91 protein-coding genes and 1 tRNA gene (1 of these 92 running past the window's edge) are annotated in these 115,343 nt (G+C 38.6%); 60 read left to right on the top strand and 32 right to left on the bottom strand.

The window, feature by feature from the left end:
* Nucleotides 1-190 precede the first annotated feature (190 nt).
* The 11 genes from uvrC (at nucleotide 191) to ACN0TV_RS12905 (ending at nucleotide 17,292) form a co-directional block, all read left to right on the top strand.
* On the top strand, nucleotides 191-1,993 hold the full coding sequence (gene uvrC / locus ACN0TV_RS12855; RefSeq protein WP_417363326.1) for an excinuclease ABC subunit UvrC: 1,803 nt from the start codon (nucleotides 191-193) through the stop codon (nucleotides 1,991-1,993).
* Nucleotides 1,990-4,227 carry a patatin-like phospholipase family protein gene (locus tag ACN0TV_RS12860; protein WP_417363327.1) on the top strand — a complete coding sequence of 746 codons (2,238 nt, stop codon included), beginning with the start codon at nucleotides 1,990-1,992 and terminating at the stop codon, nucleotides 4,225-4,227. The genes uvrC and ACN0TV_RS12860 overlap by 4 nt, the downstream gene beginning before the upstream one ends.
* A 64-nt stretch (nucleotides 4,228-4,291) precedes the next feature.
* A complete protein-coding gene (locus tag ACN0TV_RS12865) occupies nucleotides 4,292-5,449 on the top strand; it encodes a homogentisate 1,2-dioxygenase (RefSeq protein ID WP_417363328.1) in 1,158 nt (385 codons plus the stop codon).
* A 112-nt stretch (nucleotides 5,450-5,561) separates the two neighbouring features.
* The gene (gene hppD / locus ACN0TV_RS12870; RefSeq protein WP_417363329.1) at nucleotides 5,562-6,701 is read left to right on the top strand and encodes a 4-hydroxyphenylpyruvate dioxygenase; all 1,140 of its coding nucleotides are present in this window, start codon (nucleotides 5,562-5,564) and stop codon (nucleotides 6,699-6,701) included.
* A gap of 323 nt (nucleotides 6,702-7,024) precedes the next feature.
* Complete coding sequence (locus tag ACN0TV_RS12875) at nucleotides 7,025-7,816, top strand: DUF3108 domain-containing protein (RefSeq protein ID WP_417363330.1); 792 nt, start codon at nucleotides 7,025-7,027, stop codon at nucleotides 7,814-7,816.
* Between the two features lie 3 nt (nucleotides 7,817-7,819).
* Nucleotides 7,820-8,785 carry a tryptophan 2,3-dioxygenase family protein gene (locus tag ACN0TV_RS12880; protein ID WP_417363331.1) on the top strand — a complete coding sequence of 322 codons (966 nt, stop codon included), beginning with the start codon at nucleotides 7,820-7,822 and terminating at the stop codon, nucleotides 8,783-8,785.
* Entirely contained in the window at nucleotides 8,786-10,114 is a 1,329-nt protein-coding gene (locus tag ACN0TV_RS12885; protein ID WP_417363332.1) for a peptidoglycan DD-metalloendopeptidase family protein, read from the top strand.
* Nucleotides 10,086-11,726, top strand: coding sequence for a glucose-6-phosphate isomerase (gene pgi / locus ACN0TV_RS12890; RefSeq protein ID WP_417363333.1), 1,641 nt, complete (start codon nucleotides 10,086-10,088; stop codon nucleotides 11,724-11,726). The genes ACN0TV_RS12885 and pgi overlap by 29 nt, the downstream gene beginning before the upstream one ends.
* Before the next feature lie 165 nt (nucleotides 11,727-11,891).
* The gene (locus ACN0TV_RS12895; RefSeq protein ID WP_417363334.1) at nucleotides 11,892-14,537 is read left to right on the top strand and encodes a TonB-dependent receptor; all 2,646 of its coding nucleotides are present in this window, start codon (nucleotides 11,892-11,894) and stop codon (nucleotides 14,535-14,537) included.
* 121 nt (nucleotides 14,538-14,658) lie between these two features.
* A complete protein-coding gene (locus ACN0TV_RS12900) occupies nucleotides 14,659-15,093 on the top strand; it encodes a hypothetical protein (RefSeq protein ID WP_417363335.1) in 435 nt (144 codons plus the stop codon).
* Nucleotides 15,094-15,168: 75 nt separating this feature from the next.
* Nucleotides 15,169-17,292, top strand: coding sequence for a TonB-dependent receptor family protein (locus ACN0TV_RS12905; protein WP_417363336.1), 2,124 nt, complete (start codon nucleotides 15,169-15,171; stop codon nucleotides 17,290-17,292).
* 109 nt (nucleotides 17,293-17,401) lie between these two features.
* Here the strand turns inward: ACN0TV_RS12905 and ACN0TV_RS12910 are convergent, their stop codons facing one another.
* A complete protein-coding gene (locus ACN0TV_RS12910) occupies nucleotides 17,402-18,946 on the bottom strand; it encodes a glycine--tRNA ligase (protein WP_417363337.1) in 1,545 nt (514 codons plus the stop codon).
* 37 nt (nucleotides 18,947-18,983) lie between these two features.
* Nucleotides 18,984-19,904 carry a hypothetical protein gene (locus ACN0TV_RS12915; RefSeq protein WP_417363338.1) on the bottom strand — a complete coding sequence of 307 codons (921 nt, stop codon included), beginning with the start codon at nucleotides 19,902-19,904 and terminating at the stop codon, nucleotides 18,984-18,986.
* Nucleotides 19,905-20,295: 391 nt separating this feature from the next.
* On the opposite strand from ACN0TV_RS12915, the gene ACN0TV_RS12920 reads away from it, so the two are divergent.
* Nucleotides 20,296-21,915, top strand: coding sequence for an Ig-like domain-containing protein (locus ACN0TV_RS12920; protein WP_417363339.1), 1,620 nt, complete (start codon nucleotides 20,296-20,298; stop codon nucleotides 21,913-21,915).
* On the opposite strand, the gene ACN0TV_RS12925 is transcribed toward ACN0TV_RS12920, so the two are convergent.
* Nucleotides 21,902-22,675 carry an amidohydrolase gene (locus ACN0TV_RS12925; RefSeq protein ID WP_417363340.1) on the bottom strand — a complete coding sequence of 258 codons (774 nt, stop codon included), beginning with the start codon at nucleotides 22,673-22,675 and terminating at the stop codon, nucleotides 21,902-21,904. The genes ACN0TV_RS12920 and ACN0TV_RS12925 overlap by 14 nt on opposite strands.
* A gap of 109 nt (nucleotides 22,676-22,784) precedes the next feature.
* On the opposite strand from ACN0TV_RS12925, the gene ACN0TV_RS12930 reads away from it, so the two are divergent.
* The 13 genes from ACN0TV_RS12930 (at nucleotide 22,785) to ACN0TV_RS12990 (ending at nucleotide 35,247) form a co-directional block, all read left to right on the top strand.
* Nucleotides 22,785-23,549: an exodeoxyribonuclease III gene (locus tag ACN0TV_RS12930; protein ID WP_417363341.1), complete on the top strand. Its 765-nt coding sequence runs from the start codon at nucleotides 22,785-22,787 to the stop codon at nucleotides 23,547-23,549.
* Nucleotides 23,550-23,565: 16 nt separating this feature from the next.
* Nucleotides 23,566-24,522, top strand: coding sequence for an OmpA family protein (locus ACN0TV_RS12935; RefSeq protein ID WP_417363425.1), 957 nt, complete (start codon nucleotides 23,566-23,568; stop codon nucleotides 24,520-24,522).
* Nucleotides 24,523-24,591: 69 nt separating this feature from the next.
* The gene (locus tag ACN0TV_RS12940; protein ID WP_417363342.1) at nucleotides 24,592-25,632 is read left to right on the top strand and encodes an aldo/keto reductase; all 1,041 of its coding nucleotides are present in this window, start codon (nucleotides 24,592-24,594) and stop codon (nucleotides 25,630-25,632) included.
* A gap of 101 nt (nucleotides 25,633-25,733) precedes the next feature.
* Nucleotides 25,734-26,204, top strand: coding sequence for an Lrp/AsnC ligand binding domain-containing protein (locus ACN0TV_RS12945; RefSeq protein ID WP_417363343.1), 471 nt, complete (start codon nucleotides 25,734-25,736; stop codon nucleotides 26,202-26,204).
* 42 nt (nucleotides 26,205-26,246) lie between these two features.
* A complete protein-coding gene (locus ACN0TV_RS12950) occupies nucleotides 26,247-26,993 on the top strand; it encodes a cyclase family protein (RefSeq protein WP_417363344.1) in 747 nt (248 codons plus the stop codon).
* Between the two features lie 12 nt (nucleotides 26,994-27,005).
* On the top strand, nucleotides 27,006-27,353 hold the full coding sequence (locus ACN0TV_RS12955; RefSeq protein WP_417363345.1) for a DUF4260 domain-containing protein: 348 nt from the start codon (nucleotides 27,006-27,008) through the stop codon (nucleotides 27,351-27,353).
* A gap of 2 nt (nucleotides 27,354-27,355) precedes the next feature.
* Complete coding sequence (locus ACN0TV_RS12960; RefSeq protein WP_417363346.1) at nucleotides 27,356-27,976, top strand: DUF4230 domain-containing protein; 621 nt, start codon at nucleotides 27,356-27,358, stop codon at nucleotides 27,974-27,976.
* Nucleotides 27,977-28,002: 26 nt separating this feature from the next.
* Nucleotides 28,003-28,374: an MmcQ/YjbR family DNA-binding protein gene (locus ACN0TV_RS12965; RefSeq protein WP_417363347.1), complete on the top strand. Its 372-nt coding sequence runs from the start codon at nucleotides 28,003-28,005 to the stop codon at nucleotides 28,372-28,374.
* Between the two features lie 178 nt (nucleotides 28,375-28,552).
* Entirely contained in the window at nucleotides 28,553-29,482 is a 930-nt protein-coding gene (locus ACN0TV_RS12970; protein ID WP_417363348.1) for a dihydrodipicolinate synthase family protein, read from the top strand.
* Nucleotides 29,483-29,593: 111 nt separating this feature from the next.
* A complete protein-coding gene (locus tag ACN0TV_RS12975) occupies nucleotides 29,594-31,177 on the top strand; it encodes an aldehyde dehydrogenase (NADP(+)) (RefSeq protein WP_417363349.1) in 1,584 nt (527 codons plus the stop codon).
* Nucleotides 31,177-32,907 carry a DUF885 domain-containing protein gene (locus tag ACN0TV_RS12980; protein WP_417363426.1) on the top strand — a complete coding sequence of 577 codons (1,731 nt, stop codon included), beginning with the start codon at nucleotides 31,177-31,179 and terminating at the stop codon, nucleotides 32,905-32,907. The genes ACN0TV_RS12975 and ACN0TV_RS12980 overlap by 1 nt, the downstream gene beginning before the upstream one ends.
* A gap of 24 nt (nucleotides 32,908-32,931) precedes the next feature.
* On the top strand, nucleotides 32,932-33,939 hold the full coding sequence (locus ACN0TV_RS12985; RefSeq protein ID WP_417363350.1) for a 4-hydroxyproline epimerase: 1,008 nt from the start codon (nucleotides 32,932-32,934) through the stop codon (nucleotides 33,937-33,939).
* 57 nt (nucleotides 33,940-33,996) lie between these two features.
* Nucleotides 33,997-35,247 carry an NAD(P)/FAD-dependent oxidoreductase gene (locus ACN0TV_RS12990; protein WP_417363351.1) on the top strand — a complete coding sequence of 417 codons (1,251 nt, stop codon included), beginning with the start codon at nucleotides 33,997-33,999 and terminating at the stop codon, nucleotides 35,245-35,247.
* A gap of 28 nt (nucleotides 35,248-35,275) precedes the next feature.
* Here the strand turns inward: ACN0TV_RS12990 and ACN0TV_RS12995 are convergent, their stop codons facing one another.
* Nucleotides 35,276-35,785, bottom strand: a complete 510-nt coding sequence (locus ACN0TV_RS12995) for a DUF456 domain-containing protein (protein ID WP_417363352.1) — start codon at nucleotides 35,783-35,785, stop codon at nucleotides 35,276-35,278.
* Between the two features lie 306 nt (nucleotides 35,786-36,091).
* Here ACN0TV_RS12995 and ACN0TV_RS13000 point away from each other — a divergent pair, with 306 nt between their 5' ends.
* A complete protein-coding gene (locus tag ACN0TV_RS13000) occupies nucleotides 36,092-36,487 on the top strand; it encodes a BlaI/MecI/CopY family transcriptional regulator (RefSeq protein ID WP_417363427.1) in 396 nt (131 codons plus the stop codon).
* Nucleotides 36,488-36,504: 17 nt separating this feature from the next.
* Complete coding sequence (locus ACN0TV_RS13005) at nucleotides 36,505-37,890, top strand: energy transducer TonB (RefSeq protein WP_417363353.1); 1,386 nt, start codon at nucleotides 36,505-36,507, stop codon at nucleotides 37,888-37,890.
* Between the two features lie 75 nt (nucleotides 37,891-37,965).
* Here the strand turns inward: ACN0TV_RS13005 and ACN0TV_RS13010 are convergent, their stop codons facing one another.
* Both ACN0TV_RS13010 and ahcY read right to left on the bottom strand, forming a co-directional pair.
* Nucleotides 37,966-39,933, bottom strand: a complete 1,968-nt coding sequence (locus ACN0TV_RS13010; RefSeq protein WP_417363354.1) for a glycoside hydrolase family 97 catalytic domain-containing protein — start codon at nucleotides 39,931-39,933, stop codon at nucleotides 37,966-37,968.
* Between the two features lie 160 nt (nucleotides 39,934-40,093).
* Nucleotides 40,094-41,410, bottom strand: coding sequence for an adenosylhomocysteinase (gene ahcY / locus ACN0TV_RS13015; protein WP_417363355.1), 1,317 nt, complete (start codon nucleotides 41,408-41,410; stop codon nucleotides 40,094-40,096).
* A 107-nt stretch (nucleotides 41,411-41,517) separates the two neighbouring features.
* Here ahcY and ACN0TV_RS13020 point away from each other — a divergent pair, with 107 nt between their 5' ends.
* From ACN0TV_RS13020 to ACN0TV_RS13045, 6 genes are all read left to right on the top strand, one after another.
* Nucleotides 41,518-42,141 (top strand): 4'-phosphopantetheinyl transferase family protein, encoded by a 624-nt coding sequence (locus tag ACN0TV_RS13020; protein WP_417363356.1) that lies wholly within the window; start codon nucleotides 41,518-41,520, stop codon nucleotides 42,139-42,141.
* Nucleotides 42,142-42,159: 18 nt separating this feature from the next.
* Nucleotides 42,160-42,420, top strand: a complete 261-nt coding sequence (locus tag ACN0TV_RS13025) for a thiamine-binding protein (protein WP_417363357.1) — start codon at nucleotides 42,160-42,162, stop codon at nucleotides 42,418-42,420.
* Nucleotides 42,404-43,042, top strand: a complete 639-nt coding sequence (gene pnuC / locus ACN0TV_RS13030; protein WP_417363358.1) for a nicotinamide riboside transporter PnuC — start codon at nucleotides 42,404-42,406, stop codon at nucleotides 43,040-43,042. The genes ACN0TV_RS13025 and pnuC overlap by 17 nt, the downstream gene beginning before the upstream one ends.
* Nucleotides 42,997-43,557, top strand: coding sequence for an AAA family ATPase (locus ACN0TV_RS13035; RefSeq protein WP_417363359.1), 561 nt, complete (start codon nucleotides 42,997-42,999; stop codon nucleotides 43,555-43,557). The genes pnuC and ACN0TV_RS13035 overlap by 46 nt, the downstream gene beginning before the upstream one ends.
* Before the next feature lie 2 nt (nucleotides 43,558-43,559).
* Entirely contained in the window at nucleotides 43,560-45,122 is a 1,563-nt protein-coding gene (locus ACN0TV_RS13040) for a DUF4301 family protein (protein WP_417363360.1), read from the top strand.
* Nucleotides 45,123-45,344: 222 nt separating this feature from the next.
* Nucleotides 45,345-45,647: a hypothetical protein gene (locus tag ACN0TV_RS13045; protein ID WP_417363361.1), complete on the top strand. Its 303-nt coding sequence runs from the start codon at nucleotides 45,345-45,347 to the stop codon at nucleotides 45,645-45,647.
* A gap of 488 nt (nucleotides 45,648-46,135) precedes the next feature.
* Here ACN0TV_RS13045 and ACN0TV_RS13050 read toward each other — a convergent pair whose 3' ends face one another.
* Together ACN0TV_RS13050 and ACN0TV_RS13055 are read right to left on the bottom strand one after the other, a co-directional pair.
* Nucleotides 46,136-46,327: a hypothetical protein gene (locus ACN0TV_RS13050; RefSeq protein ID WP_417363428.1), complete on the bottom strand. Its 192-nt coding sequence runs from the start codon at nucleotides 46,325-46,327 to the stop codon at nucleotides 46,136-46,138.
* A gap of 396 nt (nucleotides 46,328-46,723) precedes the next feature.
* The gene (locus ACN0TV_RS13055) at nucleotides 46,724-47,128 is read right to left on the bottom strand and encodes an SPOR domain-containing protein (protein ID WP_417363362.1); all 405 of its coding nucleotides are present in this window, start codon (nucleotides 47,126-47,128) and stop codon (nucleotides 46,724-46,726) included.
* A 213-nt stretch (nucleotides 47,129-47,341) separates the two neighbouring features.
* On the opposite strand from ACN0TV_RS13055, the gene ACN0TV_RS13060 reads away from it, so the two are divergent.
* From ACN0TV_RS13060 to ACN0TV_RS13100, 9 genes are all read left to right on the top strand, one after another.
* Entirely contained in the window at nucleotides 47,342-48,625 is a 1,284-nt protein-coding gene (locus tag ACN0TV_RS13060) for a c-type cytochrome (RefSeq protein WP_417363429.1), read from the top strand.
* An 81-nt stretch (nucleotides 48,626-48,706) separates the two neighbouring features.
* Complete coding sequence (locus ACN0TV_RS13065; protein WP_417363363.1) at nucleotides 48,707-51,811, top strand: TAT-variant-translocated molybdopterin oxidoreductase; 3,105 nt, start codon at nucleotides 48,707-48,709, stop codon at nucleotides 51,809-51,811.
* Nucleotides 51,812-51,846: 35 nt separating this feature from the next.
* Nucleotides 51,847-53,325 (top strand): NrfD/PsrC family molybdoenzyme membrane anchor subunit, encoded by a 1,479-nt coding sequence (gene nrfD, locus ACN0TV_RS13070; RefSeq protein ID WP_417363364.1) that lies wholly within the window; start codon nucleotides 51,847-51,849, stop codon nucleotides 53,323-53,325.
* Between the two features lie 14 nt (nucleotides 53,326-53,339).
* Nucleotides 53,340-53,864 (top strand): DUF3341 domain-containing protein, encoded by a 525-nt coding sequence (locus tag ACN0TV_RS13075; protein WP_417363365.1) that lies wholly within the window; start codon nucleotides 53,340-53,342, stop codon nucleotides 53,862-53,864.
* Nucleotides 53,865-53,873: 9 nt separating this feature from the next.
* Nucleotides 53,874-54,464, top strand: a complete 591-nt coding sequence (locus ACN0TV_RS13080) for a c-type cytochrome (protein WP_417363366.1) — start codon at nucleotides 53,874-53,876, stop codon at nucleotides 54,462-54,464.
* Between the two features lie 34 nt (nucleotides 54,465-54,498).
* Entirely contained in the window at nucleotides 54,499-55,824 is a 1,326-nt protein-coding gene (locus tag ACN0TV_RS13085; protein WP_417363367.1) for a quinol:cytochrome C oxidoreductase, read from the top strand.
* Nucleotides 55,825-55,856: 32 nt separating this feature from the next.
* A complete protein-coding gene (locus ACN0TV_RS13090; protein ID WP_417363368.1) occupies nucleotides 55,857-56,924 on the top strand; it encodes a cytochrome c oxidase subunit II in 1,068 nt (355 codons plus the stop codon).
* A 45-nt stretch (nucleotides 56,925-56,969) separates the two neighbouring features.
* Nucleotides 56,970-58,787: a cytochrome c oxidase subunit I gene (locus ACN0TV_RS13095; protein WP_417363369.1), complete on the top strand. Its 1,818-nt coding sequence runs from the start codon at nucleotides 56,970-56,972 to the stop codon at nucleotides 58,785-58,787.
* A gap of 456 nt (nucleotides 58,788-59,243) precedes the next feature.
* Nucleotides 59,244-59,534, top strand: a complete 291-nt coding sequence (locus ACN0TV_RS13100) for a hypothetical protein (protein WP_417363370.1) — start codon at nucleotides 59,244-59,246, stop codon at nucleotides 59,532-59,534.
* Between the two features lie 40 nt (nucleotides 59,535-59,574).
* On the opposite strand, the gene ACN0TV_RS13105 is transcribed toward ACN0TV_RS13100, so the two are convergent.
* Entirely contained in the window at nucleotides 59,575-60,123 is a 549-nt protein-coding gene (locus ACN0TV_RS13105) for a hypothetical protein (RefSeq protein ID WP_417363371.1), read from the bottom strand.
* A gap of 75 nt (nucleotides 60,124-60,198) precedes the next feature.
* Complete coding sequence (locus ACN0TV_RS13110) at nucleotides 60,199-62,031, bottom strand: family 43 glycosylhydrolase (protein ID WP_417363372.1); 1,833 nt, start codon at nucleotides 62,029-62,031, stop codon at nucleotides 60,199-60,201.
* Between the two features lie 239 nt (nucleotides 62,032-62,270).
* On the opposite strand from ACN0TV_RS13110, the gene ACN0TV_RS13115 reads away from it, so the two are divergent.
* Nucleotides 62,271-64,346 (top strand): M13 family metallopeptidase, encoded by a 2,076-nt coding sequence (locus ACN0TV_RS13115; protein WP_417363373.1) that lies wholly within the window; start codon nucleotides 62,271-62,273, stop codon nucleotides 64,344-64,346.
* A 100-nt stretch (nucleotides 64,347-64,446) separates the two neighbouring features.
* On the opposite strand, the gene ACN0TV_RS13120 is transcribed toward ACN0TV_RS13115, so the two are convergent.
* From ACN0TV_RS13120 to ACN0TV_RS13130, 3 genes are all read right to left on the bottom strand, one after another.
* The gene (locus tag ACN0TV_RS13120) at nucleotides 64,447-65,154 is read right to left on the bottom strand and encodes a hypothetical protein (RefSeq protein ID WP_417363374.1); all 708 of its coding nucleotides are present in this window, start codon (nucleotides 65,152-65,154) and stop codon (nucleotides 64,447-64,449) included.
* A gap of 422 nt (nucleotides 65,155-65,576) precedes the next feature.
* Complete coding sequence (locus tag ACN0TV_RS13125) at nucleotides 65,577-66,389, bottom strand: SDR family oxidoreductase (protein WP_417363375.1); 813 nt, start codon at nucleotides 66,387-66,389, stop codon at nucleotides 65,577-65,579.
* Nucleotides 66,389-68,656, bottom strand: a complete 2,268-nt coding sequence (locus ACN0TV_RS13130; protein ID WP_417363376.1) for a M28 family peptidase — start codon at nucleotides 68,654-68,656, stop codon at nucleotides 66,389-66,391. The genes ACN0TV_RS13125 and ACN0TV_RS13130 overlap by 1 nt, the downstream gene beginning before the upstream one ends.
* Nucleotides 68,657-68,840: 184 nt before the next feature.
* Between ACN0TV_RS13130 and ACN0TV_RS13135 the strand changes: the two genes are divergently transcribed.
* Nucleotides 68,841-69,302, top strand: coding sequence for a CBS domain-containing protein (locus tag ACN0TV_RS13135; protein WP_417363377.1), 462 nt, complete (start codon nucleotides 68,841-68,843; stop codon nucleotides 69,300-69,302).
* A gap of 29 nt (nucleotides 69,303-69,331) precedes the next feature.
* Here ACN0TV_RS13135 and ACN0TV_RS13140 read toward each other — a convergent pair whose 3' ends face one another.
* From ACN0TV_RS13140 to metG, 4 genes are all read right to left on the bottom strand, one after another.
* Nucleotides 69,332-70,867 carry a bifunctional GNAT family N-acetyltransferase/carbon-nitrogen hydrolase family protein gene (locus ACN0TV_RS13140; protein WP_417363378.1) on the bottom strand — a complete coding sequence of 512 codons (1,536 nt, stop codon included), beginning with the start codon at nucleotides 70,865-70,867 and terminating at the stop codon, nucleotides 69,332-69,334.
* A gap of 425 nt (nucleotides 70,868-71,292) precedes the next feature.
* Nucleotides 71,293-71,811, bottom strand: a complete 519-nt coding sequence (locus ACN0TV_RS13145; protein WP_417363379.1) for a ferritin — start codon at nucleotides 71,809-71,811, stop codon at nucleotides 71,293-71,295.
* A gap of 104 nt (nucleotides 71,812-71,915) precedes the next feature.
* Nucleotides 71,916-74,042, bottom strand: a complete 2,127-nt coding sequence (locus tag ACN0TV_RS13150; protein ID WP_417363380.1) for a Tex family protein — start codon at nucleotides 74,040-74,042, stop codon at nucleotides 71,916-71,918.
* Between the two features lie 54 nt (nucleotides 74,043-74,096).
* Complete coding sequence (metG, locus tag ACN0TV_RS13155) at nucleotides 74,097-76,184, bottom strand: methionine--tRNA ligase (RefSeq protein WP_417363381.1); 2,088 nt, start codon at nucleotides 76,182-76,184, stop codon at nucleotides 74,097-74,099.
* A gap of 234 nt (nucleotides 76,185-76,418) precedes the next feature.
* Between metG and ACN0TV_RS13160 the strand changes: the two genes are divergently transcribed.
* A complete protein-coding gene (locus ACN0TV_RS13160) occupies nucleotides 76,419-77,078 on the top strand; it encodes an aspartate kinase (RefSeq protein WP_417363382.1) in 660 nt (219 codons plus the stop codon).
* A gap of 5 nt (nucleotides 77,079-77,083) precedes the next feature.
* On the opposite strand, the gene ACN0TV_RS13165 is transcribed toward ACN0TV_RS13160, so the two are convergent.
* The 4 genes from ACN0TV_RS13165 to ACN0TV_RS13180 form a co-directional block, all read right to left on the bottom strand.
* Nucleotides 77,084-78,385: a peroxiredoxin family protein gene (locus ACN0TV_RS13165; protein WP_417363383.1), complete on the bottom strand. Its 1,302-nt coding sequence runs from the start codon at nucleotides 78,383-78,385 to the stop codon at nucleotides 77,084-77,086.
* A gap of 11 nt (nucleotides 78,386-78,396) precedes the next feature.
* Nucleotides 78,397-81,750 (bottom strand): transcription-repair coupling factor, encoded by a 3,354-nt coding sequence (mfd, locus tag ACN0TV_RS13170; RefSeq protein ID WP_417363384.1) that lies wholly within the window; start codon nucleotides 81,748-81,750, stop codon nucleotides 78,397-78,399.
* Nucleotides 81,751-81,911: 161 nt separating this feature from the next.
* A complete protein-coding gene (gene galE, locus ACN0TV_RS13175) occupies nucleotides 81,912-82,928 on the bottom strand; it encodes a UDP-glucose 4-epimerase GalE (RefSeq protein WP_417363385.1) in 1,017 nt (338 codons plus the stop codon).
* 18 nt (nucleotides 82,929-82,946) lie between these two features.
* Nucleotides 82,947-84,095 (bottom strand): DegT/DnrJ/EryC1/StrS family aminotransferase, encoded by a 1,149-nt coding sequence (locus tag ACN0TV_RS13180; RefSeq protein ID WP_417363386.1) that lies wholly within the window; start codon nucleotides 84,093-84,095, stop codon nucleotides 82,947-82,949.
* A 100-nt stretch (nucleotides 84,096-84,195) separates the two neighbouring features.
* Here ACN0TV_RS13180 and ACN0TV_RS13185 point away from each other — a divergent pair, with 100 nt between their 5' ends.
* Complete coding sequence (locus ACN0TV_RS13185) at nucleotides 84,196-85,458, top strand: 3-deoxy-D-manno-octulosonic acid transferase (RefSeq protein WP_417363387.1); 1,263 nt, start codon at nucleotides 84,196-84,198, stop codon at nucleotides 85,456-85,458.
* Nucleotides 85,459-85,550: 92 nt separating this feature from the next.
* Complete coding sequence (locus tag ACN0TV_RS13190; protein ID WP_417363388.1) at nucleotides 85,551-85,808, top strand: hypothetical protein; 258 nt, start codon at nucleotides 85,551-85,553, stop codon at nucleotides 85,806-85,808.
* A 106-nt stretch (nucleotides 85,809-85,914) separates the two neighbouring features.
* Here the strand turns inward: ACN0TV_RS13190 and ACN0TV_RS13195 are convergent, their stop codons facing one another.
* Nucleotides 85,915-86,073: a hypothetical protein gene (locus tag ACN0TV_RS13195; protein ID WP_417363389.1), complete on the bottom strand. Its 159-nt coding sequence runs from the start codon at nucleotides 86,071-86,073 to the stop codon at nucleotides 85,915-85,917.
* Nucleotides 86,074-86,315: 242 nt separating this feature from the next.
* Between ACN0TV_RS13195 and ACN0TV_RS13200 the strand changes: the two genes are divergently transcribed.
* Nucleotides 86,316-87,920, top strand: coding sequence for a helix-turn-helix domain-containing protein (locus tag ACN0TV_RS13200; protein WP_417363390.1), 1,605 nt, complete (start codon nucleotides 86,316-86,318; stop codon nucleotides 87,918-87,920).
* Nucleotides 87,921-87,922: 2 nt separating this feature from the next.
* Here ACN0TV_RS13200 and ACN0TV_RS13205 read toward each other — a convergent pair whose 3' ends face one another.
* The gene (locus ACN0TV_RS13205; RefSeq protein ID WP_417363391.1) at nucleotides 87,923-88,426 is read right to left on the bottom strand and encodes a VOC family protein; all 504 of its coding nucleotides are present in this window, start codon (nucleotides 88,424-88,426) and stop codon (nucleotides 87,923-87,925) included.
* An 813-nt stretch (nucleotides 88,427-89,239) separates the two neighbouring features.
* Between ACN0TV_RS13205 and ACN0TV_RS13210 the strand changes: the two genes are divergently transcribed.
* The 5 genes from ACN0TV_RS13210 to ACN0TV_RS13230 all read left to right on the top strand — a co-directional run bounded on the left by ACN0TV_RS13210 (nucleotide 89,240) and on the right by ACN0TV_RS13230 (nucleotide 97,455).
* Nucleotides 89,240-90,394, top strand: coding sequence for a HEAT repeat domain-containing protein (locus ACN0TV_RS13210; RefSeq protein ID WP_417363392.1), 1,155 nt, complete (start codon nucleotides 89,240-89,242; stop codon nucleotides 90,392-90,394).
* 88 nt (nucleotides 90,395-90,482) lie between these two features.
* A complete protein-coding gene (locus ACN0TV_RS13215) occupies nucleotides 90,483-91,928 on the top strand; it encodes a glycosyltransferase family 2 protein (RefSeq protein ID WP_417363393.1) in 1,446 nt (481 codons plus the stop codon).
* Nucleotides 91,929-91,943: 15 nt separating this feature from the next.
* Nucleotides 91,944-94,805 (top strand): tetratricopeptide repeat protein, encoded by a 2,862-nt coding sequence (locus ACN0TV_RS13220; protein WP_417363430.1) that lies wholly within the window; start codon nucleotides 91,944-91,946, stop codon nucleotides 94,803-94,805.
* A 1-nt stretch (nucleotide 94,806) separates the two neighbouring features.
* The gene (locus tag ACN0TV_RS13225) at nucleotides 94,807-96,912 is read left to right on the top strand and encodes a DUF4838 domain-containing protein (protein WP_417363394.1); all 2,106 of its coding nucleotides are present in this window, start codon (nucleotides 94,807-94,809) and stop codon (nucleotides 96,910-96,912) included.
* Nucleotides 96,913-96,936: 24 nt separating this feature from the next.
* Nucleotides 96,937-97,455 carry a DUF1573 domain-containing protein gene (locus ACN0TV_RS13230; RefSeq protein WP_417363395.1) on the top strand — a complete coding sequence of 173 codons (519 nt, stop codon included), beginning with the start codon at nucleotides 96,937-96,939 and terminating at the stop codon, nucleotides 97,453-97,455.
* Between the two features lie 26 nt (nucleotides 97,456-97,481).
* On the opposite strand, the gene ACN0TV_RS13235 is transcribed toward ACN0TV_RS13230, so the two are convergent.
* From ACN0TV_RS13235 to ACN0TV_RS13275, 9 genes are all read right to left on the bottom strand, one after another.
* Nucleotides 97,482-97,697 carry a hypothetical protein gene (locus ACN0TV_RS13235; RefSeq protein WP_417363396.1) on the bottom strand — a complete coding sequence of 72 codons (216 nt, stop codon included), beginning with the start codon at nucleotides 97,695-97,697 and terminating at the stop codon, nucleotides 97,482-97,484.
* 14 nt (nucleotides 97,698-97,711) lie between these two features.
* Nucleotides 97,712-98,722 carry a hypothetical protein gene (locus ACN0TV_RS13240; RefSeq protein WP_417363397.1) on the bottom strand — a complete coding sequence of 337 codons (1,011 nt, stop codon included), beginning with the start codon at nucleotides 98,720-98,722 and terminating at the stop codon, nucleotides 97,712-97,714.
* A 444-nt stretch (nucleotides 98,723-99,166) separates the two neighbouring features.
* Entirely contained in the window at nucleotides 99,167-100,249 is a 1,083-nt protein-coding gene (locus ACN0TV_RS13245; RefSeq protein WP_417363398.1) for an endonuclease/exonuclease/phosphatase family protein, read from the bottom strand.
* A gap of 72 nt (nucleotides 100,250-100,321) precedes the next feature.
* Entirely contained in the window at nucleotides 100,322-101,719 is a 1,398-nt protein-coding gene (locus tag ACN0TV_RS13250; RefSeq protein ID WP_417363399.1) for a Y4yA family PLP-dependent enzyme, read from the bottom strand.
* On the bottom strand, nucleotides 101,716-103,524 hold the full coding sequence (locus ACN0TV_RS13255) for an FAD/NAD(P)-binding protein (RefSeq protein WP_417363400.1): 1,809 nt from the start codon (nucleotides 103,522-103,524) through the stop codon (nucleotides 101,716-101,718). The genes ACN0TV_RS13250 and ACN0TV_RS13255 overlap by 4 nt, the downstream gene beginning before the upstream one ends.
* A gap of 30 nt (nucleotides 103,525-103,554) precedes the next feature.
* The gene (sbnA, locus tag ACN0TV_RS13260) at nucleotides 103,555-104,520 is read right to left on the bottom strand and encodes a 2,3-diaminopropionate biosynthesis protein SbnA (RefSeq protein ID WP_417363401.1); all 966 of its coding nucleotides are present in this window, start codon (nucleotides 104,518-104,520) and stop codon (nucleotides 103,555-103,557) included.
* A gap of 180 nt (nucleotides 104,521-104,700) precedes the next feature.
* Nucleotides 104,701-106,824 (bottom strand): catalase, encoded by a 2,124-nt coding sequence (locus tag ACN0TV_RS13265; RefSeq protein ID WP_417363402.1) that lies wholly within the window; start codon nucleotides 106,822-106,824, stop codon nucleotides 104,701-104,703.
* A 180-nt stretch (nucleotides 106,825-107,004) separates the two neighbouring features.
* Nucleotides 107,005-107,448, bottom strand: a complete 444-nt coding sequence (locus ACN0TV_RS13270) for a transposase (protein WP_417363431.1) — start codon at nucleotides 107,446-107,448, stop codon at nucleotides 107,005-107,007.
* A 61-nt stretch (nucleotides 107,449-107,509) separates the two neighbouring features.
* Nucleotides 107,510-107,585 (bottom strand) — tRNA-Phe (locus ACN0TV_RS13275).
* A gap of 101 nt (nucleotides 107,586-107,686) precedes the next feature.
* Between ACN0TV_RS13275 and ACN0TV_RS13280 the strand changes: the two genes are divergently transcribed.
* From ACN0TV_RS13280 to ACN0TV_RS13310, 7 genes are all read left to right on the top strand, one after another.
* Complete coding sequence (locus ACN0TV_RS13280; protein WP_417363403.1) at nucleotides 107,687-108,415, top strand: type III pantothenate kinase; 729 nt, start codon at nucleotides 107,687-107,689, stop codon at nucleotides 108,413-108,415.
* The gene (locus tag ACN0TV_RS13285) at nucleotides 108,415-109,683 is read left to right on the top strand and encodes a hypothetical protein (protein ID WP_417363404.1); all 1,269 of its coding nucleotides are present in this window, start codon (nucleotides 108,415-108,417) and stop codon (nucleotides 109,681-109,683) included. Before ACN0TV_RS13280 ends, ACN0TV_RS13285 begins: the two co-directional genes overlap by 1 nt.
* Nucleotides 109,684-109,717: 34 nt before the next feature.
* On the top strand, nucleotides 109,718-111,085 hold the full coding sequence (locus ACN0TV_RS13290) for a tetratricopeptide repeat protein (protein ID WP_417363406.1): 1,368 nt from the start codon (nucleotides 109,718-109,720) through the stop codon (nucleotides 111,083-111,085).
* The gene (lptC, locus tag ACN0TV_RS13295) at nucleotides 111,085-111,651 is read left to right on the top strand and encodes an LPS export ABC transporter periplasmic protein LptC (protein WP_417363407.1); all 567 of its coding nucleotides are present in this window, start codon (nucleotides 111,085-111,087) and stop codon (nucleotides 111,649-111,651) included. Before ACN0TV_RS13290 ends, lptC begins: the two co-directional genes overlap by 1 nt.
* 136 nt (nucleotides 111,652-111,787) lie before the next feature.
* Nucleotides 111,788-111,982, top strand: a complete 195-nt coding sequence (locus ACN0TV_RS13300) for a hypothetical protein (RefSeq protein WP_417363408.1) — start codon at nucleotides 111,788-111,790, stop codon at nucleotides 111,980-111,982.
* The gene (locus ACN0TV_RS13305; protein WP_417363409.1) at nucleotides 111,982-113,253 is read left to right on the top strand and encodes a hemolysin family protein; all 1,272 of its coding nucleotides are present in this window, start codon (nucleotides 111,982-111,984) and stop codon (nucleotides 113,251-113,253) included. The genes ACN0TV_RS13300 and ACN0TV_RS13305 overlap by 1 nt, the downstream gene beginning before the upstream one ends.
* Before the next feature lie 96 nt (nucleotides 113,254-113,349).
* Nucleotides 113,350-115,343, top strand: partial view of a peptidylprolyl isomerase gene (locus tag ACN0TV_RS13310; protein WP_417363410.1) — the 5' portion only. 112 nt of this gene lie beyond the right edge of the window; the window shows 1,994 of its 2,106 coding nt (coding positions 1-1,994); it begins with the start codon at nucleotides 113,350-113,352; the stop codon falls past the right edge of the window.

A 115,343-nucleotide genomic window follows, 5' to 3' on the forward strand; every position in this document is an offset into this window, starting at 1 on the left:
ATGTGTTGCGCTATTGCTCATCTAGCTTCAGGTTTAAAACCCAATCCATCGCTATGCGTGGTTGGGTAGTTTATTAAATGCAGTCTTTAACTGCCTTGTTTCGCCATTTTAGATTTGGTTTAAGAATTTTTTGAATCAATTAACTTTTTGTGAATATTGAAGTATCTTTGGTCAAGCAAACTCAGCGTTGATGACTAAAGTGCCTATTGACATACAACTTCAGACACTCCCTGACAATCCCGGTATCTACCAGTTTTTAGATAAGGATGGTAAGATTATATATGTTGGGAAGGCTAAAAATCTAAAGAAAAGAGTAGCTTCTTATTTTCGGCAAAATCACGAATATGGCAAGACTAGAGTCCTTGTCAAGAAAATTTACAATATTGATCACATCGTTGTTCCGACAGAAACTGATGCACTGTTGCTTGAGAATAACCTGATTAAAAAATATCAGCCACGCTACAACGTTCTTCTTAAAGATGATAAGACTTATCCGTGGATATGTATCAAAAACGAACGATTCCCAAGAATATTCACCACAAGAACCCTAGTTAAAGACGGTTCAGAATACTTTGGTCCATACACTAGTATGAAGACGGTTCGCACCTTACTTGATCTGATTAAGGAGCTCTATAAGATACGAACCTGTTCTTACGATCTTTCCAGAGAAAAAATAACCCAAGGCAGATACAAGGTTTGTTTGGAATATCACCTAGGGAATTGTCTAGGGCCTTGCGAAGGTTTTCAGACCCATACAGATTATCAAGAACAAATTACTGCCGTGAGAGAGATCCTAAAAGGGAACTTTAAGGACTCTATTTATCGGTTTAGAAATAAAATGAATGCCTTGGCTGAGGAAATGAAATTTGAGGAAGCCCATGAGATTAAAGAAAAAATAGAAATTCTAGAAAATTATCAATCCAAATCTACTGTTGTCAATCCTAAAATCAACAATGTGGATGTGTTTTCTGTGGTCAGTGACGAGGAATATGGTTATGTGAACTTTTTGCAAATCTCACATGGAGCTATTATTCGGGCGCATACCATTGAGATGAAAAAGAAACTCGACGAAAGTGATCGAGAATTATTGGAGCTAGCGATTACAGAGCTACGCACGCGATTTAATTCCCTGTCCAAAGAGATCTTAGTTCCTTTTCAAGTCGATGTCGTAAAAGATGTGAAAGTCATCATTCCTAAATTAGGCGATAAAAAGCGCATACTGGAGCTCTCGGTTCGCAATGCGAAATTATACCGACAAGAGAGGTTCAAACAAATAAAAATTACCGATCCTGATCGGCATGTCAATAGGATTATGGCCCAAATGAAGAAAGATCTAAGGTTAGGTGTGGAGCCTAGACATATTGAATGTTTTGACAATTCAAATATTCAAGGTACTAATCCAGTCGCTGCTTGTGTGGTCTTTAAAGATGGAAAACCTAGCAAGAAGGATTATCGTCATTTCAATATTAAAACTGTGGTAGGTCCTGATGATTTTGCCTCTATGGAAGAGGTGGTACATCGCCGATATAAACGATTGACTGAACAAGATGAACCCTTACCGCAGTTGATTATAATTGACGGGGGTAAAGGGCAATTGTCCTCTGCTTTAAAAAGCCTTGATCGCTTGGGAATTCGAGATAAAATCGCTATTATTGGTATAGCAAAACGCTTGGAAGAACTATATTATCCCGGTGACTCCATTCCCCTGTACCTCGACAAGAAATCTGAAACGCTTAAAATTATTCAGCAACTTAGAAATGAAGCGCATAGATTTGGGATTACATTTCACCGTCAAAAACGCAGTAAGTCAGCTATTAATTCTGAACTTATGCAGATCAAAGGGGTTGGAGAAAAGACCACTACCCAGTTGTTGAAAAAATTCAAATCTGTCAAACGAATAAAGGAAGCCACAAAGAAAGAGATTAGTGATCAAGTAGGAGAGGCAAAGGCAGAAATCATTTATAATACATTACAAAATACATCGAACCTATGAGTATCCAAAAAATGATAACCTCTATTGTGTTTATAGCCTTAATAGGGATCTTCCAAAGTTATGGGCAAGAGCACAACCCAGATGATCCAAAGGTCGGTTTGGTTTTAAGTGGGGGCGGAGCCAAAGGTCTTGCTCATATTGGAGCCTTAAAAGCCATTGAGGAGGCTGGGATTCGTGTTGATTATATTGGAGGAACAAGTATGGGGGCAATTGTCGGTTCCCTATACGCTGCCGGTTATTCCGCTAAGCAGTTGGATTCTATCTTCAGGGTCACAAACTTTGATATCCTTTTACAGGATCAGATTCCGAGAAGTTCCATGTCATTTTATGAAAAGCGTAATTATGAAACCTATATCGGAGCATTACCTTTTGATGATTTTAAAGTATCGCTTCCAACCTCACTCTCCAAAGGACAAAACCTTTATAACCTCCTAACAAGATTGTTCTTCAACGTAGAAGGGATAAACGATTTTAATGAACTTCCTATACCCTTCTTTTGTATGGCTACAGATGTGGAGACAGGTGAACCCATTAAAATTGATCAAGGGTATCTTCCAAAAGCAGTAGCGGCCAGCGCGGCTATTCCTTCCTTTTTTGAACCTGTACTATATCAAGACAGGGTTTTAGTTGATGGAGGTGTGGTCAACAACTATCCCGTTGATGAGGTGATCGACATGGGAGCAGATATCATTATCGGTGTTGATGTGCAGGATTCTCTACTTAAGAGAGATAAGTTAAAATCGGCAACTGATGTGTTGGTGCAAATCAATTATTACAACACCATCAACGCCATGGGAGAGAAATTGAAAAAGACCGATTTACATATCAAACCGGATATTGAAGGTTTTGACATATTGTCTTTCGGAAAGGGAAAGGAGATTATTCAAAGTGGTTATCAGGCTGCTATAAACCAGCTGAATACCTTAGACAGTATTGCGGATTTGCAAATCTTAAAGCCAACTCCAAGGAAACCCGAAAAAGTCAAGGACAGCTTTTTGATCAGCAAATTAGCTCTTGAAGGAAACGACAAATACACCAGAGCATATTTAAAAGGAAAGCTTCGCTATACCACTGAGCAATACACCACTTTTCAAGAAATTGAAACGGGCATGAGCAATTTGGCTGCGACGGATAACTTCCGCAGTGTACGTTATGAGTTTCATCCCATGGATGAAGGTTATGAGATGGTTGTTCCGGTTGTGGAAAAGAAAAATGATATGCTTTTGAAGTTTGGCTTGCATTACGATGGTCTATACAAAACAGCGGGTTTGATCAACCTCACCCGTAAACATTTGCTTTTTGATGATGATGTCGCCTATTTTGACTTTATACTGGGTGATAACATCCGCTATAATTTTCATTATTATCTAGACAAAGGATTCTATTGGAGTTTCGGGGTTAAATCAAGACTCAATACCTTTGATAAGGATGTGAGTTACAAAATGATGAATGAAGAGCTTGAGGTTATTTATCCTGACCTGAATCGCTTGGATATTGAAATGTTCGATTTGACCAACCAAATATACATGCAGACGGTTTGGAAGGAGGAATTCACATTCGGTATTGGATTAGAACACAAGCTTATCGAGATTGATTCCAAAACGGTAGCAGTGGAGGGTGGAGATGAGTTAGAATTAGAAAAAGGCAATTTCTTTAGCAGTTACGGCTATGTGCGTTTTGATAGCCTTGATGATAAATACTTCCCGTCAAAAGGCTTTCTTTTCGATGGTGATTTCCATTGGATTGTTATGCAAAGTGGATATGAAGGAGATTTTTCCCCTTACTCCATAGCGAAAGCTAAAATGGGATTTGCGGTACCGATAGCTACCAATGTATCCTTTAATATGTTTACCGAAGGAGGATTCCACCTGGGGAATTCAGAAGTGGAATCTTTAAAGTTTATCCTCGGTGGTTGGGGGAATGACTTTATCAACAATATCACACCGTTCTTAGGTTATGACTTCGTAAGTTTTGGTGGAAAAGGTTATGTAAAAGCAACATTTAATGCGGATTGGGAATTCTTTAAAAATAACCACCTCAATCTAACGGCTAATTTTGCGAATGCCGGCGATGAGATATTCGAGTCAGGAGAATGGTTTACCCTACCTGATTATACCGGGTATTCCGTGGGTTATGGTTATGAATCAATTATCGGACCTATACAGGCAAAATTCAATTGGTCGCCAGAGGTGAATGAGAAATTCTTAACTTTCAGTGTAGGATATTGGTTTTAAGATAATTTTTGATAATTTCTTGGTAAATTATTGCGATATTTGTAATAATTCAAACGTTTGCGTTATGCCTTTTTATCATAAATTAGGGGAAATACCACATAAACGACATACTGCCTTTAGGAAGCAGGATGGGAGTCTATATTATGAACAACTTTTTGGAACGGTTGGGTTTGAAGGGATGTCTTCTATTCTGTATCATATCCATCGCCCGACACAGGTAAAACATATTGGTACTCCAGTTGATGTAGCGCCAAAGGTTGCTGTTAAAAACAATATTAAATCCTATTGTTTTCAAGGCTTTAAGGTTGTCCCAAAGGATGATTACCTGGAGAGTCGAACGCCTGTACTAACCAATGCAAATTGTACTATTGAATTGGCAGCACCTAGAAAATCAACTGAAGACTACTTCTATAAAAACGCTGATGCAGATGAACTTGTTTTTGTGCATCAAGGTAAAGGGAAGTTAAGATCCCAATTGGGTAATCTCGATTTTGGTCCTGGTGATTATTTGGTTATTCCACGCGGTACGATTTATAAGATGGATTTTGAAACCCAAGATAATCGGTTGTTTATTATAGAGTCTAATCGCCCTATTTATACTCCAAAACGATATCGAAACTGGTTTGGTCAACTTTTAGAACACTCTCCTTATTGTGAAAGAGATATCCGAAGACCTTATGAAATAGAGCATTATGACCAGAAGGGTGAATTTGTCATAAAAATTAAAAAAGAGCAATCCCTGTTCAATGTAGTATATGCTACCCATCCTTTTGATGTGGTAGGTTATGATGGGTATAATTTCCCTTACGCTTTAAGTATACATGATTTTGAACCTATAACAGGAAGGGTTCATCAGCCGCCACCTGTTCATCAGACTTTTGAGACTGATGCCTTTGTGGTTTGTAGTTTTGTTCCTAGGTTATATGATTATCATCCCGAAGCTATTCCAGCACCCTACAATCATAGTAATATAGATTCGGATGAGGTGTTGTACTATGTCGATGGTGATTTTATGAGTAGGAATCATATTGAAAAGGGTTACATTACTTTACACCCGGCCGGAATTCCACACGGACCGCATCCTGGTGCAGTGGAGCGCAGCATTGGTGCAAAAGAAACACAGGAGTTAGCCGTTATGGTGGATACTTTTAAGCCTTTGCGGATTACGCAGCAAGCTTTGGATATCTCCGATGGCACCTATCATAAATCATGGTTGGAATAATGGTATTGAATTGTAGTGTGCATATCGGTGAACAGCTTAGAGCGATGTGGTAAGTGAGATTTCTTGTTTTGTGGAGATTAGAATGTTTATTTAACCGTTTAAACTTTTAGAAATGTCAATTGATACAACATCTTTAAAATTAAAAAAAGAAGTGGAACAGGCTGCTGATTTTTTACCACTTCTTGGAACAGACTATGTAGAATTATATGTTGGTAATGCCAAACAGTCTGCCTTGTATTATCAGTCTGCCTGGGGTTTTCAACCCCTAGCCTACTCGGGCCTAGAAACCGGCAGTAAGGATAGTGCCTCATATGTGCTACAGCAAGATAAAATTCGATTGGTTCTTACCTCGCCTTTAAAAGAAGGAGGGCCGATCAATAGACACATTGATAAGCATGGTGATGGGGTCAAGGTCGTAGCACTTTGGGTAGATGATGCAACAAAGAGTTACCAAGAAACCGTCAAAAGGGGCGCCCGTAGTTATATGGAACCTAAGAAAATAGCGGATGAAAATGGCGAAGTGGTACTCTCGGGAATTCATACTTACGGAGAGACTGTACATATCTTTGTAGAGCGCAAGAATTACCACGGTGCTTTTATGCCAGGGTTTAAAACTTGGAACCCATCTTATAGAGCCGAAGAAACTGGTTTGAAATACATAGATCACATGGTCGGGAATGTCGGATGGAATGAAATGCGAAAGTGGTGTGACTTTTATGCCGAAGTGATGGGCTTTGCACAATTGGTCTCCTTTGACGATAAGGATATCTCTACAGACTACACTGCCTTGATGAGTAAGGTGATGAGTAATGGGAATGGTCGAATAAAATTTCCTATTAATGAACCGGCGGAAGGGAAGAAGAAATCTCAGATTGAAGAATATATAGAGTTTTACAATGGTGCAGGAGTGCAACATATTGCCTTGGCAACAGATAATATTATAGCAACCGTTAAGAAGCTAAAACGTAGAGGAGTAGAGTTTTTAAAGGTACCCTCAACGTATTACGATACTGTTTTGGATAGAGTAGGACAAATCGATGAAGATTTGGAACCTTTAAAGGAATTAGGAATTCTTATTGATCGCGATGATGAAGGTTACTTATTACAGCTGTTTACCAAACCGGTTTTAGACCGTCCTACCATGTTTTTTGAAATAATTCAGAGAAAAGGAGCTAAATCTTTTGGAAAAGGAAATTTTAAAGCCCTTTTTGAGGCAATCGAAAGGGAACAAAAGTTACGAGGTACATTATAAACAAGCTTTTTTATTGATAATTCGATAATTAGTAACGAAACATATTGAATTCTTAGTGTTAAAAAAGTTAAACTTGTTTTATGTGCTTGCATAACATAACTTATATATTAACTTTGCGCTCGCAAATGGGGTGGTGCCCATTGCAGACTTTAAGTAAAGTTTTCATAATTTAAAGTTTTGGTTGGTTAATGAAAAAAACTCGGCTTCGGTCGAGTTTTTTGCTTTGGTAGTAATTTAACTTTTTTGGAACAGTAATTGATATTTCCAAGAAAGTAACTCGTAATGTAATTGATTTTGTTATTTTTACGGTAATAATTAAAACTATGAGGAAGTTTTTATTAGCCCTAAGTGTGTTTTGGCTTTCTGCTTTTACAAGCCAAGGGACAGACTATGAAGACGCTAGCACATTTCAATCAGGTGAATGGTTCAAGTTTAGAATCCATTACGGCTGGTTTAATGCCAGTTTTGCAACCCTAGAATTAAGGGATGAGACTTTGAATGGCAAAGATGTTTTCCACGTTATCGGATATGGGAAAACCACTGGGCTCGCAAGTGTGTTTTTTAAAGTAGAAGATAATTACGAAAGTTATTTCGATAAGAGGACTGGACAGCCCTATAAGTTTATTCGTAAAATAGATGAAGGGGGTCATACTAAGGACGTTGAAATCAACTTTGATTATACTAATAATAAGGCAACTTTAATCGATCACAAAAACAATCGTAAGCAAACCTTTAAAATACAAGATGACATCCAGGATTTACTTTCTGCGTTTTATTACTTGAGAGAAAATTGGGATATCAAAAGTTTAAAGGAGGGAGACGAGCATATCTCTAATATGCTTTTTGATGATGATGGGGTTTATAAGTTTAAGCTTAAATTTCTTGGTAGAGAAACGATTAAAACTAAGTTTGGACAAGTAAAATGTCTTAAATTTAGACCTTATGTACAATCGGGTAGGATTTTCGAGGAAGATGAAAGTCTTACGCTATGGGTTTCGGATGATGCCAATAAAATTCCAATTCGGGTTAAGGCAGATATTTTAGTAGGATCCATAAAAGCGGATTTGGATGCATTTAAAGGGTTAAAACATCAGTTTAAAATTCATATGAACTAGTTCATGGCTATAAGTACGGACATCGAGAGACAGGTTGATCAATTAGAAGAAAAATATAAAAATTCTGGACAAGACTTGAGTTCCTATCTCGATGGCTTGTTATATGCTAAATATCTGACCTATTGGGATTATATCCATTTGGATACCCTATTGAGTTTACAGATCACAAGAACGCATTTTCCGGATGAGACTATTTTTATCAGCTACCACCAGATTACTGAATTGTACTTTAAGCTCATCATCCATGAACAAAAGCAAATCATTGATGATAAACAGCATAACGCTGAGTTTTTAATTCAAAAAATGGAACGCATCAACAGCTACTATAAAATCATGATAAATTCCTTTAGGGTCATGATTAACGGGCTGGATCGTGAACAATTTTTAAAGTATAGAATGACCTTACTTCCTGCCAGCGGATTCCAATCTGCTCAGTTTAGGATGATCGAATTGTATGCTACTCCTCTATATAATTTGCTCGCTCCTTTGGAGAAGGGCAATTTTTCTGTAAATTCTTCGTTGGATGAATTATACGAGAATATTTATTGGAAAAAAGGTGCCATAGATCATAGTACTGGTGAGAAGACCTTGACACTGAAACAATTTGAATATCGGTATACACCGCGGTTTATGAGAATTGCTAAGGAAGTTCAAGGCGGGACGATTTATGATAAGTTTTTAAAACTACCCGCGGAAGTGAAAGAAAATGAACTATTGATAGATGTCATGCGCCAACTGGATGTGAATGCCAATGTGAATTGGAATTTAATGCATATGGGCGTTGCCTATAAACACTTAAGCAAAAATGAACTCACTATAGATTCCACCGGCGGAACCAATTGGAAGGAATTTCTACCGCCCAGTTTTCAGAAAATCATCTTTTTTCCTGAAATTTGGAGCGAAGAAGAGAAAGCCGACTGGGGAAAGCAGTGGGTGGAGCATATGTTTAACCCTCAAACGAAAAATTAAATGTCAAAAAGAGTATTAGGCCTTTTTATGTTGACGGTCTTTACACTAGCCTCGTGTAAAAAAGAAAACAAAGCACCAATTGAAGACACACAAATTAGTGCTGTCCTTGCTGAGAAGGTCGAACCTGTTGAGCTTCGAGAATTTGGATATAATCTCAATGACTATACTGTGGTGAGGGATACCATTAAGGCTGGTGATAGTTTTGGTGAGATCTTACAACGCAATAATTTACAATATCCACAAATTTACAATATCGTAGAAGGGGCAAAGAGTGATTTTGATATTACAAATCTTCAGGTGGGTAAGCCTTATACCTTACTAATGGTTGATGGGGACTCTGTTCAACTTCCTAAATGTTTTATATACCAACCGAACAAGATCGATTATGTGGTGGTGGATTTTGCCGACACTACTGTGGTTAAAAAAGGAAAGAAAGAAGTGAAGCTTGTTGAGCGCGAAGCCACCGGAATCATTGATGGTTCTTTATACCTTACCCTACAAGAACAAGGTTTAAGTCCAATAGTCGCTTATAAAATGAGTGATATTTATGCATGGACCGTGGATTTCTTTAGAATTCAGAAGGGAGACCGTTTTAAAGTAATTTATACGGAAAAATATATAGATGATAGTATTTATGCGGGAGTTGATAAGGTTAAAGCAGCTTATTTTGAACATAAAGGTGAGCCATTTTACGCCTTTCGTTTTGAAACAGATTCAACTAAGCATATCGTAGATTATTTTGATGAAACTGCTGATAACTTAAGACGTGCATTTTTAAAAGCACCGGTACAGTTTAGTCGAATTTCATCACGCTATAATTTAAAGCGTAGAATAGCATTATACGGAAACCGCGTACGTCCACACAAAGGTACGGACTTTGCTGCTCCCGTTGGAACACCTATTTTATCTACAGCTAATGGAACTGTTATCGCCTCTGAGCGAAGAGGAGGGAATGGGAATTACGTCAAGGTTAAACACAACAGTACGTATTCTACCCAATATTTACACATGAAAAAGCGTAAGGTTAAGGTAGGTGATTACGTCAAACAAGGAGATGTTATTGGTTGGGTTGGAATGACAGGAAATACCTCTGGACCTCACGTTTGTTATAGATTCTGGAAAAATGGCAAACAGGTTGATCCTTTCAGACAGGATTTACCACAGGCAGAACCAATTTCGGATAGCTTAAAAGTAGACTATCTTGCTTTTATCAGTCCAATTAAGCAACAATTGGATTCGCTCATATTTGCGGATCCCAATGCCAATGAAGAAGAATTTATAACCGAATTAAATCAAGACAATGCCATTAGCAGCAAAGAATCCAACTGATACCACAGCTTGGAAAGAATTACAGGAATACTTTAAGAATGTCAAGGACACTCAAATAAAGGAGCTTTTTGAAAAAGATCCAGATAGAGCCAATAAATTCACCCTTAAATGGAATGATTTCTTAGTAGATTTCTCTAAGAATCGAATCGATGAAAAAACATTTCAATTATTACAAAATCTAGCCAAAGAAGCGGATCTTAAGGATGCGATTGAAAAATACTTTGGAGGTGATATTATCAATCAGACCGAAGGTAGAGCCGTTTTACATACAGCCTTAAGAACTGCAAAGTCAGCTAATGTAAAGGTGGATGGTGAAAATGTAATTCCAGAGGTTTACCAGGTTCGTGAAAAAATGAAATCCTTTACGGAGTCTATCATATCCGGACAACACAAAGGATACACAGGAAAAGCCATTACCGATATTGTAAATATTGGAATTGGGGGATCTGATCTGGGTCCTGTTATGGTAACCGAAGCATTAGAATACTATAAGAACCATCTTCAAGTGCATTTTGTAAGTAATGTGGATGGGGACCATGTTAGTGAGACGTTAAAAGGACTTAATCCTGAGACTACTCTTTTTATCATTGTATCCAAGTCATTTACCACCCAGGAAACACTCACTAATGCACTAACCATTAAAAAATGGTTTTTAAATAAAGCGACTCAAAAAGATGTAGCTACTCATTTTGTGGCCGTATCTACGAATCTTGAAAAGATCGATGAATTTGGGATTGCTACTGAGAATGTCTTTCCTATGGAAGACTGGGTTGGTGGTCGCTTCTCTTTGTGGAGTGCCGTTGGACTTTCTATAGCACTTTCTGTTGGTTATGACAATTTTGAAAAATTGTTAGACGGGGCTCAAGCTATGGATATCCACTTTAGAGAAACTCCTTTCGAAAAGAACATTCCTGTAACCCTAGCGCTTTTAAGTGTTTGGTATAATAACTTTTATGGAGCTGAGAGCGAAGCGCTTATTCCTTACAGCCAATACTTACATCGTTTAGCTGCATATTTACAGCAGGGAACCATGGAGAGTAATGGTAAGAGTGTGGATCGCAATGGAAACCCTGTTGGGTATCAAACCGGAACCATCATCTGGGGTGAGCCTGGAACAAACTCTCAACATGCTTTCTTTCAATTGATTCATCAAGGAACCAAGTTGATCCCTACGGATTTTATCGGATACGTAGAATCATTACACGGAGATCAAGATCATCACAATAAGCTGATGGCAAATTATTTTGCACAAACTGAAGCGCTAATGACAGGTAAAACAGCCGAAGAAGTTCGAAACGAACTTGTGGGTGGTAAAATGTCTGCGGAAGAAATTGATGCCTTAGTCCCATTTAAAGTCTTTGAAGGAAATAAACCGACAAATTCTATTTTAATACATAAACTGACACCACAATCTTTAGGTGCTTTAGTGGCTATGTATGAGCATAAAATATTTGTTCAAGGTGTGATTTGGAACATTTTCAGCTATGATCAGTGGGGTGTTGAGCTAGGCAAACAGCTAGCGTCCACAATTCTTAAAGACATAACCTCTGAAACTCTTAGTAAACACGATAGTTCTACGTTAAATCTTTTACAATATTTTAAGAATAATTAACAATTATTATATAAATCCTAAATCGTAGCCTTATAATATCCATTATATTATAATGTTACGATTTTTGTTTACATTTGTCATTGTGTTAAATTATTTAACATTCACTTAATGCGAGAGTCCTTTTTAAATGGGATTTTTGCAGGGTCAAATTAAATTAAACAACAAATGAAGACAATTTACAATTGGATTTTTACCGCAGTATTTGCGTTAATTACAACTGCAGCATTCTCGCAAGGAACTATTTCGGGTTCTGTAGTTGATGGTAGCATGGGGCAGCCTTTGCCAGGTGCAAATGTCATGATCAAAGGTTCTAATATTGGAACTTCTACTGATTTTGACGGTAACTTTACCTTAGATGTGAACCAGGATTCTGGTACGGTGACTGTTTCTTACATTGGTTTTATCGCAAAACAAGTAAGTTATACGTTAACTAATGGTACTGCTAATATCGGTACAGTAAGTTTGAAACCGGATGCGCAAGAGCTAGAAGGGGTAGTTGTTGTTGGGTCAGGGATAATTGACTTAGCGAGAGACAGACAAACGCCTATTGCGGTTTCAACTGTAGGCGTAGAAGAGATTCAAGCTAAAGCGGTTGGGAATGTTGAATTTCCAGAGATTTTGAAGAATACACCTTCTGTGTATGTATCAAACCAATCCGGAGGTTTTGGTGAATCACAAATGTTTGTTAGAGGATTTGACCAAACGAATACTGCATTCTTACTTAACGGACAGCCTATTAATGGCATGGAAGACGGTAAAGTTTACTGGTCTAACTGGTCAGGAATGTCTGACATCGCTCAAGGTATTCAAATTCAAAGAGGACTTGGTTCTTCCAAGCTTGCTATCTCTTCAGTTGGTGGTACGGTTAATATTGTTACCAAAACTACTGAGATGACAAAAGGAGGTTTCGCAAGATTCATGGTAGGTAATGGCAGTTATTTCAAAACTACAGCAGCTTATAACACTGGGATGAGTGAAAACGGATGGGGATTTTCTTTCCTTTTAGACCACTGGCAAGCGCATAGCAAATACGCTGATGGTACTAAAGGACAAGGTCAGAACTACTTCTTTTCTGTTGGTAAAAAAGCAGGAGATCACAATTTCAACTTCCTGTTTACGGGTGCGCCACAGTGGCACGACCAAAACTTTTCTAAAAGTCAGGAGTTATTTGACCGTTACGGACTTAAATACAATAACAATTACGGATTCTATAGAAACCAATCCGGTGACTATAAGTATCTTTCACTTAGAAGAAACTACTACCATAAACCAGTAATTAACCTGAACTGGGACTGGGCAATTTCTGAAAAATCAAATCTTTCTACTGTTGTATACGCTTCTTTCGGACGTGGTGGTGGAACTGGAGATTACGGAAATGGAGTTTCCTATGTTGATAATGGAGACGATTCAATGAGAGGAGCTTATTTGCCTTCTAATGGACAAATCGACTGGGATTATATCCGAAACTCTTACAACGCCGGCATTGCAAACGGAATTAGCGAAGGTTATAATGGTACTATGTTGAGAAGTTCTGTAAACAACCACGCTTGGTATGGTGCTGTTGTTAACTATGAATTTGATACTCAAAATGAATTTAAATATAATGTTGGTGCTGATGTTCGTTTTTACAAAGGTGATCACTTTAGACAGATTACAGATTTACTTGGGTTGAAAGGTAGAATCGAACCTATAGGAGGACGTCCTGATGGTTATATTGTTGATGAAACTTTTGATCCAAACCCTTGGGCTGCATTGTTTAACTATGCGGACAAAGATCAGAGGATTGATTATGATTACTCTGAGAACATCAATTATCAAGGTGTTTTTGGTCAAGCAGAATATGCTAAGGATAATTTCAGTGCATTTGTTCAGGGTGCCTTATCTAACCAATCTTACAAAAGAGAAGACCGAGGAAATTTTGACTTTGACAATCCTAAAAAATCTGAAAAAGTTAGTAGAACCGGTTACAACTTAAAAGGAGGTGCTGCATGGGAATTTAGTGAAGGTCATACAATCTATGCTAACGCTGGAAACTATTCAAGACAACCTTTCTTAGATAATATCTTCCCATCTTATGATGATAATACGCAATTAGCAGAGCCAAAAGTTGATAACGAGAAGATCCTTGGACTTGAAGCTGGATACCGTCTACAATTAGGAAACTTCATAGGTAGCTTTAATGCCTATTATACAAGCTGGGATAACAGATTCCAATCCTTCAGTGGAGAATACGAAGATGTTGCGGATGCGATCATTAGATTGACTAATATCGGACAATTGCACAAAGGTGTTGAGATCGATGGTAAGTGGAGACCTACCAATACATTCATGTTAAGAGGTTACTTTACAGTAGGAAACTGGGAGTATGACGGATCATCTCCTGTATATATCATCGATAATAATGATAACTCAGCAGTAGATAATTTTGAAGTTGACTTGACAGGTACAAAAGTAGGTCAAGCGCCTCAGACTTCTTTCGGTCTTGGAACTTCATTTGATGTAATTCAAGACAAGTTTTCAGTAGATGCTGACTGGAACTACTATGCGAACCTATACGGTTTCGTTGACGCAGAGGATGTTGCTCAAAACCAATTAGATAACGCAGGGGTTTACCAACCTGAGAAATTGGATGCTTATTCACTATTTGATCTTGGAGCTACTTACAGACTACAATTCGGTAGTGATGATATCAGCATTAGGGGTAACGTATACAACTTATTTGATACCGAGTATATCAACCAAAAAGACAGCTACGGTTATTACTATGGAAATGGGTTAACTTGGAACTTATCAGTTCGCTATAATTTCTAGAAAGTATACCTAAATAATACATAAAAACCCCGGGCTTAAAAGTCCGGGTTTTTTTGTATCTTTTCGGTTGATAAGTCTGCACTTAATTGTGTATTTTTGATAACTAAAACAAAATATACTCATGTACTCTACTCTTAATTTATTACACTCATATTGGGCGTATTTCACTTTGATCATGCTGCTGGTAGCAGTATTGAATGCTCTAAATGGATATTTCAGCAAAAATGAATTTAGTATGTCTAAAGATTTTAGAATAAGTCTTTTTGCTTTGATTTTTACACATATCCAGATCCTACTAGGATTGATTCTTTACTTTACGAGTCCTTATTTTGCTTCATGGCAGGCTGGAGGAGTGATGGGCGATAGCTTCTTACGTCTAGTTCTAGTAGAACATCCATTCATTAATCTTATTGCAGTGGCATTGATTACTATTGGGTGGAGTAAACATAAAAAAGTTACAGCTTCCAAATCTAAATTCAAAAACATAGCACTTTTTTATGGTATCGGTTTAGTTCTGATACTTCTTAGAATCCCATATATGCTTTGGTTTGATTAAATGAGCTGAATAATTTAAAATAATACAACAATAGGCATGGTGTAATTCAAAACATCATGCTTATTTTTTTGATATATGCTGACGAACAATATACCTCGGATCGGTGGTCTCCACACCACTTCTACAAAACGATTATTGATCATTTCCACTTGGATTCTTTTACTTGTGTGTCATAGTAGCCTCTTCGCCCAAAATCATAATAGTGATACACTATCTGAAGTTGTTTTGGAAACTCGACGTAATAAACGCACTACCCCAACAGTCCTTCACGCGACTTTGGATACTGCTATTTTAGCCCGTTACTCGCCCGTAGGACTGATACAGGCACTCAATGAAATTCCGGGAGTTCAAATTTTTTCCGGTGGAATGGGCACCAATAGACTTACAGTTAGAGGCGTAGGTGCAAGGACGCCTTACGGCACCTCAAAAATTAAAGCTTATTTTAACGGAATACCGATTACCAGTGGAATTGGAGAAACGAGTTTTAATATATACGATCCGGAATCCATTCAAAATATTGATCTCATCAGCGGCCCGAAAGGAAGCCTCTATGGCGCGAATTTAGGTGGGGCTATGCTCTTGTATACTAAAATGGCTAAACCGAACACTACGGTTTTAAAAGAAGGATTTAATGTTGGATCTTTTGGCCTTTTTAAAAACAGCCTGAGCTTTAACCATCGAAGGGAGGACTATTACATCAATGTATTTCAGGATCACATGCAAACAGATGGATTTAGGGATAACAGCAGCTATGAGAGAAATATGGTCATGCTAGATGCAGGTATCATCTTAAATCCCAATAATGAACTTTTGCTGTTGTTTCAACAACTCAACTACAATGCGCAAATAGCAAGTTCAATTAGCAAGACAGACTTTGAAGAGAACCCAAGTGCTGCCGCCGCAAATTGGGGTGCGGCCAAGGGTTATGAGGATAATAAAATCACTACCCTTGGCTTGAGCTATATTCACGGGTTTTCAAGCCAATTAAAAAATAAGACATCAGTATTCTACTCCTATTTGGATCATTACGAGCCAAGGCCTTTTAATATTCTAGATGAGTTTTCAAATAGCTATGGATTTCGCTCCTCCTTTCTAGGTTCTTTGAACCTAATACCGCTTAAAAATAATTTTGAAGTGGGATTGGAGTGGTATAGGGATACCTACCACTGGTCCACCCTTGAAAATCTATACGAGCAAAATAATGGAAAGGGAAGTTTGGCAGGGGATCGTCTTAGTGACAATAAGGAATATCGAAACCGCTGGAGCGGGTTTATGAGTTGGGATTTCTTTATCGACCGCTGGGCTTTTACCGCGGGACTACACTTAAATAGCAGTTCCTATAGTTTTAGGGATTATTTCAATACTGGGGAGTCTAATAAAAATGCCAAAAGAGACTTTGATGCCGTATGGGCGCCAAGTATCAGTGTTGAGTATAGCGTAAACCCACATTGGAGACTTAATGGAAATGTTAGCTATGGTTATAATATTCCAAATTTGGAAGAAACCTTGACCCCTGAAGGTGTTATAAATCCTGAAATCGGCCCAGAAACGGGTTGGAACTATGAATTAGGTACCTACCATAGCCTTGTAGATCATAAATTAAACCTATCTCTAGTGCTCTATTATATGGATGTGGAGAATCTTTTGGTTTCTGATCGTGTTGGAGAAGATCAATATATCGGTAGAAATGCCGGACAGGTTTCTCATAAGGGAATAGAGTTTCATGCCGACTACAACCAATTGCTTTTTCAACGATTGTCATTTAGGCCTTACCTTAACCTAACGCTCAATCACCATAGGTTTGAGGAGTTTATAAGTGAGGACACTGATTATTCCGGAAATAAACTTACCGGGGTGCCAGAGCATACTATTGCCGGGGGAGTGGTTCTAAATGATCCTTCTGGATTGTTCCTGACAACCACCATGAAGTATGTAGGGCAAACACCAATGGATGATGCGAATACGCAGTACAATCAATCCTATACAGTTGTTAATATCAAGGCGGGATATGAGCGGCAGTTATGGGATCATATGCATATGAGGCTGAGCTTTGGAATTGACAATGTATTGGATGAAAAGTATGCTTCTTCTATTCTTGTTAATGCCGTTGGATTTGGGAGTTCTCAGCCACGTTATTATTATCCGGGGTTACCTGTTAATTATTATGGGGGCTTGAGCCTGAGATACAGTTTTAATTAACCGAGGTATAAGCCGTTTTCTTATGAAGCAAAAAAGAAAACCCTAAAAGTGTTGAAGCTTTTAGGGTTTGAAATATGTTACCGTATATTGACTTCAGAATACACTGAAATTACTGTATCTTTTTCAACCAATTTTTCATAGAAACCTCCTCGGTAATAATACCTTTTAAGTCTGCAATAGCAACACGTTTTTGTTCCATGCTGTCTCTATGTCTAATGGTTACGGTTTGGTCTTCTAAAGTTTGATGATCTACAGTAACACAGAAAGGTGTGCCGGCTGCATCTTGTCTGCGGTAACGTCTACCAACAGCATCTTTTTCATCATAAGCCACTTGGAAATCCCATTTCAAATCATCGAAGATCTCTTTAGCAACCTCTGGAAGTCCATCTTTTTTAACAAGTGGTAAAATAGCCACTTTTGTAGGAGCTAGGACTGCCGGTAATTTCAATACTGTCCTGGTGGTTCCGTTTTCGAGATCCTCTTCCTGAAGTGAATTGGAGAATACCGCTAAAAACATACGATCTATACCAATGGATGTTTCCAATACATATGGAATATAACTTTTGTTTTCTTCAGGATCGAAGTACTGTAATTTCTTGTTGCTAAATTTCTCGTGGTTCGATAAATCGAAATCTGTTCTGGAGTGAATTCCTTCCAATTCTTTAAACCCAAAAGGAAATCTAAATTCGATATCGGTTGCGGCATCGGCATAATGCGCTAGTTTCTCATGATCGTGGAAGCGATAATTGTCTGCTCCAAGACCTAGTGATAAATGCCATTTTAAACGTGCTTCTTTCCAGTGCTCATACCAGTGCATTTGAGTACCTGGTTTGATAAAGAATTGCATTTCCATTTGTTCAAACTCACGCATACGGAAAATAAACTGGCGCGCTACAATTTCATTTCTAAAGGCTTTACCAGTTTGTGCAATTCCAAAAGGAATTTTCATTCTTCCGGTCTTTTGAACGTTCAAGAAGTTTACAAAGATTCCCTGAGCAGTCTCCGGACGTAAGTATAAATCCATTGCAGACTCTGCAGAAGCACCTAGTTTGGTTCCAAACATTAGGTTAAACTGCTTGACATCGGTCCAGTTTTTACTTCCTGTTTCTGGATCTGCGATTTCCAATTCCTCAATTAAAGCCTTAACATCAGCCAAGTCTTCTTTTTCCAGGGATTGTCCTAATCGCTTAGAAATAGCAGTAGCCTGTTCCTGGTACCCAAGAACCCTAGGGTTGGTAGCCAAGAACTGTTCTTTATCGAAACTATCTCCAAATCGTTTGGCTGCTTTAGCAACCTCCTTCTCGATTTTACCTTCAATTTTGGCGACGTAATCTTCAACCAGTACATCAGCTCTATATCTTTTTTTTGAGTCTTTATTGTCTATAAGAGGATCATTAAAGGCATCAACGTGGCCTGAAGCTTTCCAGGTTGTCGGGTGCATTAAGATAGAGGCGTCAATCCCGACAATATTGTCGTTCATTTGTACCATGGCCTTCCACCAGTATTCCCTGATATTCTTTTTGAGTTCAACCCCATTTTGTGCGTAATCGTATACAGCACTTAAACCGTCATATATTTCACTAGAAGGAAAAATATACCCATACTCCTTGGCATGGGCAATAACTTTTTTAAATTGATCGTCTTGATTTGCCATACGGCAAAAATATGCTTTTTTAGAGGAATAAGAAATTCTATTTCAGCTTAAAAGTTGAAGAGGCTAGCAAATTTTCGTTATAAAAAATATTGATTCTGTAATCTCCGGCTTCAGCTAGATCTTTTACAATAATATAGTCACAAATACCCAGGGGTTTATTGTTGTAATCGATGACGATCTTTTTGCTATATATGAGTTTTTTATCCCCAAAGTCTAGGCTTTGTAATTGGCCTAAAATTTGATTATTTGGATCTATAAATTGGATGTAAAATTCTCGTTCTCCCGGCTTGATTAGTGTACCCGGGGCTATGTTAAAACACACCCTAAGACGTTCGGCGCGACTTACCCTGTCGGTCTCTATGACTTTTCCATTCGATCGTACTTTGTAGGCCATGCCCGTTAGGGTGGGGACAAGTAATGAAGGATCTTTATCAACTCGTTTGGAAAGTTCAATATTTTCGTTGATTAACGAATCGTTGAATTGTGCGAGATTTTCATTGGCACTTTTCAGTGCGTTAGAATAACGCTCAAGTTCAATATAGCGAAGTTTTGTGCTGTCCACTTCTTTGGCTAAAAGAATGTTTTGTTGTTGTACAGAATCCGATAGTTTATGTAAGTATTTATTTTCCATCCGAATCTCGGCCAATTCTCTGCGGTAACGCCCTAGGATCTGGTAATCCACCTCCAGCATTGAAATGGAATCAATCAATAAAGCGATGCGCTTACGACTGTATTCAATTTCTTGTATGTGTGCTTCGTTCTCCTGGGCTAACTTATTAAGATCGGTTTGGATATGTTGTAGGTCCTCAACGATCATTCCTTTGGCGTTTTCTAAAAACGACACCTTCTCTTCACTCTCAACAAAGTTGAAATAGGAAAAGAGTGTTAGTGCTGCAATACACAACAAGAGTATTCCTAAAATAATTTTTTGTCCTAATTGCTTTTTGTTAGCACTCATTACACGCTATAGATTTGAAAATAATATGATTAAAGATTTGTTTAGGGTGGCAAAGATAATAAATGTTCCCTTATTCGATTTAGAATCCATAAGTTATACATTTTGCTCTACTAATCCATACGAAGCTCCATCATAGTTGTATCCCTTTAAAGGGTTAGTTTAGTTATTAATCTCTTGTTATAACGCAATTTATATTCCGAAATTATATCATGTAACTCAATGCTTATACATATATTGCCCTTGCAAAAGAAATCGAGCGGGAATATTTACACACAAAAGTCGAAAATTTTTACAATTCTATATCGGAATTTTTGTTGTCAGTAAAGGGAAACCTTTATACCTTTCTCCCTTGAAAATAAAAATCGTTAATTTGCAGCTTTAATTGGGTTTTATGAAAATTAAAGATCTTATTGTACTAACGCTCGCTGTAGTTGTGTCTGTTTGCCTGTATAGTTGTGCGCGTAGGGGAACACCTGAAGGTGGTCCTAAGGATGTGACACCACCATCGATCACCTCGGCTACCCCAATGAATAACAGTACGAACTTTGATGCTGAGAAAGTCAGAATTTATTTTGATGAGTACATTAAGTTGAAGGATCTTCAGAAACAATTAATTGTTTCACCTCCGCTAGAATACCAACCATATATCTACCCACAATCCGGGCCAAGTAAGTATTTGGAAATCGAGATTCTAGACACTTTAAAGGAGAATTCGACCTATGTGTTTAACTTCGGTCAAAGTGTGGTGGATAATCATGAAGAAAACCCGTATTCTTTTTTTACCTACGTGTTTTCAACAGGAGACTATATAGATTCTCTTGAAGTCGAGGGGTTTGTGATAGATGCAGTCCAAAAAAAACCAGATCCTTTTATTTCTGTGATGCTCTATGAAGTGGATACGGCGTATACGGATTCCATTATTTTTCAAAAGCCACCGACGTATTTGACAAACACCTTAGACAGCGCCACAACTTTCCGTTTGACCAACCTAAAGGAGGGTACCTATAGATTGGTAGCCATGAAGGATGAAAATGGCAATTATAAATTTGATCCGAAAACTGATAAAATAGGATTTATCGATCACTTCATAAAAATTCCAACAGACTCCATATACGGGTTGAATTTATTTAAAGAAATACCGGAATACAAGGCAACTCGGCCAGCGCTTATCGCAAAAAATAAAATATATTTTGGATATGAAGGCCTGCACCAGGGAATGCAGATCAAATTACTTTCAGAAAAACCTGAAGATTATGATTTTAGAGTCTTCCCGGATTCGGCAACAGATACTTTGAATTACTTTTTTACGCCTTTTGAAGCAGATTCACTGATATTTGAAGTTCGTAAAGAAGTTCGACAACAGCAGGTGGTCGATACCTTCACTGTCCGTGTAAAGGATCTTTATGCGGATACTCTTGTCGTAGCACAATTGAACAAGGGATTTGCATTAAACGATTCCCTTAAGATCTATGCATCCACTCCAATGGAGAATATCGATACCACTCAAATCAGTGTAATGAGTAAGGATTCCGTATTGTTGGATTATAAAGCAAACCTAGATACTTCACGGAATATTGTAAGCGTAAAATGGAATACAGAGCCAGAACAGAAATATCAAGTCAAATTTTTACCTGGCGCTATACGTGATTTTTACGGGGATACTAATGATACCTTAACCTATGGATTGGCAACCAAAAGTGTTTCTGATTTGGGAAGCTTTAGGGTGAATCTCAGAAATGTTAGCCAATATCCTGTTATTCTCCAATTGACAGATCAAAAAGGAGTGGTACAGTACGAGAAATTTATCACCGAGCAAAAGAGTACGTATGAGTTTTTAAATATCAATCCAGCGACCTATTTGATTCGGGTAATTCACGATTCTAACGGTAATGGCAAGTGGGATACGGGGAATTATTTGCAAAAATTACAACCCGAACGCATTAGCTACTTCCCTGATCCGGTAGAGCTTCGTTCAAATTGGGAAATCGAACAGACCTTTACCTTACAGTAAACTGATCCCGATCTTCCAAAAATTTAAATTTATTACGTTGTTGTAGAACTTCAAAACGATCCAAGGTGGTGGTAAGAACCTCTTCTTTTTCGCTAAAGATAATGGTTTGTCCAAGGGCGTCGTATACAGCAGAATGTCCTGAGTACTCTATATTTTTACCATCAACGCCAAATCTATTTACACCTATGGTATAGGTCATGTTTTCAATCGCTCTTGCGCGGAGTAAGGTGTCCCAGGCCAGTATTCTTTTATTGGGCCAATTCGCGACATAGATCAGTAGATCACAATCTTCCGTATTTCGAGACCAAACGGGAAAACGTAAATCATAGCATACAAGTGGACATATGGTCCACCCTTTATACTGTAGCACTACTTTATGTGTCCCGGAGCTAAAAGCTTTATCCTCTCCAGCCAAGGTGAAGGTGTGGCGCTTGTCGTAATGTGTCACTGTGGTGTCCGGCTGAACAAAAACAAATCTGTTGTAATACACTCCCGCCTCTTTGATGATTAAACTTCCACAAATCGCTGAATTTAGTTGCCGTGCCATTTGTTTTAACCAATTTAAAGTCTCGCCCTGCATGGTTTCAAAATTCGATATTGCATCCATTGTAAAACCAGTGCTGAACATCTCTGGAAGTACGATCAGATCAACCGCATTGGCAAGACCTTTAATTTTGCTTTGCAGCATCGTTCTATTAGCTTGGGGATCTTCCCAAAGCAGTTCAGTTTGAATTAATGCAATTCGAAGTTTGTTTTCCATAAATTAAAGTTAGGGAATTATAATAAAAGTAAAAAGAGCGATCCAATCCAAGTTGATTTTTGCTAAACTATCCTTATTTTAGCGCTAGGACTAAAAAAATATTAAGGGAGTGAAAATTATTTCTTACAACGTAAATGGAATACGTGCCGCGGTTACTAAAGGATTTATAGATTGGTTGCAAACAGCACAACCTGATGTGATTTGTCTTCAAGAAATTAAGGCCATGAAGGAGCAGTTGGACTTGCGGATATTTGAAGAGGCAGGTTATCCATACCACTATTGGTATAGCGCTGAGAAAAAGGGCTATAGTGGGGTGGCAATTCTTTCAAAAAAGCAACCGAATCAGGTGGTGTATGGAACAGGGATTGATTATATGGATAAAGAAGGAAGAAATCTGCGTGTAGATTTTGACAATGTTTCGGTGATGAGTTTGTATTTGCCTTCGGGAACAAATATCGCTAGACTTGATCATAAGTTAACCTATATGGCGGATTTTCAAACCTATGTGGATGATTTGAAAAAAGAAGTTCCAAATCTTATTATTTGTGGGGATTACAACATATGTCACCGGGCTATTGATATTCACGATCCTGTTAGAAATGCCAAAGTTTCCGGGTTTTTACCTGTAGAACGAGAGTGGATTGGGAACTTTATAGACAGTGGCTTTGTCGACAGCTTTAGGCATTTTAATAAGGAACCTCACCAATACAGTTGGTGGAGTTACCGAGCAAATGCCAGAGCTAATAATAAGGGTTGGCGTATCGATTACAATATGGTTGCAGAACCTTTAAAAGAAAAATTAAAAAGAGCCGTTATATTACCAGAAGCAAAACACAGTGATCACTGCCCGATCATGGTGGAAGTTGAAGATTAAAAAAGTTTGAAAAATGATGAAAAGATTTCTTGTTAGCGCTATATTATTAGGAGCCATGTCTTCATGTGTGTCCTCAAAAGTTTACAACGATTTACAGAGCCGGTACGATGCGCTAAAGGGTGAGAAGGAAGCCTTGCTTGGTGAGAACCAAACTTTAGACAGCACGAATAACAATTTAGAAAACCAGTTAAATACGCTTCAAGATTCTTATGATGCGCTACTTGCAGAGCGCAATCAATTACGCCAGGACTACGATGCAACAAAAAACAATCTGGATAATCTTAAAGCATCTTATGATGCTCTAGAGAAAAACAGCAGTGCAGCAATTCGTGCAAATGTGGATAAAAACAAAGAGTTGCTTGAACAACTTGAGTCTAAAGAACGAACCCTGGCTGAAGAACGCAGTCGTTTAGAAGCCCTAAAGAAACAGTTGGATAGCCGCTCACAGCGTGTAGATGAATTAGAAGCCTTGATCGCTTCCAAAGATCAAGCGATGAAAAATCTAAAAGATGCCATTTCAAGTGCCTTACTTGATTTTGAAGGCAAAGGTTTGACGGTTGAACAGCGAGATGGTAAGGTCTACGTTTCCATGGAAAATAAATTATTATTCCAAAGTGGAAGCTGGGCAGTCAATGACAACGGGCGTCGAGCTGTGCAGCAACTGGGAGGTGTATTGGCAAATAACCCGGATATCAATGTGCTTATTGAAGGACATACCGATAATGTCCCATACCGAGGGAACGGGCCTTTACAAGATAACTGGGATCTTTCCACCAAAAGAGCCACAAGTATCGTACGCATATTATTAGGAAATTCTCAGATTGATCCTGCAAGTCTTACCGCTGCGGGTAAAGGACAGTATGTCCCTGTGGCACCAAATTCTACTACCGGAGGAAAAGCTAAAAACCGTAGGATAGAAGTGGTGCTTACTCCTAAATTAGACGAAATCACAAAATTGTTGAACGAAGATTAAAAGAAGACCTTCCCTTAGGGTGATCCACGCTAAGGGAGGAGGATTTTTTTCAGTCAATACAACACGCGGATGGAATACACAACACTACCCAATACCCAAATTAAAATTAGTAAAATCTGTCTGGGCACCATGAACTGGGGAGAACAAAACACCGAAGCCGAAGGGTTTGAACAAATGGATTATGCTTTAGATGCGGGAGTGAATTTTTTTGACACTGCAGAGCTCTACCCAATCCCGAAGAACCCCAAAACCCAGGGTGCAACAGAAACTTATATGGGGAATTGGTTCAAGAAAACTGGAAATAGAGACAAGATTGTACTGGCCTCAAAAGTCGCGGGGCCACCTGAATTTAATCCACATCAAATTAGAGAAGGTGGTTTTAGCAGAAATGCTATGGAGGACGCCTTGCATCAAAGTTTAACACGATTGCAAACCGATTATATCGATCTCTACCAATTGCATTGGCCAGATAGACCTTCCAACTATTTTGGTAAAAGAGGCTATCGCCATGAACCTGATCACCAATGGGAAGACAACATTAGAGAAACTCTAGAAAGTTTACAGCATTTTATAGATCAAGGTAAAATAAGGCATATCGGTCTTTCAAATGAGGTGCCGTGGAGTGTGATGCGCTTTTTAGAGGAGAGTAAATACCAAGGACTTCCTCGTGTGGTTACCGTTCAAAACCCATATAATTTGCTAAATAGAACCTATGAAATAGGTTTGGCAGAAATATCCATCCGAGAAAATGTTGCTTTATTTCCGTACTCACCCTTGGCCTTTGGAAGGTTGACCGACAAGTTTATAAATGGCCAAGACACCAGCCGAGCACGTATTACCCTGTACCCTGAAATGAAGCGTTACAATAAGGTGAATGCACTAAAGGCAACACAATGTTATTACGATTTGGCCAAAGAAAATAATATGTCGTTGGCTACTTTATCACTTGCATTTATTCACCAGCAAAATTTTGTTTGTAGTACCATCATCGGTGCAACACAGATGGATCAGTTGAAAGAAAACATCGAAAGTATCGCAGTACAACTCGATGCATCAGTACTGGATCAGATTCATAAAATTCACGAAGCCATCCCCAACCCTGCACCATAAGTTGAGACCTTTAATATTGTCTTATCTATAAGCTGATATGCTATTTGTGGTTTCATATTAAAATCATTTTCAGTATATTTGTTTTAGTTTAACACATTAAGATGAAATTAAGTCAGGATATAGTAGCTGTTGATGGGATTGACAAGGAGATTCTAAGAGATTTGATGGAGGATGCTAGAAAACCCATTTTGGAGATTGCACGTAAAATTGGGATATCTGGTGCCGCCATACATCAAAGACTAAGAAAGTTGGAGAACTCAGGGTTAATTGCAGGTTCAAAATTTGTGATCAATCCTAAGAAACTCGGTTATGCAACCATGGCATTTATTGGGATCTATTTGGATAAGGCCATGAGAAACCCAGAAGCTGTAAAGCAGTTAAGAGAAATACCAGAGGTCTTAGAGTGTCATTATACCACCGGAAATTGGTCCATACTCATTAAAATACTGTGTAAGGATAACGAACACTTGATGAATGTTTTAAATCATAAGATTCAATCCATCGATGGTGTTTCGAGAACTGAAACGTTTATATCGCTTAATCAACAAATTGATCGTCAGATCAGCCTGTGATAACCTCTGGGATAGGAATTGTTTTAAGCTAGATAATTTCAAATGATAACAAGAGTACAATTTCAAGGAGTGGAATATACCATGGACCTCTCAAAGCCTATCGATATTTCGATACCGCTACGTGGGAGTTCAGAGAATCCTAATGCCTGGTATTTATCACCTCCACAAATTAGTCCGGTGGTGATGGATGATTTTGTAGGGAGTGTGGCTAGTGGAGCCTCAACGAATTTCAATACCATTGTATTTAATCCTCATGCTCACGGAACCCATACCGAATGCATTGGACATATCACTGAGGAATTTCATGCCGTAGGAGATAGTTTGAAACAGTATTTCTTTCTGTGTGAATTAATTACTGTTCAACCCATAAGCTACCAAGACGATCTTGTAATTACAAAAGATCAATTGTCAGAGGTGCTTTACGGCAAAACACCTACAGCTGTAGTACTGCGAACTAAGCCCAATGATGATGGTAAATTAACCCGGCAATATTCCCATACTAATCCAGCTTATCTTTTAGAAGAAGCTGCTTTGTTTCTTCGACAAATTGGAGTAAAGCACTTGCTAGTCGATTTACCCTCGGTGGATAAAGAAAAGGATCAGGGTCAGCTCGCCTCGCATAAAGCCTTTTGGGATTATAATGGAAACAGACGATTAGATGCTACCATTACTGAATTTATATACGTTCCTGATAATCTACAGGACGAAACCTATTTTTTAAACCTACAAATTGCATCCTTTGTCAACGATGCCAGCCCTAGTAAACCAGTGTTATACCAACTTTTATAAAAATAACAACGGATGAAATTAAGCCTTAAAATTGAAGAATTATTCATGCTAGCCTTAGGATGCTATCTTTTTAGTACGCTAGATTATAGCTGGTGGTGGTTTATTGGATTGTTTTTACTACCCGATATCGGAATGTTGGGTTATGTCATCAATACAAAAGTTGGCGCTTTTACCTATAATATTTTCCATCATAAAGGAATTGCTATAGTTTTGTATATGCTTGGTCTTTGGTTAGGGTTGCCCTATCTCAGTTTGGCGGGAATCCTGATCTTTAGTCATACCTCTTTCGACAGAATGCTGGGGTATGGATTAAAGTATCATACAGATTTTAAAGATACTCATCTTGGTAAAATTGGATAAGAATGAATGATATTGTACAAATTCTAGTAGGTTTATTATTGGGAATCTTTGGTTCCTACTGGTTGTTTTCGGTTTTTAAAAAAAGGAAATCTTCGGAGACTACGGAAAAACAATCTGTGATATTATTAGAAAAGATACGCAATGTCTATAAACTCATTACCGTAGAAGGAGAGTTTGCAGAGATCTATCAATACGAAAATGTACGAGAGCATTTTATGAAACTTGTCAGCAGTAAAAAGAAGGCGCTGCTTGTGATTAATGCAAAGGTAAATATTGGTTTTGATCTCAAAAAAATTGAGATGAAAGCAGATCCAGATTCAAAAAGGATAATACTGACTTCATTCCCAATGCCGGAAGTTCTAAGTATAGAGCCCGATGTGAAGTATTACGACATCAAGGAAGGGTTGTTCAACCGCTTTAAAACCGAAGATCTCTCAGCCTTAAACCTAGAGGCCAAAGAGCATATTTTAACCAAAATCCCTGAGAGTGGATTATTGGATACCGCCAGAAAAGAAGCTCTGGATGCTGTACATATGATTGAAAGCATGGTACAAGCTATTGGTTGGAAGCTTGACTACAAGGCACTAGAAATTCAGCATCAAGACTTACTTGAGAAGAAGTGATTTAGTACGATTTAATCAACACAACCATGAACATAGAAGAAATTTACCAATTTTGTATCTCAAAACCTGGGGTGACTGAAGATTTTCCATTTGATAAAAACACCCTTGTCTTTAAGGTGTGTGGGAAGATGTTTGCGCTATGTGGATTGGACCGATGGGAGAAAGGTGAAAAGAGCATTAATCTCAAATGCGATCCAGATTGGGCTTTAGAGTTAAGAGCAACTTATTCGGATATTATTCCAGGCTGGCATATGAGTAAAAGGCATTGGAATACCGTTCATCTCAACAGTCAAGAGGTGAGTCCTACTTTATTAAAAGAGCTCATTGATCATTCTTATATTATGGTCGTCAAAGGACTTCCCAAAAAGATGCAACAGCAACTTTCTCAAGAATTGTAAACGCTTATTCACTCATCTTCTCCTTGAAAACCCTCATATAGGGTAATATTTGCTTAGTATTGGGTAAAATCTTAGAATTCCACTACAATATGTTGGCCTAATTTTGTTTCTGAATTATAGCGCTAATTCGATAATCGATTAATCCAGTTAAAGTTTTAGGAATTTAAAATTTAAGAATATGCAAGTAAAATGGGAAGGCATTATGCCGGCGGTGACAACAAAATTTAATGAGGACGATTCCTTAGATTTAGAAATGTTCGAGGTGAATATCAAAGCCCAACAAGAAGCAGGAGTATCCGCAATTATTTTGGGAGGAACCTTAGGTGAGGCCAGTACTTTGACCGATCAGGAAAAAGTAACTTTGATCCAAGAGACTGTTCGAATTGTAAAAGGACAAATTCCAGTGATTATCAATGTGGCTGAACAAACCACTAAAGCTGCAGTTCACGCAGTTGCAGTTGCAGAGCAGCATGGAGCAAGTGGTATTATGTTATTGCCACCTATGCGCTATCGCGCAAATGATCGTGAGACTGTAACTTTCTTTAAAATAGTTGCCAACAGTACCACACTTCCAATTATGATTTACAACAACCCTGTTGATTATAATATCGAAGTAACCCCAGAAATGTTTGAGGAGTTGCTAGAGTGTGAAAACATTAAAGCTGTAAAGGAATCGACTAGAAATATTTCCAACGTTAGCATATTGAAAAATAAATTCGGAGATCGTCTTAAAGTTCTCACCGGTGTAGATACCCTGGGGTTAGAAAGTATTTTAATGGGTGCTGATGGATGGGTCGCCGGATTGGTTTGTGCCTTTCCAAGAGAGACTGTTGCCATATATGAACTTGCCAAAGCAGGTAGGCATCAGGAAGCCCTTGCGATATACCGTTGGTTTTTACCATTATTAGAATTGGACATCACACCACAGTTGGTTCAAAATATTAAATTGGCTGAGGTTGCTACAGGTATTGGCACAGAAACCGTCCGTGCACCAAGATTGGCACTGGTTGGCGAAGAACGCAAACGTGTTTTAGGCGTTATAGAAGAAGGACTAAAAAGTCGCCCTGAGCTACCAGACTATATGACCTTAAGAGTAACTGCACTATAACTAGGACAGTACTTGGTCCAGGAACATTTCCAAGGTCATTACTTTTAAATCCTTATTTTAGGATTTGAAAGTAATGCCTTTGGCATTTAATTCAAAAATATACTGCAAACAATGATCACAGGAAAAAATACTATTGGAAACCAAAGCAGCGCGAGTGGAACAGCTACCTTTAAAACCTTTAACCCCATAGAGAATAGGGAAACTCCATGGGTTTTTCATCAAGCCACTACGGATGAAATTAACCAAGCAGTTCAATTAGCTACTGAAGCATTTCAGCAATACAAGAACTATTCGGGAAGTAGAAAAGCTGCATTTTTAAGAGCTATCGCTGATGAAATTGCAGCCTTGGGTGATGATTTGATTCATACCTATATCGCGGAATCCGGATTGCCCGAAGGAAGGGCAAGGGGAGAGCGTGGAAGAACTATGGGGCAACTTCGAGCTTTTGCGGATCTTTTGGAGGAAGGCTCATGGGTAGAGGCCATCATCGATGTGGGTCAGCCAGACAAACAACCCATGGCCAAACCAGATATTCGTAAAATGCTTTTTCCTATTGGACCTGTAGCTGTTTTTGGTGCTAGTAATTTTCCTTTAGCTTTTTCTACTGCTGGTGGTGATACCGCAAGTGCATTGGCCGCCGGTTGTCCTGTGGTTGTCAAAGGCCATCCTCTACATGCGGCAACCGGTGAGCTCGTTTCTATAGCCATCTTAAAGGCAGCAGAGAAGACAAAGATGCCAAACGGGGTGTTTTCAAATTTAAATAGTAGTGGTATTACTGTAGGCCAAGAATTGGTTTTGCATCCTGACATTAAAGCCGTTGGTTTTACTGGAAGTATCGCAGGAGGAACTTCAATTTATAAGCTTGCGAACACACGAGAGGTTCCTATACCGGTTTATGCTGAAATGGGAAGTGTCAATCCCGTTGTTGTTCTGCCATCAGCCCTTAAAGAGAAAACAGTATTTTGGGCGAAGCAATACGCCTCTTCTATTACCAACGGGACGGGTCAATTTTGTACCAACCCTGGATTGATACTCGGGGTTAAAAGTGGGGCCTTTGACCAATTTATAGAAGTATTAGGGCAAGAAATCGCTCAAATCACTCCAACATCCATGTTGCATCCTAACATTTTCAAAGCTTTTGAAAAAGGCGTTGATGAAGTGGTTGCAAGCCAAAAGACGACTTTAGTAGGTGCTTATCAGGGTGAAGCTGCACCAAATCAGGGTAAGGCGAAGGTAGTAACAGTAGATGCTGGTGTGTTTATAGAGCAACCGATGCTACATCGTGAAGTTTTTGGTCCCTATTCCATGATCGTACAATGTGAGAATGACCAAGAATTACAATCCGCTATTGCCTCGTTGGAGGGACAATTGACTGGAACCTTGTTGGGTAATGCTGATGAACTAAGAAACAAAGCAGGTATTGTCGACGCCTTAAAAGAAAAGGTGGGAAGACTAATACTCAATGGTGTACCTACAGGTGTAGAAGTATGTGCAGCCATGCATCATGGAGGGCCATTTCCTTCCACCACTAACGCAAAACACACCTCTGTTGGTGTGTCTGCAGTCACACGCTGGGTGCGCCCGGTGGCCTACCAAGACTGGCCACTAGAGTTATTGCCAGAAGCCCTTCAGAACGATAATCCATTAAATATTCACAGAATCGTTGATGGAGCTCATACTGCTAAAGTGATATGATGAGATACCCAATAGGAATATTAGTATTTGCATTGATTGTTCTAGGTTGTGAATCGCCACAATCCACTGATAGGGCTTCAGAACAGTTGGAGGCGGTAATTGATACTGTCCAAAATTTTAAATTGTACGATCGCCAAGAACATCCCTTAGGGCGTTATGAAAAAGTATTGTTTAAAAAGGATGCTGATTTTGCGAGTCAACAGTTGGAGACCTTGGCTAGAATAGATACTCAGGCTTTAACGGAGACTGAATTGATTTCCTGGGAATTACTGAAATTTAAGCTACAGGACAGACTTGACTTTTACACCTATGAAATGTACTTAAACCCTATTCAAGCGGATCAAGGATTTCATTTGGACCTCAATTATAAAGTGAATCCCATTTTGAATTATGAGGGTGCTAAAACTTATTTGAATGTTTTAAATGACATTCCCCATTTCGTGGATCAAAATCTGGTTTTAATCAAAGAGGGACTTTCCAAGGGAATTTCGCAGCCAAAGGTCATTTTTAATGGCTATGAGTCTACCTACGATGAACATATTGTAACAACTTATACCGATAGTTACTTTTACAAACCGTTTATAGATCTTCCAGATTTCATGGATGAGGATCAAAAGGATTCGATACGTGCTGCTGCTAAAACAGCCATTGAAAAAAGCGTGATTCCGGCATTTAAAAAAATCAAAATCTTTTTTGAAACACAATACATCCCAAATACCAGAGAGGCTATTGGCGTATCGCAAACCCCTGGGGGTAGTGAGTACTACCAGAACAGAATTAATTATTACACGACTACTAAGTCCTATAGCCCTGAGGATATCCATCAAATCGGATTAGAGGAAGTCGCTAGGATTAAAGCTGAAATGGAGGAGGTCATTAAGAAGGTCGGCTTCAAAGGCAGCTTCGCTGAATTCTTAGAATTTTTGCGCAGCGATCCACAGTTCTATGTCGATTCAGGTAGGGAATTATTAATGCAGGCCAGAGATATTGCCAAGCGCATTGATGCTCAGCTCCCTAAATTTTTCAACTTACTACCCAGAAAACCTTACGGGGTCATAAAAGTGCCCGACGCCATAGCGCCAAAATACACTAGTGGTCGTTATTCAGGAAGCTATAGTAGTACCGAACCTGGCCACTATTTGGTGAATACCTATAAACTGGAAAGTAGACCCTTGTATAACTTACCTGCCTTAACTGCTCATGAGGCTGTGCCGGGGCATCATCTACAGGGATCACTCAATCAAGAGCTAGGGGATAGCATCCCGAAATTCCGTAAAAACACCTATCTTTCAGCATATGGAGAAGGCTGGGCATTGTACTGCGAATTTCTAGCTGAACAAATGGGAATTTACACTACACCCTATGAGGAATTTGGAAAGTTGACCTATGAGATGTGGAGAGCATGTCGTTTGGTTGTCGATACCGGAATCCATGCTAAAGGTTGGACAAGACAGCAGGTGGTGGAATACCTTAAGTCAAACACCGCCTTATCGGAGCATGAAATTCACACTGAAACAGATCGTTATATTGCTTGGCCGGCTCAGGCCATCTCTTATAAAATTGGAGAATTAAAAATCAGGAAGCTCCGGGAATTAGCCAGAGCGAAGCTAGGATCAAGTTTTGATATACGTGAGTTCCATAACGTTATCCTAGGCCAAGGAACAGTAACGCTACCCATTTTGGAAAGACGCGTTAAGACTTATATTGATGACAAACTTAATCAGGGATAATTAATTTTATCTATTAGTGAATTTATGGCTAGAAAAACATTTTTTTGCGTGGATGCCCATACCTGCGGAAATCCGGTTAGGGTCATCGCCGGCGGAGGTCCACAATTGACCGGCAATAGCATGAGTGAAAAAAGACAACACTTTATGCGAGAATTCGATTGGATTCGAAAAGGATTGATGTTCGAGCCAAGGGGACATGATATGATGAGTGGAAGTCTTCTTTATCCACCAATAAACACCGAAAATGATTTTGGCATTGTGTTTATTGAAACCAGTGGGTGCCTCCCCATGTGTGGTCATGGAACCATTGGTAGTATTACCATTGCTGTTGAACAGGGGTTAATCACCCCTAAAACCCCTGGAAAAATTAGGATGGAAGCTCCGGCTGGTTTGATTGAAATTACTTATCAGCAAACAGATAATAAGGTAGATTGGGTGCGACTTACCAATGTAAAATCCTATGTTGCGGCTATGGAACTTACTATAGATTGTGCGACACTTGGAGAGCTCGTATTTGATGTTGCCTATGGCGGTAATTTTTATGCCATCATAGATCCTCAAAAGAACTTTAGTGGGATTGAAGACTTTTCTGCAAGCACTTTAATTCGTTTAAGTCAAAGACTCCGACAACAAATCAATGAAAAGTATCCGGATATGTTTGTCCATCCTGAGGACGCCACCATCAACAGCGTGAGTCACATACAATGGACCGGTAAACCCATCAATCCAAAATCTACCGCTAGGAACGCTGTTTTCTACGGGGATAAGGCTATCGATCGTTCCCCTTGTGGAACTGGGACTTCGGCTAGGATGGCACAGTGGTATGCCAAAGGCTTATTAAAACCTGGAGATGAGTTTATACATGAGAGTTTTATTGGATCTCAGTTTATTGGTCGTGTTGAACAAGTTGCTGAACTCGCTGGAACAACGGCAATTGTCCCTAGTATTCAAGGTTGGGCTAGGATCTATGGATATAACACTATAATTATTGATGATGACGATCCTTATGCACAAGGTTTTCAAGTTATTTAACAGTATTCAACACAAGGATTAGATTAAGCTTAGCTAAACAATTAACATTATAAGGATATGCAAAAAAACATCCTGATCATAGGCGGAGGCATCATAGGTTTATGTTGCGCCTATTACCTTAGAAAAGAAGGCCATCAAGTAACAATTATAGAGCAATCGGACTTTAGCCAAGGAGCCTCTTATGTTAATGCAGGGTATATTACGCCTAGTCACATCATCCCACTAGCTTCACCGGGAATGATTTCCAAAGGGATCAAGTGGATGTTTAATTCATCGAGTCCATTTTACATAAAACCGCGCTGGGACACTGACTTTTTCCGTTGGGCTTGGTATTTTCACAAATCATCGACCAAAGAAAAAGTAGCCAAAGCAATTCCAATCATTAAGGACATCAATATCCTAAGCAGGACCTTATATAAGGATATGCTGGATTCAGGTGACTTAGGTGATTTTCACTGGCAGCAAAAAGGATTGCTGATGCTCTACAAAACAGATCAGGCAGCTGAAGAAGAATTAAAGGTAGCTGATCTTGCAAAGAAGCAAGGTTTGGATGTATGTCATTTGGATATAGGTGAGATCCGGGCTTTGGAACCACAGGTAAACATAGCGGCAAAAGGTGCCGTGTACTACAAATGCGATGCACATAGTACCCCTACGGAGATCATGCCTAAACTCATCAGTTGGCTTAAGGCCAATGGAGTGATGATTAAGACCAATGAATTTGTTCAGCAGTTGTCAAGTGAAGGAGGTAAATTAAAGCATCTACGAACCAATACATCGACCTATACGGCCGATGAGGTTGTGGTAGCCGCAGGGTCCTGGAGTCAAGAGTTAGCTAAGAAACTACATCTGAATCTTCCAATTCAGGCTGGTAAAGGCTATAGAATCGATATTCACCGACCAACCGATATTAAGATCCCTGCTATTTTGTTAGAAGCCAAGGTTGCGATGACCCCCATGAATGGATTTACACGATTTGCCGGAACCATGGAGTTTTCTGGAATTAATACTACGATTAGAAGGCAGCGGGTAGAAGCAATTAGCCGTGCGGCACAAGCCTATTATCCGGAAATATCGGTTCAGGAAGAAGAAAAACAAAATGCGAAAAGCGGACTTCGACCAGTTTCACCCGACGGACTCCCTTATATTGGAAAAAGTGAAAAATATAGTAATGTCACCTTTGCCACAGGTCATGCGATGATGGGCTGGAGCTTAGGTCCTGCTACAGGGAAATTGGTGAGTGAACTCATTTCGGAGCAAAAAGTATCCATGGATATTGGCGGCTTTCATCCCGATCGGAAATTCTAAGCTATGACATCAAATAGAAAGGATGTTATTAAAAACTAAAGATCAAAGCCTTGTATTGCCAGAAGGTTCGAATAAAGATTCCGGCAAAGACAATGGCAACGACAAACTTTAGGAAGGTGCCTGTGATGAATCCAAGAAAAGATCCAAAGGCAGCTTTTAATGCCGTTTTATTGTCAGCTTTATTGAGGATCTCTCCTACAAAAGCACCAATAAATGGCCAGATAATGATACCAAACAAACCGAAGATTGGAAATATAAAAGACACAATGAGCCCGACTGTGGTACCAATCATTCCTGATTTACTACCTCCAAAACGTTTGGTGCCTGCAATAGGGATGATATAATCTATGACAACCACGGCGATTGCTACAGCCAAGGTTATGCCCAGCACCCACCAATCATTTGGGATCGCACTAGTTAAATAAAGTAGTAGTAACCCAACCCAGCTTAGAGGAGCTCCTGGAATAACAGGAAGGAAACTGCCTAATATTCCGATGAGAATAAAAATAAATCCAATGATAGTCAGTACGATGTCCATGGTTTTCTTTAATAGTTGTTACGTAATCGGTGCGGTAAAATGGTCTATATTTTTGAATCATAATAACGGCTAGTTATAGCCTTTAAAAAACATGGCTACATCTACTACCTATAATGCTCTTACCAAATATACACAATTAGCGTTTAATAATTTTAGTGCTTCCCATTTAGATACCTTAAGTACCCTTAAAATTATGCTGAATTGAAATTGTTTTAAAAATATTAACTAATAAATTAGTTTAAACTATAAAATTAGTTATATTTGCTCCATATCAACTAAAGAATTAGTTTTAAAATCATGACTCAGATAAAACAACTTACAAAAGCTGAAGAGGAGGTAATGCAAATTCTATGGGAATTAAATAATGCAAATGTGGCCGCAGTCATTGAGCAACTTCCTGAGCCAAAACCAGCCTATAACACGGTTTCTACTATTATTAGAATATTGGAGAGCAAAGGGTTTGTTGATCACAAGCAAAAGGGCAAAGGTTATATATATTTCCCAATTGTCAATAAATCTGAATACAGCAATCAGTCTTTAAACAAAATTCTGAATGGTTATTTTCAAGGCTCCTTTCAAAGTATGGTATCCTTTTTTGTAAAGAAGAATGATATTAGTTTAAAAGAAATGGAGGCTATCTTAAATGAGATCGAAAAGCAAAAGGACGATAGTGAAGAAGTAGCGTCTGAAAAGAATTCCTAACCTTAAAATACCGCAATATGTTTTCTTATATAATTCAGAGCATGGTGTTTCAACTACTTTTTTTGGTGGTCTACGACCTCTACTTAAAGAAGGAAACCTTTTTTAACTGGAATCGGTTCTATCTGTTAATTACACCTTTGATCTCATTGGCCTTACCTTTTGTAAAACTTCAAAGTTTCAGGACCACTGTACCGGCAGATTTTGTGTTTATGCTTTCGGAAGTGACGGTTGTGGCGGGACAAGATTCACAAATCCATGCCCAAAGTAGTGTAGGGGAGTTCAGTAATGTATGGTTTTGGATACTTGCTGCTGGGAGTTGTATAAGCCTGTTCTGGTTTGTTTATAAGTGCTATCAAATAATACGGTTTAGACAGCAGGGAAAACTATCTTACTTAAAAGACTATACCTTTGTGGAAGTCCCGAACCAAGAGCTTGTTTTTACTTTTTTTAATTCCATCTATATTGGAAGCAACATACTTCAGAGAAAACATGATCACATAATAAATCACGAACTGGTTCATGTCAAAGAGAGGCATAGTTGGGATCTACTCTTTTTCGAACTCTTACGCATCGTGTTTTGGTATAATCCTCTGGTGTATATCTACCAAAATCGAATCACTGAACTGCATGAGTTTATAGCAGATTCAAAATCCGTAAAGAATCATAAAAAAGAATACTGTCAGTTACTTTTACAAGATACATTTCAAACTGCACAGTTATCATTAGTCAATCAATTTTTCAATCATTCATTAATCAAAAAACGAATCGTTATGTTACAAAAATCAACATCAAAAAAGGTATTGCAACTCAAATATCTGCTATTAATTCCATTGATCACCATCATGTTGTTTTACACCTCCTGTGAGGCTGAACAACAGGCTGAATTTGATCAAACTCAAACAGCTGTTTCTATTGAGGATCAGGTCAGAGAATTGGAAGCTTCCATAGAAGGCAAAGATCTAAGCCCTGAATTACAAAGACAGCTTCTCAATGTTGCCGCCAAAGCTAATAATATTGATTTAGGAATTGATGCAAAAGAAAATACCCAGGCGGATGTCCCTTTTTCATTAGTGACTAAAAAACCTAGCTTCAAAACACCATGTACAGAAGGCTCAACTGACTTCGATTGTTTTAAGGTTAAACTTGACAAACATGTCAGGGAGACTTTTGAGTATCCGAAGGAGGCTATAGATCAAAAGGTGCAAGGCAGGGTATATGTCAGTTTTAGAATTAATACAGACGGTACAGTTAGTGTTTTAAACTCCAGAGCACCGTCTCCTATTTTGGATGCTGAAGGTAGGAGAATAATTAGTTCCCTTCCTCAACTAAACCCTGGATTGGATACTGATGGAAAGCCAGTGCCTGTAACCTTTGCTTACCCTATTGTATTTAGATTAAAATAAAACTGATTTAAACCAACCAAAACTTAAAAACCGCCTCAATTGAGGTGGTTTTTAAGTATCAATTCAATTCTAAATCTAGTTGGTTCCCATTATCACAGCACCACCTTGACCGTTAATCTCAATAGTTAAGTCACCTTTTCGATTGATTTTGGCCTCGTAATATTTTGAAGCCAAACTGTTGTCCTCTTTATCCTGAATAATCTTTACGGTTTGGCCGGCAAGCATAGGAAGGTTTAGTTTTATTTTCCGTTTGGCATCGGTACCATTGACTAGTGCCACATACCAATCGTTTCCATTTCTTCTCGCTAAGGCGGCGTAATCCTCAGGAGCCCCTCCAATGTATAGGGTTTGATCCCATACAGTTGGCACCTTTTTCAAAAAGTCGATAACATAATCCGGTTGCTCCTTTAGATTGTTTGGTGTAAGTCCAAAATGTTGGATAGGGGAGAAATACAATATCGCTGTAGCCAATTCAAAAGCATCCGTGGTCTTGCGGACTGTACCTGATTTTTGATCTCTAGAGAGCCTATTATTCAAAAACACCGGAGCAAAATCCATAGCTGCTACAGGGTTTCTTGTAAAGGGTAAAATAGAAGCATTTAAAGCATGATGGTCTAGTGACCATTGATTGAATACCAAATTTTCAGAGGCCAGGACTGCTTCTGAGGTGACAAAATTCGGATACATACGTCCCCAACCTCTTGGGAGGGTACATCCGTGAAAGGTTATGGCTAGACCGTAATTATTGGCATCAGTTAGTATCTCTTCATAGAGTTGCATGGTGGTCTGTTTGTCCCCACCAAAGAAATCCACCTTTAAACCTTTAACTCCTATACTTTGAAGCCATTGCATTTCTTTCTGACGAGCAGTTATGGAGTTCATTTTATTTTTAGGTGTTTGAGGAGCCTCATTCCAATAACCGTTAGAGTTATACCACAAAAGCACATCAACTCCTTTGCTGTTGGCGTACTTGACAAGTTCTTCCATTCTATCTCGTCCAATACGATCATCCCACAAACTATCAATAAGAATATATTCAAAATTCAAGGCTGCTGCCATGTCAATATACTTCACTTGATCTTCATAGTTTATACTGTTGTCTTGCCAAACAATCCAGCTCCAGGTGGCGCGACCCATTTTGTAATCCATGGAAGGCTCATATTTTGGAGCGACCAGATCAAAGGCAACTGTAGACTCAACAATAGGCTTTAAACTACTACCCAGTGTGATGGTTCTCCATGGTGTTTTAGCTGGTAGAGATTGTCCGGAAAATGTATCGCCCATACCCGTGTTTTCGCCCTCTTGTGGGAATTCTATGTTGTACAATCCACCTTTTGTGCCTTCTCCAAGCCGTGTGCCGGGATAAGTTCCGTCAACACCAGTTTCAGAGATCATTAACCAGCCTTTGCCTTGATCGAGTTTAAAGAGTGCTGGAAACGTAAATCCAACGCCATGGGCTGAGGGAGTTCCGATGGGCTCATTTAAGGTAGGACGTTCTTCATAAGAAGGTTTGGTCTCCATCCAGCCTGTCATCGGCAATGCCTGAGGATACAGATAGGTGGTGGCCTTATCAGGAATATTAAATCCTGTCAGTTCTTCATATATTTTAACATTACTTCTCCCTTCTTTGGAGCGAATTTCATAAGAAAACCCAATGTCGCGGTTACTCAATCTAAAGTAAACGAGCAGGGTATCTTGTTTGGCATTGGTGAATATACTTGATAATGCCTGTGCATGATAGTTTACTTTACTAACCTTAGCTCTGTCGAGCCTATAGGTTTCTTTTATGGTAGAGGTAGCGTAGGAAACAAAGTCTAGATTTTGACTAAAATCACTTAGAGAAGTTTTTAGTCCCAAAGGCGACTTTTCTATAAATGCGGTGTCATCATATAAGGCATCGTAAAACAAGTTTCCATTTTCAAGATTTAAATGGACCGTTATTTTCTGGTCTGGGCTCTTGACCGTAGCTACATGTTGAGCAATACCTAAAGCAGGTAGTGCACATAAGAATGCCAAGGTTATGAACTTATAAGAATTTTTCATGTTTTGGTTGTTTAATGGTGTAATATACACACTTATACAATAACCTCAAAGTAAATCAATTTAATTAGAATATAAAAAATACCATTTGGACAGGTTCAACCAAGCATAAAAAAAACCACGAATAAGGGATTCGTGGTTTTAAGAAACAATAGTGTCTTCTTTAGTATCTGTAGTATTCCGGTTTGAATGGACCTTTTACTTCAACACCTATATATTCAGCCTGCTCTTGTTTGAGTTCCGTAAGCTCAACGCCTATTTTTTCCAAGTGGAGTTTTGCAACTTTCTCATCCAAGTGTTTGGGTAGCATATACACCTGATTCTCATATTTTTCCGGGTAATTCCACAGTTCAATCTGTGCCAAGGTTTGATTGGTAAAAGAATTACTCATTACAAAGCTAGGGTGGCCAGTAGCACAACCTAGGTTTACCAGACGGCCTTGAGCCAACAAAATTATATCTTTACCATCGATGGTGTACTTGTCAACTTGAGGTTTGATATTTACTTTGCTTTCTCCGTGTGTTTTATTAAGCCAAGCCACATCAATTTCATTGTCAAAATGGCCAATATTACACACAACTGTTTTGTCTTTCATCAGTTTGAAGTGCTCCTTGGTTACAATATCTTTGTTCCCAGTAGTAGTGATAACGATATCTGCTTTTTCAATAACGTTTTCAAGTTTTTTCACCTCATAACCTTCCATGGCAGCTTGTAATGCACATATTGGATCAATTTCAGTAACGGTTACAATAGAACCAGCTCCTCTAAAGGAAGCGGCTGTCCCCTTACCAACGTCACCGAAACCACAAACGACAACGCGTTTTCCGGCCAACATCAAATCGGTAGCACGACGAATTGCATCTACAGCACTCTCGCGACATCCGTATTTATTATCAAACTTTGATTTGGTTACAGAATCGTTCACATTGATTGCAGGTACTGGAAGAGTTCCGTTTTTCATGCGTTCATATAAACGGTGGACTCCTGTGGTTGTTTCTTCAGACAGTCCTTTGATTCCTTTAGCTAGTTCCGGATATCTATCCAAAACCATATTGGTTAAATCTCCACCATCATCTAAAATCAGGTTTAGAGGCTTTCGGTCTTCTCCGAAAAATAGTGTTTGTTCTATACACCAATCAAACTCTTCTTCGTTCATTCCTTTCCATGCGTAGACAGGAACTCCTGTTGCTGCTATGGCTGCAGCTGCCTCATCTTGAGTGGAATATATATTACAAGAACTCCAGGTTACCTCTGCTCCAAGAGCTACAAGGGTTTCAATCAAAACTGCAGTTTGAACTGTCATATGTAAACAGCCAGCAATTCTTGCTCCTTTAAGAGGTTGTTCTTTTTTGTATTCTTCTCTAAGTGACATTAAACCAGGCATTTCTGCCTCCGCCAACTCAATCTCTTTTCTACCCCAATCTGCCAATGAAATGTCCTTTACTTTAAAAGGGACGAAAGGAATTGTTTTAGTACTCATATTACTTTAGTATTTTTACGTTCGTTTTGAGGTCGAATTCTGTATGAATATTGTAAAAGCGACCAGAAAATTGGGTACAAAGGTACATAAATTACTTGTAAAATAATATGTCTCTATTTAAATCAATATCGGTGAATCCAACAACTAAAGTGTTGATTTGGAAGATTGAAGAGCCTGAACAGAATCTAAAGGAGGGAATAATTTTGACACAGAATTGTCTGAATCGACTCGAGGGTATGAAGTCAGAAATTCACAGGAGGGGGTTTTTAAGCGTTCGACAGTTATTACGTGAAGCTGGATATAAAACCTCTGATTTGTACTATGATGCCTGTGGAAAACCACACCTTAAAGATGGTAAACAAATCTCAATCACCCATTCTTTTCAATATTCTGGATTGATTATAAGTGATACCATAAAAGTTGGTATTGATATTGAGAAACAACGAAATAAAATAGCAGTCATAGCCCATAAATTTGTCAACTATGAATTTAGTTTTCTAACTACCGAAATGATCCGGGAGCTGACCGTAGTTTGGTGTATTAAGGAGAGTCTATATAAGGTTTTTGCGACTGAAGGCATGAGCTTTAAACAACACACTAAAGTTATTCCATTTAATATTGCGGAAGGGGAGACCCTAGCTTGGATTATTTATAAAGGGCAACTTCAAAAATACATGACGTGGTTTTTTGAATTTGACGGCTTTACCTGTGCCTATGCATTAGAAAATTAACCGATAATAGAAATAATAATGAATATTTCAATAGAATTAACACTTACCCCTATACAGGATGATTTTGAACCTGCAATCATCCATTTAATCAAAGCATTACGTGAGAGTGGATTAACCGTAATGGAAAATCCGTTAAGCACTCAAGTGTACGGTGAGTACGATCAGGTTATGGAAGTGGTGACAAAACATGTAAAATCTTCTTTTGAATTGATCGACAAGGGATTGCTATACATGAAAATTGTAAAATCTGATCGCAGCGATTATGAGCCACATTTTTGATTGGATTTTCAGCCAATACCAGGGGGTTCCCACGCATTTGATCGTTTGGGAAGTCGTTGCTATTATCTTTGGATTACTTAGCGTTTGGTTCTCTAAACGGGAAAATATTCTAGTTTATCCTACCGGCATCATTTCTACCGCAATCTATGTTTACCTTTTGCTCGTATATGAATTACTGGGAGACATGTTGATCAATGCCTATTACTTTAGTATGAGCATATATGGTTGGTATTTATGGACAAGAAAGGTGGATCAATCGCATTTTATTCCCATTACCAGAATGACGAAAAGAGATCGCAACATTACAGCGATTTTGTTTGTTTCAGCGATTCTCATCGTGGTAGTAGTATACGAACTGTTTGATAAGTGGCAATCTTGGATTTCTTATGTAGATATTTTGACCACGGCCATATTTTTTGTTGGGATGTGGTTGATGGCAAAGAAGAAACTAGAGAACTGGACTTATTGGATCATTGGTGATATTATATCCATTCCTTTGTATTTGCTAAAAGGGATGGCCCTGTCAAGTTTTTTATATGCCACTTTAACGATAATAGCCATTTATGGATATATAGCATGGAAGAAGAATTTAAACAAGAGCCCGCAAAGCTTGTTAAAATAGTATTGTTCGGTCCGGAGTCCACGGGTAAAACTACCCTGGCAAAGGAATTGGCCGCACATTTCAATACGCATTGGGTTCCAGAGTATATGAGAACCTATTTGGAGAAAAAATGGAATGCGTATAATAGAAGTTGTGAAATTGAAGATTTGAGAGCTATCGCTATTGGTCAAATGGCTAGTGAAAACCAGTTGAGCAAAACCGCAAATCAGGTGCTATTTTGCGATACAAATCTACTTGAAATAAAAGTATATTCTGAGGTCTATTATCAAGGTTATTGTGATCCTTTGATTGCCAAGTACGCAGAAATAAATAGCTATGATTTGTATTTTTTAACTTATATTGATGTGCCTTGGGAAGCAGATGTGCTAAGGGATAAACCATTTGAGCGCGAACAGATGTACGCGAACTTTAAAAAGGCACTTGAGAAGTATAACAAACCTTATGTGGTATTATGTGGATCACTGGAGGAACGATTAAATATTGCTGTTAAGCAAGTAGAAAAACTTTTGAATTAATCATGATTACACTGACAACAAAAGACAAAAAGCAACTGAAGGAGAAGGGGATTTCTCAAGAAAAACTCAAAAGTCAATTGGAGACCTTTGAAAAAGGCATTCCCTTTGTAAATCTTCTTGCCGCGGCTACTATCGATGATGGTATTTTAAAATTTGACGATGAGCAAAAGGCGGCTTATGTTGAAATGTTCGACAAGCACAAGGATGAATTGGAATTGTTGAAGTTTGTTCCAGCCTCTGGTGCTGCCACCCGAATGTTTAAGGCATTATTTCAGTTTTTGAATAATTACAATCCAGCCAATGAGACTATTAATGCTTATATTAACAGGGAGAAGGCGGATATCATCCGTACCTTTTTTATTGGTGTTGAGAAATTTCCATTTTACGAACAAACCATAAAGCGCTTCGTGGAAAAGCATCCCGATTTTTTAAATCTACCAGATCACTTTCAAAAGTACTTCTTTGTCAAAATCCTATTGGATAAAGATGAATTTGATTATGGATCAAGTCCAAAGGGATTATTACCTTTTCATAAATACAAATCACACCCAGCTACTGCCTTTGAAGAACATATGTTTGAGGCTGCCCTATACGATGAGTCTAATGGGGTTGCTAAACTTCATTTTACCATCTCCAAGGAACATAACAATGATTTTGATGATGAGATGGAGAAAATTAAGAAAAGAGTAGAGGACAAAACAGGTGTTCAGTTCCAAACCTCATTTTCATTTCAAAAGGAATCAACAGACACCCTTGCTGTAAATATGCAAAATGAGCCCTTTAGACTTGATGACGGAAGTATATTATTTCGCCCTGGAGGACACGGTGCACTGATCGAAAACTTAAACGAGCAGGATGCGGATATTATCTTTATGAAAAATATAGATAATGTCGTGGTATACAAGTACAAGCATGAACTTGCAGAATACAAAAAGGTCTTGGCAGCTAAACTTTTGGAATTACAAAAGAGGGCCTTTGCGTATGCCAAACTGTTGGATGAGACTACCCCAGATGAGCAAACCATTGAAGAAATTAAGGAGTTCTTAAAACAGCAGCTTAATGTTCATATTAAGGGGGATGTGGATAAATACAAGGAAGTCTACCAAATTGAATTCTTAAAAGAAAAATTAAACGCACCAATCCGTGTGTGTGGAATGGTGAAAAATGAAGGTGAACCGGGAGGAGGGCCTTTCTGGTCAAAGGATGAGGATGGAAATATCTCTCTGCAGATTATAGAAACGCCTCAGATAGACCCGAACAATAAGTTTCAACAAGATATATTAAGTTCTTCAACACACTTTAACCCAGTGGATATTGTTTGTGGAACAAAGAACTATAAAGGCGAAAAGTATAACCTGTTGGACTATGTCAATGCTAAAAACGCTTTTATTACCAAAAAGACACTTCAGGGTAAGGATCTAAAAGCATTAGAACTTCCAGGTTTATGGAATGGCGGAATGGCGTTCTGGAATACTGTATTTGTAGAGGTACCATTGACTACCTTTAATCCAGTGAAGACCGTAGTTGATTTATTAAAACAAGCGCATCAAGTTCAAGATAAGTAATAAAAGTATTAATCCAACAATAAAGAGTGTGTAATAGTTACACACTCTTTTGTTTTTTACACACTCTTTTTTACACCTGATTCGTATAGTTTTAATTTGTATAAACACATAAACGATTCACTTGTAATGTTTTACAGTGTATTCTGTCCTAGGATTTTAAATTGGTATGAATTTGGCAATGACATCCATAAACAATGAATAACCATTTAAATATTAATAGTTATGAAAAAGATCGTATTAGTATCCGCATTTGCATTAGGTAGTTTTGCTTCATTTGCAGCTACTCCAGTAATTTTTCACGATGGAATCGCTGAAGATATTTACGAAGTACAAGATGAGTTTCAAGAAATTGATGCTGCAGAAGTACCACAAGCCATCACTGACGCTTTAGCTACTGATTTCCCAGGAGCTGAAATTTCAAAAGCATATAAAAATGAGGCTTCAGAGTACAAACTCGAAGTAATGGTTGGTGAACAAGCAAGTACGCTTTATGCTAACGAAAACGGTGAGTGGATCCAAAAATAAGAATAAGCTTCGTTTATTTTGTGGGGCGTAAAGCTCATTGTTCACTTCGTGTCGATAAGATTTACGCTTCTATTATTAGCCTTACTCCATTTTGCATTCAATTGTGCGGGAACGTTCAAGAGTTAGACCATAGTTTGGACGCCTCATTGAGAATCTTAAGAGAAAGGCTGATAATTTTATATCGGTAAGGACTGTCGATTGATTACAAGGGTGGAGGAAATCATAGTACTTCGGTAGTATGTCTGATGAAACCCGGCTCCCATGTATCGCTTAGACGAATTTGGGAAGTCCACTTTAATTACGTTTGATAAAAAAGACTTCTAGCAATAGGGGTCTTTTTTTGAACGTATACCTATTAAAATTCTATTTCTAAGTGATCCTACGAACGCAGTAATATCTACCCTGGCGTTCGCACTCAAAGGTCGAAAAACAGATCTTCGCTCAGGAAATTATCTTAAAAATAATGGATTGTTTTATAATAAGGAACGCTATGCGGATAAAACGCAATCTGCGCAATCTTTTACATTACCGTAATAGGTCTCACGGTATTTGTGAATGGTTCTTAATGGTATACCAAAAAGATGCTTTTTTATATAAGTGACTTTAACGCTTATATTACCCATTTTTTTGCTGTACCTTTTTTCTAATCTAGTTGTTCTTTTAACTTTTACAAATAACATTGTTCTCATATATAATACAAATAACGTAAATATCTGCCTTAAAGTCAAATAGTTATATCTTATGTTATTTATCCTACTACAGCTAAAATCTATAGTGCTAATTCTATAAGCTTGTTTTTTTAACCTTCCTTTTCTGGCTTAGCCAACACTATAGGTGGGCTAAGGGGAAGTTGAATTTTTAGGATTTCCACCTCACTTTCTGATGGTCATTTTAACTGATCTTGTACGACAAACCCCTAAAAATAATTTGAATTTAATTTTTATTCTTGGGTTTTAGGGTAGATTTCACTCGGTGCTATATAAAAAAAAGAAAACCACCCGAAGGTGGCTCTTTATTTATTTTTTGGTGTTGTGATTGAAGTATTTTCTTTGATGGACACATTCGCAGTTTGCTACTTAGGGTTGTAACAAAAATGCACTTGGATATTCTTGTCTCACTTTCATTAAATATCTATCCGCTTCGAGTCTATTTCTGAATTTACCTACCCTAACCTTGTAATTTGGGGTCTCAAAAGAAATGTTACAGCTAATATCGTCGAACTTTTTAGTAAATTCTCTCTCCGCTTTTTCCGCACCTTCTAGTGTTCCATTGTAAATTTGAATACGGAATCGTTTATCATTATTACTTTTGTTAAGTTCCGATTTATAGGCAATTAACTTCTCTATTCGAGGATCTTGGTCAATGGTGACTTTTCCTTCGGGATGTTGCGGTTTCACGCTTTCTTGAGCGGAAATCACACCGCAAAAGGAAAAGGCGATAATGGTAATAAAAATGGAGGTTCTACGGGCTAATAATCTCATAATGAATACTGTTTTATGCAAATGTAAATCTTAAATTTATTTAATTGAACATTTTTTTTATTTAGAATTAATATAAATTAAGCGTTAACGCTTCTCTAACATTTTTCAAATCGACTCTAAGTCGTATTTTTGTGCACGGATTTAAAAAACGGTTAGGCACAACATATAGTGTATAATCGTACCAATTTTATGATAGAAAATACATATTCCAATATGAAAAAGATGATACGCCCTAATTCTATGACAGGAATTTTAGGTATCGGATTAGCATTGTTGCTATCATTTTCCAGTTCACTTTTCGCGCAAGATCAAGAAGCTGATCCAGCTGCAGGAAAGACTTTGTTCAATACTTACTGTGCTGCTTGTCACCATTTAGATAGAAGAATGACGGGTCCTGCACTTCGTGGCGTTGGAGATAAATTTGAAAGGGAGTGGTTGCATAAGTGGATTAAAAATAGCCAGGCACTTATTAAGTCAGGTGATGAAGAGGCTGTTAAAATATGGGAGGAATACAAGCCTTCTGTGATGACGCCTTTCCCTCAATTAAGTGAGGCAGATATAGATAATATCCTTGCCTATACTATGGAGGTGAAGGAAGAGCCGGCCGCTACTGCTGTTACTGCTGCTGGTGCAAGCGAGGGAGGATCTTCTTCAGGCTTGAATGGTAATATCGTTCTCGGAGCATTGGTACTTGTCTTTGGTGTTTTAGTAGTGATGTTGTTCTTGGTGAACAAAACACTTCGAAGAATTGCTGAAGCTAATGGACTTGAAATTCAGACTCCTGAAAAAAGACAGTCCTTATGGAAGGCATTTGTTCAAAATCAATTCTTAGTTTTAGTTACTGTTATTGTGTTATTGTTGGGTTCTGCATACTACGCTTTCGGGTATATGATGCAGATTGGAGTTGACCAAGGCTATGAGCCTGTTCAGCCAATCCATTTCTCACACAGAATACATGCCGGCGACAATGAGATTGATTGTAAGTATTGTCACTCTTCTGCTAGAACGTCGCAGACTTCAGGAATTCCTTCTTTGAATGTGTGTATGAACTGTCACCAAAGTATTCCTGAGGTTGCTGACAACACTGCTACTGCAGAATATTCAAAAGAATTTTACGACGGAGAGATTGCTAAATTATATAAGGCTGTAGGTTGGGATGTTTCAACTCAGAGCTATACTGGAGAAACGCAACCTGTGAAGTGGGTGCGTATTCACAATCTCCCTGATTTTGTTTACTTTAATCACTCGCAACACGTTAGTGTAGCCGGTGTTGCATGTCAGGTTTGTCACGGGGAGGTTCAAGAGATGGAGATTTTACATCAACATGCTCCTCTTACAATGGGCTGGTGTATTCAGTGTCACCAAGACACTAACGTGAAAATGGAAGGTAATGAGTACTATACCAAGATTCACGAAGAATTGGCGAAAAAATATGGTGTTGATCAGTTGAGTGCTGCCCAAATGGGAGGTATGGAATGTGCTAAGTGTCACTACTAATCAATCGAATTTCGTAAACATTAAAAATTAAGAATCTAAGTAGATCTGTAAAAGGATCGATTTAAAATAGTTATATATAACATGGCATCAAACAGGAAATACTGGTCAAGTGTTGAGGAACTAAATCCTAATAGTTCTATCGCGGAAACGCTTAAACAGAATGAGTTTGTTGAGGAAATCCCTACAGCTGAGTTTTTAGGAAATGAGGAGGCATTGGGTGCTTCGTCTACTAGTAGAAGGGACTTTCTTAAATATGTAGGTTTTACCACTGCAGCTGCTTCACTTGCAGCTTGTGAGGGACCTGTTACCAAGTCTATCCCTTATGTAGTACAACCGGAAAATATCATCCCAGGTATTGCAAATTATTATGCAACTACCATAGCGAATGGTTTCGATTTTACAAGCATATTAATTAAGACACGCGAGGGAAGACCTATTATGGTCGAGCACAATAAAGAGGCTAAAATTAACGGTAGTCCGAATGCGAGAGTGTTCGCTTCCGTTTTAGATCTTTATGATAGTTTGAGAGTACAAGGGCCTAAATCTAAAGGTGAATACACTTCATGGGACGATTTAGATACTCAGGTAGTAGCTGCTTTAAATGCAGCAAAAGCCTCTGGAAAGCAAATTGCCTTATTGACTCAAACTTATGCGAGCCCTTCAACAGATAAGCTAATTGCTGAATTTTCTGAGAAATTCGGAAATGTGAAGCATATTCAGTACGATGCCATCTCTGAAGATGCTGCTCTTGATGCCTTTGAGAGTACTTTTGGTAAGAGAGCATTAGCAGATTATGATTTCTCAAAAGCTGAGATCATCGTTTCTTTTGCTGCTGACTTCCTAGGTGATTGGCAAGGTGGTGGACATGATGCTGGTTATGCAAAAGGACGTGTCCCTACTAACGGGAAGATGTCTCGCCATATTCATTTCGAATCGAATATGAGCTTAACCGGAGCTAACGCTGATAAGAGAGTTCCATTGACACCTTCAGAATTAAAAGTTGCTTTAGCTAAATTTTACGGTTACCTAAACGGAAGATCGGTTGCTGGGTCACTTCCTGCTCATATTGATGAAGCTGTTAAAGCTGCAGCCACTCAAGTCGCAAGAGCTGGAAGAAAAGCTGTTGTTGTTACCGGAATTAGTGATGTCAATGCACAGAAAGTTGTATTGGCGATCAATAAAACAATCTCAAGTGTAGTCATGGATGCTGATAAGCCTAAATTGACTAGACAAGGTAATGTTAAAGCATTGAACCAACTTGTTGCTGATATGAATTCAGGTAAGGTTGGTGTTTTGGTAACAAGTAACGTTAACCCATTATATACAATGCCTAATGCAGCTGAGTTTGAAGCTGGTTTGGCTAAAGTAGATCTTTCTGTTGCTTTCTCGTTGAAAGAAGATGAAACGGCTAGTAAGACTACGTTTGTTGCCGCTGCTCCTCATTATTTGGAGTCTTGGGGTGATGTAGAAATGAAAAAAGGAATGTATAGTTTAATGCAACCGACTATTCGTCCGTTGTTTAATACCAAACAATTCCAAGATGCTATCTTGAAATGGACTGGTAACTCAATAAACTATCACGATTATATTAAACAAACTTGGGAGTCTTCTATCTTAGGACTCGGTTCTTGGAATCAAGCGTTACACGATGGGGTATACGAATCCTCAACTGTTGCTAGCGAGGTTGAAAATGGTCCAGTAGTTGCTGAAACTCCACAAGCTGAAGCGGAAGCAACTGTAGTCTCTGTTAGTGATGCTGTAAGAGCCTTGGCTGGAACCACTCCTGTTGAAGGAATGGAGCTTACGCTTTACTCCAAAGTAAGTATGGGAGATGGGCAACAAGCCAACAACCCATGGTTGCAAGAGTTGCCTGATCCGTTAACCAGAAATACTTGGGATAACTACTTGACAATTTCATTAGCAGATGCCGAGCGTTTAGATTTTGAAAACTATACTGAATCTGACGGTGGTTTAAACGGAAATTACGCTAAAGTTACTGTTGGTGATGTGACTCTTGAAAAGGTTCCTGTTTTAATTCAACCAGGACAGGCTAAAAATACTGTAGGACTTTCATTTGGTTACGGTAAAAAATTAGGACTTAAAACTCCAATGCAAACAGGAGTTAATGCTTACGCTTTGTACAGCGGTTTTGATTTATCCCAACCAGTGAAAATTGAGAAAACTTCAGGTATTCACGAATTTGCTTCTGTGCAAATGAAGAGTACTATGGATGGAAGGGGAGATATCCTTCGTGAGACTTCTTTGGAAATCTTTAATACCAAAGATTCTGAACTTTGGAATCCACAACCAGTAGTTTCTTTGAATCACGTTGAAGTTCCTGCTGATGATGCGACACTTTGGTCAACTTTTGACTCTAGTATAGGACATCACTTTAATTTATCTGTAGATCTTAATGCTTGTACCGGATGTGGGGCTTGTGTTATTGCGTGTCACGCAGAAAACAACGTGCCTGTAGTTGGTAAGAGCGAAGTAAGAAAATATAGGGATATGCACTGGTTGCGTATCGACCGCTACTATTCTTCAGAAGAAACTTTTGAAGGCGATATGGATGTAGTTGACGCTGCACCAAACTCTATCAGTACTTACCATCAATTGGAGCACCCTTCTGAGAATCCTCAGGTGGCATTCCAACCCGTGATGTGTCAGCACTGTAATCACGCTCCTTGTGAAACTGTATGCCCAGTTGCGGCAACATCACATGGACGTCAAGGTCAAAACCAAATGATTTATAACCGTTGTGTTGGTACTCGTTACTGTGCGAATAACTGTCCTTACAAAGTTCGTCGCTTTAACTGGTTCCGTTATAATGAAAATGATGAGTTTGATTTCCATATGAATGATGACCTTGGTAGAATGGTGTTGAATCCAGACGTAGTAGTTAGATCTCGTGGTGTTATGGAGAAATGTTCTATGTGTATTCAAATGACACAGAAAACTATTCTTGATGCCAAAAAAGAAGGAAGACCAATTAAGGATGGTGAGTTTAAAACTGCTTGTTCAGCAGCTTGTAGCTCAGGTGCTATGGTTTTCGGTGATGTAAATGATAAGGAGAGTGAAATAGTTAAACAAAAAGCTAGTAATCGTATGTATCACTTGCTTGGCTTTAAAGGTACTCGTCCGAATGTTTTCTATCATACAAGAGTTAGAAATACAGAAGAAGTTTAATAAAGGATTTAATAAGTATAATTATATAAAGTATTATGGCGTCGCATTACGAAGCACCTATACGTGAACCCTTAGTAGCTGGAGAGAAATCTTACCATGATGTTACTGTAGACATAGCCGCCCCAGTAGAGGGAAGAGCAAATAAATTATGGTGGATTGCTTTTTCAATCGCCTTAGTTGCCTTTCTTTGGGGAATCGGTTGTATTATTTATACCATTTCAACTGGTATCGGAGTTTGGGGTTTAAATAAAACTGTTGGATGGGCCTGGGATATTACCAACTTCGTTTGGTGGGTAGGTATCGGTCACGCCGGTACACTGATCTCAGCTGTACTTTTATTATTTCGTCAGAAATGGAGAATGGCGGTAAACCGTTCGGCAGAGGCTATGACCATTTTCTCGGTTGTCCAAGCAGGATTGTTTCCACTTATTCACATGGGTCGTCCATGGTTGGCATATTGGGTACTTCCAATACCAAACCAGTTTGGTTCATTATGGGTAAACTTTAACTCCCCATTATTATGGGACGTTTTTGCAATCTCAACTTACCTTTCTGTTTCTTTGGTTTTCTGGTGGACTGGACTATTGCCTGACTTTGCCATGTTACGTGACAGAGCAGTGAAACCTTTCCAAAAGAAAATATACAGTTTACTTAGTTTTGGTTGGACAGGACGTGCTAAAGACTGGCAACGTTTTGAAGAAGTTTCCTTGGTTTTGGCTGGTTTGGCTACTCCATTGGTGCTTTCAGTACACACCATTGTATCTTTTGACTTTGCTACTTCAGTAGTTGCAGGATGGCACAGTACCATTTATCCTCCTTATTTCGTTGCGGGAGCGATTTTCTCTGGGTTCGCCATGGTATTGACACTGCTGATCATCATGCGTAAAGTATCTAATTTAGAAGCTTATATCACTAGAGTACACATCGAGTATATGAATAAAGTTATTCTACTTACCGGTGGTATTGTAAGTGTTGCTTATATCACAGAGTTTTTCATTGCTTGGTATTCAGGTACGAACTATGAAGATTATACGTACCTTTCCATTGGAGCTGCTACAGGTCCTTACTGGTGGGCATTTTGGGCACTGATTATCTGTAACTTTATCGTGCCACAAACGCTGTGGGTTAAAAAATTAAGAAGGAATTTCACATGGTCTTTCATTGTTTCGATTGTGATTAACATAGGAATGTGGTTTGAACGTTTCGACATTATCGTAATCAACTTGAGTAAAGGACACCTTCCTTCGTCATGGGCTATGTTCTCACCAACATTTGTAGATGTTGGTATTTATCTTGGAACGATAGGATTTTTCTTTGTGTTGTTCCTTTTGTATGCTAGAACATTCCCAGTGATTGCACAGGCTGAAATTAAAACAATATTAAAATCTTCAGGAGAGCGTTACAAACGTATTCGCGACGTTGAGGGTAAATCAATTGCAGGAGCTGCTGTTGACGTACGTACTTCAAATTACTCAAGTACAGATACGAACAGTTCAGATCAAGCAACCAAATAAAATAACGTAAATCGATGGCTTCAAAAGTTATACAGGCACTATACAATGATGACGACATTTTAATGTCTGCTGTAAAGCGTGTTAGAGATGCGCATCATCATATTGATGAAGTTTATACCCCTTTTCCAGTCCATGGGTTGGATAAAGCTATGGGTCTAGCTCCTACAAGAATTGCAATTACTTCTTTCTTGTATGGTTGTGTTGGATTGACAGTAGCAATTGCCATGATGAATTTCATCATGATAGACGATTGGCCTCAAAATATTGGTGGTAAACCAAGCTTTAGTTTCATAGAAAACTCTCCAGCTTTTATTCCAATTATGTTTGAGATGACCGTGTTTTTTGCTGCTCACTTAATGGTTATTACTTTTTATATGAGAAGTAAGTTGTGGCCATTTAAAGAGGCTGAAAATCCAGATGTTCGAACTACGGATGACCATTTTATGATGGAAATAGTTTTAAATAATAATGAAGAGGAACTAACCAAACTTCTAGTTGATACTGGAGCAGTAGAGGTTAAAGTTTCAGAAAAGCATTAATCATACGAAATGAAAGTTTTTGGAAAAATAGGGATGGTACTTGGAGTTGCAGCAATAGTTGCCTCATGCCACGATAAAAGGAGTCCAAATTATCAATTTATGCCAGATATGTACGAGCCTATAAGTTACGAGACTTATCAGGAATCAAGTGCGTTTAGAAATGGTATAGTAGCACAATTACCGGTTGATGGTACTGTTGCTAGGGGACATATGCCTTATGAGTACCCAAATACCTTAGAAGGTTATGCAGCAGCTAAAGCAAATTTGAAAAATCCAACTCCTATTGGGGAGTATAGAAATGCTGATTCCACCTTTACAGATGACTATTTGAATGAAGGGAAACAGTTATATGGTATCTACTGTGCCGTATGCCATGGTGACAAAGGAGACGGACAAGGTATCCTAGTAGAACGTGAAAAATTGTTGGGTATTCCAAGTTATGACGACTCTGGTCGTGCGATTACTGAAGGAAGTATCTATCACGTAATACGCTATGGGTTGAACGCTATGGGTTCATATGCGAACCAAGTTAATGAGGAAGAACGTTGGAAGGTTGTCGAATATGTATTGACCTTAAAGCAGGATTTAGAGAATAAATAACTAAAATCAACTATCAAAAAGAAGATTCAAGGATATGTATACGTTTTCAAATAGATTAAGAATAACATCTTTCATTTTAATGATAGTTGGTGTTCTTGGGATAGGATATGGTTTTTTAAGCGCTCCTTCTACGATTGAAGAGGCTAAGGCCATTGTGGCATCCACGGAAGCACACCACGGTGGTGGGCATGAGGAAGCTCAGGCTGCCACTCATCACGAAAATACTACAGCACAAAGTGAGGCACATGCAGAACATGATGCTCATACGCTAAGTAAATTACAAAATAGGCCATGGTCTGCGTTCTTAATCGCTGCCTTCTTTTTCTTTATGTTGTCCTTAGGAGCCTTGGTGTTCTATGCTGTACAACATGTATCCTCCGCAGGTTGGTCGCCAGTTTTATTCCGTATTATGGAAGGGGTTACGGCCTATATGGTACCAGGCGCAATTATCTTATATGTATTTTACATATTGACTGCCGGTTTCCAAATGAACCATTTGTATATTTGGATGGATCCGGATATCATGGCCCATGATAAGATTCTTCAGTTAAAATCAGGATACCTTAATGTACCATTTTTCTTAATTAGATCATTATTGTTCTTAGGAGGTTGGTGTTTCTATAGATATTATGTTGTTAAACAGTCAAGACTACAAGACGAGGCTGAAGACTACACTCCTTATAAAAAGATATTCAAATCATCAGTTTTTTTCTTGTTATTTTTCTTTGTAACAGAAGCGTTGATGGCTTGGGACTGGTTTATGGGTCTAGAACCACACTGGTATAGTACATTATTTGCTTGGTACATCTTTGCGAGTATGTTCGTTTCCGGTGTAACTGTAATTGCAATGGTTTTAGTGTATCTGAAATCTAAAGGTATAGTAGACTTTATTAACGATAGTCACTTACATGACTTGGCCAAGTATATTTTCGGATTGAGTATTTTCTGGTCATATCTGTGGTTTGGTCAATTTATGTTGATCTGGTATGCAAACATCCCTGAGGAGTCCGCATACTTTATGACTCGAGTTGAGCACTACAATATTGTGTTTTTTGGAATGCTGGTATTTAACTTTGTATTCCCTTTCCTTATACTGATGAATACTGATTTCAAACGTAAGGGATGGTTTGTAATGATTGCTGGAGTGTTTGTCCTAATTGGACATTATATGGATGTGTTCCAATGGGTGATGCCTTCTACAGTTGGCGAGCTATGGAGCTTCGGTATTCCAGAGATCTCAAGTGTATTGTTCTTCTTAGGATTATTCATATATGTTGTGTTTAATGCTATCGCGAAGACGCCATCATTACTAGCCAAAAGGAACCCATATATTGAAGAAAGTAAACACTTTCATTATTAATTGAATAATAAATAGTAAACAGGATATATACGATGACTGCTGTATTAATAATAATTGTTCTTCTACTTGTTGCCATTGCGATTTGGCAGATGACAAAGATTTTTGAATTGTCTCAGGTTAATGCTGATAATTCACAAATAGCCAATGATAAGGATAACAAGGTTAACGGGTATTTAATGTTTGCTTTCATGGTTTTCATCTACCTATTAACCATATATTGTTTTTGGGAGTGGGGAGGTGTATTACTTGGAATTCCAGCATCTGAGCATGGGGAACAAATAGATAATTTGATGTTTATTTCCATGGCTCTTATCTTTACGGTACAATTTATCACGCAGTTTTTACTGCACTACTTTGCCTATAAGTACCGAGGGGAGAAAGGAAAAAAAGCACTTTTTTATGCTGATAATGACAGATTAGAATTCATCTGGACCATAATTCCAGTAATTACCTTGGCTGGATTAATTCTTTATGGTCTTTTCACTTGGACTTCAGTTATGAATGTTGACGAAGAAGAGGGAGATCCTCTTATTATTGAGCTTTATGCTCAGCAGTTTAACTGGAAAGCTCGTTACGCCGGAAATGACAATGTATTAGGAAGTGCGAATGTTCGTTTGATTGATATTGACAAAAATAACATGTTAGGAGTCGATGAATCTGATCCTTATGCTGATGATGATGTTGTATCACAAACAGAAATTCACTTGCCTGTGGGACGAAAAGTGATCTTCAAAATGCGTTCTCAAGACGTTTTACACTCGGCTTATATGCCTCACTTTAGAGCACAGATGAATGTTGTTCCTGGGATGATTACCCAATTTGCTTTTACACCTTCTGTAACTACAGCAGACATGAGAATGGATCCTGATATGGTTGAGAAAGTTAGTCATATTAATCAAATAAGGGCTGACAAAAAAGCGGACGGCGAAGTAGATAATGTTGATCATTGGGAATTTGACTATATCCTTTTATGTAACAAAATTTGTGGATCTTCTCACTATAACATGCAAATGAAAATTATAGTTGAGACACAAGAAGAATTTGACGCCTGGATTAAGCAGCAAGATACATTTAAACAACAAATGGCTGCTGCCCAGTAATTGGTAATAATAATATATATAAAATAGTTTTAAAGGAGAAAGATTATGTCAGCAACATCACAAGCGCATATGGAAGATCACGCACATGATCATGGTCATCATAAACAGAGCTTTATAACAAAGTATATCTTTAGCATGGATCATAAGATGATCTCTAAGCAATATTTGATTACTATGTTGTTTATGGGGGTTATCGGGATTATGATGTCGGTTCTTTTTAGAATGCAGATTGCATGGCCTGGAGAGTCATTTAAAATATTCGAAATTTTGCTTGGGAAATGGGCGCCTGAAGGCGTAATGGATCCTAATATATATTTGGCACTTGTAACGATACACGGTACCATCATGGTATTCTTCGTTTTGACTCAAGGACTAAGTGGTACTTTCAGTAACTTATTGATACCGCTTCAAATCGGTGCACGTGACATGGCATCTGGTTTTATGAACATGGTGTCTTACTGGTTGTTCTTTATATCAGCAGTAATCATGCTTCTTTCACTTTTTGTAGAAGCTGGACCTGCAGCTGCAGGATGGACCATTTATCCTCCACTTAGTGCATTACCACAAGCTCAAGGAGGTTCAGGGACAGGGATGACAATGTGGTTGATCTCTATGGGTATCTTTATTGCCTCTTCTTTACTTGGGTCATTGAACTACGTAGTTACAGTATTGAACTTACGTACAAAAGGAATGTCAATGACAAGATTACCTTTAACTGTTTGGGCGTTCTTCGTTACTGCAATTATCGGTATTGTATCTTTCCCAGTATTATTGGCAGCTGCCTTACTATTAATCATGGACCGTAGTTTTGGAACTTCTTTCTTCTTGTCGGATATCTTTATTCAAGGCGAAGTTTTACACTATCAAGGTGGTTCACCAGTACTCTTTGAACACTTGTTCTGGTTCCTAGGTCACCCAGAGGTATATATCGTTATTTTACCTGCAATGGGTATTGTATCGGAAGTTTTGTCTACCAACTCTAGAAAACCAATTTTTGGATATAGAGCGATGGTAGCATCTATATTAGCTATTGGATTCTTATCAACTATTGTTTGGGGACACCACATGTTCGTATCTGGAATGAACCCATTCCTAGGATCTGTGTTTACTTTCACAACGCTGTTGATTGCAATTCCTTCAGCGGTTAAAGCATTTAACTGGATTACTACCATTTGGAAGGGTAACCTTCAAATGAACGTAGCCATGTTGTGGTCTATTGGTTTCGTTTCTACATTCATCACCGGAGGTTTAACTGGGATAATTCTCGGAGATAGTGCCTTGGATATTAATGTTCACGATACATATTTCGTTATTGCTCACTTCCACCTTGTAATGGGTATATCTGCAGTATACGGTATGTTAGCTGGTATCTATCATTGGTATCCTAAAATGTTTGGAACAATGATGAATAAGAACTTAGGTTACATCCACTTCTGGATTACCGCAATCTGTTCTTATGGGGTATTCTTCCCAATGCACTTTGTCGGAATGGCAGGTGTGCCAAGAAGATACTATACCAATACAGCATTCCCTATGTTTGATGACTTAACTGACATTCAAATTGTGATGACTGTATTTGCAATTATCGCTGCACTTGTTCAAGTCGTATTCTTGTATAACTTCTTCCACAGTATATTCTATGGTAAGAAAGCTACTCAAAACCCATGGAATGCAACAACGCTTGAATGGACTACTCCAGTAGAGCACATCCACGGAAATTGGCCAGGTGCGATTCCTGAAGTTCACAGATGGCCTTATGATTACAGTAAGGTTAATGAGGATGGTGAATATGTGCTACCAGGTCAAGATTTTGTTCCTCAACACATTCCTCTACAGGAAAATGAGGACGAATTTAATCACTAAATTATATTCAAAAGACTGTCATATAGTTAAAGCCATCTTCGGATGGCTTTTTTAGGTTATAGGGATGTGTCGGTTACTTTGGATAAGGTCCTGTAATTGGCTTTAAAAGGCCCTAAATGGTATTGACATGAGACCCTTGAGAGGGGCTTCAGTTTTCAATATTGGTTATTCAAATAGGGATCTGTTTTTATGGTGCATATAGGTTGTTTGGAATTCTTCAAAATATTCCCAATTTAGATTGGTGTATTTAAGTATTTTGGTTTTCATAACCTATAGTAAATCACGCATTATTATATACTTTGGCATAAGTATCTTTACCTCTTTTTTTTCATGGATCTTCCAAATGCTTTTCTATCTACCCATATAAAACACTGAATTCCACCACTGGAGATTGTTGGACATCAACTTTATTAAAATTGAAAATCTCAATGGTTATATCGGACTCCATTTTCTTAAATGGATTGTCAAAATACCTTCATTAAGCAATTTAACCCTAGGCCAAACCTTAAGTTAGAACGAAGAATTCAAGTTAGTGATTTTCAAAACTTGAGTAGTGAAATGATATCAGCCGAAATTAGCCACCTTATTGCATATGTTCTAATTTGCTTTGTGGTTTTGGTGCTAGGCCTCGGCTATAGTCACGGCTTTGGGATTACGATAATGTTAGTGAATGTATTTATTAATTTATACCTTTCATTCTTACAGCAGCAGAACATAAGACAAAAGGATCGATTCCTAAAGAAGTAACATGTTGTAGCTCTAGGGATGAGAAGATTTTAGATGGAGCTTATTTCGTGTCTTTTTTTGTACTGTTATTTTTATCCTGCTTTTTAAGAAACTCCTCAAACAACTTACTCTTAAGTTGCTCAGCTAGCTGTAATCGCAGGGCGTTGTAGGAGTTCAATACACGTGATCTTGAGACCTCTATGGAGTCGATAACAGCATTTTCTTCTAGACGATTCATGAGTTGTTTAGAATAGGTATTTAGGACCAATACTCGACTGTTTACCGCTGGTTTATCAAATTTTTGCGGTATTAAGGAATCTTTTGCGAGTTCATTGTTAAGTCTGGAGAATTCTTCTGCAAAGTATGTCAAATCTCCGTGATCCTGTCTTTGGAATCGCTCCATAAGGATACTCAGTTCTCTAAATTTTTTCCATTCGCTGATAGTGTTCATTTTCTCTTGACTGATGGAGGCAATAGGGGGAAGGGCCTTATAACTCACCGCAGTAGAGTCTATCTCAACATCCTGATCTTGTGAGCCTTCTTTATTGTTTCCACAGCCTACTGAGAGTAATAAGCCTGACACTATTAAAATATATTGAAATCTTTTCAACGCAAATGTGTTTACATACACACCAAAGATAAGGAGTCCATTTCCAAATGACAAGGTATTTTTATGGAGCAACACTTATTTTGTATACAGAATCTTGCTGCTTGTTGATATTCCATTTTCGTTAAACGCCTCCACCCGGTAATAGTAGTCCTGAGCGGTACTTAGTGCTCTAAGTTCATAATTAGGCTCCCCGTACATCAATGCGGATAAATTGAGTTTGTCTTTTTCTATGCCCCAATAAATCACATATCCCATGGCATCTTTTACCTTTTCCCAGCTAAGATGAGCATTTCTTCGATCCTGATCTCGAACCACCTCAAAATTTTTCGGCATCTTGGGTTTGTTTTCCTTTCCGTTTCCAAAGACTCTAAATTCAGAAATCGCCAAATACTTATTTGTACAATAGATATGATTATAACGGATATAACGTGCTTCAACAGGAGCTTCTAATTCGATATAGCCATGAGGCATGTCTCTATTGTTTTTAGAGTAATCTGCAATGGTTGACCATTTCTGTCCATCCAATGACCCCTCAATAGTGAAGCGTTGTTTCAAGGTGTCTGGTTTTCCGAAAATTGCACTTTTATAATCTTGAAAGTTGATTTGAATTGCTTTGACATCCATTGGTTTTTCCATGTCAATTTTTACATAAATGGAGTCATTATTTGCAACAGATACCCAATAGGAACGTATTTCTTCATCATTGATTTTATCGATCTCAAAGCCTTTAATTTGTTCCTGCATATAGCCTTTTTCACTTTCATCAGCAACATTGTTCTGACCTTTAACTAAGGGGGAGTTCGTGCTTACTGGCTTTTTGTAGGATAATAACATCCACCCAGTAAATCTGTCTTTATGGTCTGGAACCTCCACTGATGGTAAGTAATGTGGGTAATCTCCGTAAGCAGTATTGACAAACATTTGACCGTTGTCCTCAAAACCTGCAGGATACATACCTATGCGCCTTTCAAATTTGTAATTCACTGAGATCGCCATGGTGGCATAGTGCCAAAGATTTCCTTGATGGTCTTTTACGGTACTTCCATGTCCTGATCCTTTTAGAAAGCCTCCCGGTTTATAAGAAACTGGGTTATATGGTGCATAAGTGAAAGGACCTAGAGGATTTTTTGATGTGTACACGCCATCGGCATAGACATTCCATTGCGTTCCAGGCGCTCCATATTCTAAATAATACGTGTCTTGGTGCTTTATCATCCAAGGCCCTTCAATAAAGGGTTTTAGCTCAGATTTATGGTCTTGTCCAAAGCGTTCCCATCCATGTTTATCCGGATGCAAGGTTATGAGATCCTTTTGCTCTCCTATAGGAATGTAATAATTTGCTGTATCTAGCTCAACACCACGAATCGGCCACTTGTTGGAGGATTCTTCATAAAGATAGACGCGGTTATCATCATCGACAAAGATGTCTGGGTCTTGGACACCGTTATTGGTGTTGATGACTGCGAAATTTGTTTTCCAATCCCCGAGTTTTGGATTATCGGTTTCAATGACTGCTCCTCTTCCGGAAGGATCTGCTAATACAAGAATTTTTCCATTGCGCACTGCTGCTGCCGGGGCGTTGCTCCCATTAAAATACCAAGATTGGGGACGGATAAAATTCCAATTACTCATGTCTGTTGAACTCCAATAACCGTGCGATCTGGTCACGAACATATAGTACTTCCCTTTAAAGTTTACTACTGCAGGGTCCGCACCCGAACGATAGGAAACGTTTCTACTGGCTCTATAATGCGACATATAGGTGTAATCAATATCGATAGGATTACAATAGGTTTTGTAGTCCCTCGCGAGTATTTCTTGCTGTGCTACCATGGAAGTAGTCCATAAGATAGTAATTGTACATAGTAGAAAATTAAACCGCTGAAAATATAGTGTATCGATGAACATTAGGCTATTGCTTTTAATTTGTATTGCTAAACTACCTATAACCAGTACACACTTACAAGAAATTTAATACATCATCTATACATCAATCCTAAGAATATCCATAATTTCAAGAGTTTATGATACTTAAATCCATCCATTGTTGCTTAAATCCCTAATATATTGTTAATTTAAAAACTAAACTCTCTGAAGAATAACAAATTATGTTAAATTGCCTTAATTTTTAACAAAACGATTCTAATATGAAGTTCAATCTCCAAAAACCTTTGTTTTATGGGTTAAGTTCAGTTTTACTAGTGACTGCTTGTAAGACTGAGAACAAAAAGGAAGTGGCTGAAGTGGAAACTATTCCCGGTATTAATTTATCCTATATGGATACTACCACTAGCCCTAAAGAAGATTTTTTCAGATATGTTAATGGAACATGGCTTGATGAAACTACAATCCCAGATGATAAAACTACCTGGGGGAGTTTCAATGAACTACGTGTTCAAACCGATAACGATGCTTTGGCCGTTTTATATGAAGCTGAAAAGAACCCAAATTTGGATCCGAATTCAGATCAGGCAAAAGCGGTACGCTTATTCCAATCTATCATGGATACCACCTCTAGAAATGAGCAAGGCGTAAGTCCGTTAAAGCCCTATTTAGATAAAATAGAGACGATTAAAAATGTTGGCGATCTACAAAATTATTTAACCGAAATGACCCCTGTTACCGGGCCAACCATATTCAGATTTGGTGTAGGTTCAGATGCCAAGGATAGTAATAAGAATACTGCTTATCTCGGAGCTGGTAGTTTAGGTCTTCCTGACCGTGATTACTACTTAGACCAAGACGATGATAGTAAGGAGATTAGAGAGAAGTATGTTGCCCACATTACCAGAATGCTTCAATTCATTGGTTTAGATCAAGAGCAAGCAGCTAAGCAGGCTGAAGAAATTCTTACTTTTGAAACGCAATTGGCAGAACCAATGTTGGATAAGGTTCAAAGAAGAGACCCTAATACAACTTATAATCCAACTGCCATTGCTGATTTACAGCAAAAGGTTTCAGCATTTGACTGGAAGGGTTATTTGAGTGCCATTGGTGCTCCTAGTGTAGATACCATTGATATCAGCCAAGTGGCTTATATAGAATCTTTACAAGATGTATTCCAAGAGTCAAACGTTGCAACATTGAAAAATTACCTTCGCTGGTCATTGCTTAACGGGGCTGCTAGCAACTTATCCATGGATATGGAGCGTGCAAATTGGGATTTTTATAGCAAAGAGTTAAGAGGCGCTAAAAAACAAGAACCGCTTGAGAAAAGAGCACTTCAAAGAGTAAACGGATCTTTGGGTGAGGCTTTAGGTAAACTCTATGTAGAGAAGAAATTTCCGGCTGAGGCAAAGGCTATCGCAAAAGAAATGGTAGCGAATGTATTTGAGGCTTATGAAGCAAGAATCAATGCATTGCCTTGGATGGATCCAATGACCAAGAAAAAGGCCATTGAGAAAATTGAAAAAACAACCGTTAAAGTTGGTTATCCTGATGTATGGAAGGATTATTCTGCAATAGATATTAAAGTAGCTGATCAAGGTGGATCCTACTTCCAAAATGGCCTAAACATTCGAAAATGGCATTTTAATCGTACCATTGACAAGTTAGGTAAGCCTGTCGATAAATCGGAGTGGTTTATGTCACCTCAAACGGTAAATGCGTATTTTAATCCTTCGTTTAATGAGATCGTATTCCCAGCTGCAATTCTTCAGCCACCATTTTTTAATTTTACGGCTGATGCTGCTGTGAATTATGGAGGTATTGGTGCAGTTATCGGGCACGAGATATCCCACAGTTTTGATGATAGTGGTGCGGATTACAACGCCGATGGTAACCTTCAAAACTGGTGGACCGATAAAGATTTAACCCAATTCAATGCTTTGGGTGATTCTTTGGCTGCACAGTATAGTCGTATTGAAGTGCTTCCAGATGTATTTATCAATGGTAAGTTTACCCTTGGTGAAAACATTGGAGATCTTGGTGGAGTGAATGCTGCTTATGACGGTTTACAATTACACCTTAAGGAGCACGGAGCACCTGGATTAATCGATGGATTTACTCCAGAGCAACGATTCTTTATGTCTTGGGCAACCGTATGGAGAACTAAGATGAGAGATGAGGCGTTAAAAACTAGAATAAAAACAGATCCACATTCTCCAGGGATGTATCGTGCAACCCAACCTTTAATTAACATGGAAGTGTTTTACAAAGCCTTCGATATTAAGCAAGGGGATGCTATATACCTCAATCCTGAAGAGCGCGTTAAGATTTGGTAAGGAGTTCTTGATGAAGAAGTCATGATTCGTTATAACAAAACAAAAGGCATCCTTATTTTACTCTGGATGCCTTTTGTAATATAGGAGTAACTTTTAAAGCTTATTTCTGTTCCGTAGCCGGAGTAGCCTCTTGAGCCTTTTGATTTAGTAAAAGCTCTTTGATTTGAAGCGCCAATTTAAAATTAGGAGCTATTGCAATCGCCTGGTCAATATAGGTGATCGCCTGATCGATGTTAGTTTTATCCTTATTGTATGCCAACAAACCTTTTTGATACGTAAATGCAGCCTTTAAGGGAACTTGGTAAGGAGGGTTTGATTGATAAAATGGTAACACATCCTTATCTGTAGCGTGTTCCAAACCATATTTGATATAGGTTTCAGCTTCCGCAGTCTTACCTATTTGTAGGTTGAGATCAACTATGTCGTAGGCTACATAAATATCAGGTTTTCTTCCGAACATAATATCAAATTGCGCCACGGCTAGTTGAGGCTGATTTAAAGCCTTTAGTGAGCGTGCTTTGACTTCTACTGCCAAATCCGATGCCTTTGGGTCATTTTCTGTTCCTAGTAAATTTATAGCTTGTACATGTTGTCCTGAATTACTATAGAAAAAAGCAAGGGTGTCCTTACGAGCCTCATTGGGTTGTAGTACGTTCATGTGCGTTAATGCATTAATAACGCCTTGCACATCACCTTGTTCCTTCATTTGCTCGTAAAAAGCTTTGTAATGCGTAAAAAGTTGCGAATTGCTTTGGGAGAATCCAAAGCAAAAAGAACAAAGCATAATTGTAGTAAGTGTTTTCTTCATCTCTAACTAGTTATGGTTTAACCTCGTTGTACTATTGTAGTTTAGCGCAAAGCTATTAATTTTTTTAATATGCTGGCTGTGTATTTTTTTAAGAGTTCCTATACGCAATTAAGGTTATTTGCACCTACAGACTCACTACTGTAGAATCCCAATAATTTATGTCGTTGTATAATAGATGATAACCATGTGTATAAAAAAAAGAGAGCTAGTTAAAAACCGCTCTCTTTCTTAATAAACTAATCTAAACTAACTTAAAAACCTAACCTAATCTTATAAGTTCAAAAAATGAAAACTATAATTCTTTTTCTTTTTCTTCACTGGTGTAAAGATACTAAACATAGACGCATAACTTGATCATTTATAATTGGTTTAACCATTATTTAACTGGAATATAGTCTATGTGTTAAGGATTTTAACGGAAGTCACATATCCAGCTCTGGATATTTGAATTCATATCCTAACTTACTGTTAATATAAATGGAATTTACGGTCTTTCCTAGGGTCAATTCTTCCCCTTCGAAAGGAGGTAGCTTTAGATCCAACTTTTTTGCAATTCTAGAATAATATTCTTTCCTTGTCGGGTGTGAGGGTGCAACAGCATTAATGATTGGACTATCGATGACATTGTCCATCACATGATGGATGATGCCAATACAATCTTCTAAATGAATCAGATTCACTGGCTGATTTGGATTTTGTAAACTGTCCCGATTGGCGAGTTGAAACACCGGATGTCTTCCCGGTCCATAAAGTCCTGCGCACCGAATTACTTTAATAGATAAATTCTCACAATCCATCAATAATTTTTCCGCTTCCAAAATCTGCCTTCCACTCTCAGTAAGTGGTCGAGTAAGGCTGTTTTCATCCACCATACACTCAGCGTTTCCATAGACGGATGTACTACTGATAAAGATGATGTTTTTGGTGGTTGTGTCCTGGACTTTTTTGATCAATGTTCGTATTTTGGATACGAAATTTGATTTCGGATTAGAATTTAATCTTGGAGGAAGGTTAATGACCAAGACATCAAGATCTTTCAAAAAATAATCCAAATTTCCTTCAGTGTGATGATTGTGCACCGCGATAAGGAAAGGATTTATGTCGTGTAGGGCTAATGATAGGATTTTATCAACAGAGGTTGTTGACCCCCTTACTTGGTAGCCCTTGTTTGCAAAGTGTTTAGCCAGCGGAAATCCCAACCATCCGCATCCCAAAATCCCAATTGTTTTTTGCATTATAATATTAGAGTTTTTTTAGTGAGTACCGCATCGTTTAAAACAAAGGGCATTACAATGGTGTTCACTGGTCGATCCGGAACACTGAATAAAGGGTGGTTTAAAAGGTCATAAGAAGCCTCGTAAAATTCAAAGCTTAGTTGGTCTTGTTGGCTACACTCTAGTTCAATATCGGTAGATTGATTCTCACTGATATAATGGGTGAAAAGCCGATCTGATCTTTGGAATAAGTAATTCAATGGTATTGGTACACCATTAATGGTGCATTTACTTATTTTAGTAGCTGAGGTGGTAACTTCTAATCGATCTACTTTTCTATTATGTGTGATGCGTATTTTTATCTTTCTTCTACCTATAATGGTAGTGTCTTGTATAACTTTTATTGTAGGTCCCTTAATATCTTTAACTGGAGCAGGTGCAATTTTTGTATAGTTGGTTGCATATTTACTAGTCAATCCTTCGGAGAGCCTACTGGGTTTTATGGTGTCTGATATGTATTGTTGAATCCAGGGATCCAGTTTATTGTTATAGGTGGCCCAATATGCTTTCTCGGTATCCAAGTCCAGTTGATACACCAGACTGGTAGGGTGTGGTGTCTCTTTGGTAGGCGAAGCCTGTAAGTGTGCTGCTATTAAAAATACAGCTGTAATACTGAGTCCTACTACGGAATAATTTCTTTTGTTTTTATACTGTCCTATCACTGGTAGTAACAATCCAAATAGGAGAACACTAATTACAGTACTACTACCTAATAATTTCATACCTAATCCTACTGGGAACATTTGGATTAGAGGTGCAAGGATCCAAAGTGCTGGGATACATAGTGCAATCAGGTATCCTATAGGAGGCCTTTTTTCACCACTTTTAATCAACATCCAAAGTGAACCTAGGGTTGCGTATACGGGTATGATGAAAAAGCTAGCTCCTTTAAGATAAAACGCTATTCCGAGGCACAAAAGCAGCCACAGTCCAATAGGAACAATGACCAGTTCTGCGATTTCGACGTCTTTTAACCTTGAATAGATGAAAAAGCAGACGGTAAAACTAAGCGCGGTAAAGGCAGCGATATAATAGTGTCCATTATATGGGAAACCTTGTAATATATCGCTATAATTGGGATAGATTGTCTTGAGTAGGGGCCAGGCAAAATAGCCAATTGCTCCGCAAATTACGATACAACCAATAAAGGCAAATAAGCTCTTAAAGATCCCTTTTGAATTTATACTTCTGTTGGAAATTCCTAAATAGAAAATATATAAAAATAGAAGTGTAGCTAGAACTAGCAATGGAACGATCCAGCTAAATGGATAGTAAACGAAATTAAATACTGGAAAGTCAAAATAGACGTTGTCCTTATTAGATTTTAAATCGCTAAGATCCGTATTGGCGAAGTAGTCTAAAAGAGGAGCCAAGTATGAGATCTGATGACGCAGGGTATTTTGATTCACATTCTCGTAACTGTCATTGGCAGTATGGTAATCAAAGTGATCATCAATGAATGCAAAATTAAAGCCATCGATATTACCAATTTCTCTAAAAACAGTTAGATCTGTGTCGTTGGGTAGCATTTTGTAAATACTATAGGTGAGCGAATTTGCGACGGGATATTCAACCCCGGCTTGTTCAAAACTTTCGATGAGCTTCTGGTTTCCACTATTGGTTTCCAATAGCATATAACTAGGTCCACCACTTCCTCTGGCTTCAAAGTTTAATACCAATCCAACATCCCTTGCCCAGCGATGTTTACTTACAAATAATCGAGCACCAAGCAGTCCGATCTCCTCTGCATCGCTAAAAAGAACAATGATGTCATTTTTCGGTGTTTTTCCACTTTTAATAAGGTTGTTTATTCCTTCTAGAATTACGCTGACTCCGACAGCATCATCGCTCGCACCAAGGGAAGAGTGTGGGCTGCTATCGTAATGGGATAATAGCAATAGAGCCTCTGATGAATGTGTCCCTTTAATCCTAGCCAGTATGTTACTCACCTTGGTGTAGTTTCCCCAATTCCCGATGCTACTGCCATGTTGAGTTTCAACTTGCAATCCCATCGACTCAAGTTCAGCAATCAAATACGATTGTACTTCCTTATGTGCTTCGGTCCCTACATAATGGGGACGACCGGATATTTTTTTGATGTGTTTTTGCACAGTCTCTATCGAATAACCATAGGTGCTACTATTCTCTTGCGGCATTAGATCATAAAATCGCCATGCGCAAACAGCTAGTAGAATAAGAAAGGATATGATAAGACTAAATTTTTTCAAACACTGTTGTTTTGATGACCTTTCATAAAAATACGGAATATATTATTAATTGGTACTATTTTCCTGATTTTATGTTTTTAGTAATACGCACAAAATTTAATGATATAATTGCGAATAATTTATAAAATATCCAAATATTTTCACTATATTTAATGTTTACAGCAATTTAAAAAAACAGAGCAGGATGGGTATTAAAAGTTTTCAGGGAGCCAGGGAAGATCAAAAGAAGGAGTACCACGCTCCCATATTGGTGTCAGATTATATGACGAGGAATTTGGTGATCTTTAAACCCGAGCAATCCATACTGGAGGTCATGGAGCTTTTGGTGAAACATAAGATTTCAGGGGGACCAGTTTGTGATGATAGGGGAAAATTAGTTGGTATAATATCCGAAGCTGATTGTATGAAGCAAATTTCAGAAAGTCGTTACTTCAACCAACCTATTTTAGATAAAAGTGTAGAAAGGTTTATGACCACCCAGGTAGAGACAATTCCTTCCGATATGAATATCTTTGACGCAGCGTCTCAGTTTTACAATGGACATAGACGTCGTCTACCGGTGATGGATCAGGGTAAACTTGTTGGTCAGATCAGTAGAAAGGATGTGGTTATTGCAGCCTTAAAACTCAATAGTCATAATTATTAATCCTTAGGGTGTGCTGCAGTGAGTCGATTCTAACCTTTGGTTTGCTGTTTGTTAACCACCTCATAAAGGTCGTGTCTGCGATCCTTTAAAACCCGAACGCTCCCGTATTGATGGAGTTCCTTTAATAAGTCCATATTGACATCAACGATAAGAGTCATTTCTGTATTCGGAGTTGCCTGTGCTTTAATGCCATCGTTTGGGAAGGCAAAATCGGAGGGTGTGAGAACTGCCGCTTGGGCGTATTGTATGTCCATATTATTGACTTTAGGTAAATTACCTACGCAGCCCGCAATTACGACATAACATTCGTTTTCAATAGCTCTTGCTTGCGCACAGCTCTTAACTCTGGTATAGCCATTTTGAGTGTCAGTTAAAAACGGGACAAAGAGCAATTGCATTCCTTGGTCAGCCATAATTCTACTGAGTTCTGGGAATTCTATATCATAACAAATCATAATACCAATCTTGCCACAATCCGTGTCAAAGGTTTTGATTTGGTCACCACCCTTCATTCCCCAATGTGCAACTTCATTGGGTGTAATATGTATTTTTGTGTAAATCTCTGAAGAACCATCGCGTTTACACAAAAAGCCAGAGTTGTATAAATTACCATCTACAATATGTGGCATACTACCGGTGATGATATTGATGTTGTATGAGATGGCAAATTCCTGAAACTTCTGATAGATGGGCTCGGTGTATTTTGCCAGCTCTCTTATGGCATCCGCTTCATTGAGGTGATTGTAATCAGCCATTAATGGGGCAATAAAAAACTCGGGAAATAGTGCGAAATCACTGCCATAACCTGATACCGCGTCTATGAAGAACTCCGCCTGATCAAACAGGGATTCAAGATTCTTTAAAGGCCGCATTTGCCATTGGATAAGTCCAAGTCGAACCACTGATTTTTCTAGGTTGATCAATTTAGGACTTTGGTCGTAATAAATATTGTGCCATTCCATAAGAACAGCATATTCTAAGGAATGGACGTCGCCTTCCAAATAATTTTTCATGATTTTCTTGACGTGAAAATCGTTACTCAATTGAAAAGCCAGTACTGGATCAAATAGTTCCTTCATTTTGACCTTTTCAATATAGTCTTTAGGGGTAATTTGGTCGGCGTATTTATTGTAGTTTGGAATACGGCCGGCAAACATAATGGACTTTAGGTTTAATTGCTCAGTGAGCTCTTTTCGCTTTTCATAAAGCCGTCTTCCTAATCGCAGACCCCTGTATTTGGGGTGTATAAATACATCGATTCCATATAAGATATTCCCTTTAGGGTTGTGTGTTGAAAAGGTATAATTCCCGGTGATTTCTTCATAGGTATGGTTGTCGTCAATTTGGGATTGATCTAGAATAATAGAAAGGGCGCAGCCTACGACTTTGTCGTCTACCAAAACCACCAATTGACCGTCGGGAAAAAGCGATAGTAATTTACGAATTTCACTTTGTTTCCAGGGTGCATCTTCAATCCCATTATAGGCTTCTATCATGGAAGTCCGCAGTTCTAAATAGTCCTGCATTACTAAATTCCGAACTTCAAGTTTGTTGATGGTTTCCATATTAGATATATTGAATTTTTGCGTGCTTGGGGAAGGAGGGAAGTCGATTTAAAAAAGAGACTGCCTTAACAGTTGTTAATTTAGGAAAAAAAGTAAAGCAAAGAGGTGGGAAAGTGTCTCTATCACCTAAAGTCGCTTTGGTATGGTAGCCGAGCGACTTTGGTTTAACCTAAGCAGCTTTTTCTTTTACTAAGTCGAAGCAAGGACATCTGCCACAGCGTTTAGATTCGCTTTTTCGATATTTTTCACAACAATTGGACTTAAGACCTTTTGTCTTAAGATCTTTAAGCTTGTTTTTTTTATCCTTTTTGTCCTTTTTGTCTTTCTTATTTTTGCCCAAGACTATACCTATTTCGTATAACAATGGGCAAATATATTTATTTAAATTAAATCTAAATAAACTTTAACACTAATATCTTCTAAAATTATCCAGCAGGTAATGTAGCTGAGGTATTGGCTGTCATTTGTTGTATGTCTCTATCGAATAAATAGAGGCCACCCTTGTCATCACCAATTAAATTGATTTTATCCAAAATAGTTCTAGCCATAGCCTCCTCTTCGATTTGTTCAGCCACGTACCACTGTAAGAAGTTATGTGTGGAATAATCTTTCTCCTGCAGGGTAAGATGAACTAATTCATTAATGCTTTCCGATACAAAGATCTCGTGATCGAGTAGCATTTGGAACATGTCTTTAAAACTGTTAAAAGTCACATTGGGAGCTTTTAAAGCTGATATTTTTGCATGTCCACCACGTTCGTTTATAAATTTGACTAGTTTGAGCATATGCTCTCTTTCCTCGTCAGATTGAGCGAACATGAATTGAGCAACACCTTGCAATCCCTTTACTTCCGCCCAACAAGCCATAGCTAAATAGATTTGTGATGATTCAGCTTCTACCGTAATCTGCTTGTTTAATAATTCTTCAACCTTCTTTACTATCATAATATCTGCTTTTAAAGCTAAAGTTATAAAATTATCCTTTGGAACTGAAGTAATTTAGTGTGGTAGTTTTAATTTAAAAACAGTCTAATTATAGCTTAGCGTTTCTAGAAGTTCATAGAGAGTTGTATGCGGCTACGAGTCAAATCCACCTCAAGTACTTTCACCTTTACATGTTGCTGTACACTAACGATTTCATTGACATCAGATACATAAGTATCACTGAGGTTTGAGATGTGTACTAATCCACTTTCTTTGATACCGATATCTACAAAGCATCCAAAATTGGTCACATTATTAATGATCCCCGGAAGGATCTGACCAGCTTTTAAATCTTTGATGGATTTAATATTGGGATCAAATTCAAAAATACGGGCTTTGGCTCTTGGATCAAGACCTGGTTTTTTTAATTCCTCTATAATATCCTTTAAGGTAAGCATTCCAACTTTGTCGCTGGTATAACGCTCTAATGGGATTTGATCAATTTTCTGTGGTTCCCCTATAAGTTGGTCTAACCCAGTACCCAAATCTTTAGCCATTTGCGCTACAAGAGTATACCGCTCAGGGTGTACTGCAGAATCATCCAATGGATTAATTGGGTTTTTAATCCTAAGGAAACCTGCGCTTTGCTCAAAAGCTTTATCGCCCAGTCGGGCTACATGTAAAAGCTCTTTTCTAGAAGTGAAAGCACCGTTTTGTTCTCTGTAATCTATGATGTTCTCGGCTAACTTTTCTCCGATTCCTGAGACATAACGCAATAGGGATTTACTGGCAGTATTCAGGTTGATTCCGACTTTATTGACACAACTCTCAACTACGCGATCTAAACGCTGTTGTAGTTTAAGCTGATCTACATCGTGTTGGTATTGGCCCACACCTATGGATTTGGCATCAATTTTTACTAACTCAGCAAGGGGGTCTGATAATCTTCTACCAATGGAAACCGCACCTCTTACAGTAACATCATAGTTTGGGAACTCTGCTCTTGCGATCTTAGAAGCTGAATATATGGATGCACCTGCTTCACTGACAACAAAAACCTGAACTGGCTTTTCAAAAGCGATGCGTTTTATGAGTTGTTCTGTTTCTCTAGAAGCTGTTCCGTTACCTATGGCTATGGCTTCTATTTTATAGGCATTAATAAGGGTAATTATCTTTTTAATGGCCTGAGAAGCTTCCTTTCTAGGGGGGTGAGGGTAGATAGTCTCATTGTGTAAAAGAATTCCTTTTTGATCTAAACAAACCAATTTACAGCCGCTTTTAAAACCAGGATCCAAGGCCAATATTCGTTTTTCTCCTAATGGTGGACTCAACAGTAGTTGGGTTAAATTCTTTTCAAAAACAACAATAGCGGTGTCATCTGCCTTTTCCTTTGCTGTGGACAAAGACTCTTTGGAGAGCGCTGGATATAGGAGGCGTTTATAGGCATCTAGGGCTGCTAGCTCTATCTGCTGGGTACAGTGATTTCTGCCCTTGATAAGTCTATTGTTTATGGTGTCTAGTGCGCTTTGGTCGTCGATCTCAATTTTAATTTTTATAAACCCCAAGGATTCTGCCCTTAAAATCGCCAATAAGCGATGGGAAGGGCATTTCGCGAGAGGTTCACTCCAATTAAAATAGTCACTGTGCTTTTGAGCAGCCTCTGGATTGTCAACAGTCTCTACCTTTTTGGTTTGTAGAACGGCTTGGCGATCGAACTGTCTTCGAAGCTGATTTCTAATGTCAATACGTTCTCTGATCCATTGCGCAATGATTTGACGTGCTCCCTCAAGAGCAGTTTCCTTAGAGTCAACTTGCTTAGAAATGTATTGGGCCGCAATGGAGTCTAGGTCAGTTGCATTTTGAGCCATAATGATTTTTGCCAGGGGCTCCAATCCATTTTCTCGTGCCGTATCCGCCTTTGTTTTTCTGCTTTTTTTATAGGGAAGATACAAGTCTTCCAATACAGCCATTTCTTCACAATTATCAATCTGTTGTTTGAGTTGGTCGGTTAGCTGTTGTTGTTCTGCTATGGCTTTTAAGATGCTTAATTTTCGAGCCTCTAGGGTTTCAAACTCCTTTTTTAAATTGGAAATAGAACCAACCTGAACTTCATCTAAATTACCTGTCATTTCCTTGCGATACCTTGAAATAAAAGGTATACTGCAGTCTTGATCCAGGAGGTTAATGGTGTTTTGAATCCCCTTGTTGGCAATGGACGTTCGCGAACTAATATAATCGAGCATGGAAAGCATAAGCAGTCTTGGTTTATGAAAACCCTCTTGTTTTATTATAGTAAATACGGAGCCTTAGCTAATAGCAGTTCCGTTATTTACCATGTCTTCATCTGGGTTTATAAATACAATTTTACCTTTGGAATTCTGAGCCATAAGGATCATTCCTTCACTAAAAACACCTCTTAATTTTCTAGGAGCCAAATTAACCAATACAGTGACTTGTTTACCTACAATATCTTCAGGCTTAAAGTCCTTAGCAATTCCGGATACAATTGTTCTTACGTCAATTCCGGTATCTACCTTAAGAATAAGTAGCTTGTCTGCCTTAGGCATTTTTTCTGCTTCCAAAATGGTTCCAGTTCGGATATCTAATTTGGCAAAATCATCAAACTCAATTAGTGGTTTTTGAGGTTCTACTGCTTTGGCCGCATGACTTTCTTCAGCATTCAACTTCTTAGTAGCCTCCAGTTTATCTAATTGTTTTTGGATTTGTTCGTCTTCAATTTTAGCAAACAATAAGGTTGAGGCACCAATGGTATGCCCTGCAGTAATTAACTCAGATTCTTTTTTTATAGACTCCCAATTTGGTTGTGTCTTTAGAGTGTCGAAGGCTATAATGTCTCTAAGTTTATTAGAAGTGAAAGGTAAGAATGGTTCGCTTAAAACAGCAAGAGCCGCCGCGATCTGTAGCGATACATACATAATACTTTTTACGCGTGACTCATCTTGTTTGATAACTTTCCATGGTTCTTCGTCTGCTAAATATTTGTTTCCTAAGCGGGCGACATTCATCAGTTCGGCAGCTGCCTCTCTAAAGCGATATTTTTCAATCAAACCTGATATGATTCCTGGGTAAGATTTCAAATCTTCCAAGGTTTGTTTATCGTGATCGGTTAATTGATCAGCCGCTGGAACTACACCATTATAGTATTTATGGGTAAGTACAGTAACTCTGTTTATAAAGTTACCGAAAATTGCCACGAGCTCATTGTTGTTCTTAGCCTGAAAATCTTTCCAGGTAAAATCATTGTCTTTTGTTTGAGGAGCGTTGGCTGTAAGGGTATAACGTAATACATCTTGTTGGTCCGGAAATTCTTCCAAATACTCATGAAGCCAAACTGCCCAGTTTTTAGAGGTGGAAAGTTTTTGACCTTCGAGGTTTAGAAACTCATTAGCAGGTACATTTTCCGGAAGTATATAATCACCATGTGCCTGAAGCATTGATGGGAATATGATGCAGTGGAATACAATATTATCCTTTCCGATAAAATGAACTAACCTTGAATCCTTCCAGTAAGGCTCCCAATCTTTTCCTTCACGCTCTGCCCATTCTTTGGTGGACGAGATATACCCTATCGGAGCATCAAACCACACGTAAAGAACTTTTCCTTCAGCACCCGGAACCGGAACAGGAATACCCCAGTCTAAATCTCTGGTTACAGCTCTAGGTTTTAAGCCTTCATCAATCCAGCTTTTTACCTGTCCGTAAACATTGGGTTTCCAATCATCTCTATGGCCTTTTATAACCCACTCACGTAAAAACTCTTCGTAACGGTCAAGGGGTAAAAACCAATGCTTGGTTTGTTTTAAAACAGGTTTGCTGCCAGTGATTGTTGATTTAGGATTGATCAAATCAGTGGCGTTTAATGAACTTCCACAGTTTTCACATTGATCACCATAGGCTGCCTCATATTGGCATCTAGGACAAGTTCCTGTGACAAAGCGATCTGCTAGAAATTGTTCTGCCTCTTGATCGTACAGCTGTTCGGTGACTTCTTCTATAAATTTGCCTTCCTCATAGAGTTTTTTGAAAAACTCAGAGGCGGTTTTATGGTGTACAGGTTTGGAAGTTCTTGAGTAATTGTCAAATGAAATCCCGAACTCTTTAAAAGAATCCTTTATAATATGGTGATACTTATCAATAATTTGTTGAGGACTCACACCTTCTTTTTTAGCCTTCATAGGAATAGCTACTCCGTGTTCATCACTACCTCCAATAAAGGCTACATCTTTTCCTTGCAATCGCAAGTAACGGGCAAAAATATCAGCAGGTACATAAACTCCCGCAAGGTGTCCGATATGGATAGGGCCGTTAGTATAGGGTAGGGCTGCGGTAATGGTAAACCGATTTTTATTTTTAGCAACGTCGTTGTACTTCATTGAATTGTTAAATTTTAAGGACACAAAAGTAATGATTTTCTGTGGAGAAAATGATAATGAGAGAGGCTTTGATAGTGAAACTTAACAATCTATTTGTAGATGCTCTATAGTACGATTCTTGGCTTGTTAAAATTAAACACACATTGTTATATTTAAAACATTTAGTTTTATTTTTTGTTTTTAACGAAAACTTAACTTATTTTTACACCATAAAAGGACCAAACCACATTAACAATGAAAACAATTTCATCCGTAGTTGAGAACTACATCAAATCAAAACCCTTTCTCCAGACGGCATTGGCGCAAGGAATCATCAACCTCACCTCCCTGTCCAGGACTATTAAACCGGACATCGAAGAGCAATTAGGAAAGGATGTACGTAATGGTGCCATCGTTATGGCGTTAAAGCGACTTTCAGCAGAACTAGAATTTAGAGCAACTCACCGTATTTTAAAAGTACTTAAAAATGTTGGTGAAATTACCGTTCGCTCATCACTTACTGACTATACCTTTTTAATCTCGGATACCATCCTTAACAAGCAAGCAAAATTGTTACAGGAGATCAATGAGAATAAAGATGTGTTTTACACCTCTTCTAGAGGAGTCAATGAGACCAATATTGTGGTAAGTAATTCAATGAATTCTATAGTAGAAGAGATATTCAAAGATGAAAAGCGCACCCAAAAGATCGATAAACTATCTTCTATCAGTGTGAAATTGCCAGAGGAAAATGTTGTGATTCCCGGAATCTATTACTTTATTTTCCAACGTTTGGCCTGGGAAGGTATCATCCTTCATGAGGTAATCTCCACCACCAATGAATTTACCATCATTGTAGGTGAAGACCAAATTGATGTTGCCTTTAAAGTGATCAAAGATTTAAAAAGCCTATAAGCAATTTATTGCTTCAATGTTTCTAGCAGCTCCTCTAAGGACTCTGGTTTGGCACGAATAATTTTGTCTTTGTCTAGTACTAAATAGGTAGGAGTAGAGTTGATGTTATAAGCATCAGCAGTTTTATTATCCCACTTACCTTCCCCATACACATGGGTGAAATTGGGGTAATCTTCTATGGTTGCTTTCCAAGGGTAGAGCTGGTCCTCTAGGCCAAAGGCAATAACCTGGAGTTTTTTCGACTCTATTGACTTTACGAATTCTTGAATTTGTGGAATTTCTTTCAAGCAATGTGAACAAGTACTGCTCCAAAAAATAAGTAGATAGCGATCTGATCCACTAAGATCGGAGAGCTTACGCCCCTGGGATATTTGGAAATCTGGTGCCAAACTTCCCAAAGCGGTCCTTTGAAATTGTTGAATCTCTGTAATCAATGTAAAGTCCCCTAATTGCTTAGCTACGGGGATCACATAAGTATCTGCGATATAATTGGAAAGTGTGTTGTCCTGATCCATTGAATAGTTAACCCAAAGTCTTGTCGCTACTTCTTTTCTAAGATATAAATCATCACCGATTTGCCTCATTACCTCATCAATGTTTTGAAAGTGGGTATTGATATCCTGCCCTTGGCTAAATCTTAGAACATATAGTATGGAAAGATTGACCAGGCGTAATGAGTTCTTTAGAGCGGGGTCGTTATAATTAATGGCATCAAAGTAATGCGCTTTTTCCAAGGCCAAATACTCGGCGGGACCTATCTGGCTTTTAGGACGCGAAGATCGACCTGTCTTGATAAAGCTATTGGCCATAAGTCCCAGACTGCGAACTTCAAAATGATGTTGAATTTCATCGATGGCATCAAATACAGCATCGTAGTCTTTCTTTGAAACACCCTTGTGAAACACAGCAGTGAGTAATTCATTTGTCATCTGAGTTTTATTTAAATAATCGAGATAGACGATATTTTCTTCACTTTGGGAATAACTGACTCCATCCTCCTGAGAATACTGGAAAACGATATCCTCTTCTCCATTATAGATAAAGTTAAAATGATAATCAGTTCTTGGAATGCCAAAATTAAGCTGATACATGCCTGGTGTTAATTCTTCAGATAGCGGGATACTTACCTCTGAATTCTCATCCAAACGCTTATGTGAAATGTAGTTTAAATAGTTTGGAGACTTTGAGTTTATCTGATATAAATAGACCGTTGTAAAGGTGTTTTTAGGAAAAAATGTCCCGGAAATTTTATGTTGGGCACTGCAAAATAAAGGGAGTAGCAGCAGAAATATTAGTATATTTTTCATCGAAAAGTATCTTATTGGACAAATGGTTTGATGGCGTTGTATGCCTTGTCTATTGATTTTATGTTTTCAAAACTAATGATTAATCTCAGACCATTGCGGGTTTGTTTTTCTTTTAACTTACAATGAGTCGGATGATTTTGCACAAATTGGAGCACCGTTCTAAAGCGGTTACTCTGATAATAACTGCTTTGTTGGTCTGCAACAAAATAACCCACCATTTTACCTTGTTTAAGCAAAAGTCGTTCCAGTCCCATCTGTGTAGCGATCCATTTAATTCGAACGCTATTTAAGAGGTCCTGAGCCTGTTCCGGCAATTGACCGAAACGATCAATAAGCCGGTCCATATAGGTTTGTAATTCTTTTTCTGTCTGAATGTTGCTGAGCTCATTATACAGCTTTAGACGCTCTGTGACTGTGTTGATATAATCATCAGGGAATAGCAATTCAAAATCGGTATCAAGCTGCGTTTCTTTAACATATACCTTGGTGCTTTCTTCCTGTGGATATAATTCTGCAAATTCATTTTCTTTGAGTTCTTCGATGGCTTCGTTCATGATTTTTTGATAGGTATCAAATCCTATTTCATTGATGAAACCACTTTGCTCTCCACCTAAAATATCTCCAGCCCCCCGAATTTCTAAATCCTTCATGGCTATATGGAATCCACTTCCGAGTTCGGTAAATTGTTCCAGAGCTTGAATTCGTTTTCTGGCATCATCGGTCATTGCCGAGTATGGAGGAGTTATAAAATAACAGAAGGCCTTTTTATTACTTCTACCTACACGTCCTCGCATTTGGTGTAGGTCAGATAATCCAAAATTATTGGCGTTATTGATAAAGATGGTGTTAGCGTTTGGTACATCCAATCCTGACTCAATAATTGAAGTAGCTACCAGTACATCAAAAGCACCGTTCATAAAACGCAGCATCAGGTCTTCCAGTTTTTTACCTTCCATTTGTCCATGGCCAATTCCAATTCTGGCATCGGGAACCAGGCGTTGAATCATGCCCGCCACCTCTTTGATGTTTTCAATTCGGTTGTGGATAAAGTAGACCTGTCCTCCTCTTTGAATCTCGTAAGAAATCGCATCACGAATAATCTCTTCGTTTATTTGGATTACATTACTATCAATGGGGTATCTGTTTGGTGGAGGCGTAGTGATGACCGATAGATCACGTGCGGCCATAAGGCTAAACTGCAGTGTTCTTGGAATTGGTGTAGCGGTGAGAGTAAGTACCTCTACATTTTCTTTAATAGTTTTTAGCTTGTCTTTAACCGAAACTCCAAATTTCTGTTCTTCATCAACGATAAGCAATCCCAGATCTTTGAATTTCACATTCTTATTGACCAATTGGTGAGTGCCAATAATGATGTCAACTTTACCGGCCGCTAGATTTTCAAGGGTTTCTTTCTTTTCTTTTGTGGTTCTGAAACGGTTGAGGTAATCAACGGTGACTGGCATATTTTGAAGTCGTTCACTGAATGTTTTGTGATGTTGAAAGGCAAGAATAGTCGTAGGTACGAGTACTGCAACCTGTTTGCCATTATCTACAGCCTTAAATGCTGCCCGGATGGCGACTTCGGTTTTTCCAAATCCAACATCTCCACAGACCAATCTATCCATAGGTTGTTCCCTTTCCATATCGGCTTTTACTTCTTCAGTAGCCTTACTTTGATCTGGAGTGTCCTCATAGATAAAGGAGGCTTCTAGTTCGTTCTGAAGGTAACTATCAGGGCCGTATTGAAATCCTTTTTCTGTTTTCCTTTTCGCATAGAGGTTGATGAGGTTAAACGCAATTTCTTTTACCCTTGCCTTGGTTTTCTTTTTGAGATTTTTCCAGGCATTGGACCCTAGTTTATATATTTTCGGAGTTTTTCCGTCCTTTCCGTTGTATTTGGTGATTTTATGTAGGGAGTGAATGCTGACATATAAAATATCGCGTTCTCCATAAATAAGCTTGATTGCCTCTTGCATTTTTCCCTCCACCTGAATTTTTTGCAAGCCTCCAAAACGACCTATACCATGATCGATATGAGTGACATAGTCACCCACTTCAAGATTGGTTAGTTCTTTAAGGGTGATGGCTTGTTTTTTAGCATAGCCGTTCTTGAGGTAAAATTTATGGTAACGTTCAAATATTTGGTGGTCCGTATAACAGGCAATTTTGAGATCGTGATCAATAAAGCCTTGGAATAGGGTGCAAACTATGGTTTGGTAGTGTACCTCTTTACCGATGTCCTCAAAGATATCCTTAAATCGTTTGGCCTGTTGCTCACTCGAACAGTAGATGTAATTGGTATATCCCTTTTGATGGTTGTCATTGAGGTTCTCAATTAACAATTCAAATTGTTTGTTGAATGAGGGCTGTGGTGCAGTGTTAAAGTGCACTCGCTCATGTTGCTCCTTCCAGCCCTGTAATTCTACGGTGGTATATTTTTCTAAGCCCTTTGCTATTGCGGATGCGTCGCAGAACAATTCTTCCGGGGGCGCGTGTTTGATGTCTTTTGATAGTTCACCAAAGGCGACAATAGCCTTCTGAAATAAATCCTGTATTCTATTTTGTAGGTGCTCAATATTGTTGACAAATATTGTGGTATTTGGTTGTATGTAATTAAAGAAGCTCTGCCGATCTTCTTCTAAAAATTTGTTTTCTACATTGGGAATGACAGTCACTTTTTTTAGGCGCTCTGTAGAAAGCTGTGTCTCCACATCAAAACTTCGAATTCCATCTACTTCATCTCCAAAAAATTCAAAACGATAGGGCTCGTTGTTTGAGAAGGAAAACACATCTACGATACCTCCTCGTACTGAAAACTCTCCTGGTTCCGTAACAAAATCAACCCTTTTGAATTTGTATTCAAATAATGTCTCATTCAAGAAATCAATGGAGATCTTATCATTCAGATTGATCTTTAGGGTACTGCGTTCTAATTCTTTTTTGGTGACCACCTTTTCAAATAAGGCATCGGGGTAACTGACAATTAGCGCAGGCTTCTTTCTTGAGTTGATTCGATTGAGAACTTCAGCGCGCATCAAGATGTTGGCGTTATCTGTTTGTTCTATCTGATAGGGCCTTCGATAGCTACCTGGGTAGAAGAGTACATTTTTATCGCCTAGCATTAACTCGAGGTCATTGAGGTGATAGGCTGCATCCTCCTTATCTTTAAAAATCACCAAAAAGGGCTGTTCAGTACCCTTGAATACATTGGCAATAACGCTCGATAATGAGGACCCAACGAGTCCGCTAAGTTGTATTTTTTGTTGAGGCTGGGGTATAAGTTTCCCTAATTTCTGAAGTTGCAGAGATTCTTGATATAAAGATAAAAGCTGTCTTATACCTGATTGTTTGGTAGCAGTATCCACTAAAAATAAATTTTTGCAAAGATAGTAGATAAGATCTTCTCTTGAAAATTAACGCTTTGAAGAATTTTAAGGTTCTGAAAACCTTCTTGAACACAAAAAAACCTCGTGTAAAAGACAGCGAGGTTTCCATTATTTTAAGCATATAGCATTATAGTTGCTACCTAGCTTCTGATTTTTTGTTCCCATTTCCAAGCTGAAGCCATGGCTTGCTCTAGGGTTGATTGTGCTTTCCAGCCTAAGGTGTTGTTTGCCTTTGTAGTGTCAGCATATGCTGCAACGACATCACCTGCTCTTCGGTCTACAACTTTGTAATTCAATGGTTGCTCTGCCACTTTTTCAAAGCTCGCAATAACCTCTAAAACGGTGCTTCCAGTTCCTGTACCTACATTAAATACCTCGTAATTGCTTTGGTTTTTGTTTCCAATTAAACGCTCTAATGCGATCACGTGTGCTTTTGCTAAATCCACTACATGGATATAGTCTCTGATGCAAGTTCCATCTTTCGTTTGGTAATCGTTACCAAATACAGAAAGTTGCTCACGAATACCGGCACCTGTTTGGGTGATAAAGGGTACAAGATTTTGTGGAACACCAATAGGGAGTTCTCCAATGTTTGCACTTTGATGTGCACCGATTGGATTGAAATACCGAAGCGAAATCGCTCTGATATTCTGATATACTTTACAGCTGTCCTGAATGATCTCTTCTCCAATCTGTTTAGTATTACCATAAGGAGATTCTGCTTTTTTAACCGGAGCATCTTCTGTAATAGGTAAGGAGTCCGCTTGGCCGTATACCGTACAAGACGAGCTAAAAATGAATGAAACATCCTTCTTAGCCGAAAGCTCTTGTAAAAGATAGATTAAAGTGCTCAAGTTGTTTTCGTAATAAAGCAAAGGCTTTTCTACGCTCTCACCAACCGCTTTAGAGGCTGCAAAGTGAATAACCCCTTCGATATCTGTATGTCTTTTAAAGAAATCTGATACGTTAGACTTGTCTCTTAAATCTAGATTTTCAAAAATTGGTGTCTTCCCGGTAATGGCTTTAATGCCATCAAGTACTTCGACAGAAGAATTGGAGAGGTTGTCAATGATGATGACCTCAAATCCTTTGTTTTGAAGTTCTACTACGGTGTGAGATCCAATAAACCCTAGACCCCCGGTCACTAAAATGCTCATTAGTTTTGGTGTTTTGTATTAGTTTATAAATGAATTTATTTGGGCTGTGATGAAATCGATTTGCTCGTCATCCAGCTCGGTGTGCATTGGAAGAGAAATGACCTCTTTGACCAATGTATTGGTCACCTCAAAATCTTTTTCTTGATACCTTGAATCGGTATATGCTTTTTGTAGGTGTAAAGGTATTGGGTAATAAACTCCACAAGGAATTCCATTTTCGTTGAGGTGATTGACCAATTCATCACGACGACCATTGATGATTCTCAGGGTGTATTGATGAAAAACATGTTGATTGTTAGCCTCAGTGAGCTCGCTTCGGTCTGCTAAAACCGGAGTTATAATATTTGGGTTGTCTTTTAATGCCACATTGTACTTGATGGCTGCATGACGTCTCTTTGTATTATAGGTATCCAATAGTGGTAATTTGGCTCGCAATACCGCTGCCTGAATGGAGTCAAGACGAGAGTTAACACCTACTACATCATGGTGATAACGTTCGTACATTCCGTGGTTTACGATTCCTCGTATGAAATGAGCTAAGTTGTCATCGTTGGTAAAGATTGCACCGCCGTCTCCGTAGCAACCTAAATTTTTTGATGGGAAAAAGGAGGTCGCAGCAACATGTCCTATGGTTCCTGATTTTTTCTTTTCGCCATTGCTAAAGGTGTAGTCAGCACCGATGCCTTGCGCATTATCTTCAATGACATATAAGTTGTGCTCCTTGGCAATTTCCATAATGGCTTCCATATTGGCACATTGACCAAATAGATGCACAGGGACTATAGCTTTGGTTTTTGGAGTAATTGCATTTTTTACGGCCGCTATGTCGATGTTAAAAGTATCCGCTTCAACATCTACTAGAACAGGGGTGAGTTGTAGTAGTCCAATAACTTCTACTGTGGCAGCAAAGGTAAAATCTGTAGTAATGACTTCGTCGCCAGGTTTTAGCTCCAGACCCATCATAGCAATTTGTAGCGCATCCGTACCGTTAGCACATGGAATTACGTGCTTTACACCGAGATAGGTTTCTAATTCTTTTTGAAAGTTTTGAACCTGTGGGCCGTTAATAAAGGCTGCTGATTCTAAAACTTCTGTTAGGGAATTATTGACTTGATCTTTTATAGTTTGGTATTGACTTTGTAAGTCAACCATCTGTATTTTCCTCATTTGGATTCTTCTTAAATAACGGTCGTAAAATTACAAAATAAAGTTTCCTCACCCAATGTATTAACAGAAAGTAACGTATTTTAGCGACAAAAGGGAGAAAGTGTATTTTTTATATAATATCGCGGTACATATCATCATACTAGTGCTCTCTGTAGTGGCATTGTTTAATGATAAAATAAAACTTTTTGTCCAGGGTAGAAAAGGTACCTTTAATTACTTAAAGGCGCAGTTATCCAAGGATGATCGTGTGATTTGGTTTCATACGGCCTCTTTGGGTGAATTTGAACAAGGTCTTCCCATTATAGAACAATGTAAGAAGGAGTATCCTGAACATAAGATACTGGTTAGTTTTTTTTCTCCCTCTGGTTATGAGGTTAAAAAAAACACACAGGCAGCGGATTTAGTGTGTTATCTTCCTATGGATACCCAATCCAATATGAAAAGATTTTTGGAGTTGGTTCATCCTGAGCTAGCCATTTTTGTCAAGTATGAGTTTTGGCCCAATACCCTAAATCTTTTGGAAAAGCATAATATTCCCACCTTATTGGTATCAGGTATTTTTAGAGATCAGCAGTTATTCTTTAAAGGATATGGTGCTTTTATGAGAAAATCCCTCAAGGCTTTTACACATTTCTTTGTGCAGAATGAAGCATCAAAATCATTACTGAATGGCATCGGTTTTGAGAATGTCACCATTAGTGGCGACACGCGATATGATCGTGTAGTGGAGATTTTGGATAGAGATAATAGGCTGGACTTTATGGAGCGATTCACAAAGGGATCCTATTGTTTGGTTGCGGGCAGTACCTGGCCAGAGGACGAAGTCTTACTGGTAGACTATATTAACACCAGTTCTAGGAAAGACTTGAAAGTAGTTATAGCGCCACATAAAATTCAAAGAGAACCACTCGAAAAACTTAAAAATGCAATTCAGAAAAAAGTGGTTTTTTACTCTGATCTTAAGTTGGAGACCATAGCGGATGCTGAGGTTTTAATTGTGGATACTATTGGTTTATTGACCAGAATCTACAGCTATGCTGATCTAGCCTATGTAGGTGGAGGCATGGGCTCTACTGGCTTGCACAACACCCTGGAACCTGCGGTTTTTGGTGTTCCGGTATTGATCGGAAAGCACTTTAAAGACTTTATAGAAGCGGAAAAACTCGTCGAATTGGGCGGGATTGAGCCGATTTACAGAGAAGGGGATTTTACCAAAAAACTAAATTATATCCTTGATAATAAAGCCGTTATGGATGAAAAAGGCGAGATTAATAAAAATTATATAGAAAAAAAGACGGGTGCAAAAATCCAAATAGGCAATTATATTCGTAAATTACTTAAAGTTTCTTTGTCAAATAGATAAAATAATTTGCTGAAGAAACAAGTTCGAGAATGTAACTCAGGTTACGATATTTTCGAGACACAAAATTAAATAATAATAAACAAACAACTATTATGAAAAAAGTAATTTTAGGTTTAGCCATTGTATTAGGACTTACCGTAGTTTCTTGTAAAGAAACAACTAAAGAGAAAACTCAAGATGCAGTAGAAAGTGCTGCTGATGATGTAAAAGACGCTGCTGGAGAAGTTGGTGACGCATTAGATGACACTGCAACTGAAGCAGGTGAGGTAATTGACGCTGCTGCTAATGATGCTGGAGAGGCTCTTGATAAAGCTGCAGATGATACTAAAGAAGCTTTAAAAGTTGACTAATTAGATTTAGTTTGCTTTTTATAAGTTAGGCTGCCTATTTAAAATAGGTGGCTTTTTTTTTGGTTTTTTTTCATCGCCCAAGCTGGATTGCAACCGTGGAAATTACTTATTGAATGCCTATGGTGCCTCTAAAATGATCATTGTCAGCGAAGCAGTACAAAGTAGTAATACCGTTGTTCTTAATGGTGTTTTTCGAAATGAATTTACCATAATACAAAAATGCATTTTGTCGATAAAACTGCGTGTTTAACCCTTTGTGCGCCATTTCACTCTTTTATTTAGCAAAAAACAATTTTTTATATAATATATTTGATGTTTTCTATATTTTATACCTTGATGTATAGGCTAAATATCAACTTTCGCGTGATGATTATTGATCAATTTGCCCTATGTACAAGCAGTAATTAATTCATTTGAACACATGGTCGCCTCTTTTATTATTGCCTACTGAGCTATGATATCAAAAAGATTGTTTGTGATTATCTCATTTTAAAGATTAGAGAATTAATGGCATATGATTACCACCAACCTAAGACAGTGCATACTATGAAATGCCTTGCTCTATTATTGGGCTTTGTATTCTTCCAAGTCCAACTAAGTTATTCGCAATCAGTAGATTTGCAACAAAAAGATTTTGATAGCATATTTTATGCTACCTATTTAAATATTGCGGCTACAAATCCTGATCGTGCCCTAGAAGTCGCTGATTCACTATATCGAACTTCGACGACTGATATCCAGAAAATCCGTTCCCTAATGCTTATTTCTGACATGCATTACAGGAAATCAAATAGGGATTCAACCGTATACTACGCCTTAAAGGCAGATAAGATAGCTTCCAAGGCTGGTATAACCATGTGGCGAGCAAGAATATATGGGGTACTCTCTACACAATATCGTAAAAGCGGACTAATTAAACAAGGATATGAATACCTAGAAAAAGCACTAGAGTTTAGTGAAATGATAGAGCAACAAACTGTGTCTACACAGCTTCAAGGACAGATCTACCAAGAGAAAGGGTACTATGCACAGGAAGAAAATGACATTGAAAACGCCATTCGATTCTTTAGAGCTTCAGATACAATCCTACTGAATTTACCGGATTCTCCACACAAGGCTACCTTTAGGGCACAGAGCAATGAACGAATAGGGGCTAACTATCTTAAACTACAAATGCTAGATTCTGCAAAGCTTCATTATATTACCGCCTTGGAACTTGAAAATATAGCTTCTGAAGAAGAAACTGTGATGAAAGGTTTTATTTATAAAGGCCTAGGAGAAATAGCTATTTCAAACAACAACGAAAAGGATGCCTTTGAATTCTTGTCCAAAGCAAAGGAGATTGCAGAGTCTTCAAATTTTCTTGAGCTAAGGACTGCCGTGTATTTTGCCATGATGGAGTTCTATAAATTTATTGGAGATATTGAGAATTATACATTTTACAATGAGAAGTACCTTGATATTATCAATATAAAGTCAAAGAAGGATAGGGAATATGCCAATAAGGTAGTTGCCAAAGCTGATAAGAAGTTGGAGCAAGCCCTTTTCTCACGTAATGCTGTTAGCGTAATACTAGTAGTTTTAGTGCTTTTGGTTATTGTTTTGGGTATGTTCTACTTTATGCGCAAACGGAAAAAAGAAAGTGCTACTCAACAGGAGGCTGTTCAAGAAAACAAGGCTACTTCGGAGGATTTATCCTCCAAGGAATACATACCCAAGGAAACGATGGATCGTATCTTGAGGGAATTAGAAGCTTTAGAGCAGCAGGACTTCTTTTTGCAGAGTGATGTTACCCTCTCGGTTTTGGCAAGTAAACTCAACGTTAATAGTAGGTATGTCTCCTATGTGATCAATAACCTCAAAGGTGTAGGATTCAATAGTTATATCAATGAGATTAGGGTGAATCGTAGTATAGCTGACCTTAAGAAGAATCCTGAACTTTGGACCTATAAGATTGCCTATTTGGCCGAGAAATACGGATTTTCTTCTCACAGCAAGTATACTGCGGCCTTTAGAGCTGTTACCGGGATTACGCCATCTTTATATATTACGGGTTTGCAGAGTAGTGCTGTACGAGACTCAATACAAGAACACACACAACGGAGGTCTTAGGCCTATAGTGATACGGCTTCTAAAAGCTGATTGATATTCAATGGAATGTTGTACATCTCAATGGAACCATCCTCGTGAAGTGGCCATTGTTCATATGGTTTATCCCAATATAGAGCGATTACATTTTTATCAGGATCTTCAATGTATATTGTTTCAGACACCCCGTGATCTGAAACTCCTGAGATTGGGTGTTCAAAATCTAATAAGCGTTGTAAAATACAAGCCAAGTCACACCGAGTCGGATAGCGTATGGAGGCCTGAGAAAGCCCTGTATTGTTTGTAAGGGGAGGTTTTCCACCTTTGCTGTACCAAGTGCTAAGGGCAATGTGATGGTGGTAACCACCAGCAGATATGAATACGACCCGAGATCCATGGCGACTTGTTTCCTGAAAACCTAGAAGTCCGCAATAAAACTCTAAAGACCGTTGAATGTCTGCAACTTTTAGGTGTATATGGCCTATATGCGATAATGATGGGATGCTGTAGGTCGCATTCTTTGTGTCCATATGGTTATTCTTTTGCTCAGTAAAGGACATAAACAGATAATTAAAATATTGATCTTTTAAAATATTGATTTGGTGGTAAATGTGTCTTTATATGGATGATTTCTTTTATAGCATCTTACGCTAATACTTCATTCTTACCGAGAATGGTACTAGATTTCCATTTTTAGGCGCATATAATGACTAAAATACAAATAATTTCCAATCCACACTATTGCGCTGACCTTTTTGTCAAACTTTATTCTATGGGGGCTAAACCCGGATTTCACCAAGGATTGACACATTATATATGTGAAGTTTACATTTAATAGGAATTTACGTTAATCGATAGTAGGGGTAGAACATCAGGAATCTTAAGTGATTAATTTATAGTTGGTGTTTTTTACAAGAATTAATCTCTTTAGTGAATAATGACGCGCAAATCTCATCGATAAGTTGGAATTTTTCAGGTATTATTGAGAGTTTCACCGACGAATTAAAACCGTTAATCCTTGACTTGTAATTTGATCAAAAATTTGTACAGTTGTACAATAATAATTTACAAAACACTGGTTATCAACAATTAATAAATTACAATTAATAGTCGTTTTACGTAATTAGGTTAGTCGTATTGATGAAACCGTATAGTCAATCCTTTGCTGAAACTAACACTTTGGGTGACATTTGCACCGAATTTAATCAACGACCGAATCATGCCTACTACTGCACGTATTATTGACCAAAATGTCTAGAATATATGAATTATAGACGATTATTTTTAAGTCCCTCCAACCAACCTGAACACATAGATAACGACTTGGTTATTAATAAAAGTATATGGATTTTATGTTCTACATGAGTTATTATTGGAACTGGTTATCATCTCAGTTCACTGGGTACCCGATGGTCATTAAAACGACCATGGTTTTAGTAGGTGTATTACTATTGATGTATTGTTTTTCATTTTTTCGATTTTTTCGGACGCACAAAGTTAAAAGTAATTATCAGCGTACTAGGAACAATCAAGAAAGTCAATTGATTGATCGATTACAAAACATCTTATTTGACTCTAAAAATTTTAAAGAAAGTGAAATAGATCAACTCTTCAAAGAGGACAAGAACCTAGTTAGGAGAAATTATCAGAAGCGAGTATTTACCCATTTTATGGTGGATATGAGTGCTAGAGGACACGCAGATCGCAACAAAATGAACCTTAATAATTACGTCATTGTTTTGGATTCTTTTGGGATTATCGACTTTTGGAACAAAATTTTGGGTGCTCGCAGTCCAAAGCTAAAACAAGAAGCTATACGAGCTTTAGATGATTTAAATGTGGGACTCTCTGGAGCTTCGATTCAGCAATCTGTTTACCACAAAAATGGGAACCTGAGAAAAAACGCTAGGGCGGCCATGATGAAATACAACATTAATGATCCGTATAAATTTTTGCAAGAGGGGTTTGACGCGGGTTTTAACGCCATGGATGAAATCCGCTTACATTATTTTCTAAGTGGACAAGCTGAACAAAGTGCCTTGCCGCAACTAATAAGTTGGGTGGATTCATCAGATACCAAATACCGATCGTTTTTGATCCGTGAAATAGGCTTCTTTAAACAAACAGGTAGTTGTGGAGCCCTATTGGAACTTTTTAAGACTGAAAACGATGTCTCAGTGAAATGTGAGATTGTTAAGGCTTTGGGTATCATGAAATATAGCTTGGCCAAGGGTGTTTTTATGGAAAGCTACGAGGTGTCACATAAATTGGTACAACGAAGCATTATAAAGTCCTTACCTAATCTAGGAGGTATAGAAGTGCTAGACTTCCTAATTACGATTTATAATCAGACTTTCGACAGTGATACGAAGATGCAATTAGCCTACGCTATTGGTCAGTATGGTACTCAAGGTAAATCACGTCTAAAGGCAGTAGTTGTTGACAGAAGTGAATTTGATCAAGCACTATATGCCCAAATCGATTATCAATTAAATTAACACACACTTTTGGGTTTGTTGATCTGCCTATTGTCGCATGGTTGTGGCGAAAGGGCGTAGGTTGATGCCTTTTTTTCAACACTAAGTTATGGAAACCTTTTTTACCTTTTATCAATACGTAATCTATTTCTATGCTACCGCTATTGCCCTAGTATATTGTAGCCTGGCTATACTAGCCTACTTCAACATTTTACGCAGTAAGCAAAGTTATAGCACTAAAGAGGAGCGGATCCTTAAAAAACATCCTGAGTTATCTCCAGGCATATCTATAGTTGCACCGGCTTTTAATGAAGAGGTGATTATTATAGATAATGTAAGGACATTGTTGAACCTAGACTATCCCAATTTTGAGGTGGTGATTGTAAATGACGGAAGTAAAGATAGAACTTTGGAGTTGCTTATCGAACATTTTTCACTTACCCATGTGCCTTATGCCTATGTGAGTAAGGTGCCTTGTAAACCTGTAAAGCGTATTTTCCGTTCCACAGACCCCCGTTTTGAACGATTGATAGTGGTCGACAAGATAAACGGTGGTACCAAATCGGATGCCATGAACGCTGGGGTTAACGTTGCCCAATACGATTATTTCATAAACACGGATGTAGATTGTTTGCTTGCAAAAGACACCTTGACTAAGGTTATTCTACCGGTGATGGATTCCGATGTTGAGGTAATTGCTGTCGGAGCTACCATGCGTATGTCAAACGGTTGTAGGGTTGAGAATGGAGAAATCACTGAAGTACGGCCACCAAGAGGGATTATCCCGACCTTTCAAGAAATTGAATATATGCGTTCCTATTTGGTCGCCAAGATGGGCTGGGCTAGGATCAATGCAGTGCCTAATGTTTCAGGAGGATTCGGATTGTTTAATAAAGATCTCGTGATTAATGCCGGTGGATTTGATCCGCTCTCTCACGCCGAGGATCTCGACATGACCCTAAGGATAATTGCACACAAGCGTGACAATCATGAACAATACAGAATTGTACAGGTACCTGATACGCTCTGCTGGACAGAAGGACCACCAAGTCTCAAGGTATTCAGTCGTCAGCGAACCCGTTGGGGAAGAGGTTTGTTGCAAATCTTCTTCGTGCACCGAAAGTTCTTATTTAACCGCAAGTACGGCCGAATGGGATGGGTAATGATGCCCTACATCTTTATATTTGAGTTTCTAGCACCAATTATTGAGTTGTTTGGTCTGATTTGTCTTTTTTATCTCCTTTGGACGCAGCAGGTAAACTTCAATACGTTTTGGTTGATGTTGAGTTATGTTTATCTTCTAGGGGCTTGTGTTTCCCTGATCACTATTACTTATGATTTGACGGTTAAAAAACTATACAGCAGTATCTACGATTACTTTAAACTCATCGTATTTGCATCTCTTGAAGCCTTCATTTATCACCCTTTAATAGTGATGTTTACTCTTAGGGGCTATGTGCAGTTTCTAACTGGAAGAAATTTCAAATGGGGAGAAATGACACGACAAGGGCATTCCAATAATAAACCTCAAAGTAAATTTCAGGTTAGCAAATAAAATACAAAACAAGTGATGGTATCAATAAAAGAATTAGGAACGAGATTGCCTCTCTTTAAGATTTACTCCCTTATGGAGCTTTCAATAAAAGTGTTGATTGTCCGATTATTGCTGCTTGGTGTTGTGGTGCCCTATAACCTTAGTGCACAAACTGAAATCGTCATAAGTGATAAGAGTGCTGTGGTAAGACAAATCAACCAGCTGTATGCAGATGGAAATTGGGAAAAGGGTAAAGAGCGTGTCCTTGAAAACCTAAATAAGTATCCTAAGGACTCTGATATGCAAATGCTACTCGGGAAATATTACCTACATCACAAGGATTATGATAAGGCTCGTCTAGAACTCAATCGGTCAATACGATACAATGGGGAAAATGTCGATTCTAGACATTTACTAGTCACCGTTGAGACGGAAACCGAGCGATATTCTAGTGCCATATGTTATGTCAATGAGCTTCTAGAGGTCAATCCTTATTGGAAGGGTCTGTGGCGAAAAAAAATAGGATTATATCGCAAGCAAGGTAATACCGTAGAGGCTGATCGATTGCAAAAGAGGATCAATCAGATATTTCCAAATGACAGTGTCCTTAAAAATGATTACCTCTACCAATTGGAAATCCAAGCCGAAGCAAATAGAACTGCTGGAGATATAGATAAAGCGATTCTGCTTCGTAAGGAACTGGTAATGGAAAGTCCAGAAAACATTAATAACTATGTCAATGCAGCGAATGATTATCTCAAAACAGGTGATCAAGAGGGTGCATTAGCTTTTGTAGAACGAGGTTTGGTTCGCTTTCCTGAAAATGAGCTTCTCATCGATAAAAAAACAGGGATTCTCGCTCAGCAATACCGCTATAATGAGCTTCTAAAGTTTTTACAACGCAATGGGAGCAACCAGCAATACTATTATTATTTGCAACAGGCAGCTAGAGATGCTAAAGATAAAGAACCGATAACCTTATACGGTAAAATTATGACTGCCAAACCAGGGGATAGGGAGGCCTTCAATTATATGTTTAATGATGCGATTAGAAATCAACAATATCAGGAGGCATTACATGTTCTAAAGGATCATCAAAGCGCAAGAGGCAACTCCAAAAACTTGGTTTTAAAGGAAATGATGCTCTACAATAAGATGGGAAACAACGAGGATGAAAAACGCTTGGCAGAAGAACTCTTTACACGGTTTCCAAATGATTTGAGCGTGCGAGAGACCTATGTCAATGCCATGTATCGCAACGCGAAGATAAAAATGGAGGCTGAGGACTATCGCCAGGCCATCGTCTATTTAAAGCAAGTGGTACGGTACGCAGAAGCCCAGTTGAAAGCTGTGGCACAAAACTCCTTGTATAATGCCTATCTCGCAGAGGGCGACTATAGGAATGCTATGGGTGTATTGGATGCTGTTGCAATAGACAAAAACACCCCGCAATTGGAGGTGAAACGCGCTGATCTATACCTCCAGCAAAAAGACTATTTACGGGCCTTTACTTCCTATGAAAAGGCTATTGTAATGACTGATGATAATCAGAAGGCTGTATACCTTGGTGGATTTGCTGATATGGCTCAGCAGGTAATTAGTAATCTAAACAAAGATTTTAGGTATGACGATGCTCTGTATTTTGCAGAACTCTGGCTGGATAATGATCCTAGCAATGAGAGTGCGTTGGTATATGCAGTAAACTTGGCTCATAGGACCAATAAGCTAGATAAGATGCGTAGCTATGTAGAGCAAGCTGGTAACTATCACCCAGAAAGTATCTTCTTTAAGATCAAATTGGCTGAGCTCCAAATCAAGGATGCTGATCTGAATACCTATGAGAGGGTATACCAAAGTTTGCTTTCGGAGTTAAAAGCGAATCCTTATCACGAGATGCTGATAAAAGCATTTTCCCAGACCACCACAGATTACAGTCTTGCACTGATCCAGGAAAAGCAGTCTAAAACCGCATTGGATAAAATTAATACAGCTATTGGCTATGAGCCGAGCAGTAAGCCTTTGAATTACACAAAAGGATTGGTGTACGAAAAACTAAAGCAGTATGATTCTGCCTATTATTACCAGGCATTCTATGAGCCATCGGATATGGAACGCTTAGAGTTTAAAAGTCATTTGAATTACCTTCAAAACAAAACCCATAAAAACCAGGTGGTGCTTTCCCACTTTCGAAGCCGTAATCAAAACAACACCTCTACAAGTAATTCAATTTCATCTGTAGGCTATAGTCGTTTAGAAGGAAAAAATACCTACACGGGAAGAATTTCTTATACCGGTAGAACGATTGGAAGGGGGCTTCAGATCCAAGGAGAATGGTTAAGGGAATGGAGCGAGCGAACATCAAGCCTGATTAACGTCGCCTGGTCAAATAATTTCTTTCCTAATGTAAATGCAAACGCTTCCCTGTACAGGTATTATGAGATTCTTGGTGGACTAAAGTTCGAACTAGGTGTAGGGTATAGGTCTTTCCGTGATCAGCAACCAGCTGAAGGTATAAGTGATCTGGAGATGTACAATGCCGTTTTTGGGGTGACAAAGGAGTTGGAGAGATTTCGTTTAAATACAAAGTACCACCAATTCTACTTAGATGGAACTTTACTTTACAATCTATCGTTGGACGCAAGGCATTATTTCACTTCTTATAACGGTTACATCATGGCTGTGGCAAGCATAGGTTCAGCACCTGATGTAGAGCTGATAAACTATCAGCTGTATGCGGCCTATGCTGTGCCAAATAGTATGATTGGTGCAGGGTTTGGTCATACGATCTATAAAAATATTTCTGGATCCATATTGGGTAGTGTAAATAACTATAGAATTTCAGATCAGCAATATGGCAATTTGCTCAATCTGTATGTGCAGCTAAATATTTTGTTCTAATATGAGAACTAGATTACTTCTCTGTATGCTGCTAGGGTGTTTTCACTGGGGTATCAATGCCCAAGGACTTACGTATAGTATTGGCGGTGCTGAGGATAACTTGAGCCGACAATGGGCGACGTATCTATACAATCATCTTAACAAGAGAAGTACAGACAAATCTAAGGTGTTACGATCAGATGATCTCATTAGCTCACATGCGGACAAAAAATTACACCTGGAGGTGGATCCAGAACTGGAATACGATTATTGTTTTTCCAAGAAAGGAGATGCTCTAAGGCTACGTGTAAAAAATAAACAAGTAATGCTATTTGTAACCTACCAGCTCATTGAGAGTATCGGTCAAACTGATCCTAATATTATCGTCCAAGACCTTCCACCTGCATTTATAAACTTTAGCGATCAATGTCGAAGCTTTGATTTTGGCTATCGCGAACCGCATTTAGAACCCAATACCGACGCCGAATATGCTGCTGTTTTGGGAGCGAATAACCTTGATGATAATTGGGGCATATGGGGCCATAATTTACATAAGGTACTTGTCGAAGATCCAGCGATTTACGCCCGAGTTGACGGTGCTTCTAATAAGCAGCAGTATTGCTTTTCTTCCTTGGCGCTGTATGGGCAACTTAAGCAGTATATAGGTGAACAATTCGGAGATGGCAGGAAAAAACCATATTGGTTTATGATTGCACCTAATGATAACGATTTGGTGTGCTTATGTGAACAATGTCTTGAATTGGGAAATACGAACCAGTCGGCTACCCCTGCAGTAGGGTATTTGGTAAATAAGTTGGCTAATGAATATCCAGAACACCATTTTTTCACTCTGGCCTATAGAACCACTCAGAAGGCTCCTCAAGACACTTGGGTAGCAAATACGGGGGTGTTTTTTACCACTATAGACTTGCCAAAAGGAATCACCTTGGAGGGGGTACCAAAATTTTATAAATGGAAAAAAGAACTTGGGGATTGGAGAGAAATGGCATCTCAAATTTATCTCTGGGATTATATCTCAAACTTCGATGATTACCTCAGTCCATTGCCAATTCTCAAAGGGTTTCAACTACAGTTAGCTAGCTATAAGAAAGCTGGAGTCAATGGCATGTTTTTGAACGGTAGTGGCTATGATTACTCTCCCTTTGATGATGTGAAAACCTATGTGCTGTCTGCTTTGATGATTGACAAGGATGTAGATGTGGAGATTCTTGTGAGCAGGTATTTGGATAAATTTTATCCAAAATCTTCACAGTTGTTGATAAATTATTACCTCGAACTCGAAGATCAATACGCAGAAATTAATACACCCTGGCCTTTGTATGGAGGTTTCGATCAGATTGCACACACCTATCTCCATACCGATCAATTTGTATGTTTCTACAAGGCCCTTATTGCATTACTTCCACAAACCTCAGGTGCAGAACACCTCAGTTTAGACAAATTGATAACCGCATTAAGTTATACGCGATTACAGATAGCTTATCATCAAGATTTAGGTGAACAAGGTGGACTTGTAAGTATAGCGAATCAATTACATCTAAAATCTGAAACTAAAGAAGTTATAGAACGATTAAAACGCCACGGGAAATATAAGGACATGACGAATTATCGTGAAGTTTATGGGAGCCTTCACACCTATATTGATCAATGGGAGAAATTGGAACAGCATGGGCTGGAACCCAATTTAATATCACAAGGGGACATTTCTTTTGTGTCTGCCGCTGATCAAGCTTATCAAGATGCTAGCCTACTTTACGATGGGTTAGGCGGATTTGTGTCAGACTATCACCAAGGTTGGGTAATCAATAGAGGTGATCCATGGGAGCTCGCAGTTCAACTTCCCAGTGGGGCTTCATCAAGAGTTCTGGAGATGCGTTTTTTAAATATTCCTAAACACGGGATATTAGCACCGGAGCAGGTTAAAATCAGTGATGGTGACCAATTATTGTACACTTTAGTTCCTATAAAGCTTACAGAATCCTTATATCGTATTCGGGTAGCGGTAGATTTTCCTAAAAAAACAACAGCAGTGCGGATCAGTATATTCAAAAGCAAAGTTGAGGGTAAATCAACCGTGGCCTTAGATGAGATAAAACTTATAAAGTAAATACCAATTATAAATGTAGTAGTTATGAAAACAAAAATGTGGTTATTGATATCTGTCTTTTTATTGGCATTATCCGCTTGTGGCACGGATATCAAAAATCGAAAAACCTCCATAGAAATAGTTGACAATAATAGACATTATTGGCCCATATTGACCGGGCAGGAGTTGGAGGTTGTTTTCTTTATCAAGAACACTGGAGAATTCCCACTAATTATCGATGAGGTTATTACTTCCTGTGGGTGTCTACATCTATCAGATAAATCTACATTGGGTTTTGTTCCCAGAGGGGAAACAGGAGTGCTGAGGTTGAATTACGATAGTAAAAAGAATGTGGGCTTTGTAAAGCATTATATAACGCTCTACGGCAATTTTGAGACTCATGATACCAAGGAAGCTATATTTGATATTAACATCGTCCCTGACGCCTTATACACTAAAGATTATGAAGAACTGTACTTCGAAGAGCAGCGAAGAGCAGGGAATATTAAAAGAATGGTCGATGGTCAAGAAAACAATAAAGGGTATTACCTTGATAAATCATAATTTAAAAGGTCGGCTTTTCCCTGGACTTAGGTGGTTCTCAATATTCCGCTTCGCTGAACTCTTATGATTACTCCATCTATGAGCTCTGGTAGCTGTTTACGAACAGAATCTACATCGCCTATTACCGAAATGATAATCCCTATGGTGCTGTTTTCTACTTTGCCCACACCAATAGCAACGACCTCTGGAATAGCCATCCAGTCATGTTCGTACCTTTGTTTTATTGTAATTACATCATTCATAGGGCTGCTGGTTTTTAGGGTAAGGAGATCTGGAGGGCGTTGAATACATTTTCAATACGGTTGATAATGGTCGTTGTTTCGCTACCTGCGAAGAGAAGTCCAATGAGTCTATTGTCTTTATCTAGTACTACTGATCCGCTATCTCCGCCTTGACTCATCGCACCTGCCATAAGTTGATCTTGGAATAGGGCTGTTTTATTAGCGCCATAGCTGACCTGGGCACTAACATCTATTTGCTCGATGACCCCAGTAGTATGTCCTGTTGTTCTACCACTTTTTTGAACCTCCAACCCCAAAGTTGCCTCTTGTTTACCCGTAATACTTCCTATTTCCAGGATACTTTCTTCCACATCTGAAGGGATAATGGGTTTGGCAATGGCGCAATCGACCTTATTGACTTGTTGTTGTGCCAAGTATGGTTTGAGTCTATTTTTACTACCCAAAAACTGAGCAATGGTGTTGACGGTTGCGGCAATAAAACGAGTAGGATTGCATGACTGGTCATTTCCAATCTCCATTTCAAACTTTATCGGTATGAACTCACTTAGTTCAGCAATTTTATCTTTTGAGAGCGTTCCTCCATCGTGTGGTCCCGGCTGGAGGATAGGATCCCCGATTTGAGATTCATTGCTATTGGCTAGTACATGATTGTTGGATAGTAAATACTTTTCTCCGTTCCTGACAACTACGCAACCGAAAGTCCCCGTGGTTATCTGGTAATGACCTAGACTAACGCCACCCGGTGCAGGTCTGAATCGTTCTGTGGGTAACTGGAACGCTCGGATACTTCCAACGGGTTTTATGTCGGTAAGGACTCCCTGTACATGTTGTGGGACTACATCGCCGGCTCTCAATTTAGAGAAAGGCTTTTTGACTTCAACAGAGCAGATAATGCAAAGCTCAGAAGTGGTCTTGCCTGCTACCACTTTGTATCCAATACCTGTTGCTATAACGTTTTGTTTGCGCATCAATGATGGGGCAACCATTCTTAATACCTTACGAATCTTTTCAAGTTCAGAATCCATTTTATCCCTCCTTCCTTGTTTAAACTAACTAAAGCCGCATTGCACATTCCAATCGGAATATGACGGTTTACATTATAACGTATTATTATTTAAAAAATTACAGAGATACGCCCCCTTTTTTGAGCCTTTATGACGACAATGTTTTGCACAATGTTTATAGAACAACCAGCATAAGAGTTTTGTTATGGTGTTTCCTAATTTTACGTTGTGAGACCAGGAAAGGTTAGTGGTTGATTTGGAGGAAAACAGTGGGCATAAGGTAGTAGAATTGTATAAAAAACAGCTTATTTTATTAAATTACTTGTTCGATGAAATTAGCACATATCGATAATGCGCATAAATAACCATTATTACTAACTAACAGATCAGTGGCAGAAATCATAGTATGTAATTAATACCTCCTTATCCTGCATTAACCATTTTATATTATTATTTTAAAGTAGTTTACTTTTTAGCTACCACATCTCTGTCTCCCTCTTCCTTTTTTCCTTCCACAATGATTTTTTCGGCTTCTTCTTTTTCTTCCATAAATGCCTTTTCCACCTCTTCTTTTTGACTATTGTTACCTCTATCTATATAAAATTCACAATATACTGGAAGGTGATCCGACCCAAAGTTATGCAGAGTTTTTAGTTGCTGTATAAAAATTTCTTTGGAATGAAACATCAAATCTATCGGAAATCGCAGCAATTTGTATTTTGCGTGAAAAGTAGATACAAACCCATAACCCACCCTGGGGTCAATCAATTCGCTTGTTTTCCTGAAAAGGTTGGAAGATTTAGACCATGCCACGTTATTAAAATCGCCCACAACCATTGTTGTTTTACGAAGTTCTTTGATCCTTTTGGCGGCACTAAGTAAATCGCCGTCACGTTCTTTGGAGGTTTCTTCCTCGGTAGGGCTCGGCGGTGGCGGATGCAGGCCAAAAAACACAAAACGGTATCCGTCACAGGTTTTCATATGGGCCTCGATACTGGGTAAATCATCTGCTACAAAAAAATGGGTTTTAGATTTTTCGATCGCTATCCTCGAATATAGGTGTATCCCATACGTGTTTTCCAAAGTCACTTTGTGATTATACGGGTAATCGCTTTCCAGTTCCCGTAGTGCTTGCTCCCAATCCTTATTGCTTTCCATCGTAAGGAAAATATCGGGTTTATGGTTTCGTATAAGGGATATGAATCTTTTAAAATCCTTATTGAACTGGTACACGTTTGCTGAGATCAACGTAATTTTTTCGGAGGCATTTCTGGTAGGGTTTACCTTTTTTCGGGGATAAGCGGGCGTATATTTGAGCAGGGTTGCCAGATGATCGATTAGCGTGACCAGTAATGCGCCCTGCACAAACCAAAAAATTCCGGGTGGGTTGACAAACAAAAAACCACTGCCAAGGGTGAGGAGTATTAAAAAAGCAATCTGTAGTTTTCCAAAACTACATACCCTGAAAACCCAGTGACGACTGGGGAAGTAAGGGAATATACTACTTGAAATAAGTATGCCGCTCATAATTAAATAGGTAGTCCACATTTGATCTTAATTTAAAATTATAGAAATACAACATTTTTTGACAGTACAAAAAGTTTTCCGAACTTGGTATTATCAAGGCTGAACAAATACATTTTTTGCCAATGGAAACAGATGGGCTTCCGACTCGAAAAAGTGCATCATATAACCGGCCGTATTGGGAAAAACAATCAGGTCACCGATTTCCGGGAACTGGTCAAACCGGATTTTCCGTTTTAGGATCAGTTCCTGCTCCAAACAATACCCCCCGACAAGGAACCCATAACAGGATTCCCGATCCGTATGGGCATTTTCCTGTCGGGGAATATGGATAGGATCTAATAAAAAATCAGCACTAGAACTGCGCAGTTGCGTACGGTTCATTTCCAGACCTGCCAAAAGGTTTCCCTCGCTATCTTTTTTTCTGAAAGCGACCCTTGCCACGGTAATTCCCGCCTGGTCCAGTAAAGATCGTCCGGGTTCCATCCGAAGTTCAAGGTTTTGCTCCTTGATTAATGCATATATGGGTTTTCCATATTTTTCAGAAGGTGTTTGCAATATCCCCTCCAGGAATTTTTCTTTGCCTATATTGTTATAATAGGGATAAACCGAAGGCTCTCCATATAATTCCCCCCCAATTTTTACCATTCCCAGCGCATCATTCCGGTAGGTAATCGGAGGTCGTTTTCCGAGCGATGCCCGTTTTAGTTCATGAAAAAATGTTTGCCATTGGCTTTTTTCCTCCAGGTAATTCACCAAAAATCCACCTCCTATATCTAAAGAATGGGTGGGTATATTTTTCTCCTTCAATTGGTCTATCAGTTCGACACACTGTTCTATGGCCGCTGCTCGTTCTGCCACTGAATATCCATTGAGGTGAAAATGCAGTCCGCTATAATTTAGTTCCATATCCGAGTGGTGAATTTTCAAAATAAGAGCAAAAGCTTGTTTAAGAGAGAATCCGAAACGAGAATGTAGTTTTTTACCTTTAAAATAAAATCCACCTAAACGTATATTTACCGTTACCGGAGTTTGCAGCTCTGTCGTTACTTCCTTCAGCAGTTCAAATTCATCATCATTGTCTAAAACAACGGTCACCTTATTTTTTACGGCCAATGTCAATACATCACGTGTTTTTATGGCTGCTGTAAGAATTAGTTGGCGAGGTTCAATGCCCGTATCGAGGCACTGTTTAAGCTCGTTATAACTCGCAGTATCTACGCATTCTCCGCTGGCAAAAGATTGCTGGGCAAATTCTAGGCACTTATTGGCTTTACGGGCAAAATAAATCCGGTGGCGGAGGTCGTATTTCTTAAGAACCGAACGGTATTTCTCTAAATTCTCCGTAAAAGGCTGTAAGCAATGTATGTTTACCGGTGAACCTTCGTTGTTTATAAGATCAAGTAATGCCGTGTGGTTAGAAAGTAAACCAGTAACCCAGTGGTGTAAAATGGGAGAAAGTGCGATATGTTCTGTGTTCGAACCGGTATTCATACATAAGAGGGTTTGGAATGATTGATTTGTTTTAAAACCTGTTGGGCCCAAACCGATCCCAAATCATTTTTATGTCGAGAAAGGGAATCATTGTCGAGCAGAATACCTTCGGTATTGCTTCCGTAACAATACAAAGGAATATTTTTTCCAGGAGTAACCACTTGCCCGTTTTCATTAATATGAAGACATCCGGGCTGGTAATCCTGATTGAGGAAGGATGTGATGATGTTACGTTTAGACAACCGGTTGTAAAAGTCTGAGTTTTGATAGGATAATGAAGGACGGGCTATACGGGCATCGATCAAGTAGTCCACCGATTGACTTGCATGTGTAGACTGTACTAAAAATTGTTGATTTTGATTTGAAATTTTCACTTCTTCCTCAAATCTGAAACTAATAATTCCCATTTTTGCCAGAGCAAGAATTTTCTTCATATTTGCTATGGGGGGGCCAAAACTTACACGGCAGAATGAACCAAAACATTTTTTATCCAGAAACTCCTGCGAAGATCCTGTAAATCCGCCGTTTTTATATAATTCGCCAATCATAGGGGTGGTCTCACGCCAAACAGCCGCCGCAGTCATTACCGGACTGTGTTGTTCTCCTTTTTCGGCTTCGGCTATTTGATATTTAAGGTAATCCAGCATATGTTCATGGTGGTTTTCTTTCGGATTTACCTTTGGGAACAGCAATTTTTCAAGGGTAAAGCGTTCCGGTTTCCCAATGTTTTCCAGGCGGCGTTCTATCTTGTTTTTGTCGCGTGTTTGCCATAGCGTACTATAATAGGCAAAGGTGATTTCCTTTTGCAAAAGCGGATAAACCTCACGGGTAAAATCGATTTTACGCTTACTACGGACTTCTTTCATTTTAAGAAACCAGGCTTCATCCAGATAATACAGTTTATAACCGGAACTTCCATACGCCGGAGCCCGGGGGATTATAGGAAAATTGCTCCTGGAGAAAGGATAAAGTACGGGTTCATTGCCACTGGGTTGATACGCCCCGTCAGCATGCCAATATCCTCCTTTTCCTTCGGTAAGTTGTAACGCCACGTCTATAAATGTTAAGCCCATACCGATAATTCCCACGGTACTTCCGCCGGGAATTTTATTTAAATTAGTGACAGGGTAGGCGTTGGGAATATAGTTATCCTGAGGCTTGGGTAAGGCGTCTTGGGACAGGATGGGGTTGCTATAACAATGTCCTGTGGCCAACAGGATATTTTCCAGTTGAAATGAAAATTTCCGGTTGTCGATCCAAAGATTGAATTTATCGTGGTATTCTATATCGGTAACCTTACCTGTTACCAGAAAAACTTTCACGTTTTTAGGAGCATTCTGAATAACCCGCATTGCAGCATCCTGTAAATAACGACCTACTAAAGCCCGAGAAGCATAATCTGTTGGGCTTACCTTTTCGGTAGTGGTATTGTACTTTTTTATCCATTCGACCAAGTTGAGACGAAAGGTGTTGTATTTATATTGGAGATGCCTGGCGTCGATATTGCCTATACAGTAATTGATAAGCAGATAATCCGGTTGATGAACCTGATAATTTGGGCCGGAACCGAAATCTGATGTAGTATTGAACCAAATAACTTCTATAAAATCCGTAGCATTTTCACGTCGGATGTTTTCCAGGAGATGGTCAAGGGCATACAATCCTTTTGGTCCACCACCTACAATAGCTATCCGGAAAGCACTGTTTTTTGAGTCGTGCGGTAGTTTTTGGGCGATGAAGTATTCTTTAAAAAATATTTCACCCCTATTTGCCGACTCAGATATGTGATTTTGGTTCCAAATCATTCCATGATAATTTTTATATCTTTTTCGGCCTTATTTTCCAAAATGTTCCTTTACCCATTCTTCGGAATAAATCGTATCCAGATAGCGCTCTCCGTTATCCGGCAGCAGTGCAATGACGGTTGCATTGGCCGAAATTTCGGGTAATTTCTTTTCAATGGCCTTAATGACCGCTCCCGACGAACCACCGGCCAGGATACTTTCCTTTTCCAGTAATTCCCTGCAACCCTCAATACATTCCCTATCGGAAACCGTTACCATATCGAATACCTGTTCTGTTTTTAGAAAATCCGAAGGGCGGCTGGCTCCCATTCCTGGGATAAGCCTTCGTCCGGGGGCGCCTCCAAAGATAACGCTCCCCACGGCATCAACAGCAATAACCTTTGTCGTGGCATTATATTTTTCAATGGTATTGGCAAATCCTCTCAAGGTGCCGCAAGTGCTTACAGGAATAAATATATAATCCGGAACATGACCCAGACTTTCCAGGATTTCCTGGAATGTTTTTTCATGGGCTAAAGGGTTGTTAGGGTTATGGTATTGGTCCGGCCAGAAACTATCGGGTATTTCATTGAGCAATTCCTGTACCTTTTCCAGACGGGCATTAAGGTATCCACCATTACCATCACCCTGGTCTACTGGGATGATTACGGCACCATAGGCTTTCATGATTTTCTCTGCCAAAGGATTGATATGGGGGTCGGTTACCAGAAGCAGCTTTAACCCCATGTAGTGGCAAATACGAGCCAGGGCAATGCCCATATTGCCCGAAGTAGATTCTATCAGGATGGTACTTTTACCAATGGCTCCTTTGTCCTCTGCCTTACGGATGATATAATCTGCTGTTCGGTCCTTTATGCTGCCACCGGGATTGAACATCTCTAACTTCGCATACAGTCGAATGTGGTCCTGTGGAAATATACGGCTCAACCGCACCAGGGGTGTATCCCCGACACAGTCTAGTATCCCCTTCTTTTTATTTATATATGTTGATTGCACTGTTATCTCTTTAGGGAACCAAAGTACACTGCAATATATGTCCAAATGCAAATGATTCGCAATTAATAATGACTATTATCCCCTCATTGGGGAATTGGTAGTATAAAGTAGTATGAAGTTTAGTTCGAAAGTGCAAAGTAATATTCCGATTATACCTTGTGTTTTCTTATTTATACAGGATCAGACCGGAACTTTCCGGGAGTTTTCCCTTTCCCAGATGCGATGTTTTTCCAGAGCGGTTATAAAATTTTTCAAAGAAGCATTGTCCGATTCGGTAATCAAGGCCCAGTCATCCCTATTCTTTTCAAAATACATTTTATCTATCAAAGGTTCCGAATCTTTAGAAAAAGCCAGCGGCTTACAATGGCGGAACATCTCATTGGAAAAATGGAATACATCGGGTTCTTTTTTTAACCTTTCTACCGATTTTTTTCCTCCAGGAAGGAACATTGCGTCATACAGCACGGAAGCATCGGTTAAAAAACTATGCTGAATTTCCAAGGTTTCTCCTTCCTCTGTTTTTATGCTTCCTACCTTGGGTGCTACAAAAACAACTTCGGCGCCACCTTTTTCCAAAGATGTTTTTAGTTTGTCTATAGATTTTTGGCTAACCCCATCGGCTACTAAAAAGGCAACTTTTCGGGTGGCAATGGTTTTTCCCTTGCTTTTTTCCATACTCAGGGCAGGTGAATCGGTAATTTGGGGTTTGGGTGTTTTAAGCGGATAGTCCGGATGATTGTATCGGGCAAACTGAATGGTTTCTTTCGCCAATCCTTTAGGGACTCGAAGCCCCAGGTTGGCGGCTACATTTTTGGTAAGGTCTTTATCGATTTCTGCTAAAATTCCCAGATAGCGTTTACGAATGTCTACTGTATTTACCTTCCCGAGCTCAAAGCTATAGGCATTGGCTATATGGGTTTGCTCTTCCGGGGTCTGACTTTGGTAGAACAACCGTGCCTGGGTAAAATGGTCTGCAAAACTATCACTCCGCCCTCTTGTTTTTTTAGCTTCGATAGGTTCGGGGTGTGACTGAAAACCCTTTCCCTGAATCATTGCGTGGTATGGGCACCCACCTCCCAGGCTGTTAGGAAAATAACTGACTTTTCCCTTTACAATATCGTGCCGCATAAATCCGTCCCTTTGGTTGTTGTGCACTGGTTTTAGTGAGCGGTTCACAGGGAGTTCGTGAAAGTTGGTACTTCCCAACCGGCTTAGTTGTGTATCAGAATAAGAAAACAACCGCCCCTGTAAAAGCGGATCATTGGAAAAGTCGATCCCGGGAACAATATGTCCGGGATGAAAAGCCACCTGCTCGGTCTCTGCAAAGAAATTTTCAGGGTTTTTGTTCAAAATCATCTTTCCGACACGTTGTACCGGTACCAGTTCTTCAGGAATCAGTTTAGTAGGGTCGAGTACATCAAAAGAAAATTTATCGGCTTCTTTCTGGCTAAAAATTTGAAGCCCGAGTTCCCATTCCGGGTAATTCCCTTTTTCGATATTTTCCCACAGGTCGCGACGGTGAAAATCGCTATCGAAGCCAGAGATCTTTTGGGCCTCGTCCCAGGCTACTCCGTGCACTCCCAATAATGGCTTCCAGTGAAATTTCACGAAATACGACTCCTCTTTATCATTTATCAGGCGAAAGGTATGAATGCCAAATCCTTCCATCATCCTCAAGCTTCTTGGGATGGCCCGGTCAGACATTGTCCACATAACCATATGTGCAGCCTCGGGCATTAGGGAAACAAAATCCCAGAAGGTATCATGGGCCGAAGCAGCCTGGGGCATTTCATTATCTGGTTCAGGCTTCACGGCATGAACCAGATCCGGAAAGTTAATGGCATCCTGGATAAAAAATACGGGAATATTATTGCCCACCAGATCAAAAATGCCTTCATCGGTATAAAATTTCACGGCAAAACCCCGGGCATCACGTGCCAGATCGGTAGAACCGCGAGAGCCGGCTACGGTAGAAAAGCGGACAAATACCGGGGTTTCTTTTTGGGTATCCTGCAAAAAGGAAGCAGTAGTGTATTTTTTCAGGGAATTATAAACTTTAAATACCCCGTGGGCGCCACTTCCCCGGGCGTGTACAATACGTTCGGGGATGCGTTCATGGTCAAAATGAAATATTTTTTCACGGAAGATAAAATCTTCCAGCAGAGACGGCCCCCTGTTCCCAGCTTTTAAGGTATTGTTGTTGTCATGGATGTTTACCCCCTGGTTTGTAGTCAGGTTTTGATCTTGATTGTCAACAGCATCAGAATGCAGTTGTTTTTCTTTTGGATTTTTATACTTTTTCATCGCTTATTATTTTGAAGGAAGAAAAGGAAGAATAAGGGTGTTATAAATACCTAGAAATATAAGCATTTTTCATGACTTTTTATTTGAATTTTAAACTTAATATCAATCCTGTCCTAAATAAATTTAAAGCACCTGAAATCTAACCATTTTACTGGTTTACAGCACTATTTTGACTGATTTTCAAAAAAGAACCCCTTGTATGTATTTATTGGGAGGCGGTTGTTTCTTCACAAATGGATTATCAAGCCATTTGTGTAAATCTACCTTCATAAAAAGATTAAGTCTAATAAAGGCCACCAGATTTGATAAATACCAAGGATGCTTTGCCTGTGCTTTCAATGCCTTTAGAATGAGAATGGTTATTAATGCAATCCATATTTGTATCATCTCCGCATTTTCACTTGTTTCGATGAAAGACTTTATGTGTAATTGCTGTTTAATATCTCCGAAGAAAATTTCCACCTGCCATGTGGTCTTGTAAAGTTCCATTATGGTGTTTGCTATCCAAGACCTTTGATTGGTGATCCCCACTATGGTCTGCTCATTCTCTTCTTCCCACAGCGCATCCCTGCGGATCTTTTTAGCAAACTTCTCTTTTTGACTTGATCCGGTATGATCCTTAATAACACCCTTTTAAAACCAAAAAACCGCAACATCATCTTAAAGAATCTGTTACGGTTTTTACTGGTGGTGCCTCCAGGAATCGAACCAGGGACACAAGGATTTTCAGTCCTTTGCTCTACCAACTGAGCTAAGGCACCAGTCGCTTGATTGCGGGTGCAAATATAAATTCAATTTTAATATTACCAAAACATTTTTACAAAAAAAGCATTTAGTAAATTTGCAACTTTAATGATTATATATGAATTTAATTATTGATGTTGGAAATTCGCAAATCAAAGTAGCTGTTTTTAAGGGAGATGAGCTTTTGAGTGAAGCTGTGATGCAAGCGGATACCTTGTTGAGGCAGGTGCAAAATTTTTTAAAAAAATTTAATAGCATTGGTCATATTATGGTTTCTTCAGTGGGACATTTACCGATTTCGGTAATAAAGTCCCTTGAGGTGTACGCTCCGGTTATAATGTTATCAAACACATTGAGACTGCCATTTAAAAACGATTATGGAACTCCTGAAACTTTGGGAGTGGACCGCATCGCTTTAATTGCGTCCGCTTACACGATTTATCCCAATAAAAATTGCTTGGTCATAGATGCCGGAAGTTGTATCACTTATGATTTTATTGATCAAGAAGGCCATTATAAGGGTGGTGCAATAGCACCAGGTTTAAAGATGCGTTTTAAAGCAATGCATACCTTTACTGCGGGGCTGCCTTTGGTAGATTCATTTGAACTTCGGGACTTTATAGGAACCAATACTCAGGAATGTATGATTTCAGGTGTAGTGAACGGTTCGATAAACGAAATTGATGCTGTAATTGGTCAATATCAAAACAAATTTAAAGATTTAACAGTTATTTTAACAGGAGGAGATAGTCATTTTTTGTCTAAAAGATTAAAAAGTAGCATATTTGCCCATCCTAATTTACTCCTTAGGGGAATAAATTGCATTTTAGAACTCAACAAACACTAATGATTAAAAAGATAATTATTGTCACTGTACTCTTTATTTGTAGTTACAGTTTTGCACAAGAGGGTAGTGTCTCTCCATATTCGTACTACGGAACTGGAGACATGCGATTCAAGGGAACGAGTGAAAACCGCTCCATGGGAGGAATTAGTGTTTACGCAGACAGTATTCACCTAAATTTAAATAATCCTGCTTCACTTGGTAAGCTTCGCCTTACGACCTTTAGCGTGGGTGGGAATTACAGCTCCATGAGCCTAAAAACCACAGATCAGAGTGAATCTGCTTCAGATTTTACTTTTGATTACATCGCATTGGGTATTCCATTGGGTAATAATTTGGGAATGAGCTTTGGCTTAAGACCACATACCTCAGTTGGATATCGTATTGAAGCCTTGGACGAAAGTACAGAGCCTTCAGAATACAACAAGTATGAAGGAAAGGGTGGAATCAACAAAGTTCACTTTGCTCTAGGCTATGAATTTCTGAATAACTTCAGCGTAGGTGCTTTAGCTAATTTCAATTTCGGAACCATTACAAATCGGACTGTGAGTTACTTAGATCAAATACAATATGGTAGTTTGGTTGAGAATGCTTCAGAATATAGTGGATTTGATTTTAAATTTTCTTTACATTACGAAGCTGAAATTCGAAAAAATCTTAACTTACAATCTTCAATTATGTATACACCTGCGAACAAGATCACTTCGAGTAACTCGAGAAGAATCGCTACGGTGTCCAGAAATACCTCGGGAACAGAGATTCCAGGCTTTACTGACGAAATTGATTTAAGAGGGAGTGGGTTACATTCAACCTACCTGCATTTACCCGAATCATACAGTTTTGGACTTGGAGTTGGTAAAAAGTATACATGGTTTTTAGGGGCTGAATACGAAATTAGTAAAACCAGTGAATTTAGAAACGACTTTATTTCAACACCAAATGGAACCTATGAGGACGGGGAGCGATTCTCTGCTGGAGGTTTCTGGGTGCCTGATTATGACTCATTTACAAGTTATTGGAAACGGGTTACCTACAGGGTTGGAGTGCATAATGCAAGAACGGGTCTTATGGTAAATAATGTACCCGTACACGACTTTGGCATGTCTTTTGGTTTAGGATTACCAGTACGAGATTTCTCGAACCTGAATGTCGGCGTCGAATTTGGAAAACGAGGAAGTACTTATCTTGGAAGGATAGAAGAAAATTATTTAAATGTTTTCATAAGTTTGTCCTTAAATGATAGATGGTTCCAAAAGAACTTAATTAGATAATAAGATTAACACGTAAACCTATAAAATTAATTAAATGAAAAAGAACGTTTCTATATTATTTTGCGTTTTGGGGCTTGCTTTCTTTAGCATTGGAAATGCCCAAAACCCAGAATGTCCACAGAACCTTTCGATTTTTGCGGGACATGCAAAAGTCAAAAATTACGATGCGGCGTATGAGCCTTGGAAGATGGTGTATGAAAATTGTCCAACTTTACACTGGGCGACGTATCACTATGGGGAACGCATTTTGAAACACAAAATTGAAAGTGACCCAGCTAATAAGGCAGAATACGTTAATATGTTGACTGAATTATATGCAACATCGTATAAGAATTTCCCAGACCGATATAATGAGACTGGAAGTTTGATCGATCAAGCATTATTACTTAATGACTATAAGTTAGGTACTGATGAGGAAATTTATCAAATCTTAGACAAGGCATTTAAAAACAATCCTGAAGAGTTTAAAAACGCTAAGGCACTTTATTTGTACTTCTCTAAATTGGTAGATTTACACGATGCTGGTAAGAAAGAATTACAAGAAGTATTTGATACTTATGATCATGTAACGGGTAAGATTGCTGAGGAAAACCAGGAAATTGGTGAAACCATTGTGAGGTATCTTGAAAAGGAAGAGGCTGGAACTCTTACTAGTAAAGAAGAAAAAGTCTTAGCAGCGGTTAGAAAAAACGGTGAGAACTACGAGAAAATCAGTGGTAGTATTGATGCGAAATTAGGTAAGTTAGCAGATTGTGATAACTTAATTCCATTATACCAAAAGAATTTCGAAGCGCGTAAAGGTGATGCTGAATGGTTAAAAAGTGCTGCTGGAAGAATGGATGCTAAAGGATGTGCGGGTGACCCATTATTCGTGAAAATGGTTGAGGCTCTTGACCAGATCGAACCTTCTGCAAGTTCAAAATATTACCTTGGTTCTCTTTATGATGAGCAAGGGGATATCACCAAAGCTTTTGAGTTTTACAAACAATCAGTTGATTTAGAAACTGACCCTGTTAAAAAAGCTAAAAAACTTACTAACCTTTCTAGTAAAGCAGCGAAAAGAGGTCGTAAGTCAGAAGCTAGAAAATATGCTAATGAGGCATTACAGTTGAATCCAGCTGGAGGTACTCCATATTTAATCCTAGCGAGCTTGTATGCTAATAGCGCAAATGATTGTGGTGGAACTGCTTTTGAAAAAAGAGCGATGTACTGGAAAGCAGCTCAAACTGCCAGAAGAGCTGGACAGGTTGACCCTTCACTTAGTAGTAAAGCTGCTAGTGCAGCAGCTAGTTACGAAGGAAGAGCCCCAAGTAAAACTGACATTTTCAGTTCAGGTATGGCTGGAAAAACAATTCAGTTTAATTGTTGGGTAGGTGGAAGTATTACTGTTCCAAGCCTTTAATGAATAGGATAAGTAAATATATAATATTGAACATTGTCACGGTTTTTACTGTGACAATGTTTTTTTCATGTAAGGGTAATTTGAAAGAGGTTCAAAAGATTAATGCCTTGAATAAAAACCCTATCGGTATAGCTGAGAACTATGTATTAAAATACACTGATTCCACAAAGTTAGTAGCTGTGGTCAGTGGTCCTCTTTACAAGGATTTTAGCAATCAACAATTTCCCTACAGAGAATTCCCGGATGGATTTCATGTGGACTTCTATGATGATGACAATCAGAAAAGCTCAATAGAAGCTGACTATGGCATTATATATCTGGAAACAGATCTCATCGATATGCAGGGTAATGTAATTCTTCAAACTCATGATGGCAGACAACTACTTTCTGATCAGTTGTACTGGGATCAAAGAAATCATTGGGTTTTCACTGAAGGGAACTATTCCTTTGTTAGTGAGGACCTCAATATTCAAGGTGTTGGGATAGATTTTAACAGGGATTTCAGTGTGGTTAATTCACACGGAAATACTGGAGATGCTCTTTTTGAAGAGACTGAGGAAAAGTAATCTGATTTCCTGATTTTAGCTATAAACCACATTTGCCATTTGGCCACTATTTTTAAGTAATATACTTCAGATAATTCTAACATTTGTCTGATGTACAGCGAAAATTTTGCGTATTTTTGGTTATTAATTCAAGCTTATGAAATATTTTAAGATTTTTGAAATTGCGTATTTGGTCATCGCAATTTTAGCCACTATTGAAGCGGTAAGAATGTGGTCTGTAGATCGCAATAGAGCCTATATTATGGTGTTATTTGCAGTAGTGTCTACAGGAATGTTTTTCTTTAGAAGATATTATCGTAAAAAGTTCGGAAACAGATCAAAAAATAATTGATGCTTTTCACCATAGGAGTCATAGTAGTATCACTGTTATCATGCTCTTTCTTTTTAGGTATGGAGGCAGCCTATCTTTCTGCTAATAAAATCCATGTTGAGATAGAGAAAAAACAAGGAGGTTTGATGGCTAAGGTACTGACCAGGCTGACTCTAAAACCCTCTAAATTCATCGCGACCATGTTGGTGGGTTATTACCTTTCATTGGTGGTGTATTCTATTTATTCCGCAGAATTAATCACAGGCTACTTTTATCCTGAATTTGAACAGTTTTCGGATCTACCTATTCAGCATTTATTGTTCATTGCGTTATGTAGCGGTTTGGTTCTCGCTGTGTTGGCTAAATTATTACCTAAAATCATATTCCAAATATATGCCAATACTCTTTTAAAAGCTCTAGCGATCCCCGTTTTCATTTGCTATAGTTTACTGAAGTATATCACCTCGTTTATTATGTGGATCTCCAAATTGATATCGAGGGTGTTCTTTAAAATTAACAACGGTGAGTTACAGTATGCCTTTTCTAAAGTGGAGTTGGGAGATTATATTTCTGAACAAATGGACGCGGTAGATCATGATCAGGAATTGGATTCAGAAATACAGCTTTTTCAAAATGCCTTAGAGTTTTCAGAGGTAAAAGCTAGAGAGGTAATGGTTCCTCGAACCGAGATTACAGCAGTTGAATTACATGAATCACCAAAGGGTTTAAGTTCGCTATTCACCAATTCTGGCTACTCCAAAATTCTGGTGTATAAGGATACTATTGATGACATTGTTGGTTATGTACATTCCTTTGATCTTTTCAAAAAGCCAAAAGGAATTAAGAGTATTATGATGCCTGTGGAGTTTGTTCCAGAGACGATGTTAATCAGCGATGTACTGGAAGTCCTTACAAAAAAACACAAAAGTATAGCCGTTGTTCTTGATGAATACGGCGGAACCTCAGGTATAATGACTGTGGAGGATATCGTTGAAGAACTCTTTGGAGAGATTGAAGACGAACATGATACTGTGGAATTGCTCGAAGAAAAAATATCGGATAATGAATATCGATTTTCAGCTCGTCTGGAAGTGGACTATGTCAATGAGATCTATAAGCTAGGACTTCCTGATTCTGAGCATTATGAAACCCTTGGGGGTATGATATTGAGCCAGTTGGGAGAAATTCCGGAGAAAGGGGCAGTTGTAGAATTTGATGGTTATGAGTACACTATTCTTGAGGTAAGTACTACTAAAATTGAAATAATACATCTCAAAGTGCTTGATCAATAGTAAAATTCTATAATAATTACAACTACAGGTTTTTATTATTCCAAAAAAGTGGTATTTTCGCCCCCTGTGAAATTATACAATAAACTTAATTTATAAATGGCAGTTCTAGAAAAAATAAGGAGTCGGTCGGTGTTTTTGATTATCGTGATCGGTTTGGCTCTGTTTGCATTTGTGATCTCTGGTGTTTTCAGTAACAATGGAGGAACAGGAAAAACAACTGTAGGAGAGGTTAATGGAGAAAGTATATCGCGACAAGATTTTGCCTTCAAGGTTGAAAATATGTCTAGAAGATATGGTGCTAACGCTAGTACAATTCAGGTTGTGAACCAGGTGTGGAACCAAGAAGTTAGGGACATTGTTTTAGAGCAACAGTTTGACGAACTGGGAATCAATATTGAAAAGGACCAAATCCTTAATGTGGTAAGAGCCAACCCAGGCATAGCTTCTAACCCAAATTTCCAAAATGAAGCTGGAGTTTTTGACGAAGGGAAATTCATCGAGTTTATTGCGGATTTAAAGGCTAATAATCCTATGGGTTATGAGCAGTGGAAAATGCAAGAGGATGTTTTGATCAACGCTTCTAAAGAGCAGTCTTATTTCAATTTGATTAAAGCTGGTGTCGGAGCTACTTTAAAAGAAGGTGAATTGGCTTATCATTTAGAAAATGACAAGGTAGACATCAAATATGTTCAAATTCCTTATAGCACTGTTGCTGATAGTGCAGTGACTGTTACAACCAGTGAAGTGGAAGCGTATATCAAACAACACGAAAAAGAATTCACTCAAGAAAGTTCTAGAGACATACGTTATGTGTTCTTTGAAGAAAAAGCATCTGATGCTGATATTGAAGAAGTTAAATCTTCACTTAGCAAATTGCTAAGTTCGAGTGTTGTTTACAACCAAACAACCAAAGAAAATGATACCGTTGCCGGTTTCAAAACCACCACTGATATCGCGGATTTTGTAAATAGAAATTCTGATGTTAAATATGATACTACATTTGTAACCAAAGCACAACTTCCAATTGCTTTCGCCGATACACTATACAATATGAGTGTAGGTGAGGTGTTTGGGCCATATAAAGACGGTAACTTTTACAAGTTAAGCCGTATGGTTGCAAAAAAAGAAGGCGGTTCTGTGAAAGCAAGCCACATTCTAATCTCGTATGAAGGAACAGGAGCTCAACCTAAAGAGCCTAGAACTAAAGAAGAAGCTAAAGCTCTTGCAGAAGATGTATTGAGTAAAGTTAAGGCTGATCCTTCAGCTTTTGCTGCATTGGCTCTTGAGTTCTCAGAAGATCCGGGCTCTGCAACTAGAGGTGGTACCTATGACAATATTCCTGAGGGGCAAATGGTTCCTGAGTTTAATGACTATATTTTTGACAATAAAACAGGTTCTGTTGGACTTGTAGAAACTGATTTTGGATTCCACATTATCAAAATTGAAGACAAGTACGACGTAGTTCGTGTTGCAACTATAGTAAGAGGTCTTGAGCCTTCTGAAAAATCAATTAGTGATCTGTTTAATGAGACCACTACCTTTGAAATGGCTTCTATCGATGGAGATTTCGGAGAAACTGCCAAAGCAGGGGATTACACAATTAGACCTGTAAACAGATTGAATGGCTTGGATGAGAATATCCCTGGTTTAGGAAATCAGCGTACTATTGTTCAGTGGGCATTTAATCTTGACACAAAAGTTGGCGCGGTGAAACGCTTTAGCACTACTAGCGGATATGCAGTGGTTCAACTTACAGGAAAACGCAGCGAGGGATTAGCTACTGCTCAAGATGCTTCGGCTAGAGTGTTACCTATCTTAAGAAAACAAAAGAAAGCTGCCCTTATCATGAAGAACAACAGCGGGAAGTCTATGGATGAACTAGCTAAGAGCAATGATGTAAGCGTGAAAGCTGCTTCTGAATTAACGATGAAAACCCCTACTGTTTTAGGAGCTGGAAGAGAGCCTAAAGTTGTAGGTGTTGCCATGGGATTATCTGAAGGCGAACAATCTGGCTTAATCGAAGGGGAAAACGGAGTGTTTATGCTAACTGTTAGCAAAAAAGCTATTGCTCCTTCTTTAGAGAGTTATGC

It is taken from the genome of Galbibacter sp. (genome assembly GCF_048266365.1).
Taxonomy (GTDB): Bacteria; Bacteroidota; Bacteroidia; order Flavobacteriales; family Flavobacteriaceae; genus Galbibacter.

What these genes read in the sequence shown, in the direction of transcription:
- ACN0TV_RS12960 (WP_417363346.1), top strand. Translation starts at nt 27,356, where the DNA reads ATGAATGATATTGTACAAATTCTAGTAGGTTTATTATTGGGAATCTTT.
- ACN0TV_RS13115 (WP_417363373.1), top strand. Translation starts at nt 62,271, where the DNA reads ATGAAGTTCAATCTCCAAAAACCTTTGTTTTATGGGTTAAGTTCAGTT.
- ACN0TV_RS13100 (WP_417363370.1), top strand. Translation starts at nt 59,244, where the DNA reads ATGGATTGTCAAAATACCTTCATTAAGCAATTTAACCCTAGGCCAAAC.
- ACN0TV_RS12910 (WP_417363337.1), bottom strand. Translation starts at nt 18,946, where the DNA reads ATGGCAAATCAAGACGATCAATTTAAAAAAGTTATTGCCCATGCCAAG.
- ACN0TV_RS13240 (WP_417363397.1), bottom strand. Translation starts at nt 98,722, where the DNA reads ATGGATTCTGAACTTGAAAAGATTCGTAAGGTATTAAGAATGGTTGCC.
- ACN0TV_RS12945 (WP_417363343.1), top strand. Translation starts at nt 25,734, where the DNA reads ATGAAATTAAGTCAGGATATAGTAGCTGTTGATGGGATTGACAAGGAG.
- ACN0TV_RS13245 (WP_417363398.1), bottom strand. Translation starts at nt 100,249, where the DNA reads ATGTGGACTACCTATTTAATTATGAGCGGCATACTTATTTCAAGTAGT.
- ACN0TV_RS12985 (WP_417363350.1), top strand. Translation starts at nt 32,932, where the DNA reads ATGGCTAGAAAAACATTTTTTTGCGTGGATGCCCATACCTGCGGAAAT.
- lptC (WP_417363407.1), top strand. Translation starts at nt 111,085, where the DNA reads ATGAATAGGATAAGTAAATATATAATATTGAACATTGTCACGGTTTTT.
- ACN0TV_RS12965 (WP_417363347.1), top strand. Translation starts at nt 28,003, where the DNA reads ATGAACATAGAAGAAATTTACCAATTTTGTATCTCAAAACCTGGGGTG.
- ACN0TV_RS13020 (WP_417363356.1), top strand. Translation starts at nt 41,518, where the DNA reads ATGTCTCTATTTAAATCAATATCGGTGAATCCAACAACTAAAGTGTTG.
- pgi (WP_417363333.1), top strand. Translation starts at nt 10,086, where the DNA reads ATGCCATTAGCAGCAAAGAATCCAACTGATACCACAGCTTGGAAAGAA.
- ahcY (WP_417363355.1), bottom strand. Translation starts at nt 41,410, where the DNA reads ATGAGTACTAAAACAATTCCTTTCGTCCCTTTTAAAGTAAAGGACATT.
- ACN0TV_RS12990 (WP_417363351.1), top strand. Translation starts at nt 33,997, where the DNA reads ATGCAAAAAAACATCCTGATCATAGGCGGAGGCATCATAGGTTTATGT.
- metG (WP_417363381.1), bottom strand. Translation starts at nt 76,184, where the DNA reads ATGAAGTACAACGACGTTGCTAAAAATAAAAATCGGTTTACCATTACC.
- ACN0TV_RS13025 (WP_417363357.1), top strand. Translation starts at nt 42,160, where the DNA reads ATGAATATTTCAATAGAATTAACACTTACCCCTATACAGGATGATTTT.
- ACN0TV_RS13005 (WP_417363353.1), top strand. Translation starts at nt 36,505, where the DNA reads ATGTTTTCTTATATAATTCAGAGCATGGTGTTTCAACTACTTTTTTTG.
- ACN0TV_RS13055 (WP_417363362.1), bottom strand. Translation starts at nt 47,128, where the DNA reads ATGAGATTATTAGCCCGTAGAACCTCCATTTTTATTACCATTATCGCC.
- ACN0TV_RS12880 (WP_417363331.1), top strand. Translation starts at nt 7,820, where the DNA reads ATGGCTATAAGTACGGACATCGAGAGACAGGTTGATCAATTAGAAGAA.
- ACN0TV_RS12860 (WP_417363327.1), top strand. Translation starts at nt 1,990, where the DNA reads ATGAGTATCCAAAAAATGATAACCTCTATTGTGTTTATAGCCTTAATA.
- ACN0TV_RS13120 (WP_417363374.1), bottom strand. Translation starts at nt 65,154, where the DNA reads ATGAAGAAAACACTTACTACAATTATGCTTTGTTCTTTTTGCTTTGGA.
- pnuC (WP_417363358.1), top strand. Translation starts at nt 42,404, where the DNA reads ATGAGCCACATTTTTGATTGGATTTTCAGCCAATACCAGGGGGTTCCC.
- ACN0TV_RS13045 (WP_417363361.1), top strand. Translation starts at nt 45,345, where the DNA reads ATGAAAAAGATCGTATTAGTATCCGCATTTGCATTAGGTAGTTTTGCT.
- ACN0TV_RS13060 (WP_417363429.1), top strand. Translation starts at nt 47,342, where the DNA reads ATGAAAAAGATGATACGCCCTAATTCTATGACAGGAATTTTAGGTATC.
- hppD (WP_417363329.1), top strand. Translation starts at nt 5,562, where the DNA reads ATGTCAATTGATACAACATCTTTAAAATTAAAAAAAGAAGTGGAACAG.
- ACN0TV_RS12925 (WP_417363340.1), bottom strand. Translation starts at nt 22,675, where the DNA reads ATGGAAAACAAACTTCGAATTGCATTAATTCAAACTGAACTGCTTTGG.
- ACN0TV_RS13235 (WP_417363396.1), bottom strand. Translation starts at nt 97,697, where the DNA reads ATGAATGATGTAATTACAATAAAACAAAGGTACGAACATGACTGGATG.
- ACN0TV_RS13280 (WP_417363403.1), top strand. Translation starts at nt 107,687, where the DNA reads ATGAATTTAATTATTGATGTTGGAAATTCGCAAATCAAAGTAGCTGTT.
- ACN0TV_RS13190 (WP_417363388.1), top strand. Translation starts at nt 85,551, where the DNA reads ATGAAAAAAGTAATTTTAGGTTTAGCCATTGTATTAGGACTTACCGTA.
- galE (WP_417363385.1), bottom strand. Translation starts at nt 82,928, where the DNA reads ATGAGCATTTTAGTGACCGGGGGTCTAGGGTTTATTGGATCTCACACC.
- ACN0TV_RS13090 (WP_417363368.1), top strand. Translation starts at nt 55,857, where the DNA reads ATGACTGCTGTATTAATAATAATTGTTCTTCTACTTGTTGCCATTGCG.
- ACN0TV_RS13210 (WP_417363392.1), top strand. Translation starts at nt 89,240, where the DNA reads ATGGATTTTATGTTCTACATGAGTTATTATTGGAACTGGTTATCATCT.
- ACN0TV_RS13065 (WP_417363363.1), top strand. Translation starts at nt 48,707, where the DNA reads ATGGCATCAAACAGGAAATACTGGTCAAGTGTTGAGGAACTAAATCCT.
- ACN0TV_RS13165 (WP_417363383.1), bottom strand. Translation starts at nt 78,385, where the DNA reads ATGAAAAATATACTAATATTTCTGCTGCTACTCCCTTTATTTTGCAGT.
- ACN0TV_RS12920 (WP_417363339.1), top strand. Translation starts at nt 20,296, where the DNA reads ATGAAAATTAAAGATCTTATTGTACTAACGCTCGCTGTAGTTGTGTCT.
- ACN0TV_RS13180 (WP_417363386.1), bottom strand. Translation starts at nt 84,095, where the DNA reads ATGAGGAAAATACAGATGGTTGACTTACAAAGTCAATACCAAACTATA.
- ACN0TV_RS13300 (WP_417363408.1), top strand. Translation starts at nt 111,788, where the DNA reads ATGAAATATTTTAAGATTTTTGAAATTGCGTATTTGGTCATCGCAATT.
- ACN0TV_RS13255 (WP_417363400.1), bottom strand. Translation starts at nt 103,524, where the DNA reads ATGATTTGGAACCAAAATCACATATCTGAGTCGGCAAATAGGGGTGAA.
- ACN0TV_RS13290 (WP_417363406.1), top strand. Translation starts at nt 109,718, where the DNA reads ATGAAAAAGAACGTTTCTATATTATTTTGCGTTTTGGGGCTTGCTTTC.
- ACN0TV_RS13215 (WP_417363393.1), top strand. Translation starts at nt 90,483, where the DNA reads ATGGAAACCTTTTTTACCTTTTATCAATACGTAATCTATTTCTATGCT.
- ACN0TV_RS12865 (WP_417363328.1), top strand. Translation starts at nt 4,292, where the DNA reads ATGCCTTTTTATCATAAATTAGGGGAAATACCACATAAACGACATACT.
- ACN0TV_RS13220 (WP_417363430.1), top strand. Translation starts at nt 91,944, where the DNA reads ATGGTATCAATAAAAGAATTAGGAACGAGATTGCCTCTCTTTAAGATT.
- ACN0TV_RS12885 (WP_417363332.1), top strand. Translation starts at nt 8,786, where the DNA reads ATGTCAAAAAGAGTATTAGGCCTTTTTATGTTGACGGTCTTTACACTA.
- ACN0TV_RS13050 (WP_417363428.1), bottom strand. Translation starts at nt 46,327, where the DNA reads ATGTTATTTGTAAAAGTTAAAAGAACAACTAGATTAGAAAAAAGGTAC.
- ACN0TV_RS13010 (WP_417363354.1), bottom strand. Translation starts at nt 39,933, where the DNA reads ATGAAAAATTCTTATAAGTTCATAACCTTGGCATTCTTATGTGCACTA.
- ACN0TV_RS13195 (WP_417363389.1), bottom strand. Translation starts at nt 86,073, where the DNA reads ATGGCGCACAAAGGGTTAAACACGCAGTTTTATCGACAAAATGCATTT.
- ACN0TV_RS13135 (WP_417363377.1), top strand. Translation starts at nt 68,841, where the DNA reads ATGGGTATTAAAAGTTTTCAGGGAGCCAGGGAAGATCAAAAGAAGGAG.
- ACN0TV_RS13230 (WP_417363395.1), top strand. Translation starts at nt 96,937, where the DNA reads ATGAAAACAAAAATGTGGTTATTGATATCTGTCTTTTTATTGGCATTA.
- ACN0TV_RS12905 (WP_417363336.1), top strand. Translation starts at nt 15,169, where the DNA reads ATGCTGACGAACAATATACCTCGGATCGGTGGTCTCCACACCACTTCT.
- ACN0TV_RS13040 (WP_417363360.1), top strand. Translation starts at nt 43,560, where the DNA reads ATGATTACACTGACAACAAAAGACAAAAAGCAACTGAAGGAGAAGGGG.
- ACN0TV_RS13200 (WP_417363390.1), top strand. Translation starts at nt 86,316, where the DNA reads ATGGCATATGATTACCACCAACCTAAGACAGTGCATACTATGAAATGC.
- ACN0TV_RS13265 (WP_417363402.1), bottom strand. Translation starts at nt 106,824, where the DNA reads ATGAAAAAGTATAAAAATCCAAAAGAAAAACAACTGCATTCTGATGCT.
- ACN0TV_RS13205 (WP_417363391.1), bottom strand. Translation starts at nt 88,426, where the DNA reads ATGGACACAAAGAATGCGACCTACAGCATCCCATCATTATCGCATATA.
- ACN0TV_RS12980 (WP_417363426.1), top strand. Translation starts at nt 31,177, where the DNA reads ATGAGATACCCAATAGGAATATTAGTATTTGCATTGATTGTTCTAGGT.
- ACN0TV_RS13085 (WP_417363367.1), top strand. Translation starts at nt 54,499, where the DNA reads ATGTATACGTTTTCAAATAGATTAAGAATAACATCTTTCATTTTAATG.
- ACN0TV_RS13250 (WP_417363399.1), bottom strand. Translation starts at nt 101,719, where the DNA reads ATGAATACCGGTTCGAACACAGAACATATCGCACTTTCTCCCATTTTA.
- ACN0TV_RS12875 (WP_417363330.1), top strand. Translation starts at nt 7,025, where the DNA reads ATGAGGAAGTTTTTATTAGCCCTAAGTGTGTTTTGGCTTTCTGCTTTT.
- nrfD (WP_417363364.1), top strand. Translation starts at nt 51,847, where the DNA reads ATGGCGTCGCATTACGAAGCACCTATACGTGAACCCTTAGTAGCTGGA.
- ACN0TV_RS12900 (WP_417363335.1), top strand. Translation starts at nt 14,659, where the DNA reads ATGTACTCTACTCTTAATTTATTACACTCATATTGGGCGTATTTCACT.
- ACN0TV_RS13140 (WP_417363378.1), bottom strand. Translation starts at nt 70,867, where the DNA reads ATGGAAACCATCAACAAACTTGAAGTTCGGAATTTAGTAATGCAGGAC.
- ACN0TV_RS12915 (WP_417363338.1), bottom strand. Translation starts at nt 19,904, where the DNA reads ATGAGTGCTAACAAAAAGCAATTAGGACAAAAAATTATTTTAGGAATA.
- ACN0TV_RS13075 (WP_417363365.1), top strand. Translation starts at nt 53,340, where the DNA reads ATGGCTTCAAAAGTTATACAGGCACTATACAATGATGACGACATTTTA.
- ACN0TV_RS13110 (WP_417363372.1), bottom strand. Translation starts at nt 62,031, where the DNA reads ATGTTCATCGATACACTATATTTTCAGCGGTTTAATTTTCTACTATGT.
- ACN0TV_RS13150 (WP_417363380.1), bottom strand. Translation starts at nt 74,042, where the DNA reads ATGCTTTCCATGCTCGATTATATTAGTTCGCGAACGTCCATTGCCAAC.
- ACN0TV_RS12895 (WP_417363334.1), top strand. Translation starts at nt 11,892, where the DNA reads ATGAAGACAATTTACAATTGGATTTTTACCGCAGTATTTGCGTTAATT.
- ACN0TV_RS13125 (WP_417363375.1), bottom strand. Translation starts at nt 66,389, where the DNA reads ATGCAAAAAACAATTGGGATTTTGGGATGCGGATGGTTGGGATTTCCG.
- ACN0TV_RS13225 (WP_417363394.1), top strand. Translation starts at nt 94,807, where the DNA reads ATGAGAACTAGATTACTTCTCTGTATGCTGCTAGGGTGTTTTCACTGG.
- ACN0TV_RS13160 (WP_417363382.1), top strand. Translation starts at nt 76,419, where the DNA reads ATGAAAACAATTTCATCCGTAGTTGAGAACTACATCAAATCAAAACCC.
- ACN0TV_RS13285 (WP_417363404.1), top strand. Translation starts at nt 108,415, where the DNA reads ATGATTAAAAAGATAATTATTGTCACTGTACTCTTTATTTGTAGTTAC.
- uvrC (WP_417363326.1), top strand. Translation starts at nt 191, where the DNA reads ATGACTAAAGTGCCTATTGACATACAACTTCAGACACTCCCTGACAAT.
- ACN0TV_RS13145 (WP_417363379.1), bottom strand. Translation starts at nt 71,811, where the DNA reads ATGATAGTAAAGAAGGTTGAAGAATTATTAAACAAGCAGATTACGGTA.
- ACN0TV_RS12995 (WP_417363352.1), bottom strand. Translation starts at nt 35,785, where the DNA reads ATGGACATCGTACTGACTATCATTGGATTTATTTTTATTCTCATCGGA.
- ACN0TV_RS12950 (WP_417363344.1), top strand. Translation starts at nt 26,247, where the DNA reads ATGATAACAAGAGTACAATTTCAAGGAGTGGAATATACCATGGACCTC.
- ACN0TV_RS12970 (WP_417363348.1), top strand. Translation starts at nt 28,553, where the DNA reads ATGCAAGTAAAATGGGAAGGCATTATGCCGGCGGTGACAACAAAATTT.
- ACN0TV_RS13305 (WP_417363409.1), top strand. Translation starts at nt 111,982, where the DNA reads ATGCTTTTCACCATAGGAGTCATAGTAGTATCACTGTTATCATGCTCT.
- ACN0TV_RS12935 (WP_417363425.1), top strand. Translation starts at nt 23,566, where the DNA reads ATGAAAAGATTTCTTGTTAGCGCTATATTATTAGGAGCCATGTCTTCA.
- ACN0TV_RS12975 (WP_417363349.1), top strand. Translation starts at nt 29,594, where the DNA reads ATGATCACAGGAAAAAATACTATTGGAAACCAAAGCAGCGCGAGTGGA.
- ACN0TV_RS13095 (WP_417363369.1), top strand. Translation starts at nt 56,970, where the DNA reads ATGTCAGCAACATCACAAGCGCATATGGAAGATCACGCACATGATCAT.
- ACN0TV_RS13080 (WP_417363366.1), top strand. Translation starts at nt 53,874, where the DNA reads ATGAAAGTTTTTGGAAAAATAGGGATGGTACTTGGAGTTGCAGCAATA.
- ACN0TV_RS12940 (WP_417363342.1), top strand. Translation starts at nt 24,592, where the DNA reads ATGGAATACACAACACTACCCAATACCCAAATTAAAATTAGTAAAATC.
- ACN0TV_RS13035 (WP_417363359.1), top strand. Translation starts at nt 42,997, where the DNA reads ATGGAAGAAGAATTTAAACAAGAGCCCGCAAAGCTTGTTAAAATAGTA.
- ACN0TV_RS12955 (WP_417363345.1), top strand. Translation starts at nt 27,006, where the DNA reads ATGAAATTAAGCCTTAAAATTGAAGAATTATTCATGCTAGCCTTAGGA.